106 protein-coding genes and 3 riboswitches (2 of these 109 only partly in view) are annotated in these 113375 nt (G+C 65.8%); of the genes, 47 read left to right on the top strand and 59 right to left on the bottom strand.

The annotated features are described in order from the left end of the window. A protein-coding gene (locus tag LFT49_RS02795) for an O-methyltransferase (protein ID WP_237429690.1) crosses the window boundary here: on the bottom strand, positions 1-553 show its 5' portion. The gene continues 131 nt to the left of window position 1, outside the view; the window shows 553 of its 684 coding nt (coding positions 1-553); the start codon lies at positions 551-553; its stop codon lies beyond the left edge, outside the window. Positions 554-614: 61 nt separating this feature from the next. Next, positions 615-938 carry a thiamine-binding protein gene (locus LFT49_RS02790; RefSeq protein ID WP_142131381.1) on the bottom strand — a complete coding sequence of 108 codons (324 nt, stop codon included), beginning with the start codon at positions 936-938 and terminating at the stop codon, positions 615-617. A gap of 122 nt (positions 939-1060) precedes the next feature. Here LFT49_RS02790 and LFT49_RS02785 point away from each other — a divergent pair, with 122 nt between their 5' ends. The 3 genes from LFT49_RS02785 (at position 1061) to LFT49_RS02775 (ending at position 2530) form a co-directional block, all read left to right on the top strand. Beyond that, entirely contained in the window at positions 1061-1684 is a 624-nt protein-coding gene (locus LFT49_RS02785; RefSeq protein WP_236800799.1) for a TetR/AcrR family transcriptional regulator, read from the top strand. 181 nt (positions 1685-1865) lie between these two features. Further along, positions 1866-2090: a hypothetical protein gene (locus tag LFT49_RS02780; protein ID WP_236800798.1), complete on the top strand. Its 225-nt coding sequence runs from the start codon at positions 1866-1868 to the stop codon at positions 2088-2090. A 95-nt stretch (positions 2091-2185) separates the two neighbouring features. Continuing rightward, positions 2186-2530, top strand: coding sequence for a hypothetical protein (locus tag LFT49_RS02775; protein WP_237429689.1), 345 nt, complete (start codon positions 2186-2188; stop codon positions 2528-2530). A gap of 95 nt (positions 2531-2625) precedes the next feature. On the opposite strand, the gene LFT49_RS02770 is transcribed toward LFT49_RS02775, so the two are convergent. The 6 genes from LFT49_RS02770 to LFT49_RS02745 form a co-directional block, all read right to left on the bottom strand. Further along, positions 2626-2883: a hypothetical protein gene (locus LFT49_RS02770; RefSeq protein ID WP_237429688.1), complete on the bottom strand. Its 258-nt coding sequence runs from the start codon at positions 2881-2883 to the stop codon at positions 2626-2628. A gap of 113 nt (positions 2884-2996) precedes the next feature. Beyond that, the gene (locus LFT49_RS02765; RefSeq protein WP_237429687.1) at positions 2997-3308 is read right to left on the bottom strand and encodes an AzlD domain-containing protein; all 312 of its coding nucleotides are present in this window, start codon (positions 3306-3308) and stop codon (positions 2997-2999) included. Further along, complete coding sequence (locus tag LFT49_RS02760) at positions 3305-4093, bottom strand: AzlC family ABC transporter permease (protein ID WP_236800794.1); 789 nt, start codon at positions 4091-4093, stop codon at positions 3305-3307. The genes LFT49_RS02765 and LFT49_RS02760 overlap by 4 nt, the downstream gene beginning before the upstream one ends. Beyond that, complete coding sequence (locus LFT49_RS02755) at positions 4090-4596, bottom strand: DoxX family protein (protein WP_237430457.1); 507 nt, start codon at positions 4594-4596, stop codon at positions 4090-4092. Before LFT49_RS02755 ends, LFT49_RS02760 begins: the two co-directional genes overlap by 4 nt. 246 nt (positions 4597-4842) lie before the next feature. Beyond that, complete coding sequence (locus tag LFT49_RS02750) at positions 4843-6186, bottom strand: CoA transferase (protein WP_236821130.1); 1344 nt, start codon at positions 6184-6186, stop codon at positions 4843-4845. An 8-nt stretch (positions 6187-6194) separates the two neighbouring features. Beyond that, on the bottom strand, positions 6195-7094 hold the full coding sequence (locus tag LFT49_RS02745; protein WP_236800792.1) for a glycerophosphodiester phosphodiesterase: 900 nt from the start codon (positions 7092-7094) through the stop codon (positions 6195-6197). Between the two features lie 133 nt (positions 7095-7227). Here LFT49_RS02745 and LFT49_RS02740 point away from each other — a divergent pair, with 133 nt between their 5' ends. Together LFT49_RS02740 and LFT49_RS02735 are read left to right on the top strand one after the other, a co-directional pair. Beyond that, the gene (locus LFT49_RS02740; protein WP_373462149.1) at positions 7228-8505 is read left to right on the top strand and encodes a DUF445 domain-containing protein; all 1278 of its coding nucleotides are present in this window, start codon (positions 7228-7230) and stop codon (positions 8503-8505) included. Between the two features lie 207 nt (positions 8506-8712). Then, positions 8713-10365 (top strand): HNH endonuclease signature motif containing protein, encoded by a 1653-nt coding sequence (locus tag LFT49_RS02735; protein WP_237429685.1) that lies wholly within the window; start codon positions 8713-8715, stop codon positions 10363-10365. Positions 10366-10455: 90 nt separating this feature from the next. On the opposite strand, the gene LFT49_RS02730 is transcribed toward LFT49_RS02735, so the two are convergent. The 5 genes from LFT49_RS02730 to cycA all read right to left on the bottom strand — a co-directional run bounded on the left by LFT49_RS02730 (position 10456) and on the right by cycA (position 15737). Beyond that, complete coding sequence (locus LFT49_RS02730) at positions 10456-11205, bottom strand: LamB/YcsF family protein (RefSeq protein WP_237429684.1); 750 nt, start codon at positions 11203-11205, stop codon at positions 10456-10458. Then, positions 11189-11998 (bottom strand): hypothetical protein, encoded by an 810-nt coding sequence (locus LFT49_RS02725; protein ID WP_236802756.1) that lies wholly within the window; start codon positions 11996-11998, stop codon positions 11189-11191. The genes LFT49_RS02730 and LFT49_RS02725 overlap by 17 nt, the downstream gene beginning before the upstream one ends. 69 nt (positions 11999-12067) lie before the next feature. Then, positions 12068-12958: a methylenetetrahydrofolate reductase gene (locus LFT49_RS22725; RefSeq protein ID WP_373462141.1), complete on the bottom strand. Its 891-nt coding sequence runs from the start codon at positions 12956-12958 to the stop codon at positions 12068-12070. A gap of 153 nt (positions 12959-13111) precedes the next feature. Next, positions 13112-13211, bottom strand: a riboswitch (glycine riboswitch). 91 nt (positions 13212-13302) lie between these two features. Next, on the bottom strand, positions 13303-14229 hold the full coding sequence (purU, locus tag LFT49_RS02715; RefSeq protein WP_442863725.1) for a formyltetrahydrofolate deformylase: 927 nt from the start codon (positions 14227-14229) through the stop codon (positions 13303-13305). Continuing rightward, the gene (gene cycA / locus LFT49_RS02710) at positions 14226-15737 is read right to left on the bottom strand and encodes a D-serine/D-alanine/glycine transporter (RefSeq protein ID WP_236821126.1); all 1512 of its coding nucleotides are present in this window, start codon (positions 15735-15737) and stop codon (positions 14226-14228) included. The genes purU and cycA overlap by 4 nt, the downstream gene beginning before the upstream one ends. 153 nt (positions 15738-15890) lie before the next feature. Next, a riboswitch (glycine riboswitch) is annotated at positions 15891-15988 on the bottom strand. A 317-nt stretch (positions 15989-16305) separates the two neighbouring features. Then, positions 16306-16405: riboswitch (glycine riboswitch) on the top strand. 153 nt (positions 16406-16558) lie between these two features. On the opposite strand from cycA, the gene gcvP reads away from it, so the two are divergent. The 6 genes from gcvP to lipA all read left to right on the top strand — a co-directional run bounded on the left by gcvP (position 16559) and on the right by lipA (position 25087). Beyond that, positions 16559-19423: an aminomethyl-transferring glycine dehydrogenase gene (gene gcvP, locus LFT49_RS02705; RefSeq protein ID WP_237429682.1), complete on the top strand. Its 2865-nt coding sequence runs from the start codon at positions 16559-16561 to the stop codon at positions 19421-19423. Between the two features lie 9 nt (positions 19424-19432). Next, positions 19433-20545 (top strand): glycine cleavage system aminomethyltransferase GcvT, encoded by a 1113-nt coding sequence (gcvT, locus tag LFT49_RS02700; RefSeq protein ID WP_236800784.1) that lies wholly within the window; start codon positions 19433-19435, stop codon positions 20543-20545. 45 nt (positions 20546-20590) lie between these two features. After that, positions 20591-20974: a glycine cleavage system protein GcvH gene (gene gcvH / locus LFT49_RS02695; protein WP_237429681.1), complete on the top strand. Its 384-nt coding sequence runs from the start codon at positions 20591-20593 to the stop codon at positions 20972-20974. After that, complete coding sequence (gene glyA, locus LFT49_RS02690; protein ID WP_272910878.1) at positions 20971-22293, top strand: serine hydroxymethyltransferase; 1323 nt, start codon at positions 20971-20973, stop codon at positions 22291-22293. The genes gcvH and glyA overlap by 4 nt, the downstream gene beginning before the upstream one ends. 291 nt (positions 22294-22584) lie before the next feature. Beyond that, positions 22585-24027 (top strand): L-serine ammonia-lyase, encoded by a 1443-nt coding sequence (locus LFT49_RS02685; protein ID WP_237429680.1) that lies wholly within the window; start codon positions 22585-22587, stop codon positions 24025-24027. A 46-nt stretch (positions 24028-24073) separates the two neighbouring features. Further along, complete coding sequence (lipA, locus tag LFT49_RS02680) at positions 24074-25087, top strand: lipoyl synthase (protein WP_237429679.1); 1014 nt, start codon at positions 24074-24076, stop codon at positions 25085-25087. A gap of 9 nt (positions 25088-25096) precedes the next feature. Here lipA and LFT49_RS02675 read toward each other — a convergent pair whose 3' ends face one another. The 3 genes from LFT49_RS02675 to LFT49_RS02665 all read right to left on the bottom strand — a co-directional run bounded on the left by LFT49_RS02675 (position 25097) and on the right by LFT49_RS02665 (position 29137). Beyond that, the gene (locus tag LFT49_RS02675; RefSeq protein WP_237429678.1) at positions 25097-27442 is read right to left on the bottom strand and encodes a glycoside hydrolase family 65 protein; all 2346 of its coding nucleotides are present in this window, start codon (positions 27440-27442) and stop codon (positions 25097-25099) included. A gap of 139 nt (positions 27443-27581) precedes the next feature. Then, the gene (locus LFT49_RS02670; protein ID WP_237429677.1) at positions 27582-28319 is read right to left on the bottom strand and encodes an HAD family hydrolase; all 738 of its coding nucleotides are present in this window, start codon (positions 28317-28319) and stop codon (positions 27582-27584) included. Positions 28320-28519: 200 nt separating this feature from the next. Next, the gene (locus LFT49_RS02665; protein ID WP_237429676.1) at positions 28520-29137 is read right to left on the bottom strand and encodes an alpha/beta hydrolase; all 618 of its coding nucleotides are present in this window, start codon (positions 29135-29137) and stop codon (positions 28520-28522) included. A gap of 172 nt (positions 29138-29309) precedes the next feature. Here LFT49_RS02665 and LFT49_RS02660 point away from each other — a divergent pair, with 172 nt between their 5' ends. The 5 genes from LFT49_RS02660 to LFT49_RS02640 all read left to right on the top strand — a co-directional run bounded on the left by LFT49_RS02660 (position 29310) and on the right by LFT49_RS02640 (position 34124). Then, entirely contained in the window at positions 29310-29567 is a 258-nt protein-coding gene (locus tag LFT49_RS02660; RefSeq protein ID WP_141158415.1) for a DUF6458 family protein, read from the top strand. Positions 29568-29857: 290 nt separating this feature from the next. Then, complete coding sequence (locus LFT49_RS02655) at positions 29858-30664, top strand: DeoR/GlpR family DNA-binding transcription regulator (RefSeq protein WP_237429675.1); 807 nt, start codon at positions 29858-29860, stop codon at positions 30662-30664. After that, entirely contained in the window at positions 30661-31683 is a 1023-nt protein-coding gene (locus LFT49_RS02650; protein WP_237429674.1) for a 1-phosphofructokinase family hexose kinase, read from the top strand. Before LFT49_RS02655 ends, LFT49_RS02650 begins: the two co-directional genes overlap by 4 nt. 2 nt (positions 31684-31685) lie before the next feature. After that, positions 31686-33779: a PTS fructose transporter subunit IIABC gene (locus tag LFT49_RS02645; protein WP_237429673.1), complete on the top strand. Its 2094-nt coding sequence runs from the start codon at positions 31686-31688 to the stop codon at positions 33777-33779. Positions 33780-33845: 66 nt separating this feature from the next. After that, complete coding sequence (locus LFT49_RS02640) at positions 33846-34124, top strand: HPr family phosphocarrier protein (RefSeq protein ID WP_142131405.1); 279 nt, start codon at positions 33846-33848, stop codon at positions 34122-34124. A 172-nt stretch (positions 34125-34296) separates the two neighbouring features. On the opposite strand, the gene LFT49_RS02635 is transcribed toward LFT49_RS02640, so the two are convergent. From LFT49_RS02635 to ku, 3 genes are all read right to left on the bottom strand, one after another. After that, positions 34297-34749: an SRPBCC domain-containing protein gene (locus tag LFT49_RS02635; RefSeq protein ID WP_237429672.1), complete on the bottom strand. Its 453-nt coding sequence runs from the start codon at positions 34747-34749 to the stop codon at positions 34297-34299. 3 nt (positions 34750-34752) lie between these two features. Next, complete coding sequence (locus tag LFT49_RS02630; RefSeq protein ID WP_236800769.1) at positions 34753-35595, bottom strand: class I SAM-dependent methyltransferase; 843 nt, start codon at positions 35593-35595, stop codon at positions 34753-34755. A 143-nt stretch (positions 35596-35738) separates the two neighbouring features. Then, entirely contained in the window at positions 35739-36890 is a 1152-nt protein-coding gene (ku, locus tag LFT49_RS02625) for a non-homologous end joining protein Ku (protein ID WP_237429671.1), read from the bottom strand. A 40-nt stretch (positions 36891-36930) separates the two neighbouring features. Between ku and LFT49_RS02620 the strand changes: the two genes are divergently transcribed. After that, positions 36931-39492: an ATP-dependent DNA ligase gene (locus tag LFT49_RS02620; RefSeq protein WP_237429670.1), complete on the top strand. Its 2562-nt coding sequence runs from the start codon at positions 36931-36933 to the stop codon at positions 39490-39492. A 157-nt stretch (positions 39493-39649) separates the two neighbouring features. On the opposite strand, the gene LFT49_RS02615 is transcribed toward LFT49_RS02620, so the two are convergent. Next, on the bottom strand, positions 39650-39907 hold the full coding sequence (locus LFT49_RS02615; protein WP_236821114.1) for a hypothetical protein: 258 nt from the start codon (positions 39905-39907) through the stop codon (positions 39650-39652). Positions 39908-40342: 435 nt separating this feature from the next. On the opposite strand from LFT49_RS02615, the gene LFT49_RS02610 reads away from it, so the two are divergent. Continuing rightward, positions 40343-41932: an MFS transporter gene (locus tag LFT49_RS02610; protein ID WP_236800764.1), complete on the top strand. Its 1590-nt coding sequence runs from the start codon at positions 40343-40345 to the stop codon at positions 41930-41932. 270 nt (positions 41933-42202) lie between these two features. Then, positions 42203-43339, top strand: a complete 1137-nt coding sequence (locus tag LFT49_RS02605) for an FUSC family protein (protein WP_236800763.1) — start codon at positions 42203-42205, stop codon at positions 43337-43339. Here the strand turns inward: LFT49_RS02605 and LFT49_RS02600 are convergent. Continuing rightward, positions 43307-44080, bottom strand: a complete 774-nt coding sequence (locus tag LFT49_RS02600; RefSeq protein WP_236800762.1) for an SDR family NAD(P)-dependent oxidoreductase — start codon at positions 44078-44080, stop codon at positions 43307-43309. The genes LFT49_RS02605 and LFT49_RS02600 overlap by 33 nt on opposite strands. 324 nt (positions 44081-44404) lie before the next feature. Between LFT49_RS02600 and LFT49_RS02595 the strand changes: the two genes are divergently transcribed. Continuing rightward, entirely contained in the window at positions 44405-44728 is a 324-nt protein-coding gene (locus LFT49_RS02595; RefSeq protein ID WP_236800761.1) for a hypothetical protein, read from the top strand. A 142-nt stretch (positions 44729-44870) separates the two neighbouring features. Here the strand turns inward: LFT49_RS02595 and LFT49_RS02590 are convergent, their stop codons facing one another. The 8 genes from LFT49_RS02590 to LFT49_RS02555 form a co-directional block, all read right to left on the bottom strand. Beyond that, positions 44871-45836: an NAD(P)/FAD-dependent oxidoreductase gene (locus LFT49_RS02590; RefSeq protein WP_237429669.1), complete on the bottom strand. Its 966-nt coding sequence runs from the start codon at positions 45834-45836 to the stop codon at positions 44871-44873. 109 nt (positions 45837-45945) lie between these two features. Continuing rightward, positions 45946-46278 carry a GNAT family N-acetyltransferase gene (locus LFT49_RS02585; protein WP_236800759.1) on the bottom strand — a complete coding sequence of 111 codons (333 nt, stop codon included), beginning with the start codon at positions 46276-46278 and terminating at the stop codon, positions 45946-45948. Positions 46279-46293: 15 nt separating this feature from the next. Continuing rightward, positions 46294-47568 carry an acyltransferase family protein gene (locus LFT49_RS02580; protein ID WP_237429668.1) on the bottom strand — a complete coding sequence of 425 codons (1275 nt, stop codon included), beginning with the start codon at positions 47566-47568 and terminating at the stop codon, positions 46294-46296. A 119-nt stretch (positions 47569-47687) separates the two neighbouring features. After that, complete coding sequence (locus tag LFT49_RS02575) at positions 47688-48092, bottom strand: DUF1304 domain-containing protein (protein WP_237429667.1); 405 nt, start codon at positions 48090-48092, stop codon at positions 47688-47690. Positions 48093-48208: 116 nt separating this feature from the next. After that, positions 48209-49060, bottom strand: coding sequence for a class II fructose-bisphosphate aldolase (locus tag LFT49_RS02570; RefSeq protein WP_236821110.1), 852 nt, complete (start codon positions 49058-49060; stop codon positions 48209-48211). Beyond that, positions 49060-50514: a GntP family transporter gene (locus LFT49_RS02565; RefSeq protein ID WP_237429666.1), complete on the bottom strand. Its 1455-nt coding sequence runs from the start codon at positions 50512-50514 to the stop codon at positions 49060-49062. Before LFT49_RS02565 ends, LFT49_RS02570 begins: the two co-directional genes overlap by 1 nt. Positions 50515-50700: 186 nt before the next feature. After that, a complete protein-coding gene (locus tag LFT49_RS02560) occupies positions 50701-51600 on the bottom strand; it encodes an NAD(P)-dependent oxidoreductase (protein WP_236800753.1) in 900 nt (299 codons plus the stop codon). A 39-nt stretch (positions 51601-51639) separates the two neighbouring features. Beyond that, positions 51640-53130, bottom strand: a complete 1491-nt coding sequence (locus LFT49_RS02555) for a four-carbon acid sugar kinase family protein (RefSeq protein WP_237429665.1) — start codon at positions 53128-53130, stop codon at positions 51640-51642. A gap of 168 nt (positions 53131-53298) precedes the next feature. Here LFT49_RS02555 and LFT49_RS02550 point away from each other — a divergent pair, with 168 nt between their 5' ends. Both LFT49_RS02550 and LFT49_RS02545 read left to right on the top strand, forming a co-directional pair. After that, positions 53299-54003, top strand: a complete 705-nt coding sequence (locus LFT49_RS02550; RefSeq protein ID WP_236800750.1) for a FadR/GntR family transcriptional regulator — start codon at positions 53299-53301, stop codon at positions 54001-54003. Between the two features lie 132 nt (positions 54004-54135). Beyond that, positions 54136-54348, top strand: coding sequence for a dodecin (locus tag LFT49_RS02545; RefSeq protein WP_018769638.1), 213 nt, complete (start codon positions 54136-54138; stop codon positions 54346-54348). Positions 54349-54422: 74 nt separating this feature from the next. On the opposite strand, the gene LFT49_RS02540 is transcribed toward LFT49_RS02545, so the two are convergent. Together LFT49_RS02540 and LFT49_RS02535 are read right to left on the bottom strand one after the other, a co-directional pair. Beyond that, positions 54423-54629: a hypothetical protein gene (locus tag LFT49_RS02540; protein WP_056331347.1), complete on the bottom strand. Its 207-nt coding sequence runs from the start codon at positions 54627-54629 to the stop codon at positions 54423-54425. Between the two features lie 151 nt (positions 54630-54780). Beyond that, positions 54781-55680 (bottom strand): helix-turn-helix domain-containing protein, encoded by a 900-nt coding sequence (locus LFT49_RS02535; RefSeq protein WP_236800748.1) that lies wholly within the window; start codon positions 55678-55680, stop codon positions 54781-54783. A gap of 221 nt (positions 55681-55901) precedes the next feature. Here LFT49_RS02535 and LFT49_RS02530 point away from each other — a divergent pair, with 221 nt between their 5' ends. From LFT49_RS02530 to LFT49_RS02475, 12 genes are all read left to right on the top strand, one after another. Continuing rightward, positions 55902-56723, top strand: a complete 822-nt coding sequence (locus LFT49_RS02530; RefSeq protein WP_237429664.1) for an aldo/keto reductase — start codon at positions 55902-55904, stop codon at positions 56721-56723. Positions 56724-56776: 53 nt separating this feature from the next. Continuing rightward, positions 56777-57748, top strand: coding sequence for an aldo/keto reductase (locus LFT49_RS02525; RefSeq protein WP_237429663.1), 972 nt, complete (start codon positions 56777-56779; stop codon positions 57746-57748). Beyond that, entirely contained in the window at positions 57742-58764 is a 1023-nt protein-coding gene (locus LFT49_RS02520) for an NAD-dependent epimerase/dehydratase family protein (RefSeq protein WP_237429662.1), read from the top strand. The genes LFT49_RS02525 and LFT49_RS02520 overlap by 7 nt, the downstream gene beginning before the upstream one ends. An 82-nt stretch (positions 58765-58846) precedes the next feature. Beyond that, a complete protein-coding gene (locus LFT49_RS02515; RefSeq protein WP_237429661.1) occupies positions 58847-59572 on the top strand; it encodes a TetR/AcrR family transcriptional regulator in 726 nt (241 codons plus the stop codon). A gap of 134 nt (positions 59573-59706) precedes the next feature. Beyond that, the gene (locus tag LFT49_RS02510) at positions 59707-60963 is read left to right on the top strand and encodes an acyl-CoA dehydrogenase family protein (protein WP_237429660.1); all 1257 of its coding nucleotides are present in this window, start codon (positions 59707-59709) and stop codon (positions 60961-60963) included. Between the two features lie 30 nt (positions 60964-60993). Then, a complete protein-coding gene (locus LFT49_RS02505) occupies positions 60994-62190 on the top strand; it encodes an acetyl-CoA C-acetyltransferase (protein WP_237429659.1) in 1197 nt (398 codons plus the stop codon). A 24-nt stretch (positions 62191-62214) separates the two neighbouring features. Beyond that, positions 62215-63771 carry a long-chain-fatty-acid--CoA ligase gene (locus LFT49_RS02500; RefSeq protein ID WP_236800739.1) on the top strand — a complete coding sequence of 519 codons (1557 nt, stop codon included), beginning with the start codon at positions 62215-62217 and terminating at the stop codon, positions 63769-63771. 266 nt (positions 63772-64037) lie between these two features. Continuing rightward, positions 64038-66599 (top strand): rhamnogalacturonan lyase, encoded by a 2562-nt coding sequence (locus LFT49_RS02495; RefSeq protein WP_237429658.1) that lies wholly within the window; start codon positions 64038-64040, stop codon positions 66597-66599. A 35-nt stretch (positions 66600-66634) separates the two neighbouring features. Beyond that, the gene (locus LFT49_RS02490; RefSeq protein ID WP_237429657.1) at positions 66635-67468 is read left to right on the top strand and encodes an aldo/keto reductase; all 834 of its coding nucleotides are present in this window, start codon (positions 66635-66637) and stop codon (positions 67466-67468) included. 132 nt (positions 67469-67600) lie between these two features. Further along, positions 67601-67867, top strand: a complete 267-nt coding sequence (locus LFT49_RS02485; RefSeq protein ID WP_142131436.1) for a GlsB/YeaQ/YmgE family stress response membrane protein — start codon at positions 67601-67603, stop codon at positions 67865-67867. Positions 67868-67993: 126 nt separating this feature from the next. Beyond that, entirely contained in the window at positions 67994-68410 is a 417-nt protein-coding gene (locus LFT49_RS02480; RefSeq protein ID WP_237429656.1) for a YtxH domain-containing protein, read from the top strand. Between the two features lie 228 nt (positions 68411-68638). Further along, the gene (locus LFT49_RS02475) at positions 68639-70543 is read left to right on the top strand and encodes an HNH endonuclease signature motif containing protein (protein ID WP_237429655.1); all 1905 of its coding nucleotides are present in this window, start codon (positions 68639-68641) and stop codon (positions 70541-70543) included. 293 nt (positions 70544-70836) lie between these two features. On the opposite strand, the gene LFT49_RS02470 is transcribed toward LFT49_RS02475, so the two are convergent. Beyond that, entirely contained in the window at positions 70837-71649 is an 813-nt protein-coding gene (locus tag LFT49_RS02470) for a putative protein N(5)-glutamine methyltransferase (protein ID WP_237429654.1), read from the bottom strand. 226 nt (positions 71650-71875) lie between these two features. Here LFT49_RS02470 and LFT49_RS02465 point away from each other — a divergent pair, with 226 nt between their 5' ends. Continuing rightward, positions 71876-72952 carry a lactonase family protein gene (locus LFT49_RS02465; RefSeq protein WP_237429653.1) on the top strand — a complete coding sequence of 359 codons (1077 nt, stop codon included), beginning with the start codon at positions 71876-71878 and terminating at the stop codon, positions 72950-72952. 229 nt (positions 72953-73181) lie between these two features. Beyond that, on the top strand, positions 73182-76298 hold the full coding sequence (locus tag LFT49_RS02460; protein WP_373462224.1) for an alpha-amylase family glycosyl hydrolase: 3117 nt from the start codon (positions 73182-73184) through the stop codon (positions 76296-76298). A gap of 89 nt (positions 76299-76387) precedes the next feature. Here the strand turns inward: LFT49_RS02460 and malQ are convergent, their stop codons facing one another. After that, positions 76388-78610, bottom strand: a complete 2223-nt coding sequence (gene malQ, locus LFT49_RS02455; RefSeq protein WP_237429651.1) for a 4-alpha-glucanotransferase — start codon at positions 78608-78610, stop codon at positions 76388-76390. Positions 78611-78772: 162 nt separating this feature from the next. Beyond that, positions 78773-79507, bottom strand: a complete 735-nt coding sequence (locus tag LFT49_RS02450; RefSeq protein ID WP_237429650.1) for a GAF and ANTAR domain-containing protein — start codon at positions 79505-79507, stop codon at positions 78773-78775. A gap of 178 nt (positions 79508-79685) precedes the next feature. On the opposite strand from LFT49_RS02450, the gene LFT49_RS02445 reads away from it, so the two are divergent. The 3 genes from LFT49_RS02445 (at position 79686) to LFT49_RS02435 (ending at position 81779) form a co-directional block, all read left to right on the top strand. Then, a complete protein-coding gene (locus LFT49_RS02445; RefSeq protein ID WP_237429649.1) occupies positions 79686-80729 on the top strand; it encodes an aldo/keto reductase in 1044 nt (347 codons plus the stop codon). Positions 80730-80849: 120 nt separating this feature from the next. Next, positions 80850-81374 (top strand): DUF488 domain-containing protein, encoded by a 525-nt coding sequence (locus LFT49_RS02440; protein WP_236800721.1) that lies wholly within the window; start codon positions 80850-80852, stop codon positions 81372-81374. Between the two features lie 108 nt (positions 81375-81482). Then, positions 81483-81779 carry a DUF3040 domain-containing protein gene (locus LFT49_RS02435; RefSeq protein WP_236800720.1) on the top strand — a complete coding sequence of 99 codons (297 nt, stop codon included), beginning with the start codon at positions 81483-81485 and terminating at the stop codon, positions 81777-81779. Here LFT49_RS02435 and LFT49_RS02430 read toward each other — a convergent pair. Beyond that, on the bottom strand, positions 81690-82739 hold the full coding sequence (locus LFT49_RS02430) for a DMT family transporter (RefSeq protein ID WP_236800719.1): 1050 nt from the start codon (positions 82737-82739) through the stop codon (positions 81690-81692). The two genes, LFT49_RS02435 and LFT49_RS02430, sit on opposite strands and share 90 nt — an antisense overlap. After that, on the bottom strand, positions 82736-83356 hold the full coding sequence (locus tag LFT49_RS02425; RefSeq protein ID WP_236800718.1) for a TetR/AcrR family transcriptional regulator: 621 nt from the start codon (positions 83354-83356) through the stop codon (positions 82736-82738). Before LFT49_RS02425 ends, LFT49_RS02430 begins: the two co-directional genes overlap by 4 nt. 211 nt (positions 83357-83567) lie before the next feature. Here LFT49_RS02425 and LFT49_RS02420 point away from each other — a divergent pair, with 211 nt between their 5' ends. Both LFT49_RS02420 and LFT49_RS02415 read left to right on the top strand, forming a co-directional pair. Continuing rightward, complete coding sequence (locus LFT49_RS02420; RefSeq protein ID WP_018772148.1) at positions 83568-83867, top strand: DUF4193 domain-containing protein; 300 nt, start codon at positions 83568-83570, stop codon at positions 83865-83867. Positions 83868-83933: 66 nt separating this feature from the next. Then, a complete protein-coding gene (locus LFT49_RS02415) occupies positions 83934-84716 on the top strand; it encodes a MerR family transcriptional regulator (RefSeq protein ID WP_236800717.1) in 783 nt (260 codons plus the stop codon). A 9-nt stretch (positions 84717-84725) separates the two neighbouring features. Here LFT49_RS02415 and LFT49_RS02410 read toward each other — a convergent pair whose 3' ends face one another. From LFT49_RS02410 to LFT49_RS02400, 3 genes are all read right to left on the bottom strand, one after another. Continuing rightward, positions 84726-85208, bottom strand: coding sequence for a hypothetical protein (locus LFT49_RS02410; protein WP_236800715.1), 483 nt, complete (start codon positions 85206-85208; stop codon positions 84726-84728). Further along, positions 85205-87670, bottom strand: coding sequence for a molybdopterin oxidoreductase family protein (locus tag LFT49_RS02405; protein WP_237429648.1), 2466 nt, complete (start codon positions 87668-87670; stop codon positions 85205-85207). The genes LFT49_RS02410 and LFT49_RS02405 overlap by 4 nt, the downstream gene beginning before the upstream one ends. A 123-nt stretch (positions 87671-87793) precedes the next feature. Continuing rightward, positions 87794-88825: a bile acid:sodium symporter family protein gene (locus tag LFT49_RS02400; protein WP_236800713.1), complete on the bottom strand. Its 1032-nt coding sequence runs from the start codon at positions 88823-88825 to the stop codon at positions 87794-87796. Between the two features lie 184 nt (positions 88826-89009). Here LFT49_RS02400 and LFT49_RS02395 point away from each other — a divergent pair, with 184 nt between their 5' ends. Further along, positions 89010-89477, top strand: a complete 468-nt coding sequence (locus LFT49_RS02395; RefSeq protein WP_236802988.1) for a MarR family winged helix-turn-helix transcriptional regulator — start codon at positions 89010-89012, stop codon at positions 89475-89477. Positions 89478-89508: 31 nt separating this feature from the next. Here LFT49_RS02395 and LFT49_RS02390 read toward each other — a convergent pair whose 3' ends face one another. From LFT49_RS02390 to LFT49_RS02355, 8 genes are all read right to left on the bottom strand, one after another. After that, positions 89509-90333, bottom strand: coding sequence for a class I SAM-dependent methyltransferase (locus LFT49_RS02390; protein ID WP_237429647.1), 825 nt, complete (start codon positions 90331-90333; stop codon positions 89509-89511). A 45-nt stretch (positions 90334-90378) separates the two neighbouring features. Next, positions 90379-91608: a D-mannonate dehydratase ManD gene (gene manD / locus LFT49_RS02385; RefSeq protein WP_237429646.1), complete on the bottom strand. Its 1230-nt coding sequence runs from the start codon at positions 91606-91608 to the stop codon at positions 90379-90381. Positions 91609-91665: 57 nt separating this feature from the next. Further along, complete coding sequence (locus LFT49_RS02380) at positions 91666-92706, bottom strand: sugar kinase (protein WP_237429645.1); 1041 nt, start codon at positions 92704-92706, stop codon at positions 91666-91668. Then, entirely contained in the window at positions 92703-93380 is a 678-nt protein-coding gene (locus LFT49_RS02375; protein ID WP_236800708.1) for a bifunctional 4-hydroxy-2-oxoglutarate aldolase/2-dehydro-3-deoxy-phosphogluconate aldolase, read from the bottom strand. The genes LFT49_RS02380 and LFT49_RS02375 overlap by 4 nt, the downstream gene beginning before the upstream one ends. A gap of 5 nt (positions 93381-93385) precedes the next feature. Next, positions 93386-94534, bottom strand: coding sequence for a galactonate dehydratase (gene dgoD, locus LFT49_RS02370; RefSeq protein WP_237429644.1), 1149 nt, complete (start codon positions 94532-94534; stop codon positions 93386-93388). Positions 94535-94544: 10 nt separating this feature from the next. Next, positions 94545-95423, bottom strand: coding sequence for a carbohydrate ABC transporter permease (locus tag LFT49_RS02365; RefSeq protein WP_236800706.1), 879 nt, complete (start codon positions 95421-95423; stop codon positions 94545-94547). After that, on the bottom strand, positions 95420-96373 hold the full coding sequence (locus LFT49_RS02360; protein WP_237429643.1) for a carbohydrate ABC transporter permease: 954 nt from the start codon (positions 96371-96373) through the stop codon (positions 95420-95422). Before LFT49_RS02360 ends, LFT49_RS02365 begins: the two co-directional genes overlap by 4 nt. 99 nt (positions 96374-96472) lie before the next feature. After that, positions 96473-97771: an ABC transporter substrate-binding protein gene (locus LFT49_RS02355; protein ID WP_237429642.1), complete on the bottom strand. Its 1299-nt coding sequence runs from the start codon at positions 97769-97771 to the stop codon at positions 96473-96475. Positions 97772-97909: 138 nt separating this feature from the next. On the opposite strand from LFT49_RS02355, the gene LFT49_RS02350 reads away from it, so the two are divergent. Beyond that, entirely contained in the window at positions 97910-98659 is a 750-nt protein-coding gene (locus LFT49_RS02350) for a FadR/GntR family transcriptional regulator (RefSeq protein WP_236800700.1), read from the top strand. Positions 98660-98714: 55 nt separating this feature from the next. Here the strand turns inward: LFT49_RS02350 and LFT49_RS02345 are convergent, their stop codons facing one another. The 4 genes from LFT49_RS02345 to LFT49_RS02330 all read right to left on the bottom strand — a co-directional run bounded on the left by LFT49_RS02345 (position 98715) and on the right by LFT49_RS02330 (position 100719). Next, positions 98715-99179, bottom strand: coding sequence for a phage tail protein (locus LFT49_RS02345; protein ID WP_237429641.1), 465 nt, complete (start codon positions 99177-99179; stop codon positions 98715-98717). Positions 99180-99241: 62 nt separating this feature from the next. Next, the gene (locus tag LFT49_RS02340) at positions 99242-99820 is read right to left on the bottom strand and encodes a hemerythrin domain-containing protein (protein WP_237429640.1); all 579 of its coding nucleotides are present in this window, start codon (positions 99818-99820) and stop codon (positions 99242-99244) included. A gap of 140 nt (positions 99821-99960) precedes the next feature. Next, on the bottom strand, positions 99961-100398 hold the full coding sequence (locus LFT49_RS02335) for a universal stress protein (protein ID WP_236821089.1): 438 nt from the start codon (positions 100396-100398) through the stop codon (positions 99961-99963). 36 nt (positions 100399-100434) lie between these two features. Beyond that, the gene (locus LFT49_RS02330) at positions 100435-100719 is read right to left on the bottom strand and encodes a hypothetical protein (protein ID WP_237429639.1); all 285 of its coding nucleotides are present in this window, start codon (positions 100717-100719) and stop codon (positions 100435-100437) included. Positions 100720-100912: 193 nt separating this feature from the next. Here LFT49_RS02330 and LFT49_RS02325 point away from each other — a divergent pair, with 193 nt between their 5' ends. Continuing rightward, positions 100913-101248, top strand: coding sequence for a hypothetical protein (locus LFT49_RS02325; protein ID WP_237429638.1), 336 nt, complete (start codon positions 100913-100915; stop codon positions 101246-101248). Here LFT49_RS02325 and LFT49_RS02320 read toward each other — a convergent pair. Then, positions 101233-101985, bottom strand: coding sequence for a GAF and ANTAR domain-containing protein (locus tag LFT49_RS02320; protein WP_237429637.1), 753 nt, complete (start codon positions 101983-101985; stop codon positions 101233-101235). The genes LFT49_RS02325 and LFT49_RS02320 overlap by 16 nt on opposite strands. Before the next feature lie 100 nt (positions 101986-102085). On the opposite strand from LFT49_RS02320, the gene LFT49_RS02315 reads away from it, so the two are divergent. Next, positions 102086-103645 (top strand): carboxylesterase/lipase family protein, encoded by a 1560-nt coding sequence (locus LFT49_RS02315; protein ID WP_237429636.1) that lies wholly within the window; start codon positions 102086-102088, stop codon positions 103643-103645. Here LFT49_RS02315 and LFT49_RS02310 read toward each other — a convergent pair. Continuing rightward, positions 103623-104063, bottom strand: coding sequence for an SRPBCC family protein (locus LFT49_RS02310; RefSeq protein WP_236800685.1), 441 nt, complete (start codon positions 104061-104063; stop codon positions 103623-103625). The genes LFT49_RS02315 and LFT49_RS02310 overlap by 23 nt on opposite strands. 125 nt (positions 104064-104188) lie before the next feature. On the opposite strand from LFT49_RS02310, the gene LFT49_RS02305 reads away from it, so the two are divergent. Beyond that, a complete protein-coding gene (locus tag LFT49_RS02305; protein WP_237429635.1) occupies positions 104189-104638 on the top strand; it encodes a transferase in 450 nt (149 codons plus the stop codon). 54 nt (positions 104639-104692) lie between these two features. On the opposite strand, the gene LFT49_RS02300 is transcribed toward LFT49_RS02305, so the two are convergent. The 5 genes from LFT49_RS02300 to LFT49_RS02280 are packed head-to-tail and all read right to left on the bottom strand — an operon-like array spanning position 104693 to position 110412. Beyond that, positions 104693-105745 (bottom strand): LacI family DNA-binding transcriptional regulator, encoded by a 1053-nt coding sequence (locus tag LFT49_RS02300; RefSeq protein ID WP_237429634.1) that lies wholly within the window; start codon positions 105743-105745, stop codon positions 104693-104695. Next, positions 105745-107217 (bottom strand): glycoside hydrolase family 1 protein, encoded by a 1473-nt coding sequence (locus LFT49_RS02295; RefSeq protein ID WP_237429633.1) that lies wholly within the window; start codon positions 107215-107217, stop codon positions 105745-105747. The genes LFT49_RS02300 and LFT49_RS02295 overlap by 1 nt, the downstream gene beginning before the upstream one ends. After that, entirely contained in the window at positions 107214-108128 is a 915-nt protein-coding gene (locus tag LFT49_RS02290; RefSeq protein WP_236800672.1) for a carbohydrate ABC transporter permease, read from the bottom strand. Before LFT49_RS02290 ends, LFT49_RS02295 begins: the two co-directional genes overlap by 4 nt. Beyond that, on the bottom strand, positions 108125-109117 hold the full coding sequence (locus LFT49_RS02285; RefSeq protein WP_237429632.1) for a carbohydrate ABC transporter permease: 993 nt from the start codon (positions 109115-109117) through the stop codon (positions 108125-108127). The genes LFT49_RS02290 and LFT49_RS02285 overlap by 4 nt, the downstream gene beginning before the upstream one ends. Before the next feature lie 2 nt (positions 109118-109119). Then, positions 109120-110412 (bottom strand): ABC transporter substrate-binding protein, encoded by a 1293-nt coding sequence (locus tag LFT49_RS02280; protein WP_237429631.1) that lies wholly within the window; start codon positions 110410-110412, stop codon positions 109120-109122. 296 nt (positions 110413-110708) lie between these two features. Here LFT49_RS02280 and LFT49_RS02275 point away from each other — a divergent pair, with 296 nt between their 5' ends. Continuing rightward, positions 110709-112643: an adenylyl cyclase gene (locus tag LFT49_RS02275; RefSeq protein WP_442863724.1), complete on the top strand. Its 1935-nt coding sequence runs from the start codon at positions 110709-110711 to the stop codon at positions 112641-112643. Between the two features lie 69 nt (positions 112644-112712). On the opposite strand, the gene LFT49_RS02270 is transcribed toward LFT49_RS02275, so the two are convergent. Continuing rightward, positions 112713-113375, bottom strand: the 3' portion of a protein-coding gene (locus LFT49_RS02270; protein WP_237429629.1) for a HoxN/HupN/NixA family nickel/cobalt transporter. The gene runs 396 nt beyond the window's last position; 663 of the gene's 1059 nt are visible here — the last part of the coding sequence; the start codon falls outside the window, past its right edge; it ends in the stop codon at positions 112713-112715.

Below are 113375 nucleotides of genomic sequence, written 5' to 3'. Positions count from 1 at the left end.
CGGGATCGATGTCCGGGTCCAGGACCGCCCCTTCCCAGATGGTGTTGTCCAGGACCACCACCGCACCCGGCCTTCCGAGCTTCACCGCCCAGTCAAGATAGCGGCTGTTGTTCTGCTTGTCGGCGTCAATGAAGATGAAGTCGAACGGCTCCCGCTCCTCTTCGTCGAGGGCAGCGAGCGTCTCCAGCGCAGGACCCAACCGGATCTCCACCCTTTCACCCAGACCGGCGGCATCGATATTCGCCCACGCCACCTCCGCGTGCTGGGGCAGGTACTCGCAGGTGACCAATGTGCCGCTGCGCGGAAGTCCCCGGCCCATCCAGATGGTGCTGTAGCCAGCCAGCGTTCCGATTTCCAGGATCCGGTGCGCGCCGGACAGCTGGACCAGGAGTTTCAGGAGCTTCCCGGCGTTCGGGGCCACCTCAATGGCCGGCATTCCCGCTTCCGCAGCCGTCCGGATGGCCTGCTGGGCCGCGGCGTCCGGATGCACTACGGCACTGGACAGAAACTCCTCAGTGGCAACCCACTCCGGCCGGGGCTTGTGCTCGAACATGGGCACAGTTTGGCACGCGGCGCTGCGGGGGGTCCAGATACTTTAGCCCCTCCGGGAAGGCTTAGGGCTCCTGCGCCAGGGCGTTCTCCAGGCGATCCACTTTCGCCGTCAGCTCGCCGCTGTACCCGGGCCTGATGTCTGCCTTGATCACCAGTGAGACGCGGCTGCCGTAGCGGCCCACGGCCTCGGTGGCGCGTTTAACGACGTCGAACACTTCGTCCCACTCGCCCTCAATGGTGGTGAACATGGAATCTGTCTGGTTGGGGAGCCCCGACTCCCGGACGATCTTCACGGCGGCGGCTACGGCGTCGTGCACTGAGGCGTCGTTGGGCCGGGAGCCTTCGCTGGGAACGCCTGACGGAGCTACAGAAAATGCAAGCAACATGCCCCCAGTCTCCCACGCGGCTGCCGGCAACTACTTAGGAAGACGCAGCGGCCCTCCGTCACATAAGCGCCTACCCCGGAGTAACCGTGTCGGGCGCAGGCTCCGTTGCTACCCTTTTGGGCATGAGCCTCGCAGTCGCCCGAAAGCCCCTCCGCGCAGACGCAGCGCGGAACGTGGACAAGATCATCACGGCGGCGCGCCGGTGCTTCCGCGAGTTCGGCCCGGAAGTGCCACTCCAAACCATCGCCACCACCGCCGGCGTTGGCCCGGCAACCCTGTTTCGCAACTTCGCGGACAAGGAGGAACTGGTGCTTGCGGCGCTTAACCGGCAGCTCCGGCTCACGGTGGACCCGGTCATGGACGGGGCGCTGGCAGATATCGACGCGGCAGCCGGTCTGCTGCGCGTCCTCGAGGCCCTGATGGCAGCGGCAAGTGACGACGCCAACCTGTTGTGCGCGGTGGCAGGGCGGCGTGAACTCCTCACCGGAATCACGGGATCGCTCATGGATTCCATGGGTGTCTTGCTGGTTCGGGGACAAGGCCAGGGAAGCCTGCGCACGGACATTTCCATGACGGACATGTTCCGGCTGCTGGCCATGCTGATCGGAGTGGTGGACACCATGGAACCCGGTTCGGATGCCTGGCGCCGGCCGCTGGCGCTTGTCGAGGACGCCATCCGCACCGTGCGCCCGTCGCGGCCACTTCCCGTGCTGGTGCCAGTCCCGGCCGCCGCGCCGAGTCTGTAGCGGGCCCGCCCGCAGCAGGCCCGCCCGCTGTTGGCCGAGTTCGTTGTTAGCGCCGATTTCGTTGTTAGCGCCGGGAAGGTGCAATAGACTGCCACTTGGGGTTAGGCAGCCAGCCTCGGTACTTCCAGCGGGAGCGACCCATGCACTCTGTGCCTATCCGCCGTTCGACGGCTGCGCTGCAATGAATCACTCGAAGCTTCTCCACTACCTCACCGATCCCCGCGGGCCGGAGGAAGTCCTTCCTACACTGGAGGCCGGGGAACTCGTCGAACTGCTTGACGCCCTGTACCAGAACCTCGATACCCCCGAGCCTGAGTTCGGCGCGCAGGTTTGGTATGAAATGGGTGTGGAAGAAACGTACCGCAGGGCCGTCTCGCCTGGCGGCACCGCCCACGGAGTCGCTTAGCCAACTGCCGCTCCGGCAGCACCTCGCCGTCGGAGTTATCCCCTGCCCTTGTTCGCTTCCTCAGCCCCGCCGTGTTCAGGCTGGTCTGGGCCTTGGTGCTGTTTTTGCATCTCACGCTGTTCATCACTGTGCTGTTCATGACCGGCGTGTTCATGGCCCGGGTACCCATGTCCTTCATGCCCGTGGTGTTGCTCATGGAACTCGTTGGGAACGTGATCCTTCGCTTCCATCAGGTGTTGCTGGAGTTTTTCTTCGGCATCGCGGCGCCTCCTTGCCGTGTCCCGCAACTCCCGGGTCGACTCCGAACCCCGGGGATCAAGGTAGGCGGCCCGATGCTTTCCCGTCTGCTCCGCCGCCGGCACTCCGGCGCCCTGTTCTTCCCTGGCGTTCCTGCCGGCATCCTCGGTGCCCTGGCCGTCCTGCGGCTCAAGCGGCCGTGACTGTTCGTCCATCTCGATTCCTCCTTTAGTGGCCGCCTGGGTGTGGGCTGCCTCTCTTCCAGTGCACCACACATGGCACCCGGAGGGTGCCTGCGCTAGGCGTTGCCGGGGTCTCCCCGCCTGCGGATTTCCTGATGCACCAGGGCCTGCAGTGTCGGCACGGACGACGCCGGATCGATGTCGAGTGCCTCACGCAGCCTTTGGGAAAGAAATTCAAGGTCCTCTTGCGGAACGTCCGAAAGCCTGGCGAAGCGCCTGAAGAAGCGTTTGGCAGGCAGGCCCGCCCGCCGTCGGGCATTCTTGTGGCGGGGCTTGCCCGCCAAGCCGCCTGCAGGATGCAGCTGATTTTCCATGGTCGCCGTTCATAGGGAATGCCATGGCCAACTGCATAAGCCGATCTCATAGTACAACCGGCACCTTATGGTTGAAGTGACCTGAGTCACTATCCGGCGCGGTTGGTGTGCGGTTAGCTCCAGCCGAGGAACCGCAACAGGGCCGCGGTGCCGGCTCCGGCGATGACCACCACAAGGAAAGGGGCCCGGAGCGCCAAGGCGATTGCGGCTGCGGCAAGCGCGCCGAGCCTCGCGTCGGCAGCAAGGCCCTGGCCTGACACCACCGCGTTCACCACGGTCAGTGACGCGAGCAGTCCTATGGTCATGGTGCCCGCGATGCGTGATGTGCGCGGATCCTCAAGGAATCTGGCCGGCACAAAGTACCCAACGATTTTCCAGGCGTAGGCAAGGGCGCAGGCAATCAGCAACCACATCCACAAGCTCACGAGCCTGCCTCCGGATCCGTGGCTTCGCGGCGCTTCGCTCCCGGGTGCGTGCCGGCAGCATCCTGGTGATGGCCGGCGTGATGCGTGTAAGGCTCGACGTCGGGCTCCAGGCCTTCGTCGCGGCGGCCATGGCTGAACCACCCCACGAGTGCCGCCACGACGGCGGCAACGAGGATGGGTACGCCCGGCGGCACGAAGGGAACCGCCACGACGGTAGCCACGGCGCACACGGCCGCGATGGCGATGGGCTCCCGGCCCTTGAGCCGGGGCCACAGCAAGGCCAGGAAAGCGGCGACGGCAGCACCGTCGAGTCCCCATTGTTTGGGATCGCCCAACCCGCTGCCGGCGAGCGCACCCACGGCCGTGAAGAGGTTCCACAGCACGTACACACCAATTCCGGCCGTCCAAAAACCGCGGCGCTGCTCCGCAGGGTCCGTCTGGCCCGTGCTGGTCGCCGTGGATTCGTCGATGGTCAGCTGGGCCCCGACGTACTTGCGCCAGCCGGTGGGCCGCAGCAGCGCGTTCAGCTGCATGCCGTAGATGCCGTTGCGCATGCCCAGGAGGGTTGCGGCGCTCATGGCCGCAATGCCCGATCCACCGCCGGCCACAACGCCAATGAAGGCGAACTGCGAGCCACCGCTGAAGAGGAGCAGGCTCAGGGCCATGGCCTGCCAGAAGTTGAGGCCGGACGTCACCGCGAGCGCGCCGAAAGAGATCCCGTACAGGCCGGTGGCAACGCTGATGGAGAGGCCTACCCTGGCCGCCGGCGAGGCCAGCAGCTTCACGCCCGGCCTCCGCGCCGGTTTATGGGCAGGGATTTCCGCAGGCTCCAGGCCCACAGGATCAGGGGTGCCTGCAGCGGCAGCCGCACGGTATGGATCTTCCGACGGCGGGACGTGCCTGCTGGCCCGTACGCCCGCTTGAGGGCGTCCACGTGGCCGGCCAGGAACGCGGTGAACATGGCAGTGAGGGCCGTGGCCGTTAGTTTGCGGGTAGGCGGCAGCAGGATTCCGACGGCGGCCGCCAGCTCCAGCAGGCCACTCACTGCGATCCACTCATCCCGGGACAGGAGGGCCAAGGGATGCTGCACTCCGGCGCCCTGGGCCCCGTTGCTTTGGTCCCCGGCGCCTGGGTTCCTGTTGCCCTGGTCCCTGCTGCTATGGTCCCTGTTGCTTTGACTGGCGCCCGGCGCGGCATCCCGGCGGCACAGGTAGTCCGGAACTACCTCCCGGTAGAAGCCGGGATCCCGGAAATGCTTGCTTGCGCTGGCCAGCAGAAGGGCGGCCATGGCAGCGGCGGACAGGTTCTGGACTGTTGGGCCGTGAAGCGACGGGCGCGAAAAGGACGAGCCCGGCGTGGACAAACCGCGCATGGACGGGCTCCGAAATGCGGGGCCGGGCCAGGGAAAAGACATGGAACCACTCAATCACAGCACATGCGGCGGTCAGAAACCCGCGGCTGCCACCTGGCGATGACGGGAGGAAAAGCGCTTGCCCAGCTATCTCACCGGGGCAGCTGTCACACAGGGCACCCTTCATGCCCACGCGAGCGGAGTTCCTCCATACGGCGGTGGCGGGAACGGATAGTCCAGGGGCTGGTCCCCATCCATCAGCGGCGGCCCAACATAGCGGAGTTCGCCGTATGTGCTGTCCCTGGAGCGGTAGTCGGGGGCGGGCAGTTCTGAAGGCAGCTCCGCGTTCCTTCCCAGTGCGAAGAGTTCCTCGGCGGTCCGGGCGAGCGACAGGTGCGCGGCGCCCCCGGTCCCCATCCAACGGCGTCGGCCCAGCAGGTGGATGGCAGCCGCAGCAACGCCGTAGCCTGTGGCGTGGTCCAGCGCCTGGACGGGCAGGGCACCGGGGCGCCACTCGCCGTCGTCATTTTCCTTGCCGTAAACGTGCGCGATTCCGCACGCGGCCTGGACAATGCTGTCGAAACCGCGGAGTCCGCTCCAGGGACCAGCGCTCCCCCAGCTGTCCAGGGTGACCACCGCAAGCCGGGGGTACAAGGCAAGCAGTTCCCGGGGGTTGAGCCCAAAGCGGTCCAGGGCGCCATGCCTGTATCCGGCCACCACCACATCCGCAGCCGCCAGGAGTTGCCGCAACTTGTGCTGGATATCCGGCACACTGAGATCTGCCTCGGCGCTGCGCTTGCCGAATGCCGTGTCCACGAACTGGTCTTCAATCTCGGGGAAGGCGGGCGGGTCGATCCGCAGGACATCTGCTCCGAGGGCCGCGAGCAGGCGGGTGGCAACGGGCCCCGCGATCACCCGGGTCAGGTCCAGGACCCGCAATCCGTCGAGCGGCGAGCCGTTGTGGGACATGCCGGGGCTGGCCTCGGTGCCGTTCGCGGCAACTGTTGCCGCTGCAGACTCCTCCAACCCCAGGCCGGCCGTTGCACCGTCGGCAAAATCGAAAGCAATCCAAGGGCCCAGTCCCGCTGCCCGCCCCATGTCCGAGTCAAGCCATTCGCTGCGCGTCCTGACAGCCGCGGCTATGCCGCCCTTGCCCTGGATGGCAGCCTCGGCTTCCAGTGCGGCCATGGAGTGGAGTTGCCGCTCCGCCTCCTCAGGCGAGGCTGCGCCCAGGGCCTGCAGCAGCCGCTGCTCATGGTGGGGATAGTTGGCGTGGGTACGAATCCATCCATCGCTGGTGCGATGGAAGCCCGAAAGGGGCGCAAAGCCCTGCGGTTTGCGCCCGGCGATGCGCAGATGGCCGAAGGAGTCGAAAGCCGCCGCGGTGAGGGCCGGCGTGGTCCTAAACCGACCGGGCGTACCTTCAAACAGGTTGAGGGCGGCCGCCGCGGCCTCCACCGAATGCAGCGCAAGGCCTTCGACATCGAGCGGGCCGGACCACCAGTGGCGCGGCGAATACGCGTCCACTTCAGGCCCTACTTGCCCTGCGGCGAAGCCAGTTTGAGCTGGTCAAGGACACGGCCCGGAACGTTGGTGGTGATCTCCTGGATGCCCAGGTCCTGGCAGAGGGCCACATCTTCCGGCGAGTCCACCGTCCAGACGCGGAAGCGCCGTCCGGACTCCAGCCAGCGGCGGACGGTGGCAGGGCGCTCCCGGACGTAGTCGATGCCGGGGCCGGCCATCCCTACTTCCCGGTCGTCCAGGATCCGTTCGCCCTCCAGTTGGGTCGCCTTCATCAGGTTGGCGATGGCACCGCCGGCAAGAGGTCCAACTCCCAGTCCACCCCGGATCTCGTGAATGGTGAGGTCGTCCACGAGCTGGCAGATGTACTGGGGCGGAACGGAAAGGAGCAGGTGCCGGACGGAATCGGGGCTGAAACTCATGAAGGTCACAGCCACGTTGTCCACGGTGGAGCTTTGCGGGTCCCAGCCCTCGCTGCGGAGCACTTCGAGCACCCGGTCCTCCAGTTTGAGCTGGTACGGGCTGGGGTGTTTGAGCTCGATGGCGAGCTTTACCGGACGGCCCGCTCCCCGAAGGATGTCCAGCAGCTCCGGCAAGGTGAGGAGCTGTTCCGAGCGCGCCCCGTATGTGTCGGGGATCCGGACACCCTTCCAGGACGAAAAATCCAGCTGGCGCAGTTCCCCCAGTGTCCGTTCTGCCACCGGCCCGGTTCCGTCCGATGTGCGGTCCAGGTTGGCGTCGTGCAGCAGGACCACATGCTGGTCGCGGGTCAGGTGGACGTCGCACTCCACCCCGTCGGCCCCATCTGCCAGGGCCTGCAGGTAGGCTGCGCGCGTGTGTTCGGCATAGGCGCCGCTTGAACCGCGGTGTGCAAAGACCAGCGGCCGCTGCGGCACTGACTCGTCAGTTGTCATGGTCACACGGTAGCCGACCGGCCCCCGCCTTCGGGGCTAGGCTTGGCACATGCAGGTGAACTCTGAGGCAACTACCGGGCCAACCACGCAGGAAGCCCCCACCGAACCCGCGCAGCAGGTGAGGCCGGGCACCATGGCCGCAGGCGCCGTCGTAAGCCGCCAGCTTGGCGCCGGTGACGCCGAAAAGGCGGCAGCGCTGCGGAAGATGAAGCTGCTGGCGGTGAGCCTGCTCATTGCCATGGCGGTGATTTTTGTCTTCGCGTTCGCGCTGCAAAAGGACTATCCATGGCTGCAGTATGTTCGTGCAGCCGCCGAGGGCGGGATGGTGGGTGCGCTGGCCGACTGGTTCGCCGTCACTGCCCTGTTCAAGTACCCCATGGGCATCAAGATCCCGCACACCGCCATCATTCCCCGGCGGAAGGACCAGATCGGTGCCTCCCTGGGCGAATTCGTGGAAACCAACTTCCTTTCCGAGCAGGTGGTCCAGGACAAGCTGGCCAGCGTCAACATCGCCCGCCGGGCAGGTGAGTGGCTTTCCGCGCCCGGCGGTGCCGACCGGGTGGCCAAGGAGGGCGCAGCGGTGATCCGCGGCGCCTTCAAGGTGTTGAATGACGACGACGTCCAGGCGGTCATCGAGGGCATGGTGCGCAAGCACCTGCTCACGCCGCCGTGGGGACCTCCGGTGGGCAGGCTTGCGGAGCGGATCTTCCACGACGGGCACCACCACACGCTGGTGGACCTGCTGGTGGACCGTGCCGCGGATTGGGTGGACGACAACCATGAAACCGTGACCCGACTGGTGTCCGACCGCTCCCCCACCTGGGTTCCGCAGTTCGTGGACGGGCTGGTGGGCGACAAGGTCTACCTTGAGATCCTCAAGTTCGTGCGGGCCGTGCAGGCAGATCCCCGGCACCAGGTGCGCCAGTCGATCGACAAGTACCTCAACGACCTCGCGCAGGACCTGCAGCATGACCCGGCAATGATCGCCCGCGCTGAGGACATCAAGGCGCAGGTGCTCGGGGATCCCGAGGTGCGCGAATTGGCGTCCCGGACGTGGGGCACCGTGAAGAACGCGCTGCTGGGTGCCGTGGACGACCCGGACAGCGAGCTCACCATCAAGTTCAAGGCAGCTGTGCGCGATTTTGGTTCGAGGTTGGTGGACGATCCCGAACTGGCAGGGAAGGTCAACGCCTGGATCGGTGACGCCGCGGGCTACCTGGTCCGGACCTACCGCTCGGACATCGCCGGGGTCATCACGGACACCGTGGCGCGTTGGGACGCCGAAGAGACCTCACAGAAGATCGAGCTCCAGGTGGGCAAGGACCTGCAGTTCATCCGCATCAACGGCACCGTGGTGGGGTCTCTTGCGGGCCTGGCAATCTTTACGGTGGCGCAGCTGATTTTTGGGTGACGCATTAGGCCGGCAGCTTTTTGACGGCGGATAGATACTGCCGCAGGGCACATTCCTATTCGCGGCGGATATTGGGGTGCGCAAGGGAACCTGACGGCGGAAATACCTACGACGACGGCACGCCGGCTCGGGTGCTCCGGCTTTACCCAGGCGGGTGGGGGCAGCGGCACAACTCATAATGTCAGACCCTCGATAGATGATTCTTCTATGGGAGTCGGCAGCGGTGTCGGGGTGGCTTTGGAGGGTATTCAAGCCTCTGTGGCCGCCCTTGATGCGCTCACTGCCCTTGGTGCGCTGGATGCCATAAGTGCGCTGGAGCGGGAGGATGCGTTCCTGGCCTCCGGGGTTGGTGTTGGTTCGGGCGTTGATGTGTTGCAGCGGCGGTACGAGATCCGGCTGGAACGGCTCGGACTAACGGCCCGACTGGAAGCGCAGCTTGCCGCCATGAAGGCGCGGGATGCAGCCGAGGCGATCGGGTTTCAGCAGGCCATGACCCCGCCCGACGCGTCCATCCAGGACCACACCTACGCCGAGATGTCCGTGGTGGAAGAGATCGCAGGCGTCCTGACCATCAGCTCCGCCGCCGCAGGTGCTCTGGTGGAACAGTCCCGGAAAATCTGCTCCCTCCCACCGGTGTTCCAGGCCCTGGCCACCGGCGCCATGTCCTGGCAGCACGCCCGCATCGTCGCGGACGAAACCGAGGGCCTCGATCCCGCCGGCGCTGCCGCGCTGGTGGCGCACTTCTTCGACCCCGACGCACCCCACCCCGCCCGCGGCGCAACCCCTGGCGAACTCGTCCCCTCCCGCTTCCGGGCCAAAGTCCGCGCCTGGCGCGAACGCCACCACCCCGAGACACTGCAGAAACGCCACGCCAAAGGGGTGGCGGACCGGCGGATGGAATACACCCCGGACCGGGACGGGATGGCCTGGGTCTCGCTCTACCTCCCCGGCGACACCGCCTGCGCCATCTGGAACCGCACCACCGCCACCGCCCGCGGCCTCCAAGGCCCCAACGAACCACGCACCATCACCCAACTCCGCCCCGACATCGCAGCATCCCTGCTCCTTGGATCAGCAAGCGAACCCGGCAAGGTCCCCACCCCGCGGGCCGACGTCCTGGTCACGGTGCCGGTGCTCTCCCTCCTCGGACTCACGGATGAACCCGCAACGCTGGACGGGCTCGGACCCATCCCGGCATCCATGGCCCGCAAACTGGTCGCCGACGGGGCGGACTCCTTCTACCGCGTCCTGGTCGACCCGAGAGACGGGGCACCCTTGGAGATCGGCCGGAAGAACTACCGGCTCACCGAAACCATCAAACGCTGGATCAGGATGCGCGACGCCAAATGCACCTTCCCCGGCTGCACCAACCGCACCCCGGACAACGACACCGACCACCTCCGGGCCTGGGAACACGGCGGAACCACCGGGGCCGGCAACCTGGCACAGCTCTGCCCGAAACACCACCGGCTCAAACACCACACCCAATGGACACCAGACCCGGCCACCAACAACGACTCACCCGGCTGGACCTCACCCACCGGCCGCCACTACAAACCCGAACACCCCCACCCAGAACCCACGTACTGGCCGCAATGGCTGATGCCCACCGAACTGCGGTCCTCGGACACCCTGAGCCTCGACGCCAGATGTAAGGACGCCAGATGTACGGACGCCAAATGTCACGATGCCGGGTGTATCGATGTCCCCTGTCTCAATATCCGCTGTCTTGAGGCGGGGCCCGAAGACCTCCCGCTATGGGAACCAGACGATGACAACTTCATAGACCCCGATGACCTGTCACCGGACGATCCCCTCTGGGCCGAGCTCCTCGCAACCCCGCTCGTACCATCCGGATGACGTAATTCTAGGGTTCGGGCAACATCGTCCATGGGGCTGGAGCAATATATGAACGGCTCGGCAGGGCCAGTGAGTCCGGCTGTACATCCTCTACGCGAAGGCCTCAAGCTCCACGCCTGCGGCCTCAAGCCCAGCACGAATACGGGCCGCCAATTCCACTGCGCCTGGACTGCCGCCCTGGAGGCGCAGGGAGTCCGGCCGGACCTTGACCGCCGTCCCGTCCACGGCCACCACTTCCCCTTGCGTTGCCAGTCGAACAGCGCGCTCAACTACCACATCGACGTCGTGCAGGACCGCGTCCTCGTCGGAAAGCGGCACCAAGCTGCCGTCGGCCAGGTACGCGCGGTCCGCGAAGGCCTCGATGAACACCGGGTGCCCGGCCTCCTTTGCCTGCTTCAGCAGCTCGGAGCCCGGGAAGCCCAGGATGGGAAGGCCGGGGTCATAGGCATTAACCGCGGCAACCACGGCGGAGGCCTGTTCGGCGTCGGAAATCAAAGCGTCGTACAGCGCTCCGTGTGCTTTCACGTAGCCCACGGAGGCACCCACGGCATGCGCGACGCCGTCGAGCGCCCCCAATTGGTACAGCACGTCGCCGAACAGCTCGTCGAAGCCCATCCCCAGCGCGCGCTGGCCATAGCCCGCCAGGTCGCGGTAGCCGAGGTGCGCCCCCACAGTGACGTCGAGTTCGTATGCTGCGCGGCAGCTGTCCAGCATGGTGACGGGGTCGCCCGCGTGCAGGCCGCAGGCCACGTTGGCACTGGTGATCAGCTGGAACATGGCCGGGTCGCCTCCTGCCGTCCAGGAGCCGAATGATTGGCCTACGTCAGCGTTGAGATCCAAGTATGTTGCCTTCCAGCGTCAGGTGGTCCGGTCCGGCAGCTGCGGTCAGCTCCCCGGGAATGGTGTCCGGCATCGGCCCGAACGCCTCACGGGCATTCTTGGCCACTGCACGACCCATCACGAGGTTACCGGCTCCACCCACAACGGCCCCTATGCCGAACGGGAGGGCCCTGCCAAACAGGGCGGTACCCTGCCGCTTGAGCAGGTTCTTTAGGAAGGCGTGCTGGATTCTCTTTCGGACGCTGCCGAAGCCCGGACCCACCATCGACTTGGAGAGCACATTGCCCCAATTATTGGCGGCGCTGTTGCCGCTGCCGGAGGCCTGGCCACTCAGCGTTCCCAGCAGGGCGGTACCCTCCTCGCCGAGCATGATGGCCATGACCATGGTGCCGGCCTTCTCCGGGTTGGTGAGGCGGATGCCGTGAAGTTCGGCCAGCGAGGTTGCGTAAAGCGCTGTTGCCTCCAGGAAGCCTACGGTGGCAGCGGCTGAGAGTCCCAGCGACGCCACTGTTCCAACCCCGGGAACGACGGCGGTTGCGCCCACCAGTGCGCCCCCTCCGGCGACGGCACGCAAGTAGTCGCGCTCTGCAATGTCTGCCAGTTGCGCGGCGGTGGCACGGGGATGCTTCTTCTGGAGCCGCCGGATGTAGGCAACCACCAGGGGCCGCTGGATCTGTACTGCCTTCAGGAGCATGTTGTGAACGCCGGGCTTGGGCTTGCCGTCAGCGTCAAACATCGCATTGTGGGCGGTTTCCTGTGCGATGCGTAATGCGGGATTGCTGCGCCGGGCCATGGTCACCTTCATTCAATCGACCTGCAGCGGGTTAGCTGCCGTGCACTTTCCATCCTATGTGGATAAACACTAAGCATGCTTAACTTCCCGCGTCCCGTACCTCTGCCCTCCTGGCAACCGCCCGTTAGCTGGCGTCCGCCAGATTATTGAAGGTGAAAACGTGGGCACCCTCCACCACTCCGCCGTCCTCCAGTTTGGGTCAGGATCGTCGTGGGCGAGTAAAGACCGCCTTTGAGCAGGCGGCGGCCCAGGGGGCCACGCCGGTTCAGGAGTTTCAGGGATGGGCCCACGCCAATTTTCAGGGCGGCCCGAATCAGCTGCGCCCGGGGAAAGGCGCCCGGATACCCCTGCCCACACAGGCAGCCGCACACCTTCCCGGCGCAGCGTTTCGGCGTACCACTGGATGCGGGGAGCCGAGAAGCACAGCTGTGTCACCACCCGCGAGGCCAGATGCTGCTTCTCCAGCAAAGCATCAAGCATGTGCAGTTCAGTTTGGCTCGGATGTCCTTCCGGGTAGCCCGCCACGCCGGCCCGGATCCGGCCACCGGACAGTTCCGCGAGGTCTTCCAGCAGCCGAAGGCTGCTGTCGTAGGGCCCGGCCGGTTCCCCTGCGTCACCACCGACGGCGAAAACCTCGGCAATACCGGCATCGTGGCAGTTCCGGACTACACCGGCCAGCTGCGCCCGGCTTTCGATGCTTCGTGCGGCCAGGTGCGGAACAACCTCAAAGCCGAGGTAGGCAAGCTCGATGGCTGTGCGAATGCTTGCCCCTACACCTTCGCGGGGCAAGCAGGACACCGTCAGCGCCGTCCCGGCAGGTACGTCGGCCTGGACGCGGGCGGCAATGCCCTCAGCGGGAATGATTTGAATCTGGACCGGCAGCTCCCGCCTGAAACCGCCGGTGGGCTGGTCGGCAGGCACTGATGCATGGGATGGTGCCGTAAGGGACTGAGGCGTCATGAGGAACTCCAGGTTCGGCCGGCCACGGGTGGCTCGGCATGGATCGGGTCCCTCCCCGCTCTGTATTGGACCTGAGAGATTCCGCAAACCCAGCCGGGGCCTGCTTGCACCGTCGGTGAGCGCTGCCGGAGCAGCACTGCTTTCCAGAGTCGCCTCGCCGTGACGGTACATGGGCCTGAGAGATTCCTGGGGAGGATTTGCTCCTACGGCGCCTGCCCGGTAATGGCCGGGAGAACTCTCCCGCCACAGCTCGAAAGGCTGTCTTCAGATGTAGTGGTTCAACGGCCGGCGCCCGTCCCGTCACTGGATGGGATGCGGCGCCGGCCGCATGGATGGGCCGGCAATCAGCGCAGAATGACCGTCCGGTTGCCGGACAAAACGATTCGTCCTTCAGCATGCCAGCGCACCGCATTGGTAAGTGCCTTGCATTCAGCGTCGCGGCCAACGGTGACCAGGTCAGAGGCGGAATACGTATGGTCCACCTCGATCACCTGCTGAGAGATGATGGGTCCCTCGTCCAGCTCCGAGTTGACGTAGTGGGCAGTCGCGCCCACCGTTTTGACGCCGCGCTCGTACGCCTGGTGGTAGGGCTTTGCACCCTTGAAGCTGGGCAGGAACGAGTGGTGGATGTTGATGGCCTTGCCACTGAGTCGGGTAGTGGCTTCGTCGCCGAGTACCTGCATGTAGCGGGCCAGCACCACCAGTTCCACGGCGTAGTGGTCTACCAGCTCCAGCAGGCGCTCTTCAGCATCCGCCTTGGTATCCGGGGTCACGGGAATGTGATGGAACGGAACACCGTGCCAGGCGGCAAGGGGTTCCAGGTCCGGGTGGTTGGACACCACGGCGGCAATTCGGACGGGCAACTCGCCACTGCGGGCACGGAACAGGAGGTCGTTGAGGCAGTGGTCGTACTTGGACACCATCACCAGGATGGGCTGCTTGCGGCCATGCCGTTCCAGGCGCCAGTCCATCCGCCATTCCCGGGCCACTTGTTCAAAACCGGAGCGGAGGCGGTCGAGTTCCATCTCTACCTGCGAGGTGACGTGGATGCGCATGAAAAACCGGCCGCTTGCCCTGTCGCCAAACTGCTTGATGTCCACGATGTAGCATTCCTGCTCCAGCAGGTATGCCGCCACCGCCTGGACAATGCCAAGGGCATCCGGGCAATGGAAGGTCAGCACGAATTCCTTGCCGGTTTCGGGAACCATGGCCTGGCGCTGTCCGGCCGCGGCCGTGCCCGCCTGCGATGTGCGGGTTTCCGTGCCGATCACCGCTTGACCCGCTCTTCCCCCACTTCTGCGGCGGCACCCGGACGGGAAGCCTTGCCGGATGCGGCGTCGGCGAAGTCCTGGTCTGCCTGCAGTTCAGCCTGGAACGTGGCAAAACGGGCCTGGTGTGCGGGCCGGCGGCGGAGGACGAACCATGCGGCGCCCAGCAGGATGAACCAGACCGGGGTGACCAGCAGGGCCACCAGGGTGTCTGGCTGGGTGGTGAGGGTCCAGATCACGAAGCCGAAGAAGGCGAAGACCACCCAGACCATGGCAATACCGCCGGGCATCTTGAACTTCGATGCGTCGTGCAGGTGCGGCCGGCGGCGGCGGAAGGCGATGTAGCTGGCCAGGATGATCGACCAGACAAAGACAAAGCAGACAGCGGACACAGTGGTCACCATGTCGAAGGCCTTGCCCACGTCCTGGCCCGCATACATGAGGACGACGCCGGACAGCAGCAGCACGCAGGAGAGGAACAGTGCGTTCTGGGGCACCTTCCGCCGGGACAGTTTGCCAAAGACGTCCGGAGCGTCGCCTTCCTGTGCAAGGCCGAAGACCATGCGTGAGGTTGAGTAGATGCCGGAGTTCGCGGAGGACATTGCGGAGCTCAGCACCACGAGGTTGACCACGGTGGCGGCGGCACCCAGGCCCGCCAGGGAGAACATGGCGATGAACGGGCTGTGGCCTGCCCTGAACTCGGTCCAGGGGGTGACAGCCATCAGGATGATGAGGGCACCTACATAGAAGAGCAGCACGCGGATGGGGATGGAGTTGATGGCCTTGGGCAGGTTCCGCTCAGGGTTCTTGGCCTCGGCCGCGGTGGTGCCCACCAGTTCGATGCCCACGAAGGCGAAGACTGCGATCTGGAAGCCGGCCACGAAGCCCATGAACTCGTTCGGGAAGAATCCGCCGTGGCTCCACAGGTTGGTGAAGGTGGCAGGGCCGGCGTCGGACTGGAAACCGGTGAAGATCATGAACAGGCCAACAATGATCAGAGCTGCAATGGCAATGATCTTGATCAGAGCGAACCAGAACTCCGTCTCGCCAAAGGCCTTGACGGTGGTGAGGTTCAGCAGGAGCAGGATGGCCACGGTGGCCAAGCCGGGGATCCACAGGGGCACCCCGGGCCACAGTTCACGGGAGTAGCCCGCGATGGCAATGACATCAGCGATGCCGGTGATGACCCAGCAGAACCAGTAGGTCCAGCCCGTAAAGAAGCCGGCCCAGGGGCCCAGCAGGTCTGCGGCGAAATCGCTGAACGACTTGTAGTTGAGGTTGCTGAGCAGCAGTTCGCCCATGGCACGCATAACGAAGAACAGCATGAAGCCGATGATCATGTACACGAAGATCACCGAGGGGCCGGCTGCCGAAATGGTCTTTCCGGAACCCATGAACAGGCCGGTGCCGATTGCGCCGCCAATGGCGATCAGTTGGATGTGGCGGTTGCTGAGCTGCCGCTCCAGGTGCGGGGCTCCGCTTCCGGGGGACGTCGGGGAGTGGGTCGTCATTGAGGAACTCCATCGTTCGAGCGGCACCCGGGGTGTCGCAAAGATTGGATTTCCTCCCCGCTCTGTCTGGGACCTGAGAGTTTCCACGCGCCGGGATGGCGTGCTTGCACCGTCGGTGAGCCAGGACAGGGCCTGGCTGCTTTCCAGAGTTGCCTCACCGCGGCGGTACGTGGGCCTGAGAGTTTCCTGGGGAGGGTTTGCTCCTACGGCGCCTGCTGAACGTACCGGCAGGGCTCTCCCGCCGCAGGTCAAAAGCGTTAATTGGTAAATCAGTGTTCAGTTATCGGAGTGCATCCGCCGTGGACTTCAAGCCGCACGGTGCATTTCGGGGCCTCCGGTAATCACAGCCGGCGACGGAGCGCCCAGCGTTCTTTGGGCCAGTTCCGCTGCCCGGCCGGATCACGGGGTTCAGTGTGGCGTCCGTCACGAACAAAAGTCAAGCCCGGCATTACGGTCGCCGCGTAACGCACCTGTACTTGCCAGCGCGCTGCATGGCGGACCGATTTGCTCTCCGGGGGCGCCATCCTGTAACTTGTGAGCCGAATCACCCATATTTCAATAAGCCTTTCGAGCTGTGGCGGGAGAGTTCTCCCGGCCATCACCGGGCAGGCGCCGTAGGAGCAAATCCTCCCCAGGAATCTCTCAGGCCCATGTACCGTCACGGCGAGGCGACTCTGGAAAGCAGTGCTGCTCCGGCAGCGCTCACCGACGGTGCAAGCAGGCCCTGGCTGGGTTTGCGGAATCTCTCAGGTCCAATACAGAGCGGGGAGGGACCCGATCCATGCCGAGCCACCCGTGGCCGGCCAAACCTGGAGTTCCTCATGACGATTCAATCCCAACCGTCTGTCTTTGCGGACCGGCACATTGGTGCACGCCGCCAGGCTGACGTCGACACCATGCTCAAGGCCGTTGGCTATGACAGCGTTGACGGCCTGGTGGACATCGCTGTCCCCAGTTCGATCCGCCAGTCCAAGCCGCTCGCGCTCAAGGGCGCCCTGAGCGAGGTTGAGGTGCTTGCGGAACTGCGCAGGCTCGCCGCCAAGAACAAGACTGCCGTGCAGATGATCGGCCAGGGCTACTACGACACCATCACCCCTGCCGTCATCCGACGGAACATCCTGGAAGCCCCTGCCTGGTACACCGCCTACACGCCGTACCAGCCCGAAATTTCCCAGGGCCGGCTGGAGGCGCTGCTGAACTTCCAGACCATGGTCCAGGACCTGGTGGGCCTGCCCATCGCCAACGCCTCGCTGCTGGATGAAGCCACCGCCGTGGCCGAAGCCGTACTGATGATGCGCAGGGCCAATAAGGCCAGCGGCCAAAACGCTGGCGCCCGCGACGGCAAGACCGTGCTGGACGCCGACGTCCTGCCGCAGACCATCGCCATCGTCAAGGGCCGCGCCGAGGCGCTCGGCTTCGAGGTTGAGGTCGCCGACCTGTCCAAGGGACTCCCTGAAGGCGCGATCAACGGGATCGTGCTCCAGCAGCCCGGCGTCTCCGGCCGCGTCTTCAACCACGCCGGCGTCATCGCCGAAGCGAAGGAGCGCGGCGCGCTGGTGACGGTGGCCGCTGACCTGCTGGCCCTGACCCTGATCACCCCTCCGGGCGAGCAGGGTGCCGACATCGCCGTCGGCTCCACCCAGCCTTTCGGGGTGCCGCTGTTCTTCGGCGGCCCGCACGCCGCCTACATGGCCGTGGCCAAGGGCCTGGAGCGTTCCATGCCCGGCCGCCTGGTGGGTGTTTCCAAGGACGACGCCGGCCTCCCGGCCTACCGCCTGGCGCTGCAGACCCGCGAGCAGCACATCCGCCGCGAGAAGGCCACGTCCAACATCTGCACGGCGCAGGCGCTGCTGGCCATCGTGTCCTCCTTCTACGCCGTCTACCACGGCCCGGACGGCCTGAAGGCCATCGCCGAGCGCGTCCACAACAACGCCCGCGTCCTCGCCACCACCCTCAAGGCCGCCGGACGGGAACTGGCCACCGAGACGTTCTTCGACACTGTCACCGTCTCAGTTCCCGGCAAGGCCGCAAAGGTCATCACCGCAGCTGAAGCACGCGGCATCAACCTGCGCTACATCGACGCCGACACCATCGGTGTCTCCACGGATGAAACCACGACGCCGGAAATCCTGTCCGCGATCGCCGTCGCCTTTGGTGCCGGCCCGGTGGTGGACGCCGAGGGCTTCGACCTCCCCGCAGAGGTACTCCGGACCTCCGAGTACATGCAGCACCCGGTGTTCAACACCCACCGGTCCGAGACGCAGCTGCTGCGCTACATCCGTAAGCTCTCAGACCGCGACCTGGCGCTGGACCGCACCATGATTCCGCTGGGCTCGTGCACCATGAAGCTGAACGCGACCGCCGAGATGGAAGCCATCTCCTGGCCCGAGTTCGCCTCCATCCACCCGTTCGCCCCGGACTCCCAGACCGAAGGCTGGCGCGAACTGATCAGCGGCTTGGAAGCCGACCTGGCGGAAATCACCGGCTACGACCAGGTGTCCCTCCAGCCCAACGCCGGGTCCCAGGGCGAGCTCGCCGGCTTGCTGGCCATCCGCGGCTACCACCGTGCCAACGGCGACACCCAGCGCAACGTCTGCCTGATCCCCGCCTCCGCCCACGGCACCAACGCCGCCTCCGCCGTCCTGGCCGGCATGAAGGTCGTCGTCGTTGCCACGGCCGCCGACGGCACGATCGACCACGAGGACCTGTACGCGAAGATCGAGGCGAACAAGGACGTCCTCTCGGCGATCATGATCACCTACCCGTCCACCCACGGCGTCTACGACGCGGACGTGACCGAGATCTGCGAGGCTGTCCACGCGGCCGGCGGCCAGGTCTACGTTGACGGTGCCAACCTGAACGCCCTTGTGGGCCTGGCCCAGCCCGGCAAGTTCGGCGGCGATGTGTCCCACCTGAACCTGCACAAGACCTTCTGCATCCCCCACGGCGGCGGAGGACCCGGCGTCGGCCCGGTTGCAGCCAAGGCGCACTTGGCGCCCTTCATGCCCGGCGATGCCAATAAGGCAGCGCACCAGGAAGGCCACGGCGTGGCCATCAGCGCCTCCAACTTCGGGTCCGCGGGTGTCCTGCCGATCTCCTGGGCCTACGTGAAGCTCATGGGCGGCGAGGGCCTGACCGAGGCCACCAAGGCAGCCTTGCTCGCAGCCAACTACGTTGCCGTTCGTTTGAACGAGTACTTCCCGGTTCTCTACACCGGTGAAGGCGGACTCGTTGCGCACGAATGCATCCTGGACCTGCGCGAGCTCACCGCCAAGACGGGCGTCACCGCGGAGGACGTCGCCAAGCGTCTCATCGACTTCGGCTTCCACGCCCCCACCTTGGCCTTCCCGGTCGCCGGCACCCTGATGGTGGAGCCTACCGAGTCCGAGGACCTGGCCGAGATCGACCGCTTCATCGAGGCCATGATCACCATCCGCAAGGAAATCGACCAGGTGGCCAACGGCGACTTCACTGTCCAGGACTCACCGCTGCGCAACGCACCCCACACCGCGTCCGCCGTCGTCAACTCCAACTGGGACCGCGCCTACCCGCGCGAGCAGGCTGCCTTCCCCGTCCACCACCTCAAGCAGGACAAGTACTTCCCGCCGGTGGGGCGCATCGACGGCGCCGGTGGAGACCGGAACCTGATCTGCTCCTGCCCGCCGCTGTCCGAGTTCGAAAACTAAGGATTCCCCATGACTGAGAACTACACGGCTCTTTATGAAGAGCACAAGAAACTGGGCGCCTCCTTCACCGACTTCGGTGGCTGGCAGATGCCGCTCAAGTACGGCTCTGAACTGGCCGAGCACCACGCCGTCCGCAAAGCCGCGGGCCTGTTCGACCTCTCCCACATGGGCGAAGTCTGGGTCACCGGCCCCGAAGCCGGCGCTTTCCTCGACTACGCCCTGGTGGGCAAGTTGTCCGCCATCGCGGATGGCAAGGCCAAGTACTCGCTGATCTGCAACGAGGACGGCGGCATCATCGACGACCTCATCACCTACCGTTTTGGCGACGAAAAGTACCTGGTGGTGCCCAACGCCGGCAACGCCCCCACCGTGGCGGCCGCCCTCGCCGAGCGGGCAGCCAACTTCGATGTGAAGGTGGAGGACGCTTCCGCGGCCACCTCCCTCGTCGCAGTCCAGGGACCCAAGGCCGAGGCGATCCTGCTCAAGCTCACGGATGAATCCCAGCACGCCCTGGTCACCGACCTGAAGTACTACGCCTTCAATGAGCTGACCATCGCAGGCCAGGACGTCATCCTTGCCCGCACCGGGTACACCGGCGAAGACGGCTTTGAGCTCTTCCTGCCGAATGAAGGCGCCGCTTCCCTGTGGGAGTCCGTGGCCCAGGCCGGCGAAGAGTTTGGCATCATTCCGTGCGGCCTCGCATCGCGCGACTCACTCCGCCTTGAGGCCGGCATGCCGCTGTACGGCAACGAGCTGTCGCTTGAGCGTTCACCGTTCGACGCCGGCCTTGGCCCCGTAGTTGCGCTCAAGTCCAAGGAAGGCGACTTCGTCGGCCGGGCTGCACTCGAGGCGGCCAAGGAGTCCGGTTCCAAGCGCAAGCTCGTCGGTCTGAAGGGCCTCGGCCGGCGCGCCGGCCGGGGTGGCTACCCGGTCCTCAAGGACGGCAACGTGGTGGGCGAAGTGACCTCCGGCCAGCCCAGCCCGACCCTTGGCTACCCTGTTGCGCTTGCCTACGTCGACGTGGAGCACGCCGAGCTGGGCACCGCGCTGGACGTGGACCTCCGTGGAAAGGCCGAGCCCTTCGAAGTTGTTGCCCTGCCGTTCTACAAGCGCCAAAAGTAGCTTCGGCGCTTCCCACTCTTGAACACCAAACTTAAGGAAAACACCATGGCTAAAGTTGCCGCTGAACTGAAGTACTCCGCCGAACACGAATGGATCGCCACTGACGGCTCCGGCCCGTCCGTGGTTGGTGTGTCCGCTGTTGCCGCCGAAGCACTGGGCGACATTGTCTACGTGGACCTGCCCGAGGTTGGCTCCACGGTGACCGCAGGTGAGACCTGTGGCGAAATCGAGTCCACCAAGTCCGTTTCAGACCTGTACTCCCCCGTTACGGGCGAGGTCACGGAAGTCAACGACGACGTCGTCAGCGACCCCGCCGTGATCAACAACGACCCGTACGGCGCCGGCTGGCTCTTCAAGGTCACCGTCACCGAAGAGGGCCCGCTGTTGTCCGCAGAGGAATACGCCGAAGCAAACGGCGGCGAACTGTGAGCGCGGCCGCTGACACCGCAGTGTTCGAGCAGGTAGTCTCCCCGAGCCTCAACGCGGACCTTTCCGCGTTGGACCCGGAGGTCGCAGCCAAGATCGACGACGAACTGGTCCGCCAGCGCGATGGCCTGGAGATGATCGCTTCGGAAAACCACACCGCCGTGGCCGTGATGCAGGCACAGGGTTCCGTGCTGACCAACAAATACGCCGAGGGCTACCCGGGCAAGCGCTACTACGGCGGCTGCGAGCACGTGGACGTCATCGAGCAGCTGGCGATCGACCGGGTGAAGGCCCTGTTCGGTGCTGGCTACGCCAACGTCCAGCCGCACTCCGGGGCCCAGGCCAATGCCTCGGTGATGCACGCGCTGATCAAGCCCGGCGACACCATCATGGGCCTGAACCTGGCCCACGGCGGCCACCTGACCCACGGCATGCGGATCAACTTCTCCGGCAAGCTCTACAACGTGGTTCCGTACCAGGTCCGCGAGGACACCCACACCATTGACATGGCAGAGGTGGAGCGGCTTGCGCTGGAAACCAAGCCGCAGCTCATCGTTGCCGGCTGGTCGGCCTACGCCCGCCAGCTGGACTTCGCGGAGTTCCGCCGGATCGCTGACCTCGTGGGTGCCTACCTCATGGTGGATATGGCACACTTCGCCGGCCTGGTGGCAGCCGGACTGCACCCGAGCCCGGTCCCGCACGCCCACGTGGTTACCTCCACCACGCACAAGACCCTCGCCGGTCCGCGTGGCGGCATCATCCTCTCCAATGACGCCGACATCGCCAAGAAGATCAACTCGGCTGTGTTCCCCGGCCAGCAGGGCGGCCCACTTGAGCACGTCATTGCAGGCAAGGCCGTGGCCTTCAAGATCGCAGCGTCCCCCGAGTTCAAGGAGCGGCAGGAGCGCGTCCTTGCCGGTGCCCGGACCCTGGCCGAGCGCCTGGTCCAGCCGGACGTCACCGCAAAGGGCATCAGTGTGGTGTCCGGCGGCACCGACGTGCACCTGGTCCTGGTTGACCTGCGCAACTGCGAACTCGACGGCCAGCAGGCAGAAGACCGGCTCGCCGCGATCGACATCACCGTCAACCGCAACGCCGTGCCGTTCGACCCGCGTCCCCCGATGGTCACCTCGGGCCTTCGCATCGGCACCCCTGCCTTGGCCACCCGTGGCTTCGGAGAGGACGCCTTCCGCGAGGTTGCGGACATCATCGCCGAGGCATTGATCGCCAACGCCGACGCGGACCTTTCCAGCCTGCGTCACCGCGTCGAGGCCTTGGCTGCAGCGCACCCGCTCTACCCCTCAATCACCAACCTCGCCTGAGTGCTTCACCCTGGTTGCGTCCGCGTCGGCGGACCGGACATTTTCACGCCTGCTGCTCGTTCCTCGCTTTGACGCAGGCTTTCGAAAAGTCCGGCTCCGCCGACGCTCGCGGGGTCCGTCTAGGTGTGCGGCCTTGACGACTGGACGGATTCCGGAGACGTGCTCCCCACCGTCCCCCTAACCTCGCAAGCTCGGCCAGGGAACCCGGACGGCGTGGGCCCCGGGCACGCGGAGGAATTCGGCCAGGCGCACCCAACCCCGCCACGAACTTTCTAGTTAGGAATCCCCGTCATGGCTGTTGGCGTTTTTGATTTGTTTTCGATCGGTATTGGTCCGTCGTCGTCGCATACTGTGGGGCCGATGCGGGCTGCTGCTGTGTTCGCGGAGGAACTCAAAAGCCTTGGGGTCCTGGCTGACGTGGCGTCTTTGCGGGTGGATTTGTATGGTTCGCTGGCGGCGACGGGGCATGGGCACGGGACGATGACCGCGGTGTTGTTGGGGTTGGAGGGGTTCCATCCTGAGTTGATCCTGCCCGTGGAAGTGGAGGAGCGGCTGGCCTCGATCGCGGAGACCCGGACCCTGAACCTGGCCGGTGCCGTGCCGCTGCCGTACGGGGTGGAGGATATGGTGCTGCGGCCGTTGACGGTGCTGCCGCGGCACACGAACGGGATGACCTTCACGGTGACGGATGCTGGCGGGGAGGTGCTGCACGCGGCGACGTTCTTCTCGGTCGGTGGCGGGTTCATCGTCCGCGAGGGCGAGGAGGACGCCGCGCAGCAGGAACTGGACGCGTCCAAACAGGAGTTGCCGTTGCCGTTCCGGACCGCCGCGGAACTGCTGGAACACTGCCGGAACACCGGGCTGGGCATCGCGGACGTGATGCTGGTCAACGAAAAGGCCGCCCGGTCCGAGGAAGAGATCCGGGCTGGTTTGCTGCACATCTGGTCCGTCATGGCCGACTGTGTCCAGACCTCGCTGAAGCGGGAGGGGGTGCTGCCGGGCGGGTTGAAGGTCCGCCGCCGCGCCCCGGACTGGTACGACCGGCTGAAGAAGGAATGCGCACGCCCCGGCGAGGACAACCAGGACCTGGATTTCCAGGACTGGGACTTCCACGACTCACGGTATTGGCAGGAGTGGGTTAACTTGGTGGCGTTGGCGGTGAACGAGGAGAACGCCTCGGGCGGCCGGGTGGTTACCGCGCCCACGAACGGGGCGGCCGGGATCATCCCCGCGGTGCTGTACTACGCGCTCCACTTCGCCCCCGGCATGGATAAGGCCACGAAGGAAGACCGGGAGGGCGTGGTGGTGCGGTTCCTGCTCGCCGCCGGCGCCGTCGGGGTCCTCTACAAGGAACAGGCCTCGATCTCCGGGGCCGAGGTCGGCTGCCAGGGCGAGGTCGGGTCCGCGTCCTCGATGGCCGCGGCCGGTTTGGCCGAGGTCATGGGCGGCACCCCCGCGCAGGTGGAAAACGCGGCCGAGATCGCGATGGAACACAACCTGGGCCTGACGTGCGACCCGATCGGCGGGCTGGTCCAGGTCCCCTGCATCGAACGGAACGCGATCGCCGCCGCCAAAGCGATCAACGCCGCGAAAATGGCCCTCTGGGGCGACGGCACCCACCGCGTCTCCCTCGACGAAGTCATCATCACCATGCGCGAAACCGGCAAAGACATGTCCTCCAAATACAAGGAAACCGCCATGGGCGGCCTCGCCGTCAACGTCGTCGAATGCTGACACCCGGCACGCCTCCGATCCCCCAAGCAAACAAAGGAAAACGATCATGACTTTGGCACCTGAAGGCCGGAAGATGCTGCGGATCGAGCAGCGCAATGCTGCGGTCCCGGTGGAGCGCAAACCGGAATGGATCAAGGCCAAGGTCCAAATGGGCCCGGAGTTCGTCGGGCTGAAGAACCTGGTGAAAAAGGAAGGCCTGCACACTGTCTGCGAGGAAGCCGGTTGCCCCAACATCTTCGAATGCTGGGAAGACAAGGAAGCCACCTTCCTGATCGGCGGTTCCGAATGCACCCGCCGCTGCGACTTCTGCCAGATCGACACCGGCAAACCCTCACCCCTGGACCGGTTCGAACCCACCAAGGTGGCCCGCTCCGTCCAGTCCATGCAGCTCCGCTACGCCACCGTCACCGGCGTGGCACGCGACGACCTCGAAGACGAAGGCGTGTGGCTCTACGCCGAAACCGTCCGCAAGATCCACGAACTGAACCCCGGCACCGGCGTCGAACTGCTCATCCCGGACTTCTCCGGCAACCCCGAGCACATCAAAGCGATCTGCGACTCCAAACCCGAAGTCTTCGCCCACAACGTCGAAACCGTGCCCCGGATCTTCAAGCGCATCCGGCCCGCGTTCCGCTACGACCGCTCCCTGGACGTCATCACCCAGGGCCGGGCCCATGGGATGGTCACCAAATCCAACCTCATCCTGGGCATGGGCGAAACCCGCGAGGAAATCTCCGAAGCCCTCCGCGACCTCCACGCAGCAGGGTGCGACCTGATCACCATCACCCAGTACCTGCGCCCCTCCGAACGGCACCTGCCCGTGGACCGCTGGGTCAAACCCCAGGAATTCGTCGACCTCCAGCACGAAGCCGAAGAAATCGGCTTCCTCGGCGTCATGTCCGGACCCCTGGTCCGCTCCTCCTACCGCGCCGGCCGCCTCTGGGCCACCGCCATGCGCAAAAAAGGCCGCGACATCCCCGCCGAACTCGCCCACATCGCCGACGGCATCCAGGACTCCGGCACCACCCGCCAGGAAGCCGCCACCCTCCTGGCGGGCTAGCAGCCCGCGTCAGCTGTTGCCGCGCACCACCGGGATGCTCGCCGTCGGCAGTCCGCTGGGAAAGACCGTTGGCTCCGGCTCCACGGCCGGTTCAAGCGGCACCTGCATAGGCGTACCGCCCACCGTGAAGTGCTGGCCGCGGACATCTACCTTCAGCGGCTCACCCTCCTGCACCGTGAGCGTGATGGAACCGGCGGCAAGCTGGACCAGCAGCAGGCGGCCGCGGATCTTCAGGTGGAAGGCCAACCCGTCCCATTCGCTGGGCAGACGTGGATCGAAGTACGGCACCGGGCCCTGGTCGCGCATGCCGGCGAAACCGCACACCAGCGAACTCCACACTCCCCCGGTGGAGGCGATGTGGACGCCGTCGATGGTGTTGCCGTGGGTGTCGTCCAGGTCGATGAACGCGGCGTTGGTGAAGTGCTCCAGCGCTTCCTTCGAATAGCCCACCTCCGCCGCCATGATCCCCTGCACACAGGCGGACAACGTGGAGTCGCCGGTGGTGAGCGGATCGTAGAAGTCGAACGCACGGTGCTTTTCCTGGGCCGTGAAGTCCTGCCACTGCAGGAACATGGCCAGGACCGTGTCCGCCTGCTTCAGCACCTGGTGGCGGTAGATGACCAGAGGGTGGAAGTGCAGCAGCAACGGGTACTTGGACCGCGGAGTGGTCCAGTCCCAGGCCTCCAGGGTCATGAAGTCGTTGTCCTGCGAGTGCACCTGCATGCGCTCGTCGAACGGCAGGTTCATCCGGCTGGCCGCAGCCTCCCACAGCTGGCGCTCCTCCAGGGTGATGCCGGCGTGCTCAAGGGCAGCGGCCGCGCGAAGGTTGAAGCGGGCCATGACGTTTGTGTACAGGTTGTCGTTGACCACGGCGGTGTACTCGTCGGGGCCGGTCACGCCGTGGATGTGGAAGAGCCCGTCCTTCCCGAAGAAGCCAAGGGAGATCCACATCCGGGCGGTCTCGATCAGCAGCTCGGCGCCCATCCCGTCCCGGAAGGCGGTGTCACCGGTTGCCCAGAGGTACCTGTTGGTGGCGAAGGCGATGGCTGCGGCGATGTGGAACTGCGCGGTACCGGCAGCGTAGTAAGCGCTGGCTTCGAGCCCGTTGATGGTGCGCCACGGGAACAGGGCACCCTCCACGCTCAGCTCCTTGGCGCGGATCCTGGCTTCGGGAAGCATGCTGTGGCGGAACTCCAGGACCTGCCGGGCGGCGTCGGGATTGGTGTACGTAAGGTAGGGCAGCAGGTACACCTCCTGGTCCCAGAAGTAGTGCCCCTCGTAGCCCGATCCGGTCACGCCCTTGGCGGGGATGCCGGCAACATCGGCACGCGCGGTGGCCTGGGCCAACTGGAACAGGTTCCACCGGATGGCCTGCTGCAGCCCGGGCCGGCCGCCCTCCACCAGAATGTCCGAGGTGGCCCAGTAGCTGCGGAAGTGCGCCTCGCTCTCGGCAAAGATGTCACTCACCGGCCGCAGCGCCTCTTCCGCCACGGCGGCTGCGTCGATTTCCGGGTCCTGGATGGTGCGGCCGGCGGCGTAGCTGACGCTCTTCTCCAGCCGGAACGGCTCATCAGCGTCCACCGCCAGGACGTACCGGACACTGCTGTCGTCCTGGTCAACCAGCGTCTCGAACGGCTGGTGCCCGGGCGACGTCCAGTGGTCCACGGCGATGCCCACCCGCTGCTTGGACTCCGCCGCCTCCCAGGACAGGCGCAGGGAGCCGTCGCCGCCGTCGAGCCGCAACGGCAGCAGCACGCGCCCTGCGTGGCGGCCGGCGCGGCGGGGATCGTGCACGGAGTGGTCTTCCACCGGCTGGTCCTGGCGGTTGATCACGGACGAGGTGACGTCCAGGGAAACCTGCTGGTTCGTTGCCACCTCCAGCGAAATGCCGAGGCCGCCCCGCGACGCGAAGCCCACGGCACGCCGCTCCGTGGTGGTCACGGTTGCGCCGGACCGGCATTGCCAGGTGATGCGGCATTCATAGATTCCGGTACAGAAATCCACGGTCCGCCGGTAGTCCAGCACCTCGGACTCGGCCAGGCTGAGGCTTTCCCCGTCCACCACTACCGTGAAGTTGTTGGCGTCCGGAATGTAGAGGATGCGCTGCCCGGTCCGGGCGAAGCCAAACGCGTTCTCGGCGTGCTTGATGTCCCAGATCTCGTGCAGCCCGTTGATGAAGCTTCCCGGCAGTTCGGCATCGGCCGCCGCCCAGTGGGCGCCCCGGATGCCCAGGTGTCCGTTACCGAGGGCAAACAGGGTCTCAAGCGTTGCGGCTCCATGGGTCTCGTAGCGGGTTTCGACGAGCTGCCAGGGGGTGTCGGGGAACCGTTCGCGGTCCGCGGTGATCAATGCCATGGTCGGGGTCCTTTTGGCCTTGCTGTGCTGCCGGGCTGGCCGGCACGGAGTATTCGGGGGAAATGCGGTAACTGGATTGGTGCTGCGGTGGGTGGGATAGCGGGGTTGCCCGGGGGAAGGCAACGGCTCCCGGATGGGTTTAGGGGATGAGTTCCTGAAGGTCGTTGACCACCAGGGTGGCGCCGGCGTCCAGGAGCGTCTGCCGCCCGGCTCCGCGGTCCACGCCGATGACGGAGTGGAATGATCCCGCCTGCCCGGCCTGTACACCGGACACCGCATCTTCGACCACCACGCACTCGGAGCTGGACAGGTCCAGCAGCTTGGCGGCGTATTCGTACGTGGCCGGGTTTGGCTTGCCGGGCAGGCCCTGCTCCGCGGCCACCACCCCGTCCACCACGACGGCGAAGTGCCGGCTGAGGCCGGCGGCCTTCAGGACTGCGGGGGCATTGCGGGAGGAGGAGACGACGGCGACCTTGAGTCCTCGGTCAAGCGCGGCTTGGAGGAAGCGGACAGAGCCGTGGAACGGTTCGACGCCGGCGCTCACGATGTCGTTGAAGACCGCGTTCTTCCGGTTGCCCAGACCATGGACGGTGTCGTGGGAGGGATCGTCATCCAGCGGGCCCTCCGGCAGGGTAATCCCGCGTGAGGCCAGGAAGTCGCGTACCCCGTCAAAGCGCGGCTTGCCGTCGATATGGTCGAAGTAGTCGCTTTCCCTGTAGCCGGAAACACCTGGCTGTGAGGCAAGGTAGCCATCGAACAGTTCCTGCCAGGCCCGCTCGTGCACGCTGGCTGTGGGCGTCAGCACCCCGTCCAGGTCGAACAGGATTGCTGCGGCGCCGGTCCAGGCGGCGGTATCAGCTGCAATTTCTTGTGTCATCGGCGGTGCGGTGTCCTCTCTGTTGGTGGACAGCCGGCCCCGCCGGGCAGCCGAAAGGAGGTTCAGCTGCGCGGCATGCGCGCAGCATCACTCCCTTGTCCGCCCACTGCAGGACCGATCATGGCCGTAGACGAGTGTAAGCGCTTGCAAATTTCGCTGGCAACTGTTTTTTCTTACCCTCCGCTGCAGCGGATAATCAGTCACCGCAGGACGTAATGGCGGAGGAAGGCGCTGACGTCCACCATCTCCGTTTTGGACATCGCGTGCCCCATCCCCGGGTAGGTCCGGGGCGTCAACAACGTGTTCTGGTCCAGCCATTCGGCGGTGTAGGCGATGGCGTCCTCGTTGATGACCAGATCGGCCTTGTCCCGCCCCCAGAAGAAGGGCGGCTTGGCCTCGAAGGAATCCATGACCGTGAGGAGCTCGTTCTTGAGGACGAAGCCGGACAACCCCACAACGGCCTTGTAGTCCTCGGGGTGCAGCCGCAGGAGCGTGGTGGCCATGGCCATGCCCTGGGAATAGCCCATGAGGGTGACGCTGCTGTGCTGGTCCCTGACGGAACTGATCCACGCGCGGACGGAGTTGGCTGCGGAAATGACGTCGGCGAAGTCGTTCGCCAGGAAGTAGTCCAGCAGGAACCAACCCCAGTGGTCGCCAATCGGCATCGGGGCGCGCACGGCGCCACAGGTGAACTCCTGTGGCAGGTATTCGAAAAGGCGCACCATCCGCGACTCGTCCGTGCCGTAACCATGCATCATCACCAGCAACGGAGTGCCGGCACGCTGGCCTTCGGGCTTGGACCACACAACTGTTTCCACCGGAACAGCCTAGCGAGACGTGCCTGTCCTCACGGCCGGGTCATTGAATCCCGAATCACTGGGAGGTAGCGTGACGCTTGACAGACAGCAGGCTTAGCTTTTGGCAGTGACGCACCACCTTTCCGTAACGCCCTACCAGCGCCGCGCAGGACGCGGTTATAAGGAGCAAGTCATGAGAATCGGCTCGTCAATCTTCCTCATCGCCCTCGGCGCCATCCTTGCCTGGGCAGTGGCTCCCGGACTCATTCCGTTCGTGGACCAGCAGTTGGTGGGCTACATCCTGATGGCCGTGGGCGTGATCGGACTGATCGCGTCCCTCATCCTCGCTTCCCCCGGCCGCAGCCGGCGCGTCAGCGAGTCCCGCTCCGTCATCGATCCCAACACCGGCGAGCGCATCACCCGCCATGAAAGCCGCGACGGCGGAATCTAACCACCGGCGGACCGGGGACAAGGCGCCTCGAAACAAAAGAACCCGAAGAGCCGGGCTGGACCAAAGCGTTCAGCCCGGCTTTTTCGCGTCCCGGCCCGGCTTTCTTGTCCAGAGCTGGAGGCCACAACACTCCCAATCCGTCGTTCGGAGCAGGAATTCCAACCCTTCGCAGATCTAAATCTTGTTTCATGTTGGTTTCCATTGACAAACCAACAGAAGCAAAGATAAAGTCAAGTAACTCAACACCAGAGTGATCCAAGTCACGACAGCCACTACGCAACGGAGGGTACGTGTTCGCCGAGGAGCGCCAGCAAAAGATTGCCGAGCTTGTGGCCGGCAACGGCCGGGTCAGCGTGACCCTGCTCGCCGAGCGCTTCAGCATCACCACGGAAACCGTCCGCCGCGACCTTGCGGCGCTGGAGAACACCGGCACCGTACGGCGGGTCCACGGTGGAGCGGTGGCGGCCGACCGCTTCAGCACCACCGAGGAAAGCGTCACCGAGCGGGCCATCCAGCGGCCGGACCAAAAGGGCCGGATCGCACAGGCCGCCCTTGCCCTGATTCCCCGGAACTCGCCGGCCAGTGTCCTCATGGACGGCGGCACCACCACCGAAGTGCTGGCGGACCTGCTGGCGCGACGCACCGCCGTCGAACCTTCCGACGGAACCGGGCCGCAGCACGAACTGGTGGTTATCACCCACGCTGTACCCATCGCCAGCAAGCTCTCCAACGTCCCCGGCGTCGCCCTGCAGATCCTGGGCGGCCGGGTCCGCGGACTCACCCAGGTGGCCGTGGGCCAAGCAACGGTGGATGCCGCCAGCCGCATCCGCCCGGACATCGCGTTCATCGGAACCAACGGCATCCACGCCACCTTTGGCGTCAGCACTCCCGATCCTGAAGAAGCCGCCGTCAAGGCAGCCTTCGTCCAGTCGGCGCGCCGCATTGTGGTGCTGGCCGACTCCTCCAAGCTGGACACGGAAACCCTGGTCCAGTTCGCCTCCCTGAAAGATCTGGACACCTTGATCACAGACAGTGAACCCGGACCTGAGCTCGCGGCCGCCCTGGAAGAGGCCGGCGTCGATGTGGTGATCGCATGATCGTCACCTTCACGGCCAATCCAAGCCTCGACCGCACGGTGGCCCTCCCCGGCCCCCTGGCACGCGGCGAAGTACAGCGCGCCGTCTCCGTCCGCCAGGAGTCAGGCGGCAAAGGCGTCAACGTCTCCCGCGCCCTGGTGGCCTCCGGACTCGAATCCCTGGCCGTCCTGCCAGGCGCGGACAGCGATCCCGTCCTGGCCGGCCTGCGCGAAAGTGCAGTCCCCTTCATATCCCTTCCCATCGACGAGCCGCTGCGCACCAACGTGGCGCTCACCGAGCCCGGCGGCGTGACCACAAAGATCAACGAACCCGGGCCCGTCCTTGCCGCGGACCAGCAGGAAGCCCTCATCAAGCTGCTGCTGGAAAGCTCCCGTGGCGCCACCTGGGTAGTCCTGGCCGGCTCGCTGCCGCCCGGATTCCCGGACAACTTCTACGCAACGGTGGCCCGTCGGATCCGGGAGGCGGGCAACGGCAATGCGCCGCTGATCGCCGTCGACTCCTCCGGGACGCCCCTCGCCGCTGCCCTCACCGACGCCGGAACCCCCGACGACGGCACAGGCACCAGCGGAACAACCACGGGTTCCGGGAAACCGGACCTCCTCAAGCCCAACGCCGAGGAACTGGCGGAACTGGCCGCAGCCGCCGGTTTTGCCCCGGCATCCGGTGACGAGCTGGAAGCGGACCCTGCGGCTGCCGCCGCCGCTGCAGCCGCCGTCGTACGTTCCGGCGTAGGTGCTGTGCTGGCAACTCTCGGTTCCAAGGGAGCTGTCCTCGTAACGGCCGACGGCGCGTGGCTGGCCACGCACCCGCCGGTCGCCGCGGTCAGCACGGTAGGTGCGGGCGACTCCGCACTTGCCGGCTACCTGCTTGCCCACGGCCGGGGCGCCGCCCCCGCCGACTGCCTTCGTCAGGCGGTGGCCCATGGTGCCGCCGCTGCCTCGCTGCCCGGATCCACTGTTCCGGCAGCAGACCAAACCACCCCGGATGCCGTAACCATCACGGCCCTTCGAAAGGATTGACAGTGACCCAGCTCATCACCACGGACCTGGTCGAGCTCGACCAGAACCTGGGCAACGCCCCCGAGACGGTGATCCGGCATCTGGCAAGCAAGGTAGCTGCCACCGGACGCGCGTCGGAAGTTGAAGGACTCTTCGCCGACGCCTTCGCACGCGAACAGAAGACCGCCACCGGCATCCCCGGCGGCATCGCCATCCCGCATTGCCGCTCCACCGCCGTCACGGTGCCCACCCTGGCCATGGCACGTCTGGACCCGAAGGTTGACTTCGGTGCCAAGGACGGCCCGGCTGACCTGGTGTTCTTCATCGCCGCTCCGGACGGCGCGGACCAGGAGCACCTGAAGCTGCTCTCCAAGCTGGCCCGCTCCCTCATCAAGAAGGACTTTACCGCGGCCCTGCGCAACGCCTCCTCGCAGGCAGAAATCGTGGAGCTCGTGGAAGGCGCCCTGGCCGACAAGCCAGCCGCACACGCCGCAGCCGCCCCGGTTGACGCCGTTCCGGTCGGTGCGAGCGTTGGCGCAGCGGCAGGTGCCGGTGCAGCAGGTTCTTCAGCCTCTGCAGGCGCAAGCGCCGGCAACACTGCCACGGGTTCAACACCTGCCCGTCCCAAGCGCCTCGTCGCCGTGACCGCCTGCCCCACCGGCATCGCCCACACCTACATGGCGGCCGACTCGCTGGTGGCAGCTGCCAAGGAAATGGGCGTCGACCTGCAGGTGGAAACCCAGGGCTCCTCCGGGGCCAAGGCATTGGACCCCGCTGTCATCGCAGCAGCTGACGCCGTGATTTTCGCCGTGGACGTGGATGTGCGCGGCAAGGAGCGCTTCGCCGGCAAGCCGGTCATCAACGCTCCGGTCAAGCGCGGCATCGACGAGCCGGACAAGATGGTCCAGGAAGCACTCGCCGCGGCTGAGAACCCCAACGCCCACCGCGTCCCCCACTTCGGTGCCGAGGAACAGGCCGAGCACGAGGCTGAGGAAAAGGGCGAGCACATCGGACAGAAGCTCAAGAAGGCCCTGCTCACCGGCGTCAGCTACATGATTCCGTTCGTTGCCGGCGGCGGCCTGCTGATTGCGCTGGGCTTCCTCCTGGGCGGCTATGACATCACCGGCGTCGCTGACAAGGTGGTGGTGCAGAACAACTTCGGCAACCTGCCCGAGGGCGGCCTGGCCATCTACCTGGGCGCCGTAGCCTTCAAGATCGGCGCGCTCTCCATGGGCTTCCTGGTCCCCGCGCTGGCAGGCTACATCGCGTACGCCATCGCTGACCGGCCCGGCATCGCCCCCGGCTTCGTCGCGGGTGCCGTGTCCGGATTCATGGGTGCCGGCTTCCTGGGCGGCATCGTGGGCGGCCTGCTGGCCGGCTACGTCGCCCACCTGATCGGAACCTGGCAGGTTCCCCGCTGGCTGCGCGGCCTGATGCCCGTAGTCATCATCCCCCTGCTCGCCTCGATCGTGGCCTCCGGCCTGATGTTCCTGGTCCTCGGTGGACCCATCGCTGGACTCACCACGGCGCTCAACAACTGGCTGTCCGGCATGACCGGTGCTTCCGCCGTCGTCCTTGGAATCATCCTTGGCCTCATGATGTGCTTCGACCTGGGCGGCCCCGTCAACAAGGTCGCCTACGCGTTCGCCGTTGCCGGCCTGAGCGCCGGCAGCGCCACCAACCAGGCCCCGTGGCAGATTATGGCGACGGTGATGGCAGCGGGCATGGTTCCGCCGCTGGCCATGGCACTGGCCACGGTCCTGGACAAGAAGCTGTTCAGCCTGGCCGAACGCGAGAACGGCAAGGCAGCCTGGCTGCTGGGCGCATCCTTCATCTCCGAAGGCGCCATCCCGTTCGCCGCGGCCGATCCCCTGCGCGTCATCCCCGCCTCCATGCTGGGCGGCGCCCTTACCGGCGCACTCACCATGGCCTTCAACGTGACCTCCCAGGCCCCGCACGGCGGCATCTTCGTCTTCTTCGCCATCGGCAACCTGCTGATGTTCGTCGTCTCGATCATCGCCGGCACCATAGTCAGCGCGCTGGCGGTCGTGGGACTCAAGCGCTGGGCAGTCAAGAAGACCGTTGATACGGTGGAACCGGTTCCCGCAACCGTCTGAGCCGGCCTAGCCACACACCTCACCGGCCGCTGAACCCTCAGCACGCCGAAAGACAAAGGAGCAAAAATGCCAGAACGCACAGCAACCGTCGCCAGCCGCGTGGGCCTGCACGCCCGCCCGGCCGCCATCTTTGCCGAGGCAGCCGGAGAGTTCGACCTGGACATCACCATCGCCCGCGAAGGCGAACCGGCTGACGAAGCCATGGACGCTGCCAGCATCCTGTCCCTCATGAGCCTGGGTGCCTCGCACGGTGACGTGGTGGTCCTCCGCGCCGAAGGTGCCGGCGCAGACGACGCGCTGGACCGGTTGGTGCAGATTCTGGAAACGGACCACGACGCCGAGTAGCAGCAACGCTGCCCCAAGCCACAAAGCCGGCGGCCGCCGTCGGGCTTCCCTAAATGGGAACGTCCGAGGGCGGCCGCTTGGCTTTAAACGCCGGGCCCACCTTCAGCGCGCCTCACCCAAGTAGGTCGCATTTGTTGTCGTTTTGACCCTTCAAAACGACAACAAATGCGAGTCAGTTGGGAGGGGAGGGGCGTTGGGTTCGTTCGGCGAGCGCCTTCACGTCCGCCAGGAGCTTGTCCCACATGCCCTTGGAGTGCGCGGCGGCGTCCTCGGTGGGGTTGTTGTCCTGTGCCAGCGACAGGCGGGTGGCGCCGCCCAGATCCTCGAAAGTCCATTCGAGCTTGTGGTAGTTCTCGGGCTTATCCTCCTGGCCGGACAGTGGGCTGAAGTGGGTGTGGACCAGCTTCCGGCCCGGTTCGACCTTAAGGATCCGGCCTTTGTCCTGGTACGTCTTCCCGTCCCATTCGCCCTGCCACGTGATGGGACTGTCCACCTTCCAGTCCGTCTCCAGGACGGCCCCGAACATGAACTCCTTCACGGCCGCCGGGTCCGTGATCACCTCCCACACGCGCATGGGATTGGCGTTGATGGTGGTGACGGAGACTGCCACGTGGTTCCCGGCCATGGGTCAGGCCTTCTTTGCCGTGAAGAGCAGGTATTCCCATTCCATCTGGAACGGGACGTCGCCGTGGGCGTCGCCAAAGGAGTCAGCCAAATCGGTGAGGGCCTTGTCCAGCGCCTTGACCCTGTCCTGATCCTCGGCGAGCGACTTATACACCGAAATGATGGGGCCGTAGTGGGACTTGAAATACCTCACGAAGTCCGCGGGCTGGTGGAAGCTTTTGACGGCCAGGTTCTGCTTGCGGGTGCGGACATCAGTGATCCTGTCCCCCAGCAGTTCGCGGACATGGTCCTCGCTCCCCCACAACGGGGCAGGCTGCGCACCGGGCGGGGGCGGCGGCGCGAAAGGCTTCATGACCGCAAACATCTGGCCAATAAATCCTTCCGGCGTCCAGCACAGCAGCCCCAGGGAGCCGCCAGGTTTACAGACCCGAACCAGTTCGTCCGCGGCCGCCTGGTGGTGCGGTGCGAACATCACCCCGATGCAGGACATCACGGCGTCGAACTCCGCATCACCGAAAGGCAGGGCTTCCGCGTCACCTTCCTGCCAGTCCAAGGTGACACCGCGGTTCGCGGCTTCCCGCCGCCCTGCCTCGAAAAGCTCCGGGGTGAGGTCGCTGGCAACCACTTTGGCGCCCATCATCGCGGCCGGAATGGCGGCGTTGCCCGTTCCCGCCGCCACGTCCAGCACCCGCTGGCGCGGCCTAATGCCCGTGGCCTCCACCAGGACGGCGCCCAGTTCCAGGAGCATCTCGTCCGCGAGGGCCGGGTAGTCCCCTGACGCCCACATGGCCCGGTGCTTCTTTTTGAGCTCCCGGTCCGCCTCCACTGCATCGGTCTGCTGGCTCATGCCCGTGCCCCTCTACGTGTCTGGTCCAAATGGGTGACAGCACGCTGTTGGCACAGCGGAGGCTGTGATGCGACTCATTGTGGACGCGATGGAGGCAGCTGTAAAGGTGGGACTAAAGGTGGGCAGGTCAGGAGGGCTTGCGCTCAGGCGGGCTTGCGGGCCCTGGTGGTCTTGGCGGCGGGCTTGGCTGCGGTCTTCGTTCCCGTGGACTTGCTGTCCGCCGACTTGGTGCCGGTGGACTTCGACCCGGCTGTTTGGGAGGCGGCAGGCTTTGACGCGGTCGATTTGGCGGCAGTGGACTTGGTGGCTGCCGTGGACTTCGCGGACGACTTGGCGGGTTTCGCGTCATCCGTGCCGGTCTTCGCGGCCGCCGCCCTGGTGCCGGAAGCCTTGGTGCCGGAAGCTTTGCGGGCCGGCTTGGCTCCCTCGGCTTCCCCGTCCCCGGTGTCGGCTTCATCGGTGTCAGCTTCGTCGTCGGAACTTCCGCCGGCGGAGGCGGCCTCCCCGCCGCCGCGTTTCCGGTCCAGGCTCCGTTTGAGGGCCTCCATGAGGTCGATGACTTCGCCCTTGCCGCCCTCGCCGGCTTCCACGCCGAACGTCTCCTCCGTGTCCAGCGATTCGCCCTGTTCGAGCTTGGCGTCGATGAGCTGGCGAAGCTGCACCTGGTACTCATCGGTGAAGGAGTCGGGTTCGAAGTCGGCAGCCATGGACTCCACCAGCGCCGCGGACATGTCCCGTTCCTGCGCTGAAATCCTGATGTCGGCCTCCAGGGAAGGGAAGTTGGCCTCCCGCACCTCATCCGGCCACAGGAGGGACTGCAGCACCAGCACGTCGTCCTTGATCCGCAGGGCGCCCAGCCGGGTCTTCTCCCGCAGCGCGAACTGGACGATGGCCACCCGATCCGTGTCCTCCAGCGCCCGGCGCAGCAGCACATAGGCCTTGGGCGACTTGGAGTCCGGTTCCAGGTAGTAGCTCTTCTCGAACATCATGGGCTCAAGCTGCTCGGACGGGACGAACTGCACCACTTCAATCTCGTGGCTGTTCTCCGCGGGAATGGACTTGAGCTCATCCTTGGACAGCACCACGGTGCGGCCGTCCTCATCGAACGCCTTCTCGATGTCCGAGTAGTCCACCACCTCGCCGCACACCTCGCACCGGCGCTGGTAACGGATCCTGCCGCCATCGGCATTGTGAACCTGGTGCAGACTGATGTCATGATCCTCAGTGGCGCTGTAGACCTTCACGGGCACGTTGACCAGGCCGAACGCGATGGCACCTTTCCAGATGGCTCTCATTCCTACAGTCAACATCAGAGCGGGCCGGAGGTGAAGCCCCATGGCCGCTAGCAGGGAGCGTGTCCGGGTGGCGGGACGGGAACTGACCCTCACCAACCTGGACAAAATCATCTATCCGGAGACCGGCACCACCAAGGCGGACGTCCTGGCGTACTACGCCGCGGTGGCCCACGTCCTGATTCCTGCGGCTGCCAACCGGCCGGCCACCCGCAAGCGGTGGGTCAACGGAGTGGGCACAGCAGAGAAACCCGGCGAGGTGTTCTTCCAAAAGGAGCTGGAGGATTCGGCCCCGGGATGGCTGCCGCGAGCGGCGATCACGCACAAGGACCGGACCATCCACTACCCACTGGTCAACGACGCGGCCACCTTGACCTGGTTCGGCCAGATCAACTCGTTGGAAGTCCATGTGCCGCAGTGGCGGGTGGACTCGCACGGCAACCAGCTGAACCCGGACCGGCTCGTGCTGGACCTGGACCCGGGCGAGGGAGCCGGCCTGCAGGAGTGCCGCGAGGTGGCCCTCCTGGCGCGCACCATCCTGCAGGACGTGGGCCTGGGTCCGGTGCCGGTGACCAGCGGCAGCAAGGGCATCCACCTTTACGCAGCCCTGGACGGGAGCCAGACCTCCGAGCAGATCTCCGCGTTCGCACGGGAACTTGCCCGCGCACTCGAGGCCGACCACCCCGACCTCGCCGTCAGCGACATGAAGAAGTCCCTCCGCAAGGGCAAGGTGCTGGTGGACTGGAGCCAGAACAACGCTGCGAAAACCACCATCGTCCCGTACTCACTCCGGGGCCGGCCGACCCCATTGGTGGCTGCACCCCGGACGTGGGGGGAGATCGACTCGCCCAACCTGAAGCACCTGGACTACCAGGAGGTACTGCGAAGGGTGCGGGACGGCAAGGACCCATTCGCCGCCGTCGTCAACGCTGCAGGTGGTGGGGATGGAGCCGGAGCGCCCAGCGATGACGCCGCCCGGGAGGAAGCGCACGACGGCGATCCGCGCCTAAGCAAGTACCGCTCCATGCGCGATCCCAAGGCCACGCCCGAGCCGTTCGCCGGCCTCCCCGCCGCCGGCAACAGCTTTGTCATCCAGGAACACCACGCCAGCCGGCTGCACTGGGATCTGCGGTTGGAGCATGAGGGCGTCCTGGCCTCCTGGGCCCTGCCAAAGGGCGTTCCCGAGTCCGGCGGGAAGAACCATCTGGCGGTCCAAACCGAGGACCACCCCATGGACTACCTCACCTTCCACGGGACCATCCCGAAGGGAGAGTACGGCGCGGGTGTCATGACCATTTGGGACACCGGCACCTACGAACTGCATAAGTGGATCAACGGCAGGGAAGTCATCGCCACGCTGACCGGTTCCGAGGGCGGCGGGCTGGGCGGCACCAGGAAAATCGCGCTGATCCACACCGGACGGGGCCAGGGCAAGGACGCTGAAAGCCAGTGGCTCATCCACCTCATGGACCAGGAGCAGGCAGGCGGACGACGGCGGCATGCGGCTCCGGAGGCGCAGGCTCAATCCGCTTCAGCGTCCCGGGCGGCGCAAGCGGAGGAGCAGGAAGAGGACGACGGCGGCGCGGTGCCTGGGCAGGAAGCCGAGCCCAAGGCGTCGGCCGGGTCCGCCGCCGGTACCGTTGCGGACCCTTTGGAATACCAACCCATGATGGCGACGTCCGGCACTACGGCCGACCTGCAGGGCAGCTCATGGCAGTACGAACTCAAGTGGGACGGCGTTCGGGCCATCCTGGTGGCCGACAGGGAAACGGTGCGCATCTTCTCGCGCAACGGCAACGATGTGAGCCGCACCTATCCCGAGTTCACGGACCGGTCCTGCTGGCCGGATCAACCGTTCGTGGCGGACGGTGAGATCATCGCCGTCGGCCCCGGTGGGCGGCCGGACTTTGGCCTCCTGCAGGGCCGGATGAAGCTCACCCGGGCCGCCGACGTCGCCAGGGCCCGCACCGCGATTCCAGTCCAGTTGATGCTGTTCGACCTCCTTTTCGACGGCGGCAAGGATCTCCGCCGCCTGCCGCTCAGCAAACGCCGGCAGCGGCTCGAGGAGTTTTTTGAGCCGTCCGACTGCCCGGTGGACCTGTCCATGGTGCTGGCGGAGTCCGTTGAAATCCTCATGGAAAGCGCGCAGGAGCTTGGCCTTGAGGGTGTGATGGCCAAGAGGACCGACAGCCGCTACGTCAGCGGCCAGCGGACCCGGACCTGGATCAAACTCAAGACCGAACAAACCCAGGAAGTGGTGGTGGGAGGCTGGCGTCCGGGAAAGGGAGGCCGCCAGGAGACTGTTGGATCACTGCTGGTGGGCATTCCCGATGGCGACAAGCTGCAGTACGTGGGCCGCGTTGGCTCCGGCTTCAGCACCCGCGAGCTCACAGAACTGCGGCAGACCGTGGAGCGGCTGGGCCGGAAGAGCTCACCGTTCCACGAGGTCCCCCGCCCCGACGCGGCCGACGCCCACTGGGTGGCACCGGAACTGGTGGGCGAAGTGACCTACAGCGAATGGACTGGACCTGGACGGCTGCGGCATCCGCGGTGGCGGGGCTGGCGTGTGGACAAGGACCCGGCGGACGTGGTCCGGGAAAGCTGACAGCAGGGTTTTCGACGCGGACGTGGACCCGCGACGCGCAAATTACCTGGCGCGCTCATATTCTGAGGGCGCCAGGTAATTTCAGTGTCGACACGGCCGGTGCGCGTCGCCATGCTGCATCCAAACGCTCGTTGGCAGCTGCGACGTACCCCAGTACCTATGAGGAGTGCGGCATCTGCGGGCGGCCGGTGCGGTGGACCGCCGTCACGGCTGCTTCGTGCCCGATCCGGCCATGTCCGGAAGCGCGGTCCTTGGGATGGCGCCGCTTCCCCAGGCCATCCGGCCATCCGCCCTGCTGCGGCAACTGAACGCCGCCGACTGCTGCGGGGCCCGGGGCTACCGGCACATCCATAGCCGCCGCTAGGTGGTCCGCGACCTCGGGCTTGATGTGGAACTGGTTGGACTCTTCACCCATTGTGGTTCTTCCCTTCTTCCCTCGTTCTTCCTTGAAACGGAACGCCAACGAAAACGCCCGGGCGCGCGCAGGTTACTGCCCGGAAAGAAGTGTGTTCATCGCTCTACCATAGGCACCCCCGAGGCGCCTGTGAACCCCCTCCGAGTACGGTGGCCGCAGTCACTTTCCCGGCTGCAACCGCCGCAAAACCGGCGCCGGAAGGAGCCAAAAACAAAAATTTTCGGTAACGATGCCGTTGATCAGCCTGCTTCCCAGTAACGACGCGGGAAAAGCCGGGGAAAAATATCCAGGATGGAACCGGTTCCGGGGGCCTAAACGGCCGTATCCTAGGCCATTTGGCGAGCCGACGATACCGATCTCCCGTAAAATTGAAGGCCTGCCCAGAGCGGGGCAGCTACAAGTCGCAAGCAAATGACCTCCACAGGAGTTGCCCAAATGCCCACAGACCGAAGCAGGACCGACTCTTTCGCAGGCGCCACAAACGCCGGCGGAACCTACCCCGCAGCCGCCACGGCTGCCAAGAAGCCCAGGCTGCTCCCACGCCGCCGGCTCAAGGAATCCGATGTCAACGTGGTTGACCAGCCGATGCTTAAAAAGGCACTCGGCGGAACCATCGTGGGCAACACCATGGAATGGTACGACGTAGGTGTCTTTGGCTACCTCATCACCACCATGGGCCCGGTGTTCCTTCCCGAGTCGGATCCCACCACGCAGACGCTGTTCCTGCTGGGAACCTTTGCCGCCACCTTCATCGCCCGTCCTTTGGGCGGCGTCATCTTCGGTTGGCTGGGCGACAAGATGGGCCGCCAAAAGATCCTGGCCACCACGCTGATGATCATGGCAGCGAGCACCTTCGCCGTCGGCCTCCTGCCCGGGTACGCCCAGATCGGCCTGTGGGCAGCTGCACTGCTGGTGCTCCTTAAGGTCATCCAGGGCTTCTCCACCGGCGGCGAGTACGCCGGTGCCACCACTTTCGTCAGCGAGTACGCCGCAGACAAGCGCCGCGGCTTCTTTGCCAGCTTCCTGGACCTGGGCAGCTACCTGGGCTTCGCCATCGGCGCCGCCCTTGTGTCCGTCCTGCAGCTGACCCTGGGCCAGGACACCATGGAGGACTGGGGATGGCGCATCCCGTTCCTGGTGGCCGGCCCGCTGGGCCTCATCGCCGTCTACTTCCGGAGCAAGATCGAGGAATCGCCGCAGTTCCAGGCCACCCTTGACGCCCAGGAAGAGCACGCCAAGAACGCGTCCGCTGGTGAGACCGCCCAGGCCAAGGGACCTGTGGGAATCGTCAAGGCCTACTGGCGCCCCATCATTGTCGCCATGGTTGTGGTGGCCGCCGCCAACACTGCCGGTTACGCACTGACGTCCTACATGCCCACGTACCTGACTGAATCCAAGGGCTACGACGAGGTGCACGGCACGCTGCTGACGATTCCCGTGCTGGTCATCATGAGCCTCTGCATCCCGCTTACGGGCAAGTTGTCCGACCGGATCGGCCGCCGTCCCGTGCTCTGGATCGGCGCCGTGAGCACCATCGTCCTGGCCATCCCGGCCTTCCTGCTGATCGGCATCGGACAGATCTGGTCCACCCTCGCCGGGCTGACCCTGGTTGCCTTCCCCGTGACGTTCTACGTGGCCAACCTGGCCTCCGCCCTGCCGGCCCAGTTCCCCACGTCCAGCCGCTACGGCGCCATGGGGATCGCCTACAACTTCGCCGTGGCCATCTTCGGCGGCACCACCCCCTTCATCGTGGCCGCGCTGATCGGCGCCACCGGCAACGACATGATGCCCGCCTACTACCTGATGGCCACCTCCCTGGTAGGTGCCATTGCCATCTACTTCCTCAAGGAATCGGCAAACCGTCCCCTCCCCGGATCGATGCCGAGCGTTGACTCCGCGGCGGAGGCAAAGGAACTGGTGGCAACCCAGGACGAAAACCCGCTCATCAACCTGGACGAACTGCCGTTCGACACCCACGACGGCAACGATCCCCAGGCACACCGCGGGGTTCCGGCCGGCGCCTAGTTCCAGCTGGACACAGTTCCATCGGGACACAGTTCCAGCCGGGCTTAGTTCCAGCCGTCCGCCGGGCGCTCTTGTAGCCCACGCTCACGGGCCCGTCCCGCGTGCCTCCTTGGGGGAAGCACGGGGGACGGGCCTTTGCGTGCCTGCCGGATGTCAGAATATGACCGCCCTCAATGGAACTCTGCCCGAGGCCGGTGATACGTTCCGAAGGGCACAGCGGCTGCGACAGGCCACGAATGGCGCCACAACAAAACAGGACAGGTCAGGTACATGAAGCGCGTAGTGGAGCAGGTCCGTGCGCTCCACCGGCTGGAACCCGCCACCGGTGACCACCTTGCCGCACTCCGCGTGGCAATCAGCGTCGCCGTTCCCTCGCTGCTCCTGCTGGTACTGGGCCGCACAGACCTGATGATCTACGCCGTGTTCGGAGCCCTCACCGGCATGTATGGCCGCTCCGAACCCCACCAGTTGCGCCTCCGCCACCAGGGACAGGGCGCCTTGGTGCTGCTCAGCGGCGTGGCCGTGGGAGTGACGCTGTCCATCAACCACATCCACTCGTGGTGGCTGGTGGCCGTGGAAGCCACCCTGGCAGGAGTTGGCTCGGTCTACGCTGACCGCGTGCGCCTGAAACCGAACGGTCCCTTCTTCGGAATTCTTGCCCTTGGCGCCTGCGCTTCCGTTCCCACCGTGGTCCCCTGGTATGCCGCCATGTTCATCGCCTGCGCATCGTCCGTGTTCTCCATCCTGATCGGCTTCAGCGGCTGGGTGCGGCGGAGGTCCTGGGAACCCGGCGCAACCAGGAGCGTGCCGTCCCGTTCGTCGGCCCGGCGGCGGGAACTGTCCGTCCACGCTGCCCGGTACGTGCTGGCGGTGGGTGCCGCGGGGACGGCGGGTGTCATCAGCGGCACCGGCCATCCGCATTGGGCCATGGCGGCAGCGGCAGTGCCGCTCGCCGGCGCAGACCTCCCCAGCAGCGTCCGGCGGGGCGTCCACCGCATCGTGGGGACGTTCGTGGGGCTTGCGGTCACCGCCGTCGTCCTCCTGCCGGAGCCCTGGGCACTGGCCGGCCTCTACCCCCCACTCCTCGAGCCCGTACACCGGGCCGCTGTGCTGGCCCTGCTGGTGATCCTCTTCCAGTTCGCCACCGAGTTGTTCATGACCAGGCACTATGGCCTGGCCATGGTTTGGTTCACGCCGGTCATCCTGCTGATGACCCAGCTGGCCGCGCCCATCGAGCCGGGGGTCCTGATCCTTGAGCGGGCGGTGGAGACGCTGGTGGGCGCACTGCTGGGGATCCTGGTGGTACTGGCTGTGCGACGCCCCGGCTCCCGCACCGGAAAGGCCCTGCCGGGGCTTAAGCGCGGCTCCGCGTCCTTACTTAGGCTTCCGGGCCGGTCCGGCCAGTAGGCGCGCCGGAGCAACTCTGGCCACGGCGGCCACCGCCTTGTAGCGCTTGGACGGGATGGAGACTGCCTTCCCGCGCTCGTTGTCCGCAAGGCCTTCGCTGACCACCCGCTCGGCCCGAAGCCAGGTCCAGGAGGGGGCCACGGACTTGTCCATCCCCATCCGGTCGTGGAACTCGGTGTGTGTAAAGCCGGGGCAGACAGCCGTCACCTTGACGCCATGCTTGCGGTAGGCGAGGTTTGCCCACCGGCTGAAACTCAGCAACCAGGCCTTCGCTGCCGAGTAGGTGCCGCGCGGCAGGAACGCCGCCACGCTGGCCACGTTGATGATCCTGCCCTCCCGGCGTTCCAGCATGCCCTTCAACGCTGCGTGGGTAAGCAGCATGGAGGTTTCGGCATGCAGCTTCAGGTGCTTTTTCTCCTCCGCCGGATGGTTGTCCTCAAAGTTGTGCAGCAGGCCGATCCCGGCATTGTTCACCAGGATCCCCACCGGCCGCGTTGCGTCCTCAAGGCGTTCGACGACGGCCGCCACGTCGTCGTCCCGGGTCAGGTCGGCGGGAAGCACCTCAACCGTGATGCCGTACTGCCGCCGGAATTCTTCTGCTGCTTCTGCAAGCCGGGACGCGTTGCGTGCCACCAGGACGAGGTCATGCCCCTGGGCCGCAAGCTGCTTGGCGAATTCATGGCCGAGCCCTGCGCTGGCCCCGGTGACGAGTGCTGTTGTTCGGGTGGTGGATGGCGTCATGCTGCAAGCCTAACCAGCAAGGCGGCAGGATGGACCGTCGCTCGCGCACCATGACCGCTACGCCGGAACCCCTGGGGCCCAGGTTGCCATGAAGGGGAAAAGGACCAGCAGCAGGTTGTTGCCGGTTTTGCCCGTGGTTTTCCTGCTTTTCTGGCTCGCCTGGCAGTGGCAGCGCTGTGGCGGATGTTGCGATTCCCCAAACGTAACTTGTGCAACATTTAGTAAGCATGCTTTGCTTACGGGGATAGATGAACCTCCGCAAGCAGTTCGCGGCGGGGTTGCCAACGCTGGCGGCTCCGTGAAAGAAGCCCAAGGAAGAACATAATGACCACCGCATTGGAAGACCAGCTGGCAGCGTTTGGGGAGCGCACTGAGGCAGCTGGAAATGTCATGACCGCCACCGTACCCGTGGACGCAGGGCTGCTGTTGACCCTCAACTCACGCATGCATTGCCGCACGCCGATGCAGCGCGTTGACCACGACGAGCTGCCTGTCCGGCAGCCCGTGTACGTTGACGGAAACTCCATCGTTGCCCTGCGGCCGGGATCCGTCCCGGAGAGCGTGGTCACCTACCGCTGCGCCTGCGGCTTCACCATCGATGACCCCGGGACCGCCATGGCGGTCAGCGGCGAGGCCCTCGCCAGCTAACCGGCCCCTGCATGGCCCTGAGGGCCCCCGCCAGCTCACAGCCGGCGGGGGCCTTGCCGGTTGCTGACGGCAGCCGCACTGGCAAGGCCCGCAACCCCAAAGCCTGGGGCGGCCAGGGCCCGAACCTGGCAAGCCCGGCGACCTACTGCCCCGCAGGCACCCTGGCTGCTTCAACCTCCCGGCGCGTGTCCGCCAGGACCAGGTCCGCATTGATGGCCTCTGCCGCGCGAAGGCCGGCGGCAGCGGCGGTCATCACCTGCGCTGAAACATCCGTGGCGTTGCCGGCCGCCCATACGCCCGGGCAGGATGTTCGGCCACTGTCATCGGTTTCCAGTCGGGTCCCCGGGCCTTCCTGGAGGGCGGCCGGCTCCAGCCCCAGTCGCTGGAGCATGTTGGCCTTGCTCACGGTGGCGGGGCTGACCACCAGCACGTCCAGGCCCACCGTGGCGCCGGAGTCCAGGATGGCGCCGCTGAGCCGGTCGTCGCGGACATCCAACTCCCGGACCTTTCCCTCCACTACCTGGATGGAACGGGCTGCCAGCTGTTCTGCCTGGCCCGCGCTGAGTTCCAGGGCGTCGTTGAGCAGGATGGTCACGTCTGCGCTCCACTGCCGGAACGTCAGGGCCTGCAGGACGGAGTGGGAATCCGCGGCCAGCACGCCGATCTTCTTGTTCCGGATTTCCCATCCATGGCAGTAGGGGCAGTACAGCACGTCCCGGCCCCAGCGGTCGGCCACGCCCGGAAGCTCCGGCAGCTCATCCACGATTCCGGAGGCGATCAGGAGGCGGCGCGCAGTCCGCGTGGAGCCATCGTTCATGGCCAGGATGAACTGGTCTTCTCCACGGCTGGCCTGCCGGACGAAACCTGAAGTCATCGCCCCGCCATACCGCGCCAGCTCTTCGCGGCCGGCGGCAAGCAGGTCCCGCGGGCTCATTCCCTCCCTGCTGAGGAATCCGTGAACGCTCTCCGCCCCGAGGTTCCGCTGTTCGCCGGCGTCGATCACCACCACCGAGCGCAGTGCCCGCGCCAAGGCTACCCCGGCACTCAACCCCGCCGGTCCCCCGCCGATCACTGCCACATCGAATACGTCGTCCTGGTGTTCCGCCATTCGTAAGGCGTACCCGGGGCGGCCCGGGGACTAACCGTTTCGGGGCACCACGGCTCAGGAAATAAGGCGTGGGAGATAAGGAAGGCCCGATGGGGTCACCCGGCGGACTTCAGCTATCCGCCGGCCAGTCAACGAACTGTTCGTAGCCTTCATGCTTGCGGAGGTAGCCGGAAATGAACGGGCAGTGCGGGATGATTCGCTTGCCGGTGGCCACTACATCGTCCAGGGCGAAGTGCGCCAGGACCTTCCCCAGGCCTTTGCCGTCAAAGTCCTGGCCGGTCTCGGTGTGGGTGAAATCAATGTGCCCGGGAAGGTCGCGGAAAAAGGCCTGCACCGCAAGCCGGCCATCCACGAGGAGTTCGTACCGGTGCTGGGCGTCGTTACGCCGCAGCGATACATTGGCGGTGAACTTGTCCTCCGCGGACGCGGTGTTCTCGGTCATGGTTCGACACTGGCACTACTTCACCCCGCTGGCAATGCCCCTCCTCCCCCTCTTCCGCCGGTCACCCAGCGGGACGCCACCGAGCAGAAGGGTCGCCACGAAGAAACAGACAGCGCCTGCTGCGAGCAGTCCCAGTGACAGTCCGTTAAGGGCGGCGTCCGCAACGGGGATGAAGACCACCACGACGCCGGCCCCCGCCAAGGCGGGCCGGCAGCGGAAGGCGTGCATCGCCGTCGTCCGTTCCTCCAAATGGCCAAAGGCCGCCACCACCGGCAAAAGCAGGAGGACCAGCGCAAGGACAACCAGGGGCCGGGACCACCACCAGGCGGCCGTGCCGGAACCGGGTTTGGGGATCGGGGCCAGGAGCAGCAGCCCGGACATGCCTGCCAGAAGCGGCAGGTGCCACAGGTACACGGTCAGGGACCTCGCCCCGGCCAACGCCAGCAGCCGGCTGATCCAGCCCACTTCGGCCAGCTGCACCAGGAACGGCCGCGCCAGTTCCATCACGGCCAACTGCGCGACACCCAGGATCACCAGGGTCAGGTTTGGCGGGTTGAGGTTGACCAGCATGTTTCCCCGATACAGTCCCAACCCGGTCACCAGGCCCAGCAGCAGGTGTGCCGCCATGGCGACGCCCAGCAGCCCCGAGCGGGAAAGGCGGGAAAAGCAGCCGTCGGCAGCCAGGAACCCCAACTGCTGGACCGCGCACCACACGAAAACCAGGTTGGCGTTGGCAAGGTCAGGCAGGGCGCCCCGCAGGCAGTCCACAACAACCACCAGCCCGGCGAGCAGGCCGAAGGTCAGCCAGGGGGCCCGGGCATGCAGCGCCGCCAGGACCGGGATGTTCAGCTGCGCCGCGAGGTACGCAGCGAGGAACCACAGGGGCATGGCTGCGCCGGCGGCAATCAGTTGGATTACCTGCTGGTCCACGCCGAGCGCGCCTGCCACGGACAAACCCGCTACCATCGTGGCAAGCAGGGCTGTTGCCGGGCGGACCAGGCGCAGGAGCCGGGCGCGGACGAACTGGGCCGCCGTGCCGCCGCATGCCTTAAGCCGGCGCCAGGACTGCAGTCCGGTGATGCCGCCGGTGACGAAGAACAGGGGCATGACCATAAAGATCCAGATGACGGGCTCGAACCAGCGCTGATCACCCAAGGTGTTTTCTGTGGTCACCGTGCCGTCCGGGTGCAGGACCGGGCTGACCATCATGGAGTGCCCCACCACCACCAGCGCCAGGCAGATGAAGCGCACAAGGTCGATGGCCGGATCACGGTTCGCCGTGTCCGGCACTGAATCTGACCCCCGCCTGCCGGTGTTGTGCACGGGTCCTACAAGCGCTCGAGGCTGCCCACGGCACTATTGTGCCCCCGTTGCCCGTGCTGGCTAAGGACCTTGGGCCCCTTCTGCCGCTATTGCGACACGGCCAGCAGGCCCAGAACGACGGCGACCAGGGGCGCGCTGCCCTGGGTCACGGCTGCGCGGAGGTACTTGCGCCCGGTGAAGGCCAGGACCGCGGCCGCCAGCAGCATGGACCCGCAGCAGCTGAAAACCAGGGTCCACCCCGCCACGGACTGCGCCGACCCTTGGCCGCCAGCGGCTGCGAGCCCGATGCCGGCAAACGCCCCAACGGCCAGGAACAGGTTATAGAAGCCCTGGTTGTAGGCCATGGGTTTTGTGGTCTCGGCATCGGACTGCGAGGCGATCCCGAAGCGTTTCCAGGTTGCCGGCCGGGTCCACGTGAGCGACTCCATCGTGAAAATGAAGACGTGCAGCGCCGCGGCAAGGAAGGCAAAAAGAAGGGAGGCCAGGACCATTGCTCGATCCTAGCCTCCTGTTGAACCCCGGTGCCGCCCCGCAATCCGGCGGAGGCACAAAAAAGGAGGCCAGGACCGGCTGCTTGATCCTGGCCTCCCGCTTGTGGAAGATTCAGCTACCGTGCCAGCGTGGCCAGCGTGGTGGCGGCGAAACCCTTCGCCGACTGGTTCCACAGCGACAGCAGGCCCTGCAGGTTTTCCCCGTCCGCGCGGTGCGCCGGAAGCTGGTCCTGGAGGGTGGCCAGCACGCCGGTCCGCAGTTCGGTGTTGAAGTTGACCTTGCCAACGTTCATGGCCGCTGCCTTGACCAGCTCCTCCGTCGGAATGCCGGAGGCGCCGTGCAGCACCAGGGGGATGTGGATCCGCGCCGCGATGTCCTGCAGCACGTCCCAGCGCAGCTTCGGCTCGCCCTTGTACTTGCCGTGGACGTTGCCCACCGCGACGGCCAGCAGTTCCGCGCCGGTGCGGGAGACGAAGTCCTCCACCTGCGCGGAGTCCGTCAGGCCGGCCACGTCCACGCCGGACTGGTCTGCTCCGAAGGCGCGGTCCTCGTCCCCTGCCAGGCCGCCGAGCTCTGCTTCGAGCACCACCTCGGCACCCAGGAGCGCACGGGCTGCCTGGACCAGCGCAATGTTGTCCTCGTAAGGAAGAGACGAACCGTCGGCGAGGACGGAATCCGCCCCTGCCTTGACGGCGTCGGCCATGACGTCCAGGTCCGATGCGTGGTCAAGCTGCACCGCGACCGGTACCGAGGCAGCATCGGCCAGGCCGCGCAGCGCGTTGATGAGGCGGAGGCCGTTGGCGGTGGCTGCGGTCTTGGGTGCCACCAGCAGGATCACGCCACGGCCGGCTTCCTCTGCCGCGCCCACCACCGCTAACGCGGTGGTGAAGTCGTAGCAGGTGAAGGCGGGTACTGCTGAACCCTGCTGCAGGGCGGAGGTGACCAGGTGGTCCAGTCGGGTATGCATTAGGCGCCCAAGCCTCCTACCAGGATCCACGCGACGAAGGTCAGCAGGAAGCCGGCCACGCCCAGGATGGTGGTCAGGACGGTCCAGGTCTTCAGGCCGTCGGACACTGTCAGGCCGTAGTAACGCACCACCACCCAGAAGCCGGCGTCCGTCACGTGGGACAGGCCCAGGGCGCCGAAGCCGATGGCGATGACGATCACTGCGATCTGCGCCGGGCTGTAGCCGCCGCCGCTGACCGCTGCGGACAGCAGGCCGGTGGTGGTTACGATGGCCACGGTCGCCGAACCCTGGGCCGCACGCAGCGCCAGCGAGATGATGAAGCCGAGCAGCAGCAGCGGCACGCCAAGGGTGTCCAGCGTCTTGGAGAGCGCTCCGCCAATGCCGGATACCTGCAGCACGTTGCCGAACACGCCGCCGGCAGCCACCACCATGAGGATGGAAGCGATGGGCGGCAGCGAGCCCTCGAAGATCTCACCGGTTTCCTTGAAGGACCAGCCGCGGCGGACGGCCAGCAGGAAGAAGGACAGCGCCACGGCCACCAGCAAGGCCAGGAACGGGTTGCCCACGAAGGCCGCGAGGCCGTACAGCGGATGGGACTTGGGGAGGATGAGGGTGCCAACGGTGCCGAGCAGGATCTGCACAATGGGCGCTGCGATGAGGAAGATGATCAGGCCAGGCCGCGGCGGCGCAATGGCGGCGGCACCGGGTCCGTCGTGGCCAACCTTCACCAGCGACTTGGAGCCGAATTCCTCCACCTGCGTCTTCACGGCCGGCAGCAGCTCGTAGTCCTTGCGGTTCATGATGGACGCAACCCAGTAGGACAGGAAGCCCAGCGGCACGCAGATCAGGGCGATAAGTCCAATGTCGGCACCCAGCACGCCGGCGCCTGCCACGATTCCGGGGTGCGGCGGGACTGCCACGTGGATGGCGAGCATGATGCCGGCCATCGGCAGGCCGAACTTGACCGGGTGGACTTTGGCGATCTTGGCGAAGGCGTACACGATGGGCACCAGCACGATGATGCCCACCTCGAAGAAGACGGGGATGGCCACCAGGAAGCCGACGGCGGTCAGCGCCACTGCCACACGGCGGGCACCCAGCTTGCGGGTGAAGTGGTCGGCCAGTGACTGGACGCCGCCGGACACCTCGATCATGCGGCCCAGGATGGCGCCGAGCGCGATCAGGATGGCCACCTTGCCCATGGTGCTGCCCACGCCGCCGGAGACCACGGTGAAGATGTCCTGAAGCGGGATGGTTGCCGCCACGGCCACCAGGATGCTGACGGTGAGCAGGGCCACGAAAGCCTGGATCTTGAAGCGGATGATCATCACCAGCAGGATGGCGATGCCCACTGCTGCGATAGTGAGCAGCAGCGGGGTGCCCAGCTCAACGGCGGGTTTGATGGCCGGGGCGTCGGCCGCCCGCTGTATCAGCGGATTCAGAAGGTGGTTCACGGGGAGGTGTCTCCTTTGACGTGCCGGCCTGGGGGCAGGCGGGCAGCACGGAATGGCGGGGTGGGGATAAACGTTGCGGGACTGCGCCGGCAACGCTGGGAGGTAACGACGACGGCGGAGGGGGGACCGCCGTCGTCGTACCTTTTTGCCGCAAGGGCAGGAGGATGGCTTAGTTGGCGCGCTGGCTTACTTGGCGCGCTTGGTGGGGGCGACCACCTTGATGACCGCGGAGTCATCGGCGGCGGCGAGGCCCTGCGCCTGGCCCAGCAGGTAGAGCTGCTCGGCGGCGGCGGCAACGGGGGCTGCCAGGCCGGCGGCGCGGGCGGCCTTGCCCACGATGCCCATGTCCTTGACGAAGATGTCCAGGCGGGACAGGACCTCGGCGCCCTCCTCGTTGTAGGCCTCAAGGATGCGCGGGCCGCGGTTGGAGAGCATGAAGGAGCCGGCCGCGCCGGCTTCCAGGGCGGCGAGGGTCTTGGCCTGGTCCAGTCCCAACGCGTCGGCCAAGGCAAGGGCCTCGGCGGCGGCGGCGATGTGGACGCCGCACAGGAGCTGGTTGACGGTCTTGAGGGCCTGGCCGTCGCCGGGGTTGTCACCCACCACGGTGAGCGTGGAGGCCAGCAGCTCCAGGGCGGGGGCTGCCTTTTCGCGGGCCTCGGGGGAAGCGCCGACGACGATCAGCAGGTCGCCTTCACCGGCGCGCTTGGGCCCGCCGGACAGCGGGGCGTCCACCAGGTCCACGCCGTATTCGGCGAGCTTGGCGACCGTTGCGGGGATGGCGTCGGTGCCCACGGTGCTGCCGAGGATGACGACGGCGCCAGGCTCCAGTACCGGGGCCACGCCGTTCTCGCCGAAGAGGACATCGTTGAGCTGCTCGCCGTTGCGGACGGCCAGGAGCACGGCATTGGCACCCTTGGCGGCTTCGCGGGCGCTGGAGAAGGTGGCGATGCCGGCTTCTTCGGCAAGCTTGAGGCGGGCTTCGGCGATGTCGAAGCCGTGGACGGTCAGCTGGGTGGCCAGGCGGGTGGCCATGGGCAGGCCCATGGCGCCGAGGCCCAGGACGGTGACGGTGTAGTTGCTGGTCATGGTGTTTCTCCGTTGAAGTCTTGCGGGCTGGGGCGGGGACTAGAAGGTTGTGCTGAGTTTGCGGGTGACCTGGGCCAGGGAGTCGTCGTCGCCCACGTTGCCGGCGAAGACGATGTAGGGGATGCCCTTGGCGGGTCCGTCCACCGGTTCCCAGAGGGAGACGATGCCGGGCAACATGGGGCCGCGGACAATCGCGTGGCGGATTTCCAGGCCGTGCGCTGCCACGTCGGAGGACGTGATGCCGCCCTTGGCGATGACGAACCGGGGCGGGAAGGTCTTCAGGGTGCGGTTGACGACGTCCACGACGGCGGCAGAGACCGTGCGTGCAATGCGGAGGCTTTCGGCGGGGTCGTCGGTCTTGATGAGCAGCCGGCTGGTGTGGACGATGACGTCGCCGGTGCGGAGGGCTTCAACCACTGCGTCCACGGTCTGGTCCAGGTGGGCCTTGGCTCCCGCCTCATCGGCGAGGAGCTTTTCGACATCGATCTCGATGATGCGTGCTGAGCTGTGTTCCGCCGTGAGGATATTGAGCTGGCGCGTTGTGAGGCCCACGTGCGATCCCACCACGATCAGGCCGCCGGCCTCTGATGGGGTGTTGCCCTCGTATGCTTCTTCCCCGGTCAGTGCAGCGCGGACTTCCTGGCCGATGCGGCCGCGGACGAAGGGCGGGCCAACGCGGTACAGGAGTTTCTTGCCGCGGCGTTCTGCTTCTTCCAGGCCCAGGGCCAGCGCGCGGAAGTCATTCTCGGTGACGATGTCCGCAACGATCGGAGTGGAGTTGGTGGCCGGCTCGATGGCGTCGGCGATGGCCTTCGCGGAGATGGCGGGGTCCTGCGCGGAAGCACCGGCGCGGATGATGTTCAGGTCCAGGACGATCACGGAGTCGGCGGGGAACCGGCCTTGGGACTTCTCTGCGATGTAGTCGGCCATGACGGAGGTGCTGAAGCCGAAGGATGCGTCCTTGGCAAACTCGGTTTCGGAGACCGGGACCAGGGTGCCGTCAGCGCCGCGCATGTAGTGGACCCCGCCAATGGTGACGCGGCCGGCGTCCGGGAACGCCGGAACCAGCACAACACCGTCGGTCTTTTCCCCGCTGGCCTCGGCCACCGTCGCCGCGATGACGTCCGGTTCCAGGGGATAGTGGCCGCGGAGGGTGGAGTCGCTGCGGCTGACGAAGCCGAGGCGCAGCTTTTCCTGCTGCCCTGCTGCGGCCAGCGCATTGCGGACCACTTCCTCATTGCGGGCTGCCGCTTCTGCCGGGTCGAGGCTGCGCGTGTTGGTCAGGACGTAAACGGCGGGCTTGGCGGTGCTCTGCGCAATGTGCGCAAAGGCCCAGGCGAAGTCTTCCACGTCCCAACGGGTGAGCACGGGCAGGTCTGCGACGGACTGCGTACCGGTGGGATCGTCGTCGAGCACTACCAAGACGCGGGGAACCTCCGCATTGGAAGCGGCAAGCGTGCCGGCTACGAGCCCAGCTTGGATCTCGAGGTCCGCCGGATAGGCGGCCAGAACGTCTGCTTCATACGTCACAGTGCACTCCGTTGTGTAGCGATCCAGGGTGGCGGATCCAGATGTAAAGGTAACTGTAAGATGTCTGACATCTTGCATTTGAAGTTAGTGTGGCACACGGCATAGAGACGCGCAAGTAGACTTGTCTGACATATCCGCCGGAAGCCGGAAGCAGGAATCGGGGGCAACATGGCAAGGAAGTCGCTGGTCGGCGTGGTGGCCGACGAACTGCTGGACCGCATCATCGAAGGCGAGTTCCCGCCCGGCTCCACCGTTCCCGGCGAGCACGAACTCAGCGCCCGCCACGAGGTCAGCCGCATGACGGTCCGCGAAGCGATGAAGACCCTCCAGGCCCAACGCATCCTGAGCGTGGAGCGCGGCCGCGGAACATTCGTCAATCCCCTGAGCCGCTGGGCCTCACTCGAAGCCGTCCTGCGCGCAGCATCGGAGGGCAAGAACGACGCCGATGCCTCCATCCAGCTCATCGAACTCCGCCGCATGCTCGAAACGGGCGCCTGCGAGCTTGCCGCCGGACGGATTGCCGAAGAGGACATCACTGCCCTCTTCAATTACGTCTCGGCAATGAAGGCCGCGCACAGCATCAACGACGTCGCGTCCTTTGTGGAGGCGGACCTCGCCTTCCATGACGTCATCCTGCGCGCCTCCGGCAACGTCTTCGTGTCGGTCCTGTTTGAGCCGCTGCATCGGGTCCTGGAAAAGCGAAGGACCGAAACTTCCGCCGTTCCTGAAATCCAGGAGCACGCCATTGGCCATCACCAGAACATCGCCGAAGCCCTTCAGTCCCGCGACGCAGTGCGGTCCCGGGAGGCCATGGACGCCCACATGCAGCAGACCCTGGACGACCTCAAGCAGCTGGTGCTGGAAACCAAGTAACCCCTCCCCTCGAGGTCCGGGGCGGGAAGTGGGTCCCCTAATTGCCCTTGACCCTGTTCAACGCTCCAAGTGTCCTACTAGGCTTCAGGGACGGCCCGCAACCGGGAGCATCGACGATCACGAGGAGCGAAGTTGTCCAACCACACGTACAGCATTTCTGAAATTGTCGGCACCTCCACCCAGGGCGTGGATGACGCCGTCCGCAACGGCATTGCCAAGGCGTCCCAGACCCTGCGGAACCTCGACTGGTTCGAGGTCAAGGAGGTCCGCGGCCACCTGGAGGACGGGAAGATCGCGGACTGGCAGGTCACCATCAAGATCGGTTTCCGTTTGGAAGAGCACTAGTTAAAGCAACCGGCCCGCAGCCAACACGTCCGTGATGACGTTGGCCGCGGGCCGTTTTCGCTTTTAAGCAGGCCTCAGTTTGCCGTCCCAGGGCTGCGCCGTCGCCAGACCGTGGGGACGCCGTCGAACGCGGGAAAAACGTGGCCCTCGAAGAAGGACAGCACCGTGTGGGGATCGAGGTCCGGGCTCCAAAGACCGGAGGCAGGGCAGTGCGAACCGGTGGCGGTGGAGGCGGCGCCGGCGGATGCCTGGCGTTCCTTCAGCAGGGCGATGCGTTTCATCGTTGAGACCATCCTGGGGTGACAAAAAGTGGGCGGAAAAGCACGTACTCCCACCCTAGGAAAGGGCGCACGCCGCACCAATGGGCGGCTGGCCAGAATCAACCCCTCCTGCTGGACGAATGTACAGTCACGCGCCGCCCTGACCGGCGGATCAGCCCACCTCGCCGCTTTCCGCAACGACGGCAGCGTCGTGTTCCATGCCGAGGTCCGGGCCCGCGCCAAGGCTGCCCAGCAGGGCCAGGGCGTCCGACGACGGCGATCCCGGCCGGGCCGAGTACACCCGGAGTGTCTGGTCGGGGTCCTCCGGCAGGACAAGGTTTTCAAAGTTCAGTTCCAGGTCGCCCACCGAGGGGTGGTGCAGCCGGACGGTGCCGGCAGCGCGGGTTGCCACCCGGTGTCCGGCCCACCACTGGCGGAAGTGTTCACTGTGGACCGCCAGCTCACCCACCAGGTGGTTCGCCTGGGGATCGTTGGGGTGCCGGCCCACGTCCAGGCGGAGAGATCCAGCCGCTTCGGCCGCCACCGTTTTCCAGTCCCGGAACAGTTCCCGGGCGGCGGGATCAAGAATGGTCCAGCGGGTGAGGTTACGCTCCGCGGGCGGCAGCGCCGGGAAATCGGTGAACAGCAGGAATGCCATCCTGTTGCCGGCCAGGACGTCGTTGCGGCGGCCCAACACCAGAGCCGGCACTTCCCCCACCGCGTCAAGCAGTTGGCGCAGCGCCGGCCGGACACCCTGTGCTGCAGCGGCACCGGGTTCACGGGGAGCACTGGCGCAGTTCTCAAGCAGGTCCAGCATGTGCGCGTGCTCGCTGCTGTCCAGGCGCAGCGCCCGGGCCACCGCGTCCAGGACAGTCCGGGACGGGTGGATATTGCGGCCCTGTTCCAGCCGGACGTAGTAATCCGTGCTGACGCCGGCCAACCGCGCCACTTCCTCGCGCCGCAGGCCGGGGACCCGTCGGGCACCCGTGCTGGGGCCCGTCCCGGCGACCTCCGGACTCAACCGGGACCGCATGGCTTTGAGGAATTTTCCGAACTCGGCGCTTTGACCCATGCAGACCATTCTGCCTGCGTTGGGGTCCCCGCTCTACAACGAAGGTAGGACTGGCAGTCCTAGGAAAAACAGGAACAGCTTTGCCTGCTGACTTGGGGGCCAAAAGTGCATAGGCTCAGGAGTGAGCCGGTGGAAACCGCTTTCTCATCTGTCGAGCAGCCGGCACCGATTTTCCAGCACCTCATCTTCCAGCCACACCCTCCCAGAGAAGGAGCACACCCATGTCAGAGCTGACACTCAACAATGGCGTCACCATCCCGCAGCTTGGCTTCGGCGTTTTCCAGGTCCCGCCGGAAGACACCCAGCGGACCGTGGAGGATGCGCTCGAGGCAGGCTACCGCCACATCGATACCGCCGCGGCCTACCGGAACGAGGCAGGAGTGGGGGCAGCACTGGCCGCCACCGGCATCGCCCGCGAGGAAATCTTCGTCACCACCAAGCTCCGCAACGGCGAGCAGGGCAGGGCACAGGAAGCATTCCAAAACAGCCGCAAGGCGCTGGGCCTGGACTTCATCGACCTCTACCTCATCCACTGGCCCGTCCCCTCCCAGGGGCTTTTCGTCCAGGCGTGGAAGGAGATGGAGCGGCTCTACGAGAACAAGGAGATCCGTGCCATTGGCGTCTCCAACTTCCTCTCGGACCACCTGGACACCCTGCTGGAATCCGCCGAAACTGTGCCGGCCGTGAACCAGATCGAGCTCCACCCCAGCTACCAGCAGGCAGACCTGGCGACCAAGTGCCGCGGCCTGGGCATTGCCGTCGAGGCCTACAGCCCCCTTGGACAGGGCGGAGACCTCAACGGAAACGCCGTCACCGAAATCGCTGCTGCGCACAACGCCACCACTGCCCAGGTGGTGCTCGCCTGGCACCTTGCCAACGGAAACATCGTCATTCCCAAGTCGGCCAACCCGGACCGCATCCGCGAGAACTTCGCGGCTTCATCCCTGACGCTCTCCCGGGACGAACTGGCCGCCATCACGGCGCTGGAGTCCGGCGCCCGCATTGGTTCCGATCCCGCCGTCGCCTCCTTCACCCAGATGTAGGGACCTGCAGGCTCAACCTCTGCCTGCCGGCTCCCCCACCGAAAGGATTTTCCATGCAGTACACCCACTTGGGCCGCTCCGGCCTGAAAGTCTCCCGCCTCTGCCTGGGCACCATGAACTTTGGGCCGCAAACGGAAGAAGCGGACGCCCACAGCATCATGGACTCCGCCCACGAGTCAGGCATCAACTTCTTCGACACCGCCAACGTATATGGCGGCGTTGACCACCGCGGCTGGACCGAGGAAATTATCGGACGCTGGTTCGCCAAGGGCGGCGAGCGCCGCGAGCACACCGTCCTGGCCACCAAGCTCTACGGCACCATGACGGACCGTCCCAACGAGTCCAAGTTGTCAGCACTGAACATCCGCCGGGCCCTGGACGCAAGCCTCAAGCGCCTGCAGACCGACTACATCGATGTGTACCAGTTCCACCACATCGACCGCGACACCCCGTGGGACGAAATCTGGCAGGCCATCGAGGTGGCAGTGCAGCAAGGGAAGATCCTGTACTCAGGCAGCAGCAACTTTGCCGGCTGGCACATCGCACAGGCCCAGGAAGCCGCCCGACGCCGCAATTACAACGGCCTGGTCAGTGAACAGTCCATCTACAACCTGTTCCGCCGCGAGCTCGAACTGGAGGTCATCCCGGCGGCGCAGCAGTATGGCCTGGGCCTGATCCCCTGGTCACCGCTGCAGGGCGGGCTGCTGGGCGGCGTGCTGAAGAAGGAACGCGAGGGCGTGCGGCGCACCGAAGGACGGGCCGCCGAAACGCTGAAGAAGCACCAGGACCAGATCCGCCAGTACGAGGACTTTGCCGACGAGCTGGGCCACGAACCCGGCGACGTCGCCCTGGCGTGGCTCCTGCACCAGCCCGCGGTCACGGCTCCGATCGTGGGCCCCCGCACCCAGGAACAGCTGGTTGCCGCCATCCGCGCCCTGGACGTCTCGCTTGACGAAGACGCGCTTAAGCGCCTGGACGACATCTTCCCGGGACACCGCACGGCGCCGGAAGACTACGCGTGGTAACCCAATTCGCTGCCGATACGGTGGCGCCGAGGAGCATCCTGTTCATCGGTGGCACGGGAGTCATCAGCGCGGCGGCGGCAGAGCGTGCCGTCGCGCTGGGGCACCGGCTGACCATCCTGAACCGCGGCCAGTCCACCCGGCCTGTCCCGGAGGGCACGGAAGTGCTCCACGCCGACGTCCGTGATGCAGCGGCCGTCCGGGAGGTGCTGGGCGGCAGGGAGTTCGACGCCGTCGCGGACTTTATCTCCTACACCCCCGACCAGGCGCAGTCCAGCATGGAGCTGTTCCGGGAGCGGACCGGGCAGTACGTCTTTATCAGCTCCGCCTCCGCCTACCAGAAGCCGCCCACCAGGCTGCCGATCCGTGAGTCCACGCCGTTGAAGAACCCATTCTGGGAGTACTCCCGGAACAAGATCGCGTGTGAGGAGCTGCTCTTCCGGGCCTACCGGGAGGATGACTTTCCCCTGACGGTCGTCCGGCCATCGCACACCTACGACCGCACCAAGATCGCCATGGTGGGCGGCTGGACGGACATCCACCGCATGCGCAACGGCCTTCCGGTCATGGTCCACGGCGACGGCACCTCGCTGTGGACGCTGACGCACAGCAAGGACTTCGCCAAGGCCTTCGTCGGCCTGCTCGGCAGGCCGCAGGCGGTGGGCGAGAGCTACACCATCACCTCGGACGAGTACCTGCCCTGGAACCAGATCTACCAACTGTTCGCGCGGGCAGCGGGGGTCCGGGAACCCGAACTGGTACATGTGGCATCCGAAACCATCGCCACCCATGACGAGGAACTGGGTTCCAACCTCCTGGGCGACCGGTCCCACTCGGTGGTCTTTGACAACACCAAGATCAAATCGCTGGTGCCGGACTACACCGCCACCATCCCGTTCGCGGACGGCGCCCGGGAGATTATTGAGTGGTTCGACAGCCACCCGGAACTGCAGCAGGTGGACGAGGCCTACATGCAGCTTTCCGACAAGCTCACCGGCTGGGCGCGCCAGGGAGCCTGAGCCCACGGACTCCGCCGCAACTGGCCTGCCACCCTCCGATGGCAGGCCAGTTGCGCAGGGCGGCTGTGCTACATTTCGGCGCATGACTTCGCCCCCTTCCAACCAGCCCGCGGACGGGCATCCCGCCGACGGGCCTGTCGCCGCAGCCATCGGGCTCCTGGCGAAGCAGGGCTTCGATGCCACGTCGGTCGAGGAGCTCGCGGAAGCGTCGGGAATGAGCCGCAGCACGTTCTTCCGCAGGTTCGGGTCGAAGGAGGACGTGGTCTTCGCGGATCATGAGCGGATCCTGCGCCAGGTGAATGACCGGCTCGCCGAATCAAGGCTTGAGCCGCTCGCCGCCGTTGCGGACGCCGCCCTGTTGGTCTTCGAGCACCACCTGCGGAACCCGGCAACGTCACGGGCCCGCTTCGGGCTGCTGCAGGCAGTCCCGGCCCTTCGCGACCGGGAACTGGTCACGTCCCACCGCTACGAGCGGGCATTCCTGCAGTTCCTCAATGACCGGCTGCCTGGGAAGGGGCGGCACGAGTACAAGGCCGTCGCCTTCGCCGCGGCCGTAGTGGCCGTGCACAACGCCTTCCTCCGCCAGTGGCTGCGCACCACTCCGAAGGCCGGGGACACTACTGCGGCAGACAAGAACAGGGCGGCAGCCCTCGCCGCAGAACTCCAGGTCCTGTCGGATACGTTCCGGCCTGCGCTCCTCGGTTCCCCCACCCCCTCCCAACCAGCCCCGACCGTCGTCGTGACCGTCCTTCCCGGCCCTGCCGACAGGGAAGCCATCGCCCAGGCGGTCCGGGACGCCCTGCCCTAGCAAAATTCCCTACCAGCCCTCGTGGTACGCAGTTTCTTGACGTGGAACTCCGTTTCATTGCATCCTTGTTCAATGTGGCGCGAGCCACACTGCCCGGCAGTTCCGCCGCCGCTGATTTAAAAGGATGCAAATACATGACGACGACGTCCCCCACCCGGGTGCCCGCCAGCGCCAAAAGTCCCACCAGCTTTCCCGGCGGCACGGTGGAACCGGACTACATCCTCACCGAGGCGCTGGGCACCGACCCGGCATCCGTCCTTACCGGCGTCACCGATGGGGACCGCGCCTACTGGGACCGGGCCCGCAGCTTTGTCCAGAATGAGGTCCTCCCCGTCATCGATGGCTACTGGGAACGCGGCGAGTACCCCCTGCATCTCCTCCAGCGCCTTGGCGAACTGGACCTGCTGCGCGACGGCATTGCGGTGGAGGGGTACGCACCCATGAGCAGCATGGCCGCCGGCCTGGTGAACATGGAGCTCAGCCGCGGCGATGGCTCCGTGGCCACGATGGTGGCAGTGCAGGGCGGCCTTGCCCTGCGGTCCGTCGCGGAATGCGGCTCCCCGGAGCAGAAGGAGCGCTGGCTCCCGGCGATCGCCGGCGGCGCGGAATACGCAGCCTTCGCCCTCACCGAACCCACCCACGGCTCCGACTCCGTCGCCCTCGAGACGACGGCCACCCGCACCGAGGGCGGGTTCCTGCTCAACGGTGAAAAGAAGTGGATCGGCAACGGCTCAGTAGGCGGCGTCAGCATCGTCTGGGCCCGGGGCGAGGACGGCCAGGTCCATGGCTACCTGGTTCCACAGGACTCCTCCGGCTACACTGCCACCAAAATCGAAGGCAAGCTGGCCCTCCGCGCCATCTGGCAGGCGCACATCCGGCTGGAGGACGTCTTCGTCCCGGAAGAGAACGTCCTGCCTGGCGCCCGCACCTTCAAGGACACGGCCCGCGTCCTGTTGGCGACCCGGCTGGGCGTGGCCTGGTCCGCCGTCGGGCATGCCACCGCGTGCTACGAAACGGCCGTCCAGTACGCCAAGCAGCGCAAGCAGTTCGGCCGGCCCCTGGCCGCCTCCCAGATCGTGCAGGAACGGCTGGCCCGGATGCTCAGCGAACTGGCCACCATGCAGCTGATGGTGGTTCAGATGACCCGGCTTGATGAAGCCGGAACACTCACGCCCGAGCAGGCGTCGCTGGCCAAGTACACCTGCACCCGCACCGCGCGCGGTATTGCTTCCAACGCGCGCGACCTGCTGGGCGGCAACGGCATCCTGCTGGAAAACCGCGTGGCGCGGCACCTCGCCGACATCGAGGCCATTCACACCTACGAAGGTACCGAGACCATGCAGGCCCTCATCATCGGGCGCGGCATCACCGGCACTTCCGCCTTCGCGTAACCCCGCCCAACACCTTCGAAAGGATTGTTCTTGAACCAGAACGCCAACATCCCCGTCATCCTGGGCGGCGCCCGCACCCCGTTCGGCCGGTTCCGCGGCGGCCTCACGCCCTTCTCCTCCAGCGACCTCGGAGCGCACGCCATCCGGGCCGCCCTGGAACGGACCGGTGTGGCACCGGAGCTGATCGGTGCCGTCATCGTGGGACAGGTCATCCAGGCCGGTGCCGGACAGGGTCCCGCCCGCCAGGCCAGCCTGGCCGCGGGAATCGGCTGGGACGTCCCCACCATCACCATCAACAAGCTTTGCCTGTCCGGATTGACTGCCGTCATCGACGCTGCGCGGATGATCCGGACCGGGGAAGCGGACTTCATTGTGGCCGCCGGCCAGGAGTCCATGACCAACGCACCGCACCTGGTCCCCGGCCTCCGCGCGGGCGTGGTCATCGGCGATGCCCCAATGCTGGACTCGCTGAACCATGACGGACTGCAGGACCCGGTCACCGGCAAGCTGATGGGCGAGGCCACCGACGCCGGGAACACCGAACGCGGCATCACCCGTGAGGAGCAGGACGCCGTGGCGGCACGCTCCCACCAGCGCGCCGACGCTGCACGCGCTGCCGGGGTGCTGGCCGATGAGATCGCGCCGATCCAGGTGCCGCAGCGCAAAGGTCCGGCCGTCACCCTTGAGCACGATGAAGGCATTCGCCCCGAAACCACCGCGGAGTCCCTGGCGCAGCTGCGCCCGGCGTTCTCCAAGGCGGAGACGGCCACCATCACCGCGGGTTCGTCGTCGCCACTCTCCGACGGCGCGGCCGCCCTGGTCATTGCCAACAAGGCGGCGGCTGAAGCCGCAGGCCTGGAATGGATCGCCGAGATCGGCGCCCACGGCCAGACCGCCGGCCCGGACGGATCGCTGCACTCCCAGCCCGCCAGGGCCATCGAGCGGGCGCTGAAGGTCCAGGGACTCACGGTCCAGGAGCTGGATTTGGTGGAAATCAACGAAGCCTTCGCCTCCGTCCTCATCCAGTCCGCCAACGACCTCGGTATTGAAGCCGAAGCCGTGAACGCCGAAGGCGGCGCCATTGCCCTGGGCCATCCAGTGGGAGCATCGGGGGCGCGGCTGGTGCTGCACCAGGCGCTGGCCCTGAAGCGCCGCGGCGGCGGCACCGGCGTCGTGGCCCTCTGTGGCGGCGGCGGCCAGGGTGACGCCCTGATCCTCACAGCATGACCCACCCCGACGAAGAAGCAGGCCATGACAAACACGAACTCCGCTGACGGCTTCGCCACCATTTCGGTGGCAGCCGTGCTGGCTGAATCAGCCAAAAGGACTCCCGACAGCATCGCCCTGGTGGTGGGTGAGGAGCAGGTCAGCTACGGCGACCTGTGGCGCCAGACCCGCGCCTATGCCGGCGCACTGAGGGCGCGCGGCGTCGGCCCTGGAGACGCCGTCGCCGTCCTGATCCCGAACGTTCCGGACTTCGCCCGGGTGTACTACGCCATCCTGTCGCTCGGTGCCATCGTTGTGCCCGTGCATGCCCTGCTCAAGGCGCGCGAAATCGAGTACGTCCTGCAGGACAGCGGCGCCAAGCTGCTGATCTGCGCCGCTCCGCTGCTCGGGGAGGGGGCAGCGGGTGCCACGGCCAGCGGAATCGACGTGCTGACGGTGATGGCTCCCGACGACGGCGGGTTCCCCCGGCTGGAAGCGGAAGCTGCGGACGCGGAGCCCATCCGGACGTACGAACCGTGCCGCCCCTCGGACACGGCCACCATCCTCTACACCTCGGGCACCACCGGGAAACCGAAGGGCGCGCTGGGCACCCACTTCGCCCTGGTGGAACAGACCAGCACCCTGCTGACCAGCGTGATGGACTTCCAGCCCGGCGATGTCCTGTTCGGCGGCCTGCCGCTCTTCCACACCTTCGGCCAGACGGTGGTCCTCAACACCGGGCTGCGCGCCGGCGTCACCATCGTCCTGATGCCGCGGTTCACCGGCGAGGACGCCCTGAAACTGCTGGCCAAGCACAACGTCAACATCTTCATCGGGGTGCCCACCATGTACGTGGCGCTCCTGGAAGCCGCCAAGACCGTACCGGACCGGCCGGCCGCCCTGCGGTACGGCATCTCCGGCGGTGCATCCCTTCCGCTGGCCGTCATGGACAGGTTCCGCGACGTCTATGGCGTGGAGATCCACGAAGGCTACGGCCTGACGGAGACGTCGCCGGTGGCCGCCTTCAACCACGTTGGCACCGCACCCCGGCCGGGCACCATTGGGATCCCGATCTGGGGTGTTGATATCGAAATTGCCAGGCCCGAGGTGGTGGACAGCATTGAGCTGCTTCCCAACGGCGAATTGGGTGAGCTGGTCATCCGAGGCCACCTGCTGATGAAGGGCTACCTGAACCGGCCCGAGGCAACGGCGGAGGCCGTGGTGGACGGTTGGTTCCGCAGCGGGGACCTTGGAACAAAGGACGACGACGGTTACCTCACCATCGTGGACCGCAAGAAGGACATGATCATCCGGAACGGCTACAACGTCTACCCGCGGGAAGTGGAGGAGATCCTCCTGACGCATCCCGCTGTGGTCAGTGCCGCCGTGTACGGGATCCCGGACGAGGTGCACGGCCAGGAGATCGCGGCAGCCATCGTGCTGGACGCCGGAGCAAGTGTCACCGAGGCGGAGTTGATCGACTTCGCCAGCGCACAGCTGGCCGCCTACAAGTACCCCCGGGTGGTCCGCATACTCTCCGAACTCCCCCTGGGGCCCAGCGGAAAGATCCTCAAGCGCAAGCTTGCCGAGGACCCGGCCTAGTAGGTACGGCTGCCGTACCGGGCCCGACAAGTCCAGGCATTGCCCGCCAGGCGCGGGACACCTGGCTGGCACGAGTGGCACCGCGCGGCGTGGAGGTGGGGCGCTTGATCCGGAGGGCCGGCTGCAAAAGCAGCAGGCCCTCCGGACTTCTACAACGTTCTAAATACCCTCTCCGCGCCAGGAAAACAAGGCTTCCCCTACCCCTCCCCCCACCGCTAGATTGCTGGGGAAGCGTTTTCCGGTCTCAAAATTGAAAGGATTCATTGATGAATCCACGCCTTACCCCCGTTCGCCTGCTCTCCGTGGGCGCCGCCGGCCTGGCACTTGCGGTCGGATGCCTCGCAGCCCCGGCCTCCGCCGTCGGCCCCTCCCCCAAGCCTGATAGTCCCGGCATCCAACTGGACCATCTTGACCGTGGCCTGGTCGCCGCCGGCACCTCCGAGGGCGTGTTCCTCAGCTGGCGGCTGCTGGGCACCGAGGCAACCGGCTCCTCCGCCACCGGCCTTACCGGCACCGACTTCAACGTCTACCGGGACGGCCAAAAACTGGCCACCGTCACGGACAGCACCAACTTCCTGGACCGGGCTGGAACGGCGGGGTCGGCCTACCATGTGCGGGCCGTCGTCGGAGGCGTCGAGGTGGACCGAAGCGCCACTGCCACGCCGTGGGGCAGCAACTTCAAGGACATTCCGCTCAAGAAGCCTGCCGACGGCGTCACCCCGGGCGGCCAGGCCTACGCCTACTCCGCCAATGACACCTCCGTGGGGGACGTGGACGGCGACGGGCAGTATGAGTTCATCGTCAAATGGGACCCGAACAACTCCAAAGACGTCTCGCAGGTGGGCTACACGGGCAACACCTACGTCGACACCTACGAGGCAGACGGGACGCTCCTCAGCCGCATCGACCTGGGCGTCAACATCCGCTCGGGCGCGCACTACACCCAGCTGCTGGTGAACGACTTCGACGGCGACGGCCGGGCGGAGATGATGATGAAGACGGCCCCGGGGACCAAGAGCACCAGCTTCAACGCGGACGGCAGCGTGGCGGCCAGCTCGTTTATCTCCCTGCTTCAATCCGATATCGAAGCCGGCTACTCCAACACCGACGACTACCGCATGAGCGCGGCGGATTACTACCAGCACATGGTGAAAACCTTCCAGGGCTGGACCGGGCACCCGGAGGTCAAGGCAGGCCGCTGGCCTGCCACCCTTGAGGAAGCCTTTGGCATCGCCCCGCAGTACAAGTACCCGCTCTCCCAGGCTGACGCGGAAAAGCTCACCGACTACTTCATGGACGTCTACGCCCCGTCCCGCAGTGCACGCAACAACCTGCGCGCATTTGAGGGCTTCATCGTGTCGGGACCGGAATACCTGACCGTGTTCGAAGGCGCCACGGGCAAGGAACTTAAGACGGTGGCCTACACCCCGGGGCGCACGGACGACGGCCTGATGTGGGGCGACTATGCAATGGCGCGGATTGAGCCGGGGAACCGTGTGGACCGGTTCCTTGCCGGCGTTGCGTACCTGGACGGGCAGAAGCCGGCGGCGGTCTTCGCCCGCGGTTACTACACGCGCACCACCCTCGCCACTTACACCTGGGACGGATCCAACCTTTCGCCTGTCTGGAACGTGGACTCAGGCTGGACGCCCATGACCAACCCGTTCAACGACTCTCCGCACGGCCGGGACGGAACAGACCCCACGTACGGGAAGCTCACCACGCAAGGTTTCCATTCCCTGAGCGCCTCCGACGTGGACGGTGACGGCAAGCAGGAGATTGTGTACGGGTCGGCAACGCTCGACGACGACGGCTCGGTTTTGTACACGTCCTTCGACACCCTGCCGGCAGGCAGTGCGTCACCCGGCCAAGAGGCCCGGCTGGGCCACGGCGACGCCATGCATGTGACCGACATCGACCCCAACCGGCCCGGCAAGGAAATCTTCACCGTCCACGAGGGAGCGGCGTACGCCCCCTACGGCTACGCCATGCGGGACGCGGCCACCGGGGAGGTCCTGTTTGGAGCCTACTCCGGCAAGGACACGGGCCGCGGCATGATCGGCGACGTGGACCCGTCCCTCCCCGGCATTGAAAACTGGGCCATCGGCATGCAGTCCGCCGACGGCCGGAAGCTGTCCAGCAGCGCACCGGGCACCAACATGAGCATCAAATGGGCCGCGGACATGACCACCCAAATCATCAACGGCTCCGGGGACCAGACCCCCACCATCGATGACTGGAAGCGCGGCCGGCTGCTCACGGCGGACGGTACCCGTACCAACAACAGCACCAAGGGAACTCCCAGCCTGGTGGCGGACATCATGGGCGACTGGCGCGAGGAAATGGTGGTCCGGACGGCGGACAGCTCGGCCCTGCGGATCTACCTGAGCACGGAAGTGACCAACCACAAGCTCTACACCCTGATGCATGATCCGCAGTACCGCGCCGAGGTAGCGCGCCAGAACACGGCCTACAACCAGCCGGCTTACACCGACTTCTACTTCGCGTCCGACATGAAGTTCGGCAACGTCCCGCTGCGCAGCGCGTGGCTTCCGGGCAGCATTAAGGCCCTGCAGGACATTCTGGCGGACCTGGTGGAGTCAGGGGACGTTTCCGGTCCGGTGGCGAGCCAGCTTGGCACCAGCGTGCAGCAGGCGGCAAAGGCGGTCCAGGACCGTAACCCGGCCAAGGCGGGCCAGGCCGTGCAGCGGTTCGTGGACTTCCTTGCGCAGCAGAAGAACCCGGATACGGTATCAAATACGGCCCGGGTGTCGCTGGAGTACAACGCCGGCAATATCCTGAGGGCATTCTCGAATGCCGGGCAGTGAGAGCCGGGACCGCCGATACAGGGGAGACTGATGGCATGACACTTGCACCGCTCATCGAACTCAATGACGGCAACAGGATTCCGCAGCTGGGGCTTGGCACCTGGCCGCTGGACGACGAACAGGTGGCAGCCGCCGTCGTACAAGCCGTGGAAGCCGGGTACCGGCACATCGATACCGCTGTGAAATACGGCAACGAACGCGGGGTTGGCAACGGCATCCGCGCCAGCGGCGTGGACCGCAGCGAGCTGTTTATCACCACCAAGCTGGACGGCGAGTTCCAGGGCCACGACCGCGCCGTGGCCGGCCTGGAGGGATCACTGAAGCGCTTGGGGCTTGACCATGTGGATCTTCTGCTGATCCACTGGCCGCTCCCCGGCCGGGACCAGTACGTTTCCACCTGGCAGACGTTTGAACGGCTGCAGGCCGAGGGGAAGGTCCGGTCCATCGGGGTGTCCAACTTCAAGCCTGCCCACCTTGAGCGGCTCATGGCGGAAACCGACGTGGTTCCGGCGGTGAACCAGATCCAGCTCAGCCCTGCAATCACCCGGACTGCTGAGCGCGAATTCCACGCCCGGCATGGGATAGTTACGGAGTCCTACAGTCCTTTGGGCGGCTCGGGAGCAGATTTGCTCAGTGCTCCCGTCCTTTCCCAACTGGCCGAAAAGCATGGAAAAACGCCTGGCCAACTCGTCCTGCGGTGGCACATACAAAACGGATTGGTAACGATTCCCAAGACCGCTTCTCCGGAGCGTATGGCCGAGAACCTGGACGTGTTCGATTTCGCCCTGGACCCGCAGGATCTAGCGGAACTTTCGGTCCTGGACGAGGGTCCCGGCGCGGGCAACGACTCGGACAAAACGGGGCACTAAAACGGGCCTAAACAGCACTTTTTTCCTAAAACAGGGTTGGCAAAAAGATAGTAAGCATGATTACTATTGAGCCAGAAGGACGAAGTGCCTCCCGAACATGGGGGCCTCCTTTACTTTGGAAGAGAGCGACAAATGGGATTTATTGCATTTCTGATTCTCGGACTTATCGCCGGCGCGATTGCTAAGGCAATCCTTCCGGGACGTCAGGGTGGCGGCTGGATCATCACCATGGTGCTGGGCGTCGTAGGCGCACTGCTCGGTGGTTGGATCGGTGGCGCCCTGTTCGGCGGCGGACTGCAGGAGTTCTTCTCGCTGCAGACCTGGCTGCTGGCGATTGTTGGCTCGCTGATCGTTCTTGCGATCTATGGCATGGTCACCAAGCGCGGCGCACGCGGCTAATAACTGCAAACGCCAGGAAGCCGGCCTGGGGACACCATCCCCGGGCCGGCTTTCACTTTCTCCGGCCGGGGCCATCATGGCTCCTCCGCCGGGACTGACAACCTTCTCGCAGAGCAGGAGTTCATCGTGAAAAACAAGCTTCTTTTGGGTGTAGGCGTTGCCGTCGGCTATGTCCTCGGCTCGCGGTCAGGCCGTGCTGCTTACGACAAGCTGAAGGCCCGTGCGGCCGGCGTCTGGGACAGCAAGCCGGTCCAGGACAAAGTTTCCGTAGCTACGGAGGCCATCAAGGAAAAAGCACCTGAAGTGGCGGGCCAGCTAGGCGAAGCCGCACGCAGGGCAGGGACAGTGCTTGGTTCTGCCGTGAACCGGGATGGCTCGTCCAGCGGCCACTCTTCCGCTGCGGCCAGTACTTCTGCCGGTACCTCCACTGGTACCTCTACAACAGCCGCGGGCGGCCTTGGCGAAGACCACATCCCCGCGCACAGCACCCACCCGGAAACCACCAATCTTGGTACCTCCGATGGGACCGGCGCAAAGGCCTGATTCCCGTTTCATTACTCGGTCACCGCCGCGTGACATGGGACTGAGCAGGCTTTGTGCTACAACTGAATCGCGTTGCCGGCCGTCGCGATCCTTGGGGGACGCGGCGGCCGGCAGTGTTTAATCCAGCACCTTCCGGAGAAGATTCCCGGACGCTGCCGTAACTCCATGTTTTCCACATAGGGGTTTTGGGGTCTCTTGATTGTCGGTGGTGGCTGGCAGAGTGGGGTCATGGAGGCCATTGGGGAAGATCTTGGGAGGGCGTACGACGCCGGCTGTCGGCTGCCGCGCCCGGCCCACCTTCACCCGGTCCCCAGCGAGGAACCTGTGCAGCCATCAGCTTCGGGGCCCGGGGAGCAGGACGTGTTGGACGGGCTGGCCGCACAGCTGGCTGCCGCTGCGTTGGACGCCCCCGGGCTGCTGGCAACCGCCAGCCATGCCGAAGCTGCAGATTTCGCCGCACGGGTCGAGGGCCTTGCCCGCTCCGTCGAGTACCTTCAACTCCTCTCAGCCGGGGCTTTGGACCGGGCCCGAACCCAGGCCATCAACGACGCCGCAGCCGCCAAAACCCGGGCAGGCCGGTCCCGCGCAGCCTCGTCCTCCGCAGGCCGGTCCACGGGCTGGATCACCGGGTGGGACGCCAACAGTGTTGGAACCCTCAACACCACCGAAACCCCGCACACCTCCCCTGCCGATGATGGGTGCCGGAATACTGCAGAGTTCCTCCGCCTGCGCCTGCAGATCCCCATCCGCGAAGCCCGCCGCCGCCTCACCCTCGCCCACCACGTCCTGCCCGGCACCAGCATCACCGGCGAACCACTCCCACCAACCCGGCCACACCTCGCCGCCGCCCTCACCCCCACCAACGGGAACACCACCACCGGGAACAACACCGAAACCGCAACCACCGTCGAGGGGACCACCATCGAAACCGGGCCGGGCCCGGCGGTTTCCTCGCACGCAGCGACCATCATCACCGCCACCCTGGACCGGCTCCGCCACCACACCACCGAAGAGACCCTGGACCGGATCGAACACCACCTCACCACAGCCGCCACCACCACCGACCCCGACTTCCTCACCCGCCTGGCCCAACGCTGGACCGACACCATCGACGCCGACGGCACCGAACCCACCGAAGAAGCCCTCCGCCACACCCAAGGCGCCTTCATCCGCAAACCCCGCCACGGCCTGCACCACCTCGAAATCTTCGCCACCACCGACCAATACGAACACCTCCTCACCGTCATGAACACCGCCACCAACCCCCGCACCACCAGCCCAAGCACAGGGAATGACACAGCCGACAGGGCGGGCACGGGAACTGAAGGCTGCACAGGCACCGGCACCGGAGACAACACCGGCACAGGCACGGGCACAGGAACAGGCACCGAGGGGAGCACAGCAGCGGGCAGCGCAACAGAGCACACCAGCCTGCCGGACCTGGACCGGCGCACCCGCGCCCAAAAACAACTCGACGGCCTGGTCACCGCCGCCAAAGCCGCCCTCACCACCAACACCCTGCCCACCACCGGCGGCAACCGCCCCCAAATCATCGCCACGATCCACTACCAAGACCTATTCCCAGCCAACGCCACCATCCCCGCCGGAAAATCAGGACCAACAACAGCAGAACCCGGAACGAACACAACCACCGGGACAGCGGCACGTACAGGCGCCGGGACAGGAACCGGGACCGGCATGTTCATGTTCACCGGGCCCGTCGCGGCCGCCACCCTGCGCAAAACCGCATGCGACGCCGACATCATCCCCGCCCTCCTGGGCACCAACAGCGAAATCCTCGACCTCGGCCGCAAAACCCGCCTCTTCACCCCCGCCCAACGCCTGGCCCTCACCGCCCGCGACCAAGGCTGCGCCTTCCCCAACTGCACCATCCCCGCCCCCTGGTGCGAAGCCCACCACATCACCTACTGGTCACACGAAGGACCCACCACCACCAACAACGGCGTCCTGCTCTGCAGCCACCACCACCACCTCATCCACAAAGAACAATGGACCATCACCACCACCCACCACACACCCACCTTCATCCCCCCACCCCACCTCGACCCCCACCAAACACCCCAACAAAACCACTACTTCAAACCACCCCCACCACCCCACCCACACAAATGAAACCTGCCCAAAGCAGTTCCCGCGGTACTTCGGTCGTCGGTTGGTTGGCCCCCACCTCGCGGCGGTGGCCCGGCCGTCATGGAAGATCCATTCTGATGGGCGCGTACGAACAGTTGGGCCTCCTTCCGCTTGGGAGTGGGCGGTTCTCTGTGTGAGGCTGAGCTGCAAAGGGAGAAGCTAGTGCCGTCCAGGATTTGAACGGCACCTTGGTCTGGCACTGAGCTTAAAGGCGGGAGGCTAACGCCGCCTCGTATTGATGGGTCTCGGTCTGGACTGTGCTGGAACGGTGAGACCTAACGCCGCATACGCGCCGGAATCAGGCGTCCGATAACCACGGTCCCATCCAGTTCCTCCGCACGAACCGTCCGTATGGCGAACCCGGCTGCGGCCAGGATTTCGGAGGTGCCGGCTGCCTGCCGCTTACTGGTTTCGATGAGGACATGACCGCCTGCAGCCAGCCATCGGATGCTTTCAGCAGCAATCCGTCGGTGGAAGTCCAGGCCATCAGGACCGCCGTCGAGTGAAACCGCAGGTTCATAAAGGCGCGCTTCCGGCGGCATGGTGCGGATGGCTACCGTGGGCACATATGGAGCATTAACAGTCAGGATCCGGATCCGGCCACGCAGTCCAAGTGGAAGAGCCTCGAACAAATCCCCGGCATGCGCCCGGCCACCGCGGGGTTCCAAGTTACGCCGGGCACACCGCACCGCTGCCGGCTCGATATCCGCCGCATGCAACTCCACCTGCGGGGCTTGACGGAGAATGGCAGCTCCCACCGCACCGGAACCGCAACAGAGGTCGACCACAACCGGGGATGCCGGCAGTGAATCGTCCCGCAGCACGCTCAAGGTTTCGCGCACCAGCAACTCCGTGCGGCGCCGTGGCACGAAAACGCCGGGCTCAACCGAAACCCGGGCACCTGAAAAATCCACCCAGCCCAAGATGTGCTCCAAGGGAACCCCCTCCATCCGGCGCTGGATATTCCGGGAAAGTTCCGTGGTGGTGGTCGTCTCGGCAAACAGGAGCGCGGCTTCCTCTTCAGCAAACACACAACCCACCGACCGCAGCAGGGAGACGACCTGGTCGAAGCCAGGTGATGTGGACAAGGTGTGAACAGCCCGCGATTTGGGAGGAAGCAGAGCGGCGCTCTCCGGTGAGGCTGCGGGCAACTCCACGCCGGCTAGGCCCAGTTCTCCGAACGGCGCAGGGATGGCACGATCGAGATGAATGCAGTCGTCATGTCACCCACCTCCTTTGCCGCTGTCGGAAATCCCATGCTAATCGGCGGCCTGGTATCAGGAAATAGTGGCCAACTGTTGGCAGGATGGAACCATGACCAACGGGGCAGCCAGCAACATCATTTGGATCGGCACCTATACTCCCGACGGCGGCGGCCGCGCGGACGGCATCGGTGCCGCCCGCGCGCACCAGGACGGAAGCCTCGAATGGTTAGGGACGGCAGTGGAGGCCCAGTCGCCATCGTTTGTGGTGGTGCACCCCAAACTGCCAGTGGTGTACGCGGCGGCCGAGCAGCGCAGGAAGGTGCAAGCGTACCGGCGCCTGGGGGACTTCGGCCTGGAACCGTACGGGGAACCACTGGCTGCCGGTGAAGCCACCTGCCACATTGCCGTCGACCCCGGCGGCCGCTTTGTCACCGCCGCGTGTTGGGGCGACGGTCAGGTCCTCCTCTACGAGTTGGATGCCGACGGCGGCATGACCGGTCGGTTCCCCGCTGCAGCGTCGGTTGACCCCCACAGCGCCCTTTCTCCTGGAAACCCGAGGCAAAGCCGGGCCCACGCAAGCCTTATGTTGCGTGACGGCCGCGTCATGACCACGGACCTGGGCCACGACACCCTCCGCATCTGGAACTACGAGCCGGGAACCGGACTGGTGGCCGACCATGAGGTGGTCCTCCCCTATGGCAGCGGCCCGCGCCACATGGTGGAGCACCCCTCCGGCAGCGTCTTCATCGTGTCTGAATACTCTGCGGAGGTCTTCGTGGTCCGCCCCGAAGCGGGCACCTATGAGCTGGTATTCCGTGGACCGGCAACGGCGGGCGGCAGCCAGGAAGGCGACTCCGCCGCCGAAATCTGCCTTGACCCGCAGGGAAACTTTGCCTACGCCGGCGTCAGGGGCTCAAACGTCATCAGCGTCCTGCAAGTTGCAGCTGACGGCACCGAACTGATCCCCGTCAAGGACGTCGACAGCGGCGGGAACTGGCCGCGGCACCACCTGGTCCGGGGAAGCTGGCTGCACGTGGCCCACGAACGGTCGGACAACATCGCCACCTTCGAGTTGGATCCTGCCACCGGCCTCCCAGGCCCGATGCTGCATAACCTGCCCACCCCATCGCCCACGGCCCTGGTGCCTGCAACCGGGCCTGCAACCACTCCTGCCACTGCCAGCTAGAGCGCCGGGCAGCCCCAACCTAACTGACCTTCCCTAAACACTGGAGTAATCCAGTGCAAGCGCTTACAGTTGTGACTCGGTTCACACGACAGTGTGCTGTCTTGTGCACCCTCCTGCCGCATCCCCATGTCAACGGCAAGCCTGTACAGCAGCGCTGCTTCCCAGGAAGGTCTCACCCTTGTTATTCCGCATCCCTCCCGGCGCGCCCCCACGCGCCCAACTGCCGGCAATGCCGGCAGGAACACAATCCGCCCCCGGCCGGCGAACCTGCGCACGTGCCGCCGCCGCCCGATCGGCAGCCGGCCTCCTGGCAGCCGGCCTCGCCCTCTCCGTTGCAATCCTCCCGGCCCATGCCGTGCCGAGTCCGAATGGCCCCGGCACCAACAGCGCTGGTTCCAACGGCACCGGCATAAAAGGCAACGGGTCCGTGTCCGCCCTCCATTCGCTCCGCGGTCCGGTGACCGACGAGAACTTCTACTTCGTCATGGCGGACAGGTTCAGCAACGGCAGCACCGCCAACGACCAGGGCGGGCTGGGCCCGGACCCCATGGTTTCCGGTTTCGACCCGACGAAGAAGGGCTTCTACAACGGCGGGGACCTGGCCGGCCTGCGCAGCAAGATCGACTACATCCAGGGCCTGGGCACCACCTCCATCTGGCTGACCCCCAGCTTCAAGAACAAAGCCGTCCAGCCTGAGGACAAGTCGGCCGGCTACCACGGCTACTGGATCACCGACTTCACCCAGATCGATCCGCACCTTGGCACCAATGACGAACTCAAAAGCCTCATCGACGAAGCCCACGCCCGCGGCATGAAGGTGTACTTCGACATCATCACCAACCACACAGCGGACGTCATCGGCTACCAGGAGGGCGACCGCAAGGGCTACGTGTCCAAGGACGCCGTCCCCTACAAGACGGCCTCCGGCGAAGCATTCGATGACCGCGACTACGCAGGCACCGGAACCTTCCCCAAGCTCGACGCGAACACCTCGTTCCCCTACAAGCCCGTCCTGGCCCCCGGGGAGGAGAACCTTAAGGTTCCGGCCTGGCTGAACGACCCCACGCTTTACCACAACCGCGGCGATACCACCTTCACCGCGGAGGACTCCATGTACGGGGACTTCTTCGGCCTCGATGACCTCTTCACCGAAAACCCCACCGTTGTGCATGGCATGGAGGACATCTACAAGTCCTGGATCGGTGACTTCGGCGTGGACGGTTTCCGCATCGACACCATGAAGCACGTCAACAATGAGTTCTGGCAGGAATTCGGCCCCAACATCCTCAGCTACGCCAAGGAACACGGCAAAGACGAGTTCTTCATGTTCGGCGAGGTCTTCGACACCAGCAAGAGCTTCACCTCGCAGTTCACCACCCGCAACAAGATGCAGGCGGTCCTGGACTTCCCCTTCCAGGACGCGGCCCGCAACTTCGCCTCCAAGAGCCAGGACGCCAAGGCGCTGCAGGCCTTCTTCGCCGGAGACGACTGGTACACCGACGCCGACTCCAACGTCTACGAACTGCCCACCTTCCTGGGCAACCATGACATGGGCCGCATCGGCAGCTTCATCGCGCAGGACAATCCCGCCGCCACCGATGCCGAGAAGGTGGCCCGGGACGAACTGGCCCACGAGCTGATGTACTTCTCCCGCGGCAACCCGGTGGTCTACTACGGCGACGAACAGGGCTTCACCGGCCCCGGCGGTGACCAGGATGCGCGCCAGACGCTCTTCGCCAGCAAGGTGCCGGACTACCTTGACGACGACCTGCTGGGCACGGACGCCACCCACGCCACCGACAACTTCAACCCGGACCACCCGCTCTACGCCAAGATCAAGGAACTGGCGGCCCTCACCAAGGAACACCCGGCCCTGCGCAACGGCGCCCACCAGCACCGCTACGCCTCCGACGGGCCCGGCATCTACGCCTTCTCCCGCACTGACGCGCAGGACCAGCGCGAATACGTGGTGGCCCTGAACAACAGCGCACAGCCGCAGACGGCGCAGGTCCCCACCTACATCGCGAAGCGCAGCTACACGCGCATCTACGGCCAGGGCGCAGACGAGGTGAAGACCTCGGACGACGCGAAACTGACCGTGACCGTGCCGCCGCTCTCCGCCGCCGTCTACGAATCCTCCGGACGGATCCCGCACTCCAAGGCAGCCCCCGCCGTCGCCCTCCAGCAGCCCGCCGCCGCCCAAGGTGACAACGGGCGCATCAACGTAACGGCCGACGTCGACGGTGCTTCGTTCTACGAGGTCACCTTTGAAGCAAGGACGGCAGGCGGAGATTGGCAGCCGATCGGCACCGACGACACCGCACCGTACCAGGTGTTCCACGACGTGGCGGCCCTGGACGCCGGCACCCCGCTGGAGTACCGCGCCACGGTGCTGGACAACGGCGGCCACACCGCCACCAGCCAGAGCCGCTCAGCAAGCGTCCCCGCCCCCGTCCTGACCCTGCAGAAGCCCGCCGAGGGCAGCAGCGTGGAAGGCAAAGTCGAACTGAGCGCCACCGCTGATCCGGAGAAGGCCAGCCATGTGGTGTCGTTCGAGCGCAGCGTCAACGGCGGGGAATGGACCGCAGTGGGCACTGACTCGTCGTCGCCCGTCTACTCGGCGACCGATGACGTGTCCGCGCTGGCGGATGGCACGAAAGTCCAGTACCGGGCCGCCATGACCGGCACGGGCTTCAGCGTCACCAGCGGGACGAGGACGGTCACTGTAGGCCAGGCCCCTCAGCCCGACTCGGTCACGGTTGCCGGATCGCTCAACCAGGCAATGGGCTGCAGCGCCCAATGGGATCCGGCCTGCCCGCAGGCAAAGATGGTCCTTGACCCGGCAGACCGCATCTGGCGCCTGACCGTAGACCTCCCGAGCGGGAAGTACGAATACAAGGCCGCGCTTAACGGCAGCTGGGACGAAAACTACGGCGCGGATGGCCAGCTCAACGGGCAGAACATCGTGCTGGACCACCCCGGCGGGCGCGTCACCTTCCGTTACGACAACAGCACCCACCTGCTCAGCGCCGTATACGCCTCGCAGCAACCGGGCGCCGTCGCGGTGGCCGGGAGCATGGACAGCGAACTGGGCTGCGCCTCGGACTGGGAGCCGTCCTGCACCCAGGCACAGCTGGTGCTCGACCCGGCGGACCTCGTCTGGAAACTAACCGTGCCGGATCTCCCGGCAGGAAGCTACGAGTTCAAGGCGGCGCTCAACAAATCGTGGGACGTGAGCTACGGGGCGGGAGGCGCAACGCCTGGGGCCAACATCGTCTTTAAGCACGACGGCGGTCCGGCCACCTTCCGGTACGACCACTTCACGCACGTGATCACCGCAGGCTAGCTCCAGCCCCGAAACAAACACCGTGGCCCCGCCGCTTCCAGGAGCGGCGGGGCCACGGTGTTTTCACGTCCGCTTAGGGCCCGGACAGGTCATTGGCGGTGCATTGCTCCCTCGACCGCCGCGAGCAGTGCATTGAACCGCTTGTTGCCGGGAAGGTCGTCAAGGTAGACCGGTTTGCCGTCCGGGCCGCCCAGCGGAACCTGCCAGTTGGGATACAGCTCCTCCGTGATGCCGGGCTGGTTCTGGACCCGCCGCTCCCCCACCGCATCCACCAAGGCCACCCCGAGCAGTACCGACGGCGCCTGGGCAAGCAGGAGGTGCAGTGCCTCGATGGCGTGTTCCTCCGTTGCCTGCCCGGTCGCGCTCCCGGGAGCGCCCTCGGAAAGGTAACCGCGCTCGCGCAGCAGGGCGAACATCTTCTCCAACGAGGCGTTATGTTCGGCGCGTTCTTCCTCCTCGGACCGTTCCAGCAGCCCCAGCCTGCTCCGCAGCCCCACGTGGTCCCCGGCGAGGTAGCCGGCGGTGGGCGGAAGGTCGTGGGTGTTCACACTGGCCAGCGCCTGCGTCCGGTACTTTTCGGGCGCAAGGGGTGAGTCGCCGTCGTACTCAAACCAAAGGATGGACGTGCCCAGGATGCCGCGGGCCGCGAGGTAATCACGCACCCACGGCTCGAAGGTGCCCAGGTCCTCGCCAATCACTACGGCCCCGGCCCTGTGCGCCTCCAGGGCGAGGATGCCGATCAGGGCCTCGTGGTCATAGCGGACGTAGGCGCCGTCCCCTGGAGCGTTCCCCATGGGAATCCACCAGAGCCGGAACAGGCCAAGGATGTGGTCCACGCGGATGCCCCCGGCGTGCCGGAGCACGTTGGCCAGCATGTTGCGGAACGGCTGGTAGCCGGCTTCCGCCAGCCGGGCGGGGTGCCACGGCGGCTGGCCCCAGTCCTGGCCCTGCTGGTTGTACATGTCCGGCGGGGCGCCCACGCTGGTGTTGGGGGCCAGCACGCCGCGCAGTGTCCAGGCGTCGGCGCTGCTGTGGTCCACACCAACGGCGAGGTCGTGCACCACGCCGAGCCGCATCCCGGACCGCAGCGCGGTGCGTTGGGCGTTCTCCAGCTGCTCGTCGCAGATCCATTGCAGCCAGCGGTGGAACCCGATCCGGTCCGCCAGCTTCTCCCGGAGCGCCTCCGCCTCGGGCGTCCCAATGGCGTACGCAGGGTCCTTCCAGAGCGGATCGCCGGGTGCGAGGTCCTCGCGGATGGCGGACCAGAGCGCAAAATCCTCCAGTCCGCTGCCGGAGAGGCGGCAGAATTCATCGAAGGCGGCCTGCCGGGCGGGTGATCGGCGCGTGTGGTACAGCATTTCCAGGGCCTGTAGCTTCGCTGCGTACACGGCGTCCCGGTCCAGCCGGGCACCTTCCTTGTTCAGCCCTGCCGCTTCCTCATGGAGCTTTTCCAGCGCCGCACGTTTCCGCGGACGCAGGTATGCCAGTTCGGGGATGGCCTCGATGCGGATGTACAGCGGGTTGAAAAACCGGCGGGTGGACGGCGAGTAGGGCGAGGGCTGGACGGGCGGCACCGGCTCCGCCGCATGGAGCGGGTTGACCAGGACGTAGTCCGCGCCGCGGGCGCCGCTGATCGCGGCCAGGTCTGCGAGGTCGGAAAAGTCACCGATGCCCCACGACCGCTTTGAACGGACGGAATACAGCTGCGTGGCCAGGCCCCAGCCGCGGCGCTCCTCCAGCGGCTTCGCCGTGGCCAGCCGTGCCGGCGTCACCACCAGGGTTGCGGTGGCAGTGGCGCCTTCCGACTCCGCGTGCAGGGTATGCCAGCCCAAAGGCAGATCCTCGGGAAGGCAGAAGGTGGCACGTCCTGTCGAGACGCCGTCGACGTCCCGGGGCTGTACCCAGACGTCTTGCTGGACCGCCTCCCGCAGCCCGGCTCCCGCTTCGAGCGTGACGGTTAGGCGCGTGGTGGCGCCGTCCCGGACGTGGACCGGCACCTGCGCGGGTTCGCCCTGCTTGATGACGACGGCGGGCGGCAGCATCCGTCGCCACGGCGCCAGTTCCGCCTCGGCCAGCGCAGCCTCGATGTGCTGGTTGGTACGGGCGTCAACGCCCAGGGCGGCGAGCACCTTGACCAGAGTCGATTCCGCAACGGAGTGGGGAAGCCCGTCCCACCCCTGGAAGGACGTACCCACGCGGTGTGCGTCGGCCAGTTGCTGCAGCAGGTGCGGATCCACGTGTTCAGGGCCAGCGGCGGGAGGGTCAGCGGGCATGGCTGGCCGTGGTGCGTGCTGCTGGTCTGAAGCCGTCATGGGTGTCCGCCTCGTCTGTGATGGTCCCGGAACTTACAGTGCTGCTGTTGTTGTACCCGGGCGCTGACACCCCCATGCACAACCGTTGGTTCAGATTATTGCAGGGCGGCGCGGAGGCGAAACCCGGGCTGCACGCAGGCGGGTCGGGACATGCGCACAGATTTACGGATCAAAGTGCGTGCTCACCGCGCCGTCGCTGACGCGGCCAATAATGTCACCGGCCAGGTCCCGCAGCTTCTGGTTCCGGTGGCTGGACGCCTTGGTGAGCAGGGCCATGGCCTCCTCCTGGGAACAGCGGTTCTGCGCCATGATCACCCCGCACGCCATGTCGATGGTGGTGCGGCTTGCCATGGCGGCCTTGAGGTCATCCGCCAGGTTCTGCGCGTCCGCGATCCGCAGGGACAACCGCAACGCCCGGCCGGCCAGGTCCGCGAACCCTTCCGCCCGCTGGACGACGTTTGGGGAGAACACATCCGGCTCCGCCGCGAAGAAGTTCAGGGCGGCCGCCTGGTGTTCGTCGAGGGCGAGCGGAACTCCCAGCGCGCTGCGGCAGCCGTTCTCGGCAAGGACTAACTGGTACGCGGGCCACCGGGTATCGGTCCGCACATCGGACAGGACCATCGGCTTCATGGCATCCAGTGACGCGATGCAGGGTCCGTCCCCCAGAGCCTGTTCCAGTTTGTCCAGGACGACGGCCCGTTCGCTGCTGCCTGCGATGGTAACGGTGCGTTTACGGCGGCGGAGCGTCACCCCGCACTCGATGAAGACACCACCAGTATCACTGAGCGTTGAAGCGGCAACCGCAGAGAGCTCAGTCAGGAAGTCAGCCACGTTGCTGCTGCCAATGATGAGGTCGTGCAGTTGGACGAACTCATCGCCACTTGTAGGGGTACTCATGCCTCAATATAAGCGCTGTCGGCAGCTGTTTGGGCGCCACAAAACGTCATTCCCGCGGCCCCGGTTACTTCATGCGACGAAAAGCGAAGGACTAAGGCGGAATTCTGTAGCGGCCTGCCGAATCTGTGTAGCCTCGTGACGACCCCAGGGCACGGCAACCAGATGGAGGAGACCGCGGATGAGCCTCAGCGAACTGCGGGTGTTCGGACGGTCGGGCACCCCCATCAGTCCCCTCACCCTTGGCACCATGAACTTCGGTGAGGGAACCGGCCCCCAGGGCGCCCCCACCGGTGCGGAGGAGAGCATCCGCATCATACACGCCGCGCTGGACGCCGGCATCACGTCGATCGACACCGCGGACGTCTACTCGCAGGGCGAGTCTGAGCAGGTGGTGGGCCGGGCGCTCCGCGGCCGCCGGGACGACGTCTTCCTGGCAACCAAGTTCCACGGCCAGATGAGCCCCAATCCCGCGCATTCCGGGAACTCCCGGCGCTGGATCACCCAGGCTGTGGAGGGCAGCCTGCGCCGGCTCCAGACAGACCGGATCGACCTCTACCAGGCACACCGGCCGGACTACAACACCGACGTCCTGGAAACCATCACCGCCCTCAATGACCTGATCCGCCAGGGCAAGATCCTGTACTACGGCACCTCGGTGTTCACGCCCGCGCAGCTTGTCGAGGCCCAGTGGCTGGCCACCACCAACCACCTGATCCCGCCGCTGGGCAACCAGGTCCCGTACTCCATGCTGGTCCGTGGCAATGAGCGGGACGTCCTGCCCATCGCGCAGCAGTACGGGCTGGGGGTGCTTGCCTATGGCCCGCTGGCTGGCGGCTGGTTGTCCGGCAGCTTCGTCCTGGAGTCGGGCAAGCCGCCCACCCGGGTGCACACCTTGCCGGGCCGGTACGACATCTCCGGGCCCGCCAGTGAACGGAAACTGCTTGCCGCAGACTCGTTGGCCCGCTTGGCGGACAAGCTGGAGCTGTCCCTGGTGGACCTGGCCGTGGGCTTTGCCCTGACCCACCCCGCCATCAGCAGCGTGATCATCGGCCCGCGCAGCGAGGAACACCTCAACGCATATCTCCGCGCGGCGAAAGTCCGGCTGGGCGAGTCCGTCCTGGACGCCATCGACGACCTGGTGCCGCCGGGCACCAACTTCGTGGAGCGGGACGCGGGCGCCATTGTCCCCTCGATCGAGTTCGCGGAACTACGACGGCGGTAGCCGGGTTGGCGGGGACGGCACCCAAGGAGCGGCGAACCCGCATAGCCGCCGGCCGCCGTCGTACCCTGCCTGCCACAGCCTGCCTGATCCCTCGCCATCCGCCTGCCTATGATGGCTGGGATGGAAACCCTGTTCACGGTAGGTCACGGCACCGCCTCCCAGGCGGACTTCACCGCGCTGCTGGGGAGCGCGGGGGTGACATCGCTGGTGGACGTGCGGATTGGGCCCGGCAGCCGCAAGCATCCGCACTTCGGCAAGGACATGATGGCGGAATGGCTGCCCGACGCGGGCATCGGCTACCGCTGGGAGAAACGGCTGGGCGGGTTCCGGAAGCTGCTCCCGGACTCACCCGATACTGCCCTCCGGAACGAATCGTTCCGCGCCTACGCCGGTTACATGCGCACAGGGGACTTCCTGGCCGCCGCTGCAGAACTCGTTGCCGGCTCGCAGGCGGCGCGGACCGCGATCATGTGCAGCGAAACAGTCTGGTGGCGCTGCCACCGCCGGCTCATTTCCGATCATTGCCTCCTGCTGGCCGGCCTGCCCGTCGAGCACCTGATGCCGCCGGGCAAGGCGGTTCCGCATGTACCCACCAAGGGCGTGCGGGTAATGGGGGATGAACTGCGCTACGACGTGGCCGGGTAACACCGGCGCGCGGGGGCCCGGCTCACTGCCTCTGGTGCTATTGACTAACCGGTAGAACACTCCTACGGTCAATATCGATACCGCCTCCCAGGGAAACAGGGGCCTGCCATGCCGATGTCCGATGAGGAACGACGCCTGCTCAAGGAACTGGAACTGGGACTGATCGCGGATGATCCCCACCTGGCCATGGAGCTGCTGTCCGGCTATCCCGCACGCCGTTTTCCCTCCGGACTGTTCCCTGGAATGGCAGCGGCCCTGATCGGCGTGGTGCTCATCATCGCCGGGGCGGGGCTCCCTGCGCCCGGAGCGGTGGTGCTAGGGATTCTGTTGCTGGGGCTCGGCGCCTGCCTGCTGCTGGGCCCCACTGTGCTGGCCCGAAGCGCTGGGCGCCAGCCCACCGGCTGACAGTTTTGGTCCAACGCGCCCCGGCCCCGGGCGGGGCCTCTTCCGCCGCGGCGTGAGGATGAACAGGCTGGCCAGGACAACGGCGGCGCCAAGCCAGCCAAGTGCCGGAAGCCGTTCGCCCACCACGAGCACCGCCAGGACGGCGGCCACGACCGTTTCGAGCAGGGAAATGCTGGTGGCTGTGCTCGCCCCGACCTGCGCAAGGCCCCAGCCAAACAAAAGGTACCCGGCAAACATCGGGACCACCGCCATGTAGGCACCCACACCGACGCTGCGCCAGGACTCCAGCAGCGGGCCGCCCGTTGCCGCGAGGACCGGCATCAAGAGGAGCCCGCCCAGCCCGAACACCGCACCCATGGCGGCCCTAGCGGTGAGCCCTTGGCCGGTCAGCCGGTGGGCGGCCCAGGAGTACAGGGCATAGGTGCTGCCGGCCAGCAGCCCCAGGAGGATGCCCGCCGTCGAGGTCCACGGATCGCCGCCCGCCCCTGTGGAGGCTGATTCCGCCGGTGCGTGCCCGGCGAAGGACAGCAAAGCCGCCCCGCCGACTCCCAATAGGGCTCCGAGAACCCATTGCCGGCTCAGGGGTTTCCGGTCCCCGAAGCGTTCGATGAGGGCCGCCGCCACCGGAGCGGAGCCAATAGAGACAACGGTTCCCACGGCTACGCCGGACAGGTGCATCGAGGTGTAAAAGGCCAACGGGTAGACAGCCACGGCCACCGCACCAAGCGACACCAGGCGCCACCGCTCCAGCAGGGCGGCCGAATGGCGCGCTAAATGACGGGCCGCGTAAAGGGCCTGCAGCAAACCGCCCAGGCCCATCGCCGCAGCGCCGATGGCCAGCGGGCTCACGCCTGGGGCGAAAGTAGCAGCGGTACCAGTGGTGCCCCAGAGGACCGATGCGGCCACTACGGCCAGGGCACCCCAGAGTTGGGCCTTCGGGTGGTTTTGCCTGCCGCTCACAGGGCATCCAGCAGTTGCCCGGCGATGTGCCGCGCCTCCTTCAGGCGTGCGCCGGTTCCTTCCAGGCCTGCCCTGGCCATGGCGCCTTCGAGCAGGAACGCCAGGTGAGCGGCGGTTACCCGCGTCCGTTCCTGCTGTCCGGGCAGCAGGGTGGCCACATTTTCCGCGAGGAGTTGCTGCACCTCCTCCTTGTGGCGGCGCACCGCGACCCTGCCCGGATCCCCGGCGGGCAGCTCCGCTGCGGCATTGAGGAGCCCACAGCCCCGGAACCCGTGCTGGTATGCGACGTTGGCGTGGTCCAGGTACGCATCGAAGATTGCCAGCACCTGTTCACGCGGGGTGTGGGCCGATTCCAGCCTCTTGCGGTAGAGCCCCAGCCATTCCCCGTGCCGGGCTTCGAGGTAACCCGCCACCAGGTCTGCCTTGGAGCTGAAGTTGTTGTAGAGACTCTTCTTGGCAACGCCCGCTTCGGCGGTGATGGTATCGATTCCGGTAGCGGCCACGCCGTTCGCATAGAAAAGGCGGGCAGCCGCCTCAAGCAGCAGCTCCCGGGCGGGGCGCCGCGGCCGTGCCGCAACGCCGGTGGAAGGGGTGACCGGAACGCCTGCAGCAGTCACGGGACTCCTTGGGTAGTAGGTATACCAGTCTACCTACTACCCGGGATCGGGGCGCGGTCACCACCACGCGGCGGCCAACCACCGTATTCATTCTTAGAATGAGGTCCTCGGAAATCCACCCGCGGCCATGGGAATTAGTTGCGCGCGTCCTGCGTTGTGGATCTGTTCAGAACAATCTGGGCACCGAATCCTGGACAGGAGAACACACCACATGTCAGTTGACTACGACGCTCCGCGGGTGACTCCCGAGGAAGAGCCGAACGTCGCCCTGGAGGAGCTCAAGTCCGATAAGTCCGGCCGCCGGGAGGCCGCTCCCGACATGGACGAAACGGACCTCGCGGACAGCTTTGAGCTGCCCGGCGCTGACCTCTCCAACGAGGAGCTCCTCATCCAGGTGGTCCCGGTGCAGGCAGACGAATTCACCTGTATGTCCTGCTTCCTGGTCCACCACCGCAGCCAGTTGGCGCGGGAGAAAGACGGCAAGAAGTACTGCAAGGAATGTGAGGGCTAGCAGGGGGACGGCGGCTTGCCGGCAGAGGTTGAACCTGACGCCGCGTCAGGTCCTACGGTTGGCGGTATGGAAGATCGGGACGAGCGCATCTGGAGCATTGGCGAACTGGCTGCCGCAACCGGCGTCACCGTCAGGGCGCTGCACCACTACGAAAGCATCGGCCTCCTCCGGGCAAGCGTCCGGACCTCTTCAGGCCACCGCCGCTACACGGAGCAGGACCTGAGGCGCCTCTACGGCATCCGAACCCTGCGGAGCCTGGGGGTGCCGCTTGGTGGGATCGCTGCAGCGTTGGACGGGGCCGACGGCGGGGACGCGGAGTCGCTGCCAAGGCTGTTGCTGCGCCAGCTCAACGCCTTGGGCGAGCAAGCCCTGCAGCTGGAGCAGCTCCAGCGGACCATCAGGGATCTGCTGGGACGCCTTACCGATCACGGGGATGCCGGCCCCGCCTACTTCACCACTGTCTTGGAAAGGATGAACATGTTTGAGAACTACTTCACCGAGGACCAACGACGGGAACTCGACGAGCGGCGCGGCCAGCTCGGGCAAGAAACAACCGATCAATCAAGAACCGAGTGGGTGGGCCTGGTCGACGAAGGCCTGCGCCAGGTCGACGGCGGCGTCCCGGCCAACAGCCCGGAGGCCAGGGAGCTGGTTCACCGCTGGGATGAACTGGGTTCCAGGTTCCACAGCAGCGAGGGCACCAAAGCCGCCGCCCGCAGCATGTGGAACGGGAACAGCGCCGAACTGAGCCGGCCGCTTCCTTGGAGTGCGGACCAGCTGCAGGCACTGATGGCACACCTGCAGGAAGCCCGCGCCGCCGGCCAGGCCGCCGCCGGGTCCGTCAGCTGACGGGTTCCCCTAACTGACCAGGACCTGCGTGGCGGATTCCTTCAGCTTGCCATTGGCCCACTTCATCTGGCGGATGGTCTGGGGGTGGCACTTCCCGGCAAGTCCCAGCAGCTTCTTGTCCTTCATTCCCTGGGCAGCCTGGGCCAGCAGCTCCCAGTCTGCCGATACGCCGCAGGCCTTCAGGTAGAGCTCCCTGAGGTCCCGCAGCAGCAGCATGCCGGTCTCGGGGCGCCGGCCCACCATTTCGCTGCCCTTTTCGCGGATGGTTTCCATCAATCCCATTTCGTCCCGCGGCTCAGGGTCAAGGTCCAGCCCGTAGTTCTTGCCCATGGCGGCGATGTCCCGGACATGCTGCTGTGACCAGCGCGCCAGGTCCCGGGCCAGGTGATAGACCTCGTGGTCCACCTTGTGCCGTTCGGAGATGGTCAACAAATGGTGCGCCAGGTCGTTTTCGGACCGGTGCATTTCCTCAAGTACAAGCCCGAATTTCATCGTGCACCTCCCGCGATCTGCGGAGCCTCATCGGCCAGCGCGGACGGAATTCCCTTGGTCGAGGCCCCTTCCGGAAAACCGCCCACCGGAGCCGAGGCTGTGGTGGTGGGTGCCGGGGACGGACCGTCGCCGGCGGAAACCCTGATGACGCGCGCAGCTGCCGTCTTGAAGATGGGCTGCTTGGACGCGGCGTCCCAGTCGGTAATGGTCAGCTCGTTCGCCGCCCGGCCCGCCCCGTCCGGCTGGTGGCCGCCGTCGGTGTCCCAATAGCCGTAATGGAACGGCAGGAAAAGCACGCCGTTCCGGATGCCGCTGATCCGCACCTTGGCACGGACGGAACCACGGGGCGTCGCCACCTCCGCAAGGTCGCCCTCGGCAATCCCGTACGCGCCGGCGTCGTCCGCTGACAACTCAACCCAGACGTCCGGTGCCGCCGCGTTCAGCTCCGGTGCCCGTCCCGTCTTGGTGCGCGTGTGGAACTGGTAGAGCGTGCGGCCCGTGATGAGCTGTAGTGGAAAGTCCTGGCTGGGCAGCTCGTGCGGCGGCATGTACTCGGCGGCCTTGATGATGGCCTTGCCCTCCGGGTTGAGGGCCTTGTACTCGGACGGGTCCACGGGTGCTCCGGTGATGAGGTCGCGGCCGTAGGTTTCGCAGTACTCCGGGTGCGCCCAGAACTTCCCGTCGGCGTAGATCCGCTCCGTGCCGTCCGGGTTCTCCTCATTGCACGGCCACTGGATGCCGGATCCGCCCCGCAGCTTGTCGTAGGTGATGCCGGTGTAGTCGCAGGGCCGCCCCCGGGTGCATTCCTTCCAGGCTTCAAAGGCGGACTCGGAATCATTCCACTTGATCAGCGGCTGCCCGTCCTTGTCCTGCAGGCCCATCCGGTGCGCATAGTCGATGAAGATGTCCAGGTCGGGCCGGGCCTCGCCGGGCGGGTCGACAGCTTTCTCCGAAAGGTGGACGGTGCGGTCCACGTTGGTGAACGTACCGGTCTTCTCACCCCACGTGGCCGCTGGGAGCACCACGTCGGCCAGCTGGGCGGTCTCGGACAGGAAGATGTCCTGGACCACAAGGAACAGCCGCTCCTGTTCCAGGATTCCGCGGATACGTGCCAGCTCTGGCAGCGAGACGGCGGGGTTCGTGCCGCTGACCCACAACATCCGAATGGAGCCGTCCTCCGCGTACCGCATCATCTGCATGACGTGGGTGGGCGGAGAATAGTGCGGGATGGACATAGGGTCGATGTTCCAAACCCTTGCGAGGTCCTTGATGTGTGCGTCGTTGGACCAGTTCCGGAAGGCGGCCAGGTCGCCGTCGGCCCCGCATTCCCGGGTATTTTCTGCCGTAGGCTGGCCGTTCATCTGCAGGATGCCGCAGCCGGGCTTGCCCAGCATGCCCCGGATGATGTTCACGTTGTTGACCTGGACCGCAGCCGCGGTGGCCTGGTTGGACTGGTAGAAACCCTGCAGGACGGTGGACAGAAGCCTTTCGGCGTGGCCGATGATGCTCGCGGCCTCGGAGATCAGCTCCGCGGGGACGCCGCAGATTTCTGCCACCAGCGCGGGCGGATAGTTCTTGACCTCTTTTTCGAGCTCGGCAAAACCCACGGTGTGCGCGTTGATGTACTCGTGGTCCACCCAGCCGTTGCTGATGATCTCGTGCAGGATGCCGTTCATCAGCGCCACGTTCGTGCCCGGACGCGGGGCCAAATGCAGCGTGGCAGCCTTGGCCACGGGTGTCATGCGGGGGTCCACGCAGATGATCTTGGGCGGGTTGGGCCCGGCCAGGCGGTCCAGCATCCTGGTCCACAGGACGGTCTGGGTCTCCGCCACGTTGTGCCCGTAGAGGGCGATCACGTCCGCATGGTCGACGTCGGTGTAGGAGCCGGGCTGGCCGTCGCAGCCGAACGACTCCTTGAGCGCTTCACCCGCCGTGGCCGTGCAGAGCCTGGTGTTGCCGTCCACGTGATTGGTGCCGATCCCGCCGTGTGCAATCGCGCCCAGGGTGTAGTACTCCTCCGAAAACAGCTGCCCGGTGGTGTAGAAGCCGATGGCGCTGGGGCCCTGTTCCGCGAGCAGCGCCTTGGAACGGTCCACCACGCGCTGCATGGCGGTGTCCCAGTCGGTTTCCACCAGTTTTCCGCCCTCGCGGACAAGGGGTTTGGTGAGGCGGTCAGGGGACGCGTTGGCCTGCCAGCCGTACAGGTCCTTCGGGCCCAGCCGGCCGTGGTTGACGCGGTCCACGGCCCGGCCGCGCACCCCGACGATCCGGTTGTCCTTGACGGCGATATCCATGGCGTCACCGTTTGAGTGGAGGAGCGACGCCGTCTGGACCCACCGGTCCACGTCCTCCGGAGCCACCCCCTCGGCCAGGTGCGTGTCCACCCTGACCGGCCAATCACCGCCGCTGCCGTACGGCGTCCTTGTCCCCCATGGTTCAGCTATTCGGTCAATCCGAGTCATCTGTCCATCTCCTGTCCGGAACTGGCGGGACCGCGTAAGACGACGTTGTCCCACCCGATTCTGTACCCACAATCGGGGAGGGGAAACGGGCTTTTCCTGTGAGTGGACAGGTGATCGCGGTGGTCAGGCCTGTTTTGTGAGGCTGGCGCTTGTCCTGTCTTCGCGCTTGTCCTGGAGCGGACGCCGGGCCAGCCAGGCAGCCACGATGGCGCCGGAGATGTTGTGCCACAGCGAGAACACGGCGGACGGGAGTGCGGCCAGCGGGGTGAAGTGCGCAGTGGCCAGCGTGGCGGCCAGGCCCGAGTTCTGCATGCCCACCTCGAAGGCAAGGGCACGCCGGGCCTTGTCGTCCAGCCGGCCCAGCTTGCCGGCCAGGTAACCCAGGCCCAGCCCGAAGCCGTTGTGCAGCACCACGGCGAGGAACACAATGGCCCCGGCGCTGATGATCTTGCTGGCGCTGCCGGCCACCACGATGGCCACGATCAGGGAGATCACGACGGCGGACGCCCACGGCAGTGCCGGCAGCACCTTCGCGACGAGCTTCTTGAGGAACAGCCGGGCGAGGAGGCCGGCAACCACCGGCAGCAGCACGGTCTTAACGATGTCCCCCACCATGCCGGCCGCATCAATCTGAAGGTACGAACCGGCCAGGAACAGGACCAGCAGCGGGGTGACGATCGGTGCGATGATCGTGGAAACGGAGGCAACCGCTACGGAGAGGGCAACATCGCCCTTGGCCAGGAAGGCCATCACATTGGAGGCCGTTCCGGAGGGGGCGCAGCCCACCAGGATGACGCCGACGGCCAGCTCGGGCTCAAGGTTGAGGGCCCCGGCGATCAGCCAGCCGGCTCCGGGCATGATGATGTAGTGGGCAACGATGCCCAGGGCCACCGCCCACGGGCGCTTGGCCACCGCGGCGAAGTCGGGTGGCGTGAGCGTCAGGCCCATGCAGAACATGATGATGCCCAGCAGGTACGGAACGCTGGGGGCAATGGGCTTGAAGACTCCGGGGAGCAGGAAGCCGATGATGCCTGCGGCCACCACCAGGATGGGGAACACCGTCACGGCGATACGGGCGATCCTGCTTTCCGCTTCCAGCGCAGGGTTGACGGGTGCCCCATCCGGGGAATTCTGGGGTTTAGTTGCCTCAAGCATCCAACCATGCTGGCACCGGCTGGGATGGTTCCGCCAATTGATGACCGTGAACGGTAACAACGGCGGGCCCCATCACATGCTGCCGCCTGCCCGAGATTCTGCCGATGTCGGTTCCCACCCGCGATTCATGAAAATTTGGATCCTTCGATAAGTCGACGATTGTTTTACCAAAACCGGAGTTGTGATGGCCGCCTTGGGCACCGAAATTCAGCCCCCGCGCCTCGCGGCATCCAGGATGGGCAGCGACATGGGCGTCCTGCTCGCCCGGCTGCATGAAAGGGGAGCAGGACTCAACAAACGGGCACTGGCAGACTTTGCACTCCGCGAGCGTTCCTTCTCCATCCTGGCGCTGGCTTGCAGTGGACTTGAGCCGACTCCGCGCGAGGTCGCCGAGTTCCTGAACCTTGAGCCGGGCCAAGTGTCCACGCTGGTGGACGACCTGGAATGGCGGGGCCTTGTGGAGCGCGCGCAGGGAAAGCAGGACCGACGGGCCAAAATCATCGTCTCCACCGCGGAGGGGCGGAAGATGCACGCCAAGGCCCGCGCTGCCATGGATGTTGCGGAGCTGAATCAGCTTGCGGTGCTGTCCGGAGAGGAGTCGCAGGAGTTGAAGCGACTGCTCCGTAAAGCGCTGTGGGGTGCTGCGGAGTAGACGCCGCCCGGCTTCAAAGGTTTCCAACCCGTCAGGACGGCCTTGAGCACACGAACATGACGGTCCGGATGCGCCGTTCGGCGAGGTTGGCTACCTGATTGGCAGTCATCTGAGCGAAGCTCTCGCCAAGGAAGGTCGCGAAGGTCACTGGTGGCGGCCCGTCCCGCTGGATTTTGGCGAGCATCTGCTGGAACCAGGCAAGGCTCTCGTCCGACGAGTCGACTTCCGAGATCACATCAAAACCTGCCGCGGGGAGGAGTTCGCGCATGTCTTCCAGGGTCGCGGGAAAGCTTGTCGAGGGGTCAGCAGCCCACGGCACCGGGTAGTGCACTGCCCCGCCTTCACCCTGCAGAACGTCATAAACCACGAACCGGCCGCCCGGCCGAAGGACCCGGAAGGCTTCCGCATAGAGCGCGTGCTTGTTGGGGATGTTCATGGCCACATGCACACTTAGTGCCGCGTCCACGGACCCGTCGGGAAGACCGGTGGCTGTTGCGTCCCCCACCTGGAAACGGGTGCGGTGGGACAGGCCTATCCATTCCGAGAGCGCGGCCGCCACCTGGCAGAATTCCGGGGTGAGGTCGACACCTGTGACGGTGCACCCTGTCAGCTCGGCGAGCGTCCGCGCGGGACCTCCCAGTCCGCTGCCGAGGTCAAGCACATGGGACTGGGCGGTGAGTCCGAGTGCTTCCACGATTTCCAGGGTTGCCCTGCGGCCACGGATGTGGAACTCGTCAACAGCAGCGAGATCGGCCGTCCGCAGCGTTGCGCGGTCCACACCGGCCGCGTCCAGGGCAGCGCTGATGGCCGCTGCAAGCCTCCCGGGGCCGGTGTAGAAGGCGGCGATCTGGTTCATGGCGCCATCCTCACACCGGCTGGCGGCGGGGTCAACGGGAAGGGCCTACCAGTCGTGGACGGTGCCGTCGACGAGGCGGTTGTAGGGCAGGTAGGCCTGCTGGTACGGGTAAGCGGCGGCGGCTTCTTCGTTGAATTCCACGCCGATGCCGGGCTTGTCGCCCGGGTGCAGGTACCCGTCCACGAACGTCATGGACTGCTCGAACACCTCGTTGGTCTTCACCGAATGCTGCATGTACTCCTGGATCCCGTAGTTGTGGATCGCCAACCCCACGTGCAGCTGCGCCGCGAACCCCACCGGGGAAATATCCGTCGGCCCATGGAAACCGGACTTGATCTGGTACTGCGCCGCGAAATCCATCACCTTCTTCAACGGCGAAATACCGCCAAAGTGCGTGGACGCCGCCCGCACATAATCAATCAACTGCTCCTTGATCAGCGTCTGGTAATCCCACACCGTATTAAAGATCTCCCCGATCGCCAGCGGCGTCGTGGTGTGCTGACGCACCAGGCGCAGCCCCTCCTGGTTCTCCGCCGGCGTGCAGTCCTCCAACCAGAACAGATCATAGGGCTCCAGGGCCTTGCCCAGCTTCGCCGCCTGGATCGGCGTCATCCGGTGATGCCCATCATGCAACAACGGGATCTCCGGACCGAACTCATTCCGCACCGCCTCAAACACCGAAGGCAAATGCCGCAGGTACGCCCTGGTGTCCCAGTCCTCCTCCACCGGGAACGCACCCCGGCCCGCCGGCTCATAGTCATACCGCTCCCCCGACGCCTGGGCCTGCGCCGCGACCCCATACACAGCCTTGATGCCTGGAACTGCGGTTTGGATCCGGATCGACTTATACCCCAACTCCAAATGCTCGCGCACCGAATCAAACAACGACTCAATATCGGCCCCCGACGCATGCCCGTACGCCCGCAACCCGCTCCGGGAAGCACCACCGAGCAACTGGTACACCGGCATCCCTGCCAGCTTGCCCTTGATATCCCACAACGCCATATCCACCGCAGCGATCGCCGCCATCGTCACCGGACCCCGCCGCCAATACGCACTCCGGTACAGGAACTGCCACGTATCCTCAATCCGGTGCGGATCCTTCCCGATCAACAACTGCGCCACATGCTCCCGCAGATACGCGGCAACCGCCAGCTCGCGACCGTTCAGCGTGGCGTCCCCAATACCGGTCACACCATCCTCGGTGGTGATCCGGAGGGTGACGAAGTTCCGGGACGGACTGGTCACAAACACATCAGCGGCGACAATCTTCATGGCTGGCTTTCGGGTTGGAGTTGGCAGGACCGGTGGGAATTATGTGCCTGGCGGGGGTTAGCGCTGGGTGCTGCCCCTGGCGGCATCGAGCAGGGCAAGTTCTTCGGGACGGGGCAGCCCTTCCCAGTCGCCGCGGGTGCTGACTGCGAAGGCGCCGGCAAGGATGCCGCGGTGCAGGCGTTCGGGAACTTCTGCACCGCCGAGCAGAGCCGAAAGGTAGCCGGCGGTGAATGCGTCGCCGGCCCCGACGGTGTCCAGGCAGGTCACGGCGAGGGCGGGCGCTTCGAGAAGGCCCTCGGCTGTATAGACGGCGGCGCCCGCGGCGCCCCGCTTTACCACCACTTCCCGGACTCCGGCCTCCAGCAACCCCCTGGCTGCACAAGCCTCTACGTCGGCAGTGGCTTCGTCGCTGGCGCCGGTATCGCCCGGACGCCCTGCCGCGCCGCTCCCCGCCTGGGGTGGGGCAATCAGGTCCAGTTCGTCGTCGGACGCCACAACGATGGTGGCGTGCCGCGCCAGGGGTTCCAGCACCGCCCGTGCCTGGTCCCGGGACCAGAGCTTGCTGCGGTAATTGACATCGAGGGAGACCACCATCCCTTCGCTGGCAGCGCGTCCGGCGGCGTACTCCACGGCGTCCCGCGCCTCGGCACTAAGTGCAGGCGTGATGCCGGTCAGGTGCAGGATCCGGGCGCCCTGGTCCAGCGCGGCGGCCACATGATGACGTGAAATGGTGGCCCCCGCCGAACCGGCACGGTAGTAGAAGGCCCTGCTGAGGTCGGCGGTGCGCTGTTCCAGGAACATCACCCCGGTGCTGCGCTCCGCATGGACGCTGTGGTGCAGCCGAACGCCCTCGCCCCGTAACTGCTTCACGATGAATTCGCCGTGCGGATCCGCGCCGACAGACCCTGCCCAGGCGGAAGTGTGGCCAAGGCGTGCGACGCCAATGGCAACGTTCGATTCCGCCCCGGCCACCTGCATGTTCAGCGTGCCGCCGTTGGCCAGGGGGCCTGTTGACCGGAGCGAAACCATGGATTCGCCGAAGGTCAGCAGGTCCACCGGAGCGGGGCGGTCCGGGGCGGATTCGGTACCAGCAGTCATGAGCCGGTACCGGTCCTGGCTGCGAATTCGGCGGCAAGGCCCAGGAAGCTGCGCGCGCGGTCCCGCATTTCCGTCAGGTCCCCACCTGACGCTGACGTGCCGAACAGGGGCCCGCCCAGTCCAACGGCGATGGCGCCGGCTTCCCAGTAACCGGTGGCTTCACTGAGCCCCACCCCTCCCACTGCGATGAACGGGATGTCCGGGAAGGGATCCCGCACGGCCTTCAGGTAGCCGGGCCCGCCGATGGACGCCGGGAACAGCTTGATGGCGGTGGCGCCGCGTTCCATCGCCTCATAGGCCTCGCTGGGCGTCAGCGCCCCGGCCAGGACCGGGATGCCGGCGGCAGCTGCCTCACTGATCGAGGGTGCCAGGGAGGGCGTAACGATGAACTGGCCGCCGGCTGCGGTGACACGTTCGACGTCGGCCTCGCTGAGGACGGTGCCGGCGCCCACCAGGCAGCCGGCCGGGGCAGCCGCGCGGACCTCACGGATCGCCTCCAGCGCGTTGGGCGTGGTGAGGGCAATCTCCACGTACTGGAAACCCTCCTCCATTGCCGCCAGCGCGGCCTTGGCGGCAGCACCGCCGTCGTTCCCGCGGACAATGCCGACAAGGCGGGCCTGCCGGATGCCGGCCAGCAGGCTGGCAGGGGTAACGGCTGGATTCTGGGATGTCATAGGGTTCACCATTCTGCGAAGGATCCGTCGGGGTGGCGCCACACCGGACCGCGCCAGGCGTGGCCGCGCTTGTCCGCTGCCCTGACCACGGCTTCATCGATTTCGATGCCCAACCCGGGTCCGGTGAGCCGTTCGATGTGGCCGTTCACGAACTTGAAGGGGGTCTTGTCCACCACGTAGTCGAGGACTTCGGCGCCCTGGTTGTAGTGGATGCCGATGCTTTGCTCCTGGATGAGGAAGTTGGGCGTGGCAAAACCGACCTGGAGGCAGGCGGCGAGCGCCAGAGGTCCAAGCGGGCAATGCGGTGCCAGCTGGACTTCGTAGACCTCGGCCAGGGCGGCGATCTTGCGGACCTCGGTGATGCCGCCGGCGTGCGAGAGGTCCGGCTGCGCCACGGCAATACCGGCCTGCAGGGCGGGCAGGAACTCCTGCCGGTTGTACAGCCGCTCCCCTGTGGATACCGGCGTGGTGGTGGAGGAGGTGAATTCCCGCAGCAGGTGGGTGTTCTCCGGGACCACCGGCTCTTCGAGGAAGAAGGGCCGGAAAGGCTCCAGCAGGGGTGCCACCCGTTTGGCGTTGGCCAGGCTGAAGCGTCCGTGGAAGTCCACGGCCACGTCCCGGTGGTCGCCCAGGACCTGGCGGGCCGCGGCAACACGGCGGATGACGCCGTCGATCTCCGCCACCGACGCCACCGGGCTCATCCGGCCGCTGGCGTTCATTTTCACGGCCGTGAGGCCCACCTCCAGCTGGGCGCTGATCTGGTCGGCCACCTCATTCGGTTCGTCACCGCCCACCCAGCCGTACATCCGGATCCGGTCGCGGACGTGGCCGCCCAGGAGCTGGTGCACAGGGGTGTTGAAGTGCTTGCCGGCGATGTCCCAGAGGGCCTGGTCCAGGCCGGAAACGGCGCTGGCCAGGATGGGTCCGCCCCGGTAGAAGGACCCCTTGGTCATCACCTGCCAGTGGTCTGAGATCCGGAGGGCGTCCCTGCCAATGAGCAGTTCCGAGAGTTGCTCGACGGCGGTGCGCACAGTTTCGCTGCGGCCCTCGCAGGTTGCCTCGCCCCACCCCACGATGCCGCTTTCGGTCTCCACCCGGACAAAGAGCCAGCGGGGCGGGACCAGGAATGTTTCGATCCGGCTGATGACGGTCACGCGGCGGTTCCTAACCCTTGGTTGCGCCGGCCGTCAGGCCGGACACGATGTACTTCTGCGTGAAGAGCGCGATGATCATGATGGGGATGGTCACGACTGTCGCTGCGGCCATGAGCCCGCCCCAGTCGATGCTGGCGTAGGACACGAAGTCGAAGATCGCCACCGGCAGCGTCTTGGTCTTGGCACCGGAGAGCACCAGCGCGAACATGAAGTTGTTCCACGAGAAGATGAAGGACAGGATGCCGGCGGTGGCGATGCCGGACACCGCCAGCGGAAGTGTGATCAGCCGGAACGCCCCGATCGGCGTAAGGCCATCCACCTCTGCCGACTCCTCCAGCTCCAGCGGCAGGGAATCGAAGTAGCTCATCATGATGTACACGATCAGCGGGAGCGCCACGAACATGTGGCTGAGGATCAGCACCTCGAACTTGCCAACCATCCGCAGGTTGGAGAAGACGTAGTACCAGGGAACCAGGAGTGAGACGCCCGGGATGACGCGGGCCATCAGGACCACCAGCGCGGAGCGGTGCATGGTGAACCGGCTCATCGCGTAGGCAGCCGGGACGCCCAGGACGATCGACAGCGCAGTGGAGACGAAAGCCACCCAGAAGCTGTTGACCACAAAGACGAAGTAGTTGTTGCGCTGCAGCACGTTGGCGTAGTTCTCGAAAGTGGGCGAGAAGATGAAGGCCTTGGCGGTGTCGTAGATGTCCACGTTGGTCTTCAGCGACGCCAGGAGCATCCAGAACAGCGGGGCCAGCAGGAAGAGCACCACCAGGACCAGCGCCACCACGCGGAACACTTTGTAGGCGCGGGTGGCCAGGGGCTTGCGGCGGCGGCGGGGCTGGTTGTCCGCGGTGGTGGCGGCGGAGTCTGTCATGACGGTCATTTGCTTACCGCTTTCTTGCGCATGGTGAGCAGCCACATGGAACCGATGATGATCATGAAGAACAGGATCAGCACCGCCGAGGAGAGCCCGTACTGGTTGTAGTCGAAGCTCAGTCCGTAGGCGTAGACGTTCAGCGTTTCCACTTCGTGGAACGAGCCGCCGCCCTTGCCCTTGGTGGCGTAAAGGATGTCGAAGGTCTTCAGGGCATCGATGCCGCGCAGCAGGATGGCCACGATCACGGTGGGCATCATGAGGGGCAGGGTGATGTAGAAGAAGCGCTGGAAGGCGTTGGCACCGTCCACGCGGGCGGCCTCGTCCGGTTCGTCGGACAGCGAGGTCAGGCCGGCCAGCAGGATCAGGACCACCATGGGGGTCCACTGCCAGACGTCCATGAAGATGGTGGTGCCCAGGGCAGTGTCCTGGCCGGACAGCCACGGCTGGGGCGGGATGCCCACCATGCCCAGGAGCTGGTTGACGAAGCCGATGTTGGGGTCGAAGATCAGCCGCCACATCATGCCGACGGCCACAGGGGTTGCCACCAGCGGCAACAGGATGGCCACGCGGACCCACTTTTCACCCCGGAACGGCCGCCAGAGGAGCAACGCGACGCCCATGCCCAGCACCACTTCAAAGGCCAGGGCTACGCCGGTGAAGGCCAGGGTGCGGCCCACCGCGGGCCAGAAACGCTCGGTGTCGCTGAGGACCGTGAGGTAGTTCTGCAGCCCGATGAACTCGGTGGCGGCCCGGACGGAGCCTTGGGAGTCGGTAAGGCTGAGGTAAAGGGTCCAGGCAAGCGGAAAAATGATCAGCACACCGACGAAGATCATGGCCGGGGCCGCGAAGAGCCATTTGCGGTGCCGGTTGGCCCAGGCGGAGAAGTTCCCCCCGGCGCCTGCGGGGCCACCGGCCCGGCGTGTGCGGGCACTGCGGGGAGGGTTCAAAACAGACATGGTTCACCTAAGAGTTTGAGGGTGAAGTGGGTCCGCGCCGGGACGGCCATTGAGAGCCGTCCCGGCGCGATGGTGTGGGGCGCTTCTGCGCCCGGCGTCCTACTTCTTTTCGCTGTCCAGGAAGGTCTGGAAAGCAGTCTGGGCGTCGTTGGCCGCGGCTGCGGTGTCTGCGCCGGTAATGGTGGCGACGATCGGCGCACCCACGATTTCACGTGCCTTGCCTACCGTGACAACCTCCGGCCGGTCGTGGCCCACGCCGTTCTTGGCGCTGGCGGCGATCGCGTCAGCCAGGTCCTTGGGGTAGGTGGAGGTTCCGTCAGGGTTGGACCAGACGGACGTGCGGGGACCGGGGACGCCGGCCTTCTGGGCTGCCAGGGTGCGCTCCTTGCTGGTGGCCCACTGGATGAACTTCCAGGCGTTGTCCTGGTTGCTGGAGTTCTGGTTCACGCCCAGCGCCCAGGAGGGGATGTTGTAGGGCTTGGAACCGGCGGGGCCGGCGGGCAGCGCAGCGAAGCCAACTTTGTCCGCAACCTTGGACTTGGCGGGATCGGTGGCGTTCTTGTAGAGCGAATCGGCCTCGGTGTAGAAGGCGGCGCCGCCCTGGGTGAAGATGGCCATCGCCTCAGGCCAGCTCATGTCCGTGCTGACGTTGGCGGGACCGTAGTTCTTGATCAGGCCGCCGTAGTAGGCGTAGGCCTTCTTGGCTGCGTCGGTGTTGACGGAGGCCTTGCCGTTGGAGTCCATAAAGTCTCCGCCGAAGCTGTACAGGAAGCTGGAGAACTGGGTGACCGCGGCGGACTTGCCTGTGCGGGCCACGAAGCCGGCGGTGTCAGGGGAGGAAGCCTTGATGGCCTTGGCCGCCGCTTCCAGTTCCTCCATGGTCTTGGGGACTTGGAGCCCGGCAGCCTGGAGCAGGTCCTTGCGGTAGTACAGGACTTCGCGTTCGGTGATGATCGGAACGCCAACCACCTTGCCGTCAACGGTGGTGGCCTTGACGGGACCCTCCTGGTAGTCCTTCCAGTCCCAGCCCGAGTCCGAGGAGACGTTCTTGGTCAGGTCCGCCAGGTAGCCGTTCTTGGAGAACGCCTTGCCTTCCTGCAGCGGCCGGTACATCATCACGTCGATCTCGTCGCTGCCTGCGTTGAGCTTGACGTTGTACTGGTCCGAGAGCTGGTCCTCGCCGAGCTGCGTGAGCTCGACCTTGAGCCCGCTGGACTTCTCGAACTTCGGAATGGCGGCCTTGATGCCTTCAGTCCATACGTGGTTGGCCAAGGTGACCCGCACCGTGCCGGACTCCTTGGCCTGGTCGCTGCCACCTCCGCCACCGCTGCAGGCTGTCAGCCCCAGCGACATCGCTGCGGCAACTGCCGCGTACTTCACAATTGAACGTCGCTTCATTACGACTCCCTTTGCCTCCAGGGCCCGCAACTCCGCGGACCGTTTACAAACGCCTCGTTACGTCTGTTGTGTTCAGCGAGCATAAACAAATAAGGCAGACATATACAAGAGCTTGCTGTGTCCCCATATGATTTATTCATGACCATCCCAAAGGCGGCGTTGTCCCCGGACCTGCATTCATCGCTGGTCGAGAACCTGGGGCTCGCCATCGCGGAGGGAACACTGGCACCGAATTCCATCCTGCGGCTGGATGAGCTGGAGGCGCAGCACAAGGTGTCCCGCTCCGTGATTCGGGAGGCCACCCGCGTCCTGTCCTCCATGGGCATGCTTGAGTCCCGGCGGCGCTTGGGAACGGTGGTCCAGCCGGAGGCCAGCTGGAACCTCTACGACCCGCAGGTGATCCGGTGGCGGCTGGCGTCGGCCAAGCGGCTGGAACAGCTGCGGGCTTTGAATGAATTGCGCGGCGCCATCGAACCGCAGGCTGCCCGCTTGGCTGCCGAACGCGCGTCCCTGGATGAGGCAAGCGATCTTGTTTCCATGGCGGCGCGCCTGTGGGCTGCCGGACAGCGCGGGAACCAGGAGGAGTTTTTGCGCCTGGACATTGAGTTCCACGCTGCGGTCCTCAATGCCTCCGGCAATCTGATGTTTTCGCAGTTGCATAAACTCGTTGCTGAAGTGCTGGCGGGGCGCACCCAGCACGGCCTGATGCCCCATCTTCCGGACCATGAGGCGCTGCAGATGCATGTGGACGTAGCCAGCGCCATCCAACGCCGCGACGCAGGCGCAGCCCACGCGGCCATGAGCAGGATCGTGGAACAGTCCACGGAGGAAATGGGCGATATCTGGTCCAGCCACCACGCGAAGGGGGAACGTCCCCGGACGGAGTGAGCCGCTGTTCGGTGGTGGGCTGAAGTACGCGGGCCACCCGCGCAGATGCCAGTGCTCAGTACTGGCCCTTGACCACAAAGTAGGAGCCGCGGATGGTGCCGGCGAGCTTGGATTTCTGGCGGGCAAACTTGAAGCTGGATGCCAGTTCCTCGGGGACCTCCATGCCGTCGGAGAGCTTGAACCCGACCGCCCGCTTTGAACCCTCCTCGATTCCGTACATGACGTTGATGGAAAGGCCGGATTCGTAGAAGACGTACGTCATGCGCAGGCCGTCCACCTCGAACCTGGAGACCTCAAGGGGCTTGGACCCGATCACCAGGTTCCGCTCCGTGGCCAGGATGTTGTTCACGTAGTCCACCAGTTCCTGTGCATCAGCTGCCGGAGTCACAGTGAAGTCGTGGCCATACTTGTTCTTGTAGTAGCGAGCCTCGTTCGCCCGCAGCCCGGCCAGCGCCTCCGCTACCGGTGACGATTCCAGTCCGACGGTCGATACGTCTTTGAAATCAACGGTGTTGGGCAATGGGTCCTCCTGGAAGTGATGTTTCGATTCATCCTCGCAGACCCAGGCCGTGGTCTACCGTCCTACGAGCCCGTATGCCGGCCCGTGAGCTTGCCCAGGATCCGATCCACCATCCCCACGCCCGGCCCCACGGTCTTGTGGAACAACTCGGAATGCGGTGCACTCGGGTGCGGCCGGGTGGGTGCCAGCTTCTTCGCCTTCTCCACTTTTTCGCCAATCTCGATGAGTTTCTCGCGTGGAATGTGCTGGCGGAGCTTGGGAAACTGTTCGGTCTCCTCGTCGTTGGCGTGGTGGCTCAGCTGTGCCTCAAGCTCATTGACCAGCTCCATGAAGGACTGGCCAGACGGTTCCTCTTTTTCCAGCCGCTTCATCAGCTTGACGATCTCTGCGTGCTCCTTCTTGTCGTGCTCCACTTCGCCCTTGCCGTCGGGCACATGGTCTTCAACGGCCGGGTACACGTACATTTCCTCGGCGACGGCATGCCGCATCACCTCGGCAATCAAAGTGTCCGCGAGGTCCCTGCGCTCACTTTCACCGGGCGCGCCCTTGATCTGCCCGATCAAAGCAATCATGTCCTGGTGGTCGCTGGTCAGGATGTCCACGACGTCGACGTTGGTTCCTGCGGAATTGGTATCACTCATGATCCGGCCCTCCTCCTGGATCGCTTTGCGTAAGCGACGCGAGACGGTCAAACTACCACGGGCCAGCAAAGCGATCCATGGCAAAAAGCCCTAAACAGGGCCCCATCTGGAAGTCAGGTAGGGCACCCAAGAGCACGGCTTCACTCAGCTGATGGTTCCCGGATCACCAGCACCGGGCAGTGGGCGTGGTGGATGGTCTGGTGGGACACTGAGCCGAGCAGCATTCCGGTAAATCCACCGTGACCGCGGGAACCGAGGGCCACGAGGTCAGCGTCCCGGGAAGCGTCAATAAGCGCCGACGCCGGATTGCCCTCCACGATCTTTCCCGTGACGGATACGCCCCGGTCCTTGACGCGTTCGAGCTCCGCTTCAAGGATGGCCTGGGCGTCCTTCTCGAAGATCTCATAGTCCCAGGCTGTTCCCATGGCATCACTGACGTAGGGGAAGCTCCACGCCGTCAACGCCTGGACCTCACCATTGCGCAGCCGGCCTTCTTCAATTGCCCAGTCCATTGCCGCCTTGGACTGGTCGGAACCGTCCACCCCCACAATGATCCTGAAGCTTCCGTTACCGGGCACGACTCCCCTTTTCCTGTTGGACGGTTACCGGCGGGACTAACCCTGGTCCGTCGTCGCGCCCTGCGCCGGCACAGCCACCGTGGAATTCTCCGGCTTGGCGGCCTTGTGTGGATTTCCCGCTTCCCTGGCACAGTGAAGGCAACAGTAGATACCGGATTCGCTCTCAACCGGATGGCCCAGGATGCGGCAGCCGCAGTGCTCGCACGCGGGAGCCATCATGTGGATGGCGCATTCAAAGCTGTCAAACGTGCCGGACTGGTTTCCCATGCTGACGGTGAACATCCGGCCCTCGCTGCTGCCGCAGACATCACATGCGCCCATGGTCCATGCCTCCTGTTGTTAACCCCTGCTCCAGACACTCAGGTTGGCTGCTTTCCCATGTGCTTGCCTAGGGGCAAAGGTCCTTCGGACGCCGGCAGCGGCGCGGCAGAAGGAATTTCGCGGCGCACCCATCCTCCGGCCAGCAGATTCCGAATTCCGGATGTAGTAGTTCAAGCAAAGCTAGGACGGGACTATGGAAGCCGTGGACCAGCGGGCCCTGACCGGTGCCGTTATCAAGGAGCACCGGCTGGACCTGGCACAGCTGTGGCTGGAATTCGTTGGACTGGGCGGGGATGCCTCCGAACAGCTCATCCGGGATTACTGTGCAGGCGAAGCCACCCTTTCGCCCAAGGAGCGCGACGCACTGGCGCAGGCAGTCAACGAGCACTGCGCTGCCGAGGGACTGCCGCTGCGGGCCCCCTTCAGCAACTCCGCACTGTTCCTTCCGCAGCCGGAGCAGCATGGCCCGGAACCGCGTAACCCTGGACGGCACGACCCGGAACGGAAAGACCCTTACTCGTCGAAGTAGGTGAAGGTACCGGCCGCCCCTGCCACCGACTCGACGACGGAGGCCGTAACTTCGCGGAGCTTCATGTTGCGGGTGTTGGATGCGTCCTTCAGCAGCTTGAAGGCGGCGGCCTGGCTGCACCTGTTCTGCGCCATAATGGCGCCCGTGGCCAGGTCGATCACTGTGCGGGTCTGCATGGCAGCGCTCATGCCGTCCCTGATCTCCTCCAGCTTCAGCATGCGCAGGGCGAGCTTCAGCCCCTTCGAGGCCTGCCGCACGAACGCTTCGGCTGCAAAAACTCCGTCGTTGTCGGCCGCGAGCGGCTGCGGGCAGTAAAACGTCACCACACCGCGCACATCCACGTCCAGGGCTGCCGGAACGCTCAGCACCGAAAGGAACCCGTGCCCCTGGACAGCCTTGGCGTATTCCGGCCAGCGCCGTTCGCGCCGCAGGTCGGCCACCAGGACAGTTTCGGCGGTCCGCATGGCCAGCAGGCCGGGGCCGTCCCCATGCCTGGACTCCAGCTGGGTGATCGGCGCCAGGCCGGGGTGGCTGCCTGCACTCGCGACGGGTTTCTTTGGCCGCAACACTGTTATGTCGCAGGAGCATTCGTGGCCTGAAGACCCAAGCCTGGAGGCCGCATAGGCCGCCAGGTCCTTGAGGAAAGCCTCAACCTCCGGGTTTTGCAGGAATGATTCCTGGAGGTGCAGGGCAACGTCTGCGAAGTCCTCGCCTTCAGGGACGCCGGCCTTGAGCACGGGTCATACCTCCCGAACAGTAGTTAAAAGCCACACCATGTGGGCGCCCACTGCCGAACGGTTATGCCAGCCTACCTGCGCCACGCCGTAATCTGTCACCATGACGTGCTTGTCCACCCCCTCCGGCTCGGTCCGCGGCAGCTCCGTGGAAAGTGAGGGGATCACCATCCAACGGTTCCTGGGCATGCCGTACGCGGAGCCACCGTCGGGTGCCAACCGCTTCCGGCCGCCGGTCCCGCTGGTGGGGTGGCAGGGAGTGCGGGACTGCACCGCTCCTGGCCCCGCCGCGCCCCAGAACCCCGAATCCCCCGCTCCCCCGGGGACCAAGCCACGCAGTTGGAGCGAAGACGGATGCCTCAACCTGAACATCTGGACGCGGGGGACGGATGGCCCGGCCAGGCCGGTGATGGTGTGGATCCATGGCGGCGCGTACCTTTTTGGCGCCAACAGTGATGCGATGTACGACGGCGGCAGGCTCGCCGCTGCATCGGGCGCTGTGCTGGTGTCCATCAATTACCGCCTGGGTGCCCTGGGCTTCCTGCACCTGGCGGAGCTGCTGGGTCCCGGCTACGAGGACTCCTCCAACCTTGCCCTGCTGGACCAGTTGGAGGCCCTCCGCTGGATCCGCACGAACATCCGCGCCTTCGGGGGCGACCCGTCCAACGTGACCGTTTTCGGGGAATCGGCAGGCGCTGCAGCCGTCGGCGCCCTGCTGGGCATGCCGGCATCGGAAGGACTCTTCCGCCGGGCCATCATGCAGAGCGGCACGGCGGAACGGTACCGCCAGCCGGAGGAATCGGCGCGCATCAGTTCCGCCTTCCTTGAACTGTGCGGCTTGGACCGGTCCTCAGCCACACAGCTGCTGGCCCTCCCGGTGGGGAGGCTGCTCGAGGCCCAGGCAGCCCTGGAACAGCGGGTTGCCGCCGAATCTTTTGCTGTCCCGCTGCCGTTCCAGCCCACAGTGGGCACTCCATCGCTGCCGGTGCCGCCGCTTGAAAGTATCCGCAACGGCGTCAACCGCGGGGTTGACCTGCTGGTCGGAACAAACCTCAACGAGGGATCCTTTGCCGTGGAAACGCGTCCACCCGCTTCGGATGACCCGGGCTATCCGGACCGTGCCGCCGCGGTGCTGGCCGGAGCGGGAGTCCCGGCGGAAGAGGCGCCGGGCTACACGGAGGCGCTCACCAGGGTGCTGTCCCGCGAGCCGGCGGGAAAGGAACTGCTCGAGGCCGCCATCGCAGATTCCATGTACCGCCAGCCGAGCAACCGGCTGCTCGACGCGAGGCTGCCGGGCGCTGCCCGTCCGGCAGCCGGCGGCAAGACCTTTGCCTACCTGTTTACCTGGCGCAGCCCGGCAATGGGCGGGAAGCTCGGCGCCTGCCACGCCCTGGACATCCCCTTCGTCTTCCGGCACCTGGACATTCCCGAGGCCGCCTTCCTCACCCGCGGCAAGGCGCCGCAGCCCCTCAGCGATGCCATGAGCGGCGCCTGGGCGTCCTTTGCGCAGACGGGAACGCCGCGCATAGCCGGACTTGGCTGGCCGGAGTACGGGCAAGAGCGCAACACCATGGTGCTCGACGCCGAACCAGGCCTCGAAGCCGACCCGCGGCGGGAAATCAGGGAATTCTTCGAAGCGGTCAGTCCGCTGCCATCGCGTTGAGGGTGTCCCGGATCCCGTTGAGGGCCGGGTCCCGCAGGGAATTGAAGGCCGGCTTCAGGAGCGGCTGGATGATCTTGGCCGGGCCGTTGATGCTGAACTCGGCCGTATATGTCACCACCGAACCGGTGCCGTTGGGGCGAACGTCCACCGAGTCGAAGGCCGTGACGGTCTTGTTCTCGCCGCGCAGCTTGATGTGGTTGTCCGTCAGCTCGATGACCTCATAGACCAGGGTTTGGCGCTTCCCCCGGAACTCGGACTCGGCATGGTACTTGTGCCCCACAGCCACCGGCCCGGGGGTGAGCTTGTCCATGACAGGGGTGTTGGGGTCCCACTTGCTGGTGTTCTCGAACTCACTCATGAAGGCAAAGGCCTTCTCCGCGGACAGGTTGGTTTCCACACTTCCGGTGACTGTGATCATCGTCCCAGTCTAGGGTGCCGCATCCGGCCCAACCCCGTCCCACCTGCCCATTTGGGAATCCCAGCGCCCTCCCGCCCGTTAACTTACCGAGCGGTAAACAGCCGCAGCGCATAACGAGGGATGGTATGACCGCAAAGTTTGTGTCAGTTGAGGACGACGCCGGGAAGGTCACCCGGTATGCCCGCCATGACAACGGCGGCGGGCTCATCGCTCCGGGAGCCAAGGTGGCGGACAGCGCCCGCGTCGGCCCCATGACGTACGTGGAACATGGCGCCCAGGTGGGTCCCGGCTGCCGTATTGGGCACGGCAGCTGGATCGACCGTGACGCCACCATCGGGGACCGGACGGTGATCGGTGACGGGGTGCGGATCGGCAGGGGCACGGTGGTCGGCAACCGCGTGCACATTGGCAGCCATTCACGGATCGGCTCCAGCGTCCTGATTGAGCACGGTGTCCATCTGGACACCGACAGCACCGTGCCCGATGGCAGCGAGGTCCTTGCCGGCGCGCACTCCCGCCTGGCACCGGCAAAGCACCGGCAGCACCGCAAGCACAAGAGCGGGATGGCTGCCTGAGCCGGGCCGGTTTTCAGGGGCGGCCTGAAGTGCGGCGGCAGGAACTCCGGTAGATCAACAGGCACTGCTTCCGCGCACCACCAGTTCCGCGGGATAGATGACCGGTTCCAGCTGCTCCCCCGGGTTCTCAATGGCGCGGATCAATAGTTGGCCTGCTTGCTTGGCGATCTCCATCATCGGATGGGCCACCGTGGTGAGCCCAAGGCCGTTTGCTGCCTGGATGTCGTGGTTGTCGAAGCCCACAACCGCTACATCCTCCGGCACCCGCCGCCCTGCGGCGCGAAGAGTGTCCACGACGCCAAGCGCCATAAGATCGGATGCAGCGAAAACCCCATCCAGCTCCGGCGCCTGGGCGAAGAGGTTGCGCGCCGCCTCGGCGCCGCCCGCCGTCGTGAAATCCCCGTGGACAACGGGTGCTGCCTGCAGCCCCGCTTCCTTGAGTCCCTGCAGCCACCCTTCCAGACGGTCGACGGCGGCTGTCATGTCCGTAGGTCCAGCAACAGTCGCGAGGTGGATGCGCCCTTCGCCGGCCAGGTGCCGCGCCGCCAGCCGTCCGCCTTCGAAGTTGTCGAGGTCCACGAAGGGAAGCCCGGAACCGGTATTCCAGGGTCTGCCGATGAAAACCGTGGGCAGGCCGATGGTTCCCAGGGTCTCAACCCAGTCGTCCGCTCGGTGGTGGGACACCACGATGGCGCCGTCCACGTGCCCGCCGCGCAGGTACCGCAGGGTCCGTGCCGAGTCATCCCCTGCCCTGGACATCAGCAGCACCAACTGCATGTCGGTATCGCGGAGCGCATCATTGACTCCGGTGATCACGGCTGCGAAGTACGGGTCCATCATGACCCGGGCGTCCGGCTCCGGAATGACCAGCGCCACCGACGCCGTACGCCGCGTGACCAGGCTCCTTGCAGCCTGGTTGGGCGTGTACCCCAAAGCCACGATTGCGGCTTCAACGGCGGCTTTGGCTTCCGGGCTCACCTTCAAGCCGCCGTTGATTGCACGGGAGGCAGTGGAGCGCGATACTCCGGCGGCAGTGGCCAGATCCTCCAGCGTTGGACTTTGCCGCCCCACCTTGGCAAGGACGGGGCGACTGGTCTTTTCGTTCATTACACAGACAATACGACACCCGGCTCCGAAGATAACCCATCCAGGTTTTCAGCTGTTACCTCGTTGGAATCGGCAACTTCGGAGTACCACAATGCGCTGGCTTTCGGTGTGCGCTCCTGAGTCTGGTAGTCCACCCGGACCAGCCCAAAACGCTGGTGGTAGCCGAAGGACCATTCAAAGTTGTCCAGCAGGGACCATGCCAGGTAGCCGCGTACGTCCACGCCGTCGGTGATGGCTCCATGCACTGCCTGCAGGTGGGCGGCGAAGAATGCGAGCCGGTCCTGGTCGTCCACGTAACCCGCCGCATTCGGCACATCCTCGTAGGCCGCCCCGTTCTCGGTGATGTAGACCGGAACTCGCGCCGGGCCGGTGTACTCCGCCTGCAGCCGGTTCAGCAGCCGGCGCAGCCCTTCGGGCTGGACCTCCCAGCCCATCCCCGTGACGGGAAGGCCGCGCGGCACCGAGCGTGCACCATCGGCGGCCACGAACGGCGAGGACGTGGGCCTGGCGGGCGCCGCCGGCTTCTGCCCTTCCTGCAGCACCGCCTCTTCAGGATCCTTGGTCACGGACTCCCCGTGGTAGTAATTCACGCCGAGCAGGTCCAAGGGAGCGGAGATGATGTCCAGGTCCCCCTCCCGCACCACGTCAGCGAGGCCAAGGTGGGCCACATCGGCCAAGAGATCCGCCGGGTACTCCGCCTTGAACAGCGGGTCAAGGAAGATCCGGTTGAACTGGCCATCGATCCGCCTGGCGCCGTCACGGTCACTGCCGCTGCCGGGATCCCGGGGATCTGCGACCGTCAGGTTCAGGGTGATGCCCAGGGAGGCGTCCGCATCCCTCCGGCGGAGCTCACGGGTTGCCAGCCCGTGGCCAAGCATGAGGTGGTGGGCCGCGGCAAGTGCGGCCCGGGGTTCCTGCCGTCCGGGAGCGTGGATGCCGGCCGCGTAGCCAAGGAATGCCGAGCACCACGGCTCGTTCAGCGTTGTCCAGAACCGGACCCGGTCCCCCAGCGCCTCGTGCATCACTGCGGCGTACTCGGCAAAGCGGTAGGCAGTGTCCCGGTTGGCCCAGCCGCCCTTGTCCTCGAGCGCCTGGGGCAGGTCCCAGTGGTAGAGGGTCAGCCAAGGGGTGATTCCTGCCGCGAGCAGTTCATCCACCAGGCGGGAGTAGAAGGCGATGCCTTCCGGGTTGGGGGTGACGCCGTCGGGCATGCATCGCGCCCATGAGGTGGAGAACCTGTAGGCCTTCATGTTCAGGTGCCGCATGAGCGCTACGTCCTGTTCGTAGCGCCGGTAGTGGTCACAGGCCACGTCGCCGTTGTGGCCGTCCGCCACGGCGCCGGGCACACGGGCGAAGGTGTCCCAGATCGAGTCCTTCCTGCCGCCGTCGTGGGCGGAGCCTTCGATCTGGTAGGCGGCCGTTGCCGCCCCCCAGAGGAAGCCTTGGGGAAACGGAAGTGCGGTGGAACTCATCCTTTTACTGCTCCTTGCATAATTCCTGATACGAGTTGCCGGCCTGCCGCGATGAACAGGAGCAAGAGTGGGACGGTAGCGAGGACCGCGCCGGCGAGAACCACTGAATAGTCAACGAAGTGGGCCGCCTGGAGCAGCTGCAGTGCCACCGGGAGGGTGGGGTTTGAGGGGTCGAGGACAATGAAGGGCCAGAAGAAGTTCGTCCAGGTGGCCACGAACGTAAACAGGGCAAGCATCGCCGCGGCGGGCCGCGCCGCGGGAAATCCGACGTGCCAGAAGGCCTGGATCATTGATGCGCCGTCCATGCGGACCGCCTCGATCAGCTCGTCCGGCAGGGCGTCGCGAAGGTACTGCGTCATCCAGAACACCCCGAAGGCCGTGACGAGGCCCGGAATGATGACGGCCCACAGCGAACCCGTCCAGCCGAGCTTGGACATCACGATGAACAGCGGGACAACGCCCAGCTGGGTGGGAACCGCCATGGTGGCGATCACGAAGACCAGCAGTGCCTTGTTGCCGCGGAAACGAAGCTTGGCGAAAGCGAATCCGGCAAGGGTGGAAAACACGACGACGGACGCTGCCGTCACACCCGAGACGATCAGGCTGTTGCCCATCGCCTTCCAGAACGGGATGCTGTCAAAGACTTTCGCCGCATTGGCCAGGAAGTTTCCACCGGGCAGCAGCGGGATGCCGCGGCTGAGGACGGTGTTGTCGTGGCTGCCCACCAGGAAGGACCAGTACAGCGGGAAGACCGAGGCGAGGAGGACTGCCCCCAGGAAACCGTAGGTGAGGAAGCCCGGCCGCCGGGCGCCGCCGAACCCGGCCCTGCCGTTCCCGCCCTTTCGGCGCCGGGCCGCCGCGCGGGCGGCACCCTTGCCGGCAGTCTGTTCGATCATGGGAATGGAGCTCACTTGCGGCCTCCCTGGCTGGCTATGCGCTTGGTGATGACGAAATTGAGCAGGGCAATCAGCACGATGATCAGGAAGAGCAGCCACGCCACGGCGGAGGCCCTGCCGAAGTTCCGCTGGCCCCAGCCGAGCTCCCAGATGTACATAGTGAGCGTCTGCCACTGCCGGTCCGCGCCGCCCAGGCCGGACTGGTCGAAGACCCTGGGCTCGTCGAAGATCTGGAGCCCGCCAATGGTGGAGGTGATCACGACGAAGATGACGGTGGGGCGAAGCATGGGCACGGTCACGGAGAAGAACTGCCGCAGCCGGCCGGCACCGTCGATCGTTGCCGCTTCGAACACATCGCGCGGGATCGCCTGCATGGCGGCCAGGAAAATCAGGGCGTTGTACCCCGTCCACCGGAAGTTGACCATCGTGGCAATGGCCGCATGGCTCGCCAGCGAGTCGGAGTGCCACCGGACCGGGTCAAGCCCTACTGCCTTCAGCATCTCGTTGATCAGCCCGAACTGGTCTGCAAAGAGGTTGTTGAAGATCAGCCCCACCGCCACCGGCGCGACGACGAACGGCACCAGGACTCCCATCCGCCAGAACGTCCTGGCCCTCAGGTTCGCGTCCAGCACCGCCGCGATCACCAGTGCGAGGACAACCTGGGGAACCGAGGAAAGGACGAAGATGCTGAAGGTGTTGCCCACAGCGTTCCAGAAGTACGGCTGGGCTACGACGAAGGCGTAGTTGTCCAGCCCCGCGAACTTTCCCTGCCCGCCGATGAGGTTCCAGTTGTGGAGCGAAACCCATGCCGTGTATCCCAGCGGGAAGAGGCCCGTGACCGCAAACAGGAGGAAGAACGGGGAGATGTAGAGGTAGGGGGACAGCTTGACATCCCATTTGGAAACCCGCCGGGAGAGTGCGAGCCGCCGGACGTTCTTCCCGTCATTCCCGGCGTTGGGGCTGCGCCCGGCTGGGGGCGTTATGACCCGGTCGGTGACAGCCATGGTTAGAGCGACTTCACTGCGGTGACGAACTTCTCCCAGGAGGAAGCGGCGTCGTCCGTCTTGTCAACGTCCACACGGGTGAGGGCCTGCTGCATTGCATCGTTGATTGCGAAGAACTTGGTGCCCTTGAAGGGGGTCACTTCAACAGCCTTGGCGCGCTCCGCAAAGATCTCGCCTGTGGGTGCACCGTTGAAGAAGGCATTGGTCTGGCCCAGCAGTTCGCTGCTTTCAAGGGCCTGCTTCTGGCTGGGGAACGTGCCTTTCGCGGTAAACGCCTTGATCTGCTGCTCGGGGGCGGTCAGCCAGCCCGCCAGCTTCTTGGCCTCGGCCTGGTTCGCGCCCTGGGTGGGGACGGTCAGGTAGGACCCGCCCCAGTTTCCGCCGCCGCCCGGGAAGACGTTGGCGACATCCCAGCCGCTGACCCCCGCGGCGTTGCCTTCGATGACACCGAGCATCCAGCCCGGGCAGAGGGTGGTGGCGAAGGCGCTGGTCTGGAAACCGGCGGCCCAGTCGTCGCTCCACTGCTTGAGATGGGCGGACAGTCCGTCCTCGGTGGAAGCCTTCAGCACCTGGTTGTAGATGTCCTTGACCTTCTGGTTCCCGGTGGCGATGACGGCGCCGTCCTCCTCCTCATAGGCCTTCTCGAGCTGATTGCTCATGCCCTGGTAGATGGCACCGGCGGAATCGAACCATGCGGCCTTGGGGTTGGCGGCCTTGAACTTCCGGCCGGCATCGAAGTAGCTTTCCCAGGTGCCGCCGAGCATCTTGGCAACCTCACCGCGCTCCGTGGGCATCCCCGCTTTCTTCAACAACTCGGCGTTGTAGCAGACGGCCTCAGGGCCGGAATCGGTCCCGTAGCCCACGAGCTTGCCGTCGGCCGTGGTGGCGGCTTCGGTCTTCCAGTCCAGCCAGCGGCCCTCCACCGCGGGGTCGCTGAGGTCAGCAAACTGGTCTGGGTACTGAAGCAGTTCCGGAAGCCAGTCCACCTCGACGGCCTCGATGTCCGACAGTCCGGAACCTGCCGCCAGACGAGTGGTCAGGTTGTCGCGTGCCTCGTTGCTGGTAGCCGCCTTTTTGTGCTCGATGGTGACGTTCGGGTTCAGCTCCTCATATTCCTTAAAGAGCTTTTCGTAGCCAAATTCGTTGAAGGTACCCACCGTAAGAGTGACCGGCTTGGAACCGGTGGATCCGTCAACACCGCCCTTCTCTGCGGCGGATGTTCCGCAGGCTGACAGGGACAGTGCCAGGCACGCGGCAGCAGCCGAGAGCACTGAGAGTTTGCTGGGTTTTTTCACAGGGAAGACTCCTTTGTCAGAAAAAGGGTTCGCTCCGGACGCCCGGAAGACGCGGCGCAGCTTGCCCAGGACTGGGCAGAAGCAGGAACGAGGGGGAAGAGTTCTTGGTGGGAGCGCTCTCACCACATGGTGCTTTATCTCACATCCCACTGTCAAGGGTCGTGGGAGCGCTTCCAAAAACCTCTTGCCCAAGGGCGGGCGTGATGTTACGCTTCCCCGACGAGAGCGCTCCCACCCCACATCTTGCCTGCTCAAAGAGGGACCGCCGCCCCAGCCCACCAACGACAGGACCAGCAATGCCGCTAGCCCCACGCCCACATCCTCCTCGTTCCGCTGCCCGGTCCAGGCACCGCCACCGTTCCGGCCGCATCACTGGCGCCACTGCTCTCCTTATCGGGCTTGTCATCGCCAGTGGCGGTGCCGGAGCACAGGCTTCTTCGGGGGCTGTTCCCGAAACGTCACCGCAGCTGGTCCCGGCCGCACCACAAGCCCCATCGCACGCAGGGCAACATCCGTTCGGCCCCAATGTCTACGTTTTCGACCCCAGCATGCCGGTGGCGCAGATCCAGTCCACGGTGGATTCCATTGCCGCGCAGCAGGTGGACGACGAAATGGGGACCAACCGGTACTCCCTGCTGTTCAAGCCGGGCACCTATGGCACCCCTGAGGAGCCGCTGATCGTGCAGGTGGGCTACTCCACGGAGGTAGCCGGCCTGGGTGCTGCCCCCACGGATGTCACCATCAACGGCCACGTGGACGTTTACAACCGCTGCCTGGCCGCCGATAACTGCATCGCACTGAACAACTTCTGGCGTTCGCTGTCCAACCTCACCATCAATGTCACCGGGCTTGAGGGCTGCCGCAGCTCTGCGAATTTCTGGGCCGCTTCGCAGGCTTCCCCGATGCGCCGGGTCAACATCACCGGCGGCAATCTCTCCCTGATGGACTACTGCACGGCAGGCCCGCAGTATGCCAGTGGCGGCTTCATAGCGGATTCCAAGGCGGGCGCAATCATCAACGGGTCACAGCAGCAGTACCTCGTGCGTGACAGCAGCATCGGCAGCTGGTCCAACGGGGTCTGGAACCAGGTGTTCTCAGGCGTGGCCGGGGCACCTGCGGATTCCTTCCCCACCCCGCCTTACACAACCTTGGCCAACACCCCCATCAGCCGGGAGAAGCCTTACCTCACGCTTGATTCGGAAGGCCAGTACAGCGTTTTCGTTCCTGCCGTCCGTCACGACTCTGCCGGGACCACATGGGAAAACGGTCCTACGGAGGGCCGCAGCATTCCCCTGGCCGACTTCTACATCGCCACCCCTGGCGATTCCGTCCAGGCCATCAATTCCCAACTGGCCCGTGGCAAGAACCTGCTCCTTACCCCCGGGGTTTACGACGTCGACCGCAGCATCGAGGTCAAACGGGCCAACACCGTTGTCCTCGGGCTGGGCATGACCACCCTGACGGCCGTGAACGGGGCAGTTCCCCTGACCGTGGCTGATGTCCCCGGAGTTGATATCGCTGCAGTGACCGTGGACGCCGGCGAGGTAAATTCCCCTGCCCTGATGCGCCTCGGCAAGGCTATCCCGGGCGAAGGGGGCGGACCGGCCAACTCTGGCATCCACAGCGATCCGGCCAACCCCACCACGCTCCATGATGTCTTCTTCCGCATTGGCGGCCCGCACGTGGGCAAGGCCTCGGTCAGCCTGGAAGTCAACAGCGACAATGTCCTCCTGGACCACATCTGGGCCTGGCGCGCGGACCACGGCAACGGTGTCGGCTGGACAACCACCACCGGCAGGAACGGCGTGATCGTCAACGGCAACAACGTCACTGCCACTGGCCTGTTCGTGGAGCACTACCAGCAGTACAACGTCATCTGGAACGGTGAAAACGGCAGAACCGTCTTCTTCCAGAACGAGCTGCCCTACGACGCCCCGAACCAGGCAGCATGGCAGCACGATGGCGTCCTGGGCTGGGCGGGCTATAAGGTGGCAGATTCCGTCAGGACCCACGAACTGTGGGGCGGCGGCAGCTACGTCTACAACAATGTGGACCCCACCATCCATGCCACCAGGGGCTTTGAAGCTCCGGTGACCCCGGGAGTGAAACTGCACAGCCTGCTGACGGTAAACCTCGGTGCCGGGACACTGGACCACGTGGTCAATGACACCGGAGCGCCGGTCTCGACGGACGCCGTCGGGGTCCCCAGCTACGTGGCAGATTTCGGCTAGGGAGGCTGGGTATCAGCCAGTAAGAGGCGGAGGGGCGCGGTGTTGGCCATCAGGGCCGGCACCGCGCCCCTATGTGTTGGTGGACTGCACGACTTTGTTCCGGGACCGCAACGAGACCAGTGACGCTCCGCCCCAGACGGCCAGCAGCAGCGCCACCAGCAGCAGGCCGGCGTCGCCCAGGTCGATCGATGAAAGCCATGCCGTCACCGGATCATGCAGGCCGAATGCGGCGTGAAAGAAGCCGGCCAAAGTGATTACGGCAATGAACAGGGCCGAGACGGCGGAGATGCCCGTCACCACAGCATTGAAGCCAAGCTTCCGCCGCGGGTCAGCCAGTGCCGAACGGTACATCCGCATCATCGCCATGCCGTTCACCGAATCACACAGCGTCATCGCGGCTGCGAAGGCGAGCGGGAGGGCGAGCAGGGCGAACGGGGGCACCCCGGCCAGGGACGCCGCCGTCGTCATCATCATCAGCCCGATGGTGGTGGCGGTATCGAAACCCAACCCAAAGAGGAAGCCGATCACGTAGATGTTCCGCGGCCGGCGCACCCTGGACAGCGGCCGCGAAAGCAGCCGCGCCATCAGTCCCTGCGGTTCCAGGTCCCGCGGATCGATGGCTGCTCCGGTCCGGGAACGCCGGAAAGCAGCGGCCGAGCGGGTGAAAGCCGAGCCGTTGAACAGCCCCATGGCCAGCAGGAACAGCCCGGATACACCGCTGCCGATCAGCCC

It is taken from the genome of Arthrobacter sp. FW306-06-A, from assembly GCF_021870055.1.
Classification (GTDB): Bacteria; Actinomycetota; Actinomycetes; order Actinomycetales; family Micrococcaceae; genus Arthrobacter.
Note: the sequence above shows the minus strand (reverse complement) of the source record. Positions and strands in the feature narration are given on the sequence as shown.

What these genes read in the sequence shown, in the direction of transcription:
- LFT49_RS02790 (WP_142131381.1), bottom strand. Translation starts at nt 938, where the DNA reads ATGTTGCTTGCATTTTCTGTAGCTCCGTCAGGCGTTCCCAGCGAAGGC.
- LFT49_RS02785 (WP_236800799.1), top strand. Translation starts at nt 1,061, where the DNA reads ATGAGCCTCGCAGTCGCCCGAAAGCCCCTCCGCGCAGACGCAGCGCGG.
- LFT49_RS02780 (WP_236800798.1), top strand. Translation starts at nt 1,866, where the DNA reads ATGAATCACTCGAAGCTTCTCCACTACCTCACCGATCCCCGCGGGCCG.
- LFT49_RS02770 (WP_237429688.1), bottom strand. Translation starts at nt 2,883, where the DNA reads ATGGAAAATCAGCTGCATCCTGCAGGCGGCTTGGCGGGCAAGCCCCGC.
- LFT49_RS02755 (WP_237430457.1), bottom strand. Translation starts at nt 4,596, where the DNA reads ATGGCCGCCCTTCTGCTGGCCAGCGCAAGCAAGCATTTCCGGGATCCC.
- LFT49_RS02745 (WP_236800792.1), bottom strand. Translation starts at nt 7,094, where the DNA reads ATGACAACTGACGAGTCAGTGCCGCAGCGGCCGCTGGTCTTTGCACAC.
- LFT49_RS02740 (WP_373462149.1), top strand. Translation starts at nt 7,228, where the DNA reads ATGGCCGCAGGCGCCGTCGTAAGCCGCCAGCTTGGCGCCGGTGACGCC.
- LFT49_RS02735 (WP_237429685.1), top strand. Translation starts at nt 8,713, where the DNA reads ATGGGAGTCGGCAGCGGTGTCGGGGTGGCTTTGGAGGGTATTCAAGCC.
- LFT49_RS02725 (WP_236802756.1), bottom strand. Translation starts at nt 11,998, where the DNA reads ATGGCCCGGCGCAGCAATCCCGCATTACGCATCGCACAGGAAACCGCC.
- LFT49_RS22725 (WP_373462141.1), bottom strand. Translation starts at nt 12,958, where the DNA reads ATGACGCCTCAGTCCCTTACGGCACCATCCCATGCATCAGTGCCTGCC.
- cycA (WP_236821126.1), bottom strand. Translation starts at nt 15,737, where the DNA reads ATGACGACCCACTCCCCGACGTCCCCCGGAAGCGGAGCCCCGCACCTG.
- gcvP (WP_237429682.1), top strand. Translation starts at nt 16,559, where the DNA reads ATGACGATTCAATCCCAACCGTCTGTCTTTGCGGACCGGCACATTGGT.
- gcvT (WP_236800784.1), top strand. Translation starts at nt 19,433, where the DNA reads ATGACTGAGAACTACACGGCTCTTTATGAAGAGCACAAGAAACTGGGC.
- gcvH (WP_237429681.1), top strand. Translation starts at nt 20,591, where the DNA reads ATGGCTAAAGTTGCCGCTGAACTGAAGTACTCCGCCGAACACGAATGG.
- LFT49_RS02685 (WP_237429680.1), top strand. Translation starts at nt 22,585, where the DNA reads ATGGCTGTTGGCGTTTTTGATTTGTTTTCGATCGGTATTGGTCCGTCG.
- lipA (WP_237429679.1), top strand. Translation starts at nt 24,074, where the DNA reads ATGACTTTGGCACCTGAAGGCCGGAAGATGCTGCGGATCGAGCAGCGC.
- LFT49_RS02675 (WP_237429678.1), bottom strand. Translation starts at nt 27,442, where the DNA reads ATGGCATTGATCACCGCGGACCGCGAACGGTTCCCCGACACCCCCTGG.
- LFT49_RS02670 (WP_237429677.1), bottom strand. Translation starts at nt 28,319, where the DNA reads ATGACACAAGAAATTGCAGCTGATACCGCCGCCTGGACCGGCGCCGCA.
- LFT49_RS02660 (WP_141158415.1), top strand. Translation starts at nt 29,310, where the DNA reads ATGAGAATCGGCTCGTCAATCTTCCTCATCGCCCTCGGCGCCATCCTT.
- LFT49_RS02650 (WP_237429674.1), top strand. Translation starts at nt 30,661, where the DNA reads ATGATCGTCACCTTCACGGCCAATCCAAGCCTCGACCGCACGGTGGCC.
- LFT49_RS02640 (WP_142131405.1), top strand. Translation starts at nt 33,846, where the DNA reads ATGCCAGAACGCACAGCAACCGTCGCCAGCCGCGTGGGCCTGCACGCC.
- LFT49_RS02635 (WP_237429672.1), bottom strand. Translation starts at nt 34,749, where the DNA reads ATGGCCGGGAACCACGTGGCAGTCTCCGTCACCACCATCAACGCCAAT.
- LFT49_RS02630 (WP_236800769.1), bottom strand. Translation starts at nt 35,595, where the DNA reads ATGAGCCAGCAGACCGATGCAGTGGAGGCGGACCGGGAGCTCAAAAAG.
- ku (WP_237429671.1), bottom strand. Translation starts at nt 36,890, where the DNA reads ATGAGAGCCATCTGGAAAGGTGCCATCGCGTTCGGCCTGGTCAACGTG.
- LFT49_RS02620 (WP_237429670.1), top strand. Translation starts at nt 36,931, where the DNA reads ATGGCCGCTAGCAGGGAGCGTGTCCGGGTGGCGGGACGGGAACTGACC.
- LFT49_RS02615 (WP_236821114.1), bottom strand. Translation starts at nt 39,907, where the DNA reads ATGGGTGAAGAGTCCAACCAGTTCCACATCAAGCCCGAGGTCGCGGAC.
- LFT49_RS02610 (WP_236800764.1), top strand. Translation starts at nt 40,343, where the DNA reads ATGCCCACAGACCGAAGCAGGACCGACTCTTTCGCAGGCGCCACAAAC.
- LFT49_RS02605 (WP_236800763.1), top strand. Translation starts at nt 42,203, where the DNA reads ATGAAGCGCGTAGTGGAGCAGGTCCGTGCGCTCCACCGGCTGGAACCC.
- LFT49_RS02600 (WP_236800762.1), bottom strand. Translation starts at nt 44,080, where the DNA reads ATGACGCCATCCACCACCCGAACAACAGCACTCGTCACCGGGGCCAGC.
- LFT49_RS02595 (WP_236800761.1), top strand. Translation starts at nt 44,405, where the DNA reads ATGACCACCGCATTGGAAGACCAGCTGGCAGCGTTTGGGGAGCGCACT.
- LFT49_RS02590 (WP_237429669.1), bottom strand. Translation starts at nt 45,836, where the DNA reads ATGGCGGAACACCAGGACGACGTATTCGATGTGGCAGTGATCGGCGGG.
- LFT49_RS02585 (WP_236800759.1), bottom strand. Translation starts at nt 46,278, where the DNA reads ATGACCGAGAACACCGCGTCCGCGGAGGACAAGTTCACCGCCAATGTA.
- LFT49_RS02575 (WP_237429667.1), bottom strand. Translation starts at nt 48,092, where the DNA reads ATGGTCCTGGCCTCCCTTCTTTTTGCCTTCCTTGCCGCGGCGCTGCAC.
- LFT49_RS02570 (WP_236821110.1), bottom strand. Translation starts at nt 49,060, where the DNA reads ATGCATACCCGACTGGACCACCTGGTCACCTCCGCCCTGCAGCAGGGT.
- LFT49_RS02560 (WP_236800753.1), bottom strand. Translation starts at nt 51,600, where the DNA reads ATGACCAGCAACTACACCGTCACCGTCCTGGGCCTCGGCGCCATGGGC.
- LFT49_RS02550 (WP_236800750.1), top strand. Translation starts at nt 53,299, where the DNA reads ATGGCAAGGAAGTCGCTGGTCGGCGTGGTGGCCGACGAACTGCTGGAC.
- LFT49_RS02540 (WP_056331347.1), bottom strand. Translation starts at nt 54,629, where the DNA reads ATGAAACGCATCGCCCTGCTGAAGGAACGCCAGGCATCCGCCGGCGCC.
- LFT49_RS02535 (WP_236800748.1), bottom strand. Translation starts at nt 55,680, where the DNA reads ATGGGTCAAAGCGCCGAGTTCGGAAAATTCCTCAAAGCCATGCGGTCC.
- LFT49_RS02530 (WP_237429664.1), top strand. Translation starts at nt 55,902, where the DNA reads ATGTCAGAGCTGACACTCAACAATGGCGTCACCATCCCGCAGCTTGGC.
- LFT49_RS02525 (WP_237429663.1), top strand. Translation starts at nt 56,777, where the DNA reads ATGCAGTACACCCACTTGGGCCGCTCCGGCCTGAAAGTCTCCCGCCTC.
- LFT49_RS02515 (WP_237429661.1), top strand. Translation starts at nt 58,847, where the DNA reads ATGACTTCGCCCCCTTCCAACCAGCCCGCGGACGGGCATCCCGCCGAC.
- LFT49_RS02510 (WP_237429660.1), top strand. Translation starts at nt 59,707, where the DNA reads ATGACGACGACGTCCCCCACCCGGGTGCCCGCCAGCGCCAAAAGTCCC.
- LFT49_RS02500 (WP_236800739.1), top strand. Translation starts at nt 62,215, where the DNA reads ATGACAAACACGAACTCCGCTGACGGCTTCGCCACCATTTCGGTGGCA.
- LFT49_RS02495 (WP_237429658.1), top strand. Translation starts at nt 64,038, where the DNA reads ATGAATCCACGCCTTACCCCCGTTCGCCTGCTCTCCGTGGGCGCCGCC.
- LFT49_RS02490 (WP_237429657.1), top strand. Translation starts at nt 66,635, where the DNA reads ATGACACTTGCACCGCTCATCGAACTCAATGACGGCAACAGGATTCCG.
- LFT49_RS02485 (WP_142131436.1), top strand. Translation starts at nt 67,601, where the DNA reads ATGGGATTTATTGCATTTCTGATTCTCGGACTTATCGCCGGCGCGATT.
- LFT49_RS02475 (WP_237429655.1), top strand. Translation starts at nt 68,639, where the DNA reads ATGGAGGCCATTGGGGAAGATCTTGGGAGGGCGTACGACGCCGGCTGT.
- LFT49_RS02465 (WP_237429653.1), top strand. Translation starts at nt 71,876, where the DNA reads ATGACCAACGGGGCAGCCAGCAACATCATTTGGATCGGCACCTATACT.
- LFT49_RS02460 (WP_373462224.1), top strand. Translation starts at nt 73,182, where the DNA reads ATGCCGGCAGGAACACAATCCGCCCCCGGCCGGCGAACCTGCGCACGT.
- malQ (WP_237429651.1), bottom strand. Translation starts at nt 78,610, where the DNA reads ATGACGGCTTCAGACCAGCAGCACGCACCACGGCCAGCCATGCCCGCT.
- LFT49_RS02450 (WP_237429650.1), bottom strand. Translation starts at nt 79,507, where the DNA reads ATGAGTACCCCTACAAGTGGCGATGAGTTCGTCCAACTGCACGACCTC.
- LFT49_RS02445 (WP_237429649.1), top strand. Translation starts at nt 79,686, where the DNA reads ATGAGCCTCAGCGAACTGCGGGTGTTCGGACGGTCGGGCACCCCCATC.
- LFT49_RS02440 (WP_236800721.1), top strand. Translation starts at nt 80,850, where the DNA reads ATGGAAACCCTGTTCACGGTAGGTCACGGCACCGCCTCCCAGGCGGAC.
- LFT49_RS02435 (WP_236800720.1), top strand. Translation starts at nt 81,483, where the DNA reads ATGCCGATGTCCGATGAGGAACGACGCCTGCTCAAGGAACTGGAACTG.
- LFT49_RS02420 (WP_018772148.1), top strand. Translation starts at nt 83,568, where the DNA reads ATGTCAGTTGACTACGACGCTCCGCGGGTGACTCCCGAGGAAGAGCCG.
- LFT49_RS02415 (WP_236800717.1), top strand. Translation starts at nt 83,934, where the DNA reads ATGGAAGATCGGGACGAGCGCATCTGGAGCATTGGCGAACTGGCTGCC.
- LFT49_RS02410 (WP_236800715.1), bottom strand. Translation starts at nt 85,208, where the DNA reads ATGAAATTCGGGCTTGTACTTGAGGAAATGCACCGGTCCGAAAACGAC.
- LFT49_RS02405 (WP_237429648.1), bottom strand. Translation starts at nt 87,670, where the DNA reads ATGACTCGGATTGACCGAATAGCTGAACCATGGGGGACAAGGACGCCG.
- LFT49_RS02400 (WP_236800713.1), bottom strand. Translation starts at nt 88,825, where the DNA reads ATGCTTGAGGCAACTAAACCCCAGAATTCCCCGGATGGGGCACCCGTC.
- LFT49_RS02395 (WP_236802988.1), top strand. Translation starts at nt 89,010, where the DNA reads ATGGCCGCCTTGGGCACCGAAATTCAGCCCCCGCGCCTCGCGGCATCC.
- LFT49_RS02390 (WP_237429647.1), bottom strand. Translation starts at nt 90,333, where the DNA reads ATGAACCAGATCGCCGCCTTCTACACCGGCCCCGGGAGGCTTGCAGCG.
- manD (WP_237429646.1), bottom strand. Translation starts at nt 91,608, where the DNA reads ATGAAGATTGTCGCCGCTGATGTGTTTGTGACCAGTCCGTCCCGGAAC.
- LFT49_RS02380 (WP_237429645.1), bottom strand. Translation starts at nt 92,706, where the DNA reads ATGACTGCTGGTACCGAATCCGCCCCGGACCGCCCCGCTCCGGTGGAC.
- LFT49_RS02375 (WP_236800708.1), bottom strand. Translation starts at nt 93,380, where the DNA reads ATGACATCCCAGAATCCAGCCGTTACCCCTGCCAGCCTGCTGGCCGGC.
- LFT49_RS02365 (WP_236800706.1), bottom strand. Translation starts at nt 95,423, where the DNA reads ATGACCGTCATGACAGACTCCGCCGCCACCACCGCGGACAACCAGCCC.
- LFT49_RS02360 (WP_237429643.1), bottom strand. Translation starts at nt 96,373, where the DNA reads ATGTCTGTTTTGAACCCTCCCCGCAGTGCCCGCACACGCCGGGCCGGT.
- LFT49_RS02355 (WP_237429642.1), bottom strand. Translation starts at nt 97,771, where the DNA reads ATGAAGCGACGTTCAATTGTGAAGTACGCGGCAGTTGCCGCAGCGATG.
- LFT49_RS02350 (WP_236800700.1), top strand. Translation starts at nt 97,910, where the DNA reads ATGACCATCCCAAAGGCGGCGTTGTCCCCGGACCTGCATTCATCGCTG.
- LFT49_RS02340 (WP_237429640.1), bottom strand. Translation starts at nt 99,820, where the DNA reads ATGAGTGATACCAATTCCGCAGGAACCAACGTCGACGTCGTGGACATC.
- LFT49_RS02330 (WP_237429639.1), bottom strand. Translation starts at nt 100,719, where the DNA reads ATGGGCGCATGTGATGTCTGCGGCAGCAGCGAGGGCCGGATGTTCACC.
- LFT49_RS02325 (WP_237429638.1), top strand. Translation starts at nt 100,913, where the DNA reads ATGGAAGCCGTGGACCAGCGGGCCCTGACCGGTGCCGTTATCAAGGAG.
- LFT49_RS02315 (WP_237429636.1), top strand. Translation starts at nt 102,086, where the DNA reads ATGACGTGCTTGTCCACCCCCTCCGGCTCGGTCCGCGGCAGCTCCGTG.
- LFT49_RS02310 (WP_236800685.1), bottom strand. Translation starts at nt 104,063, where the DNA reads ATGATCACAGTCACCGGAAGTGTGGAAACCAACCTGTCCGCGGAGAAG.
- LFT49_RS02305 (WP_237429635.1), top strand. Translation starts at nt 104,189, where the DNA reads ATGACCGCAAAGTTTGTGTCAGTTGAGGACGACGCCGGGAAGGTCACC.
- LFT49_RS02300 (WP_237429634.1), bottom strand. Translation starts at nt 105,745, where the DNA reads ATGAACGAAAAGACCAGTCGCCCCGTCCTTGCCAAGGTGGGGCGGCAA.
- LFT49_RS02295 (WP_237429633.1), bottom strand. Translation starts at nt 107,217, where the DNA reads ATGAGTTCCACCGCACTTCCGTTTCCCCAAGGCTTCCTCTGGGGGGCG.
- LFT49_RS02285 (WP_237429632.1), bottom strand. Translation starts at nt 109,117, where the DNA reads ATGGCTGTCACCGACCGGGTCATAACGCCCCCAGCCGGGCGCAGCCCC.
- LFT49_RS02275 (WP_442863724.1), top strand. Translation starts at nt 110,709, where the DNA reads ATGCCGCTAGCCCCACGCCCACATCCTCCTCGTTCCGCTGCCCGGTCC.